Raw genomic sequence first — 109,168 nt, 5'->3', positions numbered from 1 at the left:
GCCGAACGAAGCCCGGTCGTAGCGGATGAAGGGCTGGCTCGCCAGCAGCTCGCGCCACGGCGCGTCCGGCAGGGCTGCGGGCACGGCCAGCATGACCGGCTCGCGCATCAGCGGCTGCCAGCCCAGCTCCGGCGGCAGGGCGAAGGGCGGGCGGATCAGCATGGCCATGTCCACCTCGCCCGCGTCCACCTGGCCCAGCAGCGCCAGCGACACGCCCGGCACCACCCGCACGCGCACGTCGGGATAGACGGCCCGAAACCGTCCCAGCGCGCGCACCAGCAGGTCCTGCTGCACCGAGGCGATGGCGCCGATGCGCAGCGATCCGCTGACGTGGCCGGCGCCGGCCGTGGTCACCATGCGCTCGGCCATGGCCACGAGCTCCTCGGCCTGCGGCAGCATCTCGCGGCCGTGGGCGTTGAGCGCCGCCGCCCGCGCGCTGCGCTCGAACAGCGTCACGCCCAGGTATTCCTCCAGGCGCTTGATCTGGGCGCTGACCGCCGACTGGGTCAGGCCCAGCTGCGCCCCCGCGCCGGTGAAAGTGCCGTCCCGGGCCACCGCGATAAAGGTCTTGAACTCTTTGATCACAATCAATTTTTTCGATGCTAAGGCACAAAAAATATCGTTTTTGGATCAAAAAAACAATCAATAAAATAGGCCCTGGCAATTCTTCCTCACCGCTTCCGGAGCCCCACATGACCGCTCAAACCCAACTGCCGCCGTTCCATCTGGCCTTCCCGGTCCGCGACCTGGCCGAAGCCCGCGCCTTCTATGGCGAAAAACTGGGCTGTCCCGAAGGCCGCAGCTCGCCCGAATGGGTCGATTTCAACTTCTACGGCCACCAGATCGTGGCCCACCTCGCGCCCGGCGAATGCGGCCACCATGCCACCAGCGCCGTAGACTCGCATAATGTGCCGGTGCGCCATTTCGGCGCCGTGCTTTCCATGGAACAATGGGAAGCCATGGCCAAGCGCCTGACCGACGCGGGCACCGAATTCGTCATCGAGCCCTACATCCGCTTCAAGGGCGAGGTCGGCGAGCAGGCCACCATGTTCTTCCTGGACCCGTCGGGCAACGCGCTGGAGTTCAAGGCGTTCAAGAACATGGATTCGTTGTTCGCCAAGTAATCCGTTCCTACAGGTTTCGTGTCGTTGAACGTACTATCAGAACCCCCTTCTTCGGCCGAAACCGCCTGGCGCATCCTGCCCCAGGGCGACCGCTGCCTGATCGTTTCCTTCGGCGACCGCATCGATGCGTCGATCGGCCGCACCTGTCTGGCCGCGGCCGCCCGGCTGCGCGAGGCGCGGCTGCCCGGCGTGGCCGACGTGGTGCCCTCCTTCGTCGCGGTGGCGGTGCATTACCGGCCTGACGCCCGGGGCAACCCCTCGTACGCCCAGCTGGCCGAGCGCATCGGCCAGTTGCTGGAGGCCGGCATAAGCGTCGACGCCTCGGGCGGGCGCGAAGTCGACATTCCCGTCTGCTACGGTGGCGAGCACGGTCCCGACCTGGACGACGTGGCGCGCGCCGCCGGCCTCACGCCCGAAGACGTGATCGCGCTGCACAGCCAGCCGCGCAGCATGGTGTTCATGCTGGGGTTCGCGCCCGGCCACGCCTACCTGGGCGTGCACGACGAAAAACTGAACATTCCCCGCCGTCCCTCGCCGCGCACCGCCGTGCCGATGGGCGCGGTGGCGGTGGCCAACCGCCAGACCGTGATCTACCCGAACCGCCTGCCCGGCGGCTGGAACATCATCGGCGCCACGCCGCTGACCATGTTCGATCCGGCCCGCGAGCCGGCCGCCCTGCTGCAGCCCGGCGATTCCGTGCGCTTCGTGCCCATCGGCCCCGACGAGTTCGACCGCATCCGGGAGGCCGGACGATGAGCCTGACCGTCATCAAGCCCGGCATGCTGTCGAGCTTCCAGGACCGCGGCCGCGAGGGCTACCAGCACCAGGGCATTCCGGCCGCCGGCGCCATGGACGAGCGCGCCCACCGGCTGGCCAACGCGCTGGCCGGCAACGCCGGCGACCCGGCCACCCTGGAAATGACGCTGACCGGCCCGACCCTGCGGTTCGACGCGCCGGCCTGCTTCGCGCTGGCTGGCGCCGACCTGGGCGCCACGCTCAATGGCCGCGAACTGCCGGTGCACCGCCCGCTGGTCGCGCAGGCCGGCGACACGCTGGCCTTCGGCGCCCGCCCGGCCGTGGGCGTGCGCGGCTATCTGGCGGTGCATGGCGGCTTCGCGCTGGAGCCGGTCATGGGCAGCGAAAGCACTTATCTGCGCAGCGGCTTCGGCGGCTTTCACGGCCGCGCGCTGGCCAGGGGCGACCAGCTGCCGCTGCGCAAGCCGCTGGACGGCGGACGCGACATGGACGCGTTGCAGGATGCGCTGTGGCAGCTGCGCGTGTACCTGCCGTCCGCGCTGGGCGCGCCGCGCCGCAGCGCCGTGCGCTTTTTGCCGGGCATGCACTGGCACGAGTTCTCGCAAGCGTCCCGCCGGGCCTTCGCCGAGGCCGAATTCCGCATCAGCCCGCAATCCGACCGCATGGGCTACCGGCTGCTGGGCCCCGCGCTGTCCATGAGCGAGCCGCGCCAGATGCTGTCGGAGGCCGCCTGCTTCGGCACCGTGCAGGTGCCCTCGGGCGGCGAGGCCATCATCCTCATGGCCGACCGCCAGACCACCGGCGGCTATCCCAAGATCGCGCAGATCGCCACGGTGGACCTGCCCATCCTGGCGCAGGCCGCGCCCGGGCAGACGCTGCGCTTCCAGCCCATCGAACTGGAGGCCGCGCAGCGCCTGGACGGCGAGCGCGAGCGCGCCTTCGCGCAATTGCAGGACACGCTGGCGCCGCTGCGCGCACTCCTCGCCTAGAAAGGAAACCGCTATGACCACCCGCATCGACATGAACTGCGACATGGGCGAAAGCTATGGCGCCTGGACCATGGGCAACGACGCGGCGGTGCTGCAATACGTCAGCTCCGCCAATATCGCCTGCGGCTTCCATGGCGGCGACCCGGCCACCATGCGCAAAACCGTGGCCGCCGCCCTCAAGCAGGGCGTGGCGCTGGGCGCGCATCCCAGCCTGCAGGATCTGGCGGGCTTCGGGCGCCGCGCCATGCAGATCAGCCCCGACGAGGCCTACGACATCGTGGTCTACCAGATCGGCGCGCTGGCCGGCGTGGCCGCCTCGCAAGGCGCGCGGCTGCATCACGTCAAGGCGCACGGCGCCCTCTACAACATGGCGGCCAAGGACGAACACCTGGCGCGCGCCATCTGCCAGGCGGTCAAGGACGTGGACGCCACGCTGATCCTGTACGGGCTGGCCGGCAGCAGGCTGATCGAGGCGGCCCGCGACATCGGCCTGGCGGCGGCCAGCGAGGTCTTCGCCGACCGCAGCTACCAGGACGACGGCTCGCTCACGCCGCGCACGCGCGCCGGCGCCATGATCGAGGACGTGGACCAGGCGGTGGCGCAGGTGGTGCGCATGGTGCGCGAAGGCAAGGTGCGCTCGGTCGGCGGCAAGGACGTGCCCGTGCAGGCCGACACCCTCTGTATCCACGGCGACCAGCCCAACGCCCTGGTGTTCGCCAGCGGCATCCGCCAAGCCCTGGAGGCGGCCGGCATCGAGGTGCGCACCCCGCCGCCGCGCCCTCAGGCGCGCGCGACTTCGCGGTAGGCCTCGATCACGGGCGACAGCACGTCGGCCAGGTAGCCGCGCGCCAGCCCGGTCATGCGTTCGACGTCGCGCCCGGCCATCGCGTCGATGATGGCGCGGGTGCAGGACGCAATGGCGCTGGAAGCCATTTCCCGCCGGGCCAGCAGGTAGCGCAGCGGCTCGACCTGTTCATACAGCTTGCTCAGCATGCCCGCCAGCGGCGTGTTGCCGGTGCTGCGAGCCGCGGCCAGGTAGAACTCGCAGGCCGCGGCGATGCAGGCGCGCACCTGGCCGCCGGCCTGGGCCTCGGCGATCGCGCCGTGGTGGCGGCGCAGCTCGGCCACCAGCGGCGACAGGTCCTCGGCCCCGGCCGCCTGGCGCAGGCTGTAGGCCTCCAGCTCGGCGCGCAGCAGGTACAGGTGGCGGATCTGGGTTTCGGTGTACAGCGTGACCCTGAAGCCCTTGCGCTGGACGTGGGTGACCAGGCCGCTGACCTCCAGCAGGCGCAGCGCCTCGCGGATCGGGCTGCGGCTGGTGCCGAAGCGTTGCTCGAGTTCCTGTTCCCGCAGCGGCTGGCCGGGACGGATGGTTCCGTCCACGATCAGTTCACGGATCTGTTCCTGCAGGAAATACGGAATCGTGGCGGGCGCTTTGACGTCCAATCGGCTCCCCTTTGCGGCTTGATGCCTGGTATGCGACGGGGGGGACGATACTAGAAGTTTCTTGAAACACAAATAAGAACTTGGTTGCGTTCGCAGCCGGCGTTCAATCCCAATCGTCGCGATAGACGAATTTCGGCATCTGCCAGTTGAACCGCAGCGCCAGCAGGCGCACCGCCAGGCCGGCGGCCAGCGCGATGGGCACGGCGGCGTTGGCCGACAGGCCCAGCGCCTGCCCGCCCAGGTACAGCCCGCCCGTCACCACCGACACGCTGGCGTAGAGCTCCTTGCGAAACAGCAGCGGCACCTCGTTGCACAGCACGTCGCGCAGCACCCCGCCGGCGCAGCCGGTGATCATGCCGCTGATGAGCACCACCGTGATCGGCAGCTGCATGAGCTGCGCCACCTGGCAGCCGATGACGGTGAACGCCACCAGGCCGAGGGCGTCGGCCAGCAGGAACAGGCTGCGCAGGCGCCGCATGACCGGCGCGATCAATGCCGTGACGATGGCCGCCCCGCCCGTCATCCACAGGTACTCGGGGTGGATCACCCAGGTCAGGGGGTAATGGCCCAGCAGCACGTCGCGCAGCGAGCCGCCGCCCAGCGCGGTCACGCAGGCGATGATGCACACGCCCATCCAGTCCATGTCGCGCCGGCCGGCGGACAGGGCCGCGGTCATGGCTTCGGCCACGATGGCGACGAGATACAGCGTATGCAGCAGGACGGGCGAGAGTTCGGAAAACATGGGGAGGACGAAAGGAGGACAGCCCACATTGTATTGAGCCGCCGCGCGGCGGGCCGCCATTGCCTGGATGTGCGCCATCCCTTACGCTGGAAGATGCGTTGATATCGGTCAAACCCCGCCCCGCCTAGCAACGGGACAATGGGGATGTGCCCGCAAGGGCAGTAACGGCAGGGACGCACGGACGCGGGTACCGTCGGCCCGGCCACACCCGGGAGAGAAGATAATGACACAGCAAATCGGCCCCATCCTGCTGGCAACCGACCTGAGCGCCCGTGGCGACCGCGCCCTGGACCGCGCGTTGCAGCTGGCCAAGGAACTCGGCACCAAGCTCATCGTCCTGCACGTCATGGAGTCGCATGCGACGTCCGCGCGCCTGACCACGCCCGTGTGGCGCCGCCACACGTCGGACCACAAGGCCCTGGCCGAGCGCGAGCTGGCCGAAGACCTGGCGGCCGCCGAAGTGCCGACCGAAGTGGTGGTGACCAACGGCGATCCGCTGGCGCGCATCATGGAAACCGCCGACAGCTACGGCTGTTCGCTGATCGTCACCGGCATCGCGCGCGACGAAACCCTGGGCCGGCTGCTGCTGGGAACCACCGTCGAAAAGCTGGCCCGCCAGGCGCGCCACCCGGTGCTGGTGGTCAAGACCCGCCCGCGCCGCCCCTACCGCGACGTGCTGGTGGCCACCGACTTCTCCGACGGCTCGCGCCAGGCCCTGCGCGCCGCGCTGCAGCTGGTGCCCAACGCCGACCTGACGCTGTTCCACGCCTATGACGTGCCGTTCCAGGGCAAGAACGTGCCCGACGAGGCCGTCACGCGCAACTTCTACAAGGCCGCCGAGCAGAGCGCGCGCGAATTCACCGCCGCCACGCCCGAACTGGCCGGCGTCGCCGCGCCGAAGGTGGTGCTGGAATGCGGCCAGCCGGAGACCGTGCTGTCGGAATACTCGTTCAACCACCGCTCCGACCTGGTGGTCACGGGCACCCACGGCCGCACCGGCATCCTGCGCACCGCGATCGGCAGCGTGGCCGAACGGCTGCTCGAATCGCTGCCCAGCGACGTGCTGATCGTCAGGCTGACGGGCGCGGAATAAGCGGAAAACGGGCACGGCGCGGCAATCCCGCGCCGTGCGCATCGCCCGGTCACGCCCCGTTCTTCTCCATCGTCTCTATCGTCCCGCGCAGCATGTGCAGCAGCACCAGGCCGGGCAAGGCGATCAGCACCGTCAGCAGGAAGAAGCCGGGCCAGCCCAGGCTGTCGACCAGGGGCGGCGTGAGCGGGCCGGCCAGGTAGGTGCGGCCCACCGCCGACAGCGCCGACAGCAGGGCGAACTGGGTCGCCGAAAAGCGCTGGCGGCACAGCGCCATCAGCAGGCCGACGAAGGACGCCGTGCCCAGGCCGCCGCACAGGTTCTCTATGCCCACCGCCGTGGCCATGAGCCAGATGCTTTTGGGGCTGACGGCGATCATCCAGTACGCCAGGTTCGACACCGCCTGCAGCAGCCCGAAGGCCATCAGCGAGCGGTACAGGCCCCAGCGCGACATGAGCGAACCGCCGGCCAGCGCGCCGACAATGGTGGCGGCCAGCCCCAGCACCTTGTTCACGGTGCCCACCTCGGTCGGGCTGAAGCCCGCGCCGCGGATCAGGAAGGTGGTGGACAGCGCGCCGGCGAACGCATCGCCCAGCTTGTACAGCACGATCAGCAGCAGCACCGCCAGCGCCCCGCGGCGCGTGAAGAATTCGCGCAGCGGCTCGCCCACCGCCTCGCGCAGGCTGCGCGGCGCGGTGGCGACGTGTTCGGGCTCGGGCGCCCACAGCGTGGCCAGCGCGCACAGCAGCATCAGCCCGCCCATCAGCATGTAGGTGTAGCCCCAGCCTATCCACTGGTCGGCCAGGATCAGCGCCAGCCCGCCCGACACGATCATGGCCAGCCGGTAGCCCATGACCTTGATGGCCGCGCCCGCGCCGCGCTCTTCCTTGCGCAGCACGTCGGTGCAATAGGCGTCGAAAGCGATGTCCTGGGTGGCCGACAGGAACGCCACCAGCACCGCCAGCAGCGCCAGCGGCTGCAGCGCCGAGGACGGCGACAGCGCGCCCATCGCCATGATGGCGGCGGCCAGCAGCAGCTGGGTCACCAGCATCCAGCCGCGGCGCCGGCCCAGCAGGGGCGGGACGTAGCGGTCCACGAACGGGGCCCACAGGAACTTGAGGGTGTAGGCCGTGCCCACCAGGGTCAGGAAACCGATCTGCTGCAGCGGCACGCCTTCCACCGTGGCCCAGGCCTGCAAGGTGCCGCTGGTCAGGGCCAGCGGCAATCCGCTGGCGAAGCCCAGGACCAGCAAAGGGGCCACGCGGGGACTGGTGTAGACGTTGGATGCAGCGGTAATGACGGTCTCCGGTAACGCGCCGGCCCGGCGCTGGAGGCCGGCGGCTTGCGGCATTTTAGGGCCTGCGGGCCGCAGCGTCAGGGCGAGGCGAAACGGTACACCGCCAGCGTGCTGCGCCAGCCCGGCAGCAGCTTGATCTCGCGGCCTTCGTTGAAGGTAGCGCGCTCCAGGATGTCCAGGCGCAGTTCGCCGGCCAGCTGCTCGAAGTCGCGCAGCGTGCACAGGTGGATGTTGGGCGTGTTGTACCACTGGTACGGCATCTGGCCGGTGACCGGCATGCGGCCGCGCAGGATGGACCAGCCGTGCGGCCAGTAGCCGAAGTTGGGAAACGACACCACGCCGTAGCGCGCCACCCGCGCCATCTCGCGCAGGATGTGCTGGGTGCGGTGCATGGACTGCAGGGTCTGCGACAGCACCACCGTGTCGAACTGCTTGTCGTCGAACAGGGCCAGGCCGTCTTCCAGGTTCTGCTGGATCACTTCCACGCCGCGCCGCACGCAGGCGATGACGCAGTTGTCGTCCAGCTCCACGCCCGCGCCGCGCACCTGGCGGTGGTCGCGCAGGTGCGCCAGCAGCGCGCCGTCGCCGCAGCCCAGGTCCAGCACGCGGCTGCCGGGCTCGATCCAGCTCGCGATGCGCGCCAGGTCGGGCCGCAGGGCGCCGGGCGCGGGGCGGGGAGTCACGGGGCTCATTCGGAACGTCCTTGGTTCGGGCGCGCGGCGCCCAGGTCCAGCTCGCGCGCGATGCGTTCGTAATAGCCGCGGACCACGGCATGGTAGCGGGCGTCTTCCAGCAGGAAGGCGTCGTGGCCGTGCGGCGCGTCGATCTCGGCGTAGGTCACGGGGCTGCCGTTCTTCAGCAGCGCGCGCACGATTTCGCGCGAGCGCTCCGGCGGAAAGCGCCAGTCGGTTGAGAACGACACCAGCAGGAAATCGGCCTGCGCCGGCGCCAGCGCGCGCGCCAGGTCGCCGCCGGCGTTGCGGGCCGGATCGAAATAATCCAGCGCGCGAGTGATCAGCAGATAGGTGTTGGCGTCGAAGTAGCGGGTGAATTTTTCGCCCTGGTAGCGCAGGTACGACTCCACCTCGAACTCGACGTCGTAGCCGTAGCGGTAGGCGCCGTTCTCGGCCGGGGCGCGCTGGGCGCGGCCGAACTTCTCGGCCATGTCGTCGTCGGACAGATAGGTGATGTGGCCGATCATGCGCGCCACCGACAGGCCGCGGCGCGGCACCGTCTGCTGCGCGTAATAGTCGCCGCCGTGGAAGTCGGGATCGGTGATGATGGCGCGGCGCGCCACTTCGTTGAAGCCGATGTTCTGCGCCGACAGCCGCGGCGTGCTGGCGATGACCACGCAGTTGGCGACCCGCTCGGGCAGCGTGATGGCCCAGCTCAGCGCCTGCATGCCGCCCAGCGATCCGCCCATCACGGCGGCGAAGCGTTCGATGCCGAAGTGGTCCGCCACCCGCGCCTGCGCCCGCACCCAGTCTTCCACGGTCAGCATGGGAAAGGCCGCGCCCCAGGGCTTGCCGGTCTCCGGGTTGATGCTGGCCGGGCCGGTCGAGCCGAAGCACGAGCCCAGGTTGTTGACGCCGATCACGAAAAACACGTCGGTGTCCACCGGCTTGCCCGGTCCGACCATGTTGTCCCACCAGCCCACGTCGGAGGGATTGTCGGCCGCCTGGCCGGCCACGTGATGCGAGGCGTTCAGCGCATGGCAGATGAGCACGGCGTTGCTGCGCTGCGCGTTGAGCGTGCCGTAGGTCTCCACCGCCAGCTCGTAGGCGGCCAGCGACTGGCCGCTGGACAGCGGCAGCGGCTCATCGAAGCGTATGAAAGTGGGAGCGACGAGACCGACGGAGCCGGGATCAGCGGCGGCGGCGGTCGTGATGGCGGCGGGGACGAACCCGCTGGCCGAATCACCGGCCAAATTCTGGGCAGGAGTGGTCATACGGACCTCTTTAGCTGGATTTATTGGAAGGCGCCCGCAAGCGGATCAGGCAAATCGGCGCCGAAAATTGAATACTGCGGCAGGAATTCTAGCACTGCTGGCGCGCGCGGCAGCAACAGGCCTCAGACCCCTTCCCCCCAGGGCTCCTGTCCCAGGTACTCGTAGCGTTCGGTATTGACGCGCGAGATCCGCCACTCGACGGGCTGGCGCTTGTACGAAAACGCGACGCGGCGGATCTCCAGCAAGGGGCTGCCCTCGGCCACGCCCAGCGCCCGCGCCTGCGCGCGTTCGGCCAGGCAGGTGCGCAGGCGCTCGTCGGTGGCGATCACGTTCACGCCGAACACGTCCTGGTACAGCGCGTACAGGGTGCTTGAGCGCTCGCGCAGGTGCGCTTCGGTCATGCCGGGAAAGCAGGACTCCGGCAGGCAGAGCTCGTCCATCATCACGACTTCGCCGTTGAGCGACAGCAGGTTGGTGAACTCGAACACCATCGCGCCCGCCGGCAGGTTCAGCTTCTCGCGCGCGATGGCCGAGGCCCGCTGGCGGCGGAAACGCAGCAGCTCGGTGCTGGGATAGGACTTGTTCCCGTCCTGGCGCACGATGCGGAAGAACTTGAAGAAATGATGGTTGCGGGTATGCACGGCCACATAGGTGCCGCGGCCCTGGTGGCGCACCAGGATGTTCTCGGCGGCCAGGTCGTCGATGGCTTTGCGCAAGGTGCCGATGGACACGCCGAAGCGCTCGGCCAGCTGCTTCTCGGGCGGGATGGCCTCGCCCTGTTTCCACTCGCCCTGGGCCAGCGCGGCCAGCACGGCCTGCTTGACCTGCGCATACAGGGGACTGCCGAGGGGCACGGTCGATGACAGGCTGATATTCATGGGTGCATCGCAATAACCGGGAGGCCACAGTGTAGCGGCGCGGACGAAGCCGGCTCAAGTCATACAATTCATATATATGATTTAGTTGACTTAGAGAAATTGCGGCCATAAGATCTCCTGACCGTAGCGCCTGCCGCGTCCGGCCGGCGTCCCAGCCAGGAGGAAGACAATGATTCACGCCGTATTGCACGATGCGAAGGACACGGTGGCGGTCGCCGTGGTGGAAGGCGTCACCGCCGGAACGGAACTGAACGCCTGGATCATGGATGAGGACAAGATCATCCACGTGCGCGCCTCGCAGGACATACCCATCGGCCACAAGGTGGCGATGAAGGACATGGCCGTCGGCGACACCGTCTACAAGTACGGCGTCGACATTGGCCGGGTGGTGCAGCCCATACAGGCCGGGCAGCACGCCCACGTGCACAACATCAAGACCAAGCGCTGGTAAGCCCCCCACTCGAAAAGGAATCCGCCATGTCCGTCATCTCCGCTTCGACCACCTTCCAGGGCTACCGCCGCGACAACGGCCGCGTCGGCGTGCGCAACCACGTCATCGTGCTGCCCGTGGACGACATCTCCAACGCCGCGGCCGAGGCCGTGGCCAACAACATCAAGGGCACGCTGGCCCTGCCCCACCCCTACGGCCGCCTGCAGTTCGGCGAGGACCTGGAACTGCACTTCCGCACCCTGATCGGCACCGGCTGCAATCCCAACGTCGCCGCCGTGGTGGTGATAGGCATCGAAGAAGGCTGGACCAAGCGCGTGGTCGACGGCATCGCCGCCACCGGCAAGCCGGTCATGGGCTTCAGCATCGAACTGCACGGCGACCACGACACCATCATGCGCGCCTCGCGCTGCGCCAAGGAGTTCGTGCACTACGCCACCGCGCTGGCGCGCAGCGAATGCCCCATCGCCGACCTGTGGGTCTCGACCAAGTGCGGCGAGTCCGACACCACCTCGGGCTGCGGCGCCAATCCCACCGTCGGCAACGCCTTCGACAAGCTCTACGCGCTGGGGTCCACGCTGGTGTTCGGCGAAACCTCGGAACTGACCGGCGGCGAGCACATCGTGGCCGAGCGCTGCGCCAACGACGCGGTGCGCGAACGCTTCATGTTCATGTTCAACCGCTACCAGGACATGATCGACCGCTGGAAGACCAGCGACCTGTCCGAGTCCCAGCCCACCAAGGGCAACATCGCCGGCGGCCTCACCACCATCGAGGAAAAGGCGCTGGGCAACATCCAGAAGATCGGCAAGCAGTGCCGCGTCGACGGCGTGCTGGACAAGGCCGAAATCCCCGACGGCCCCGGCCTCTGGTTCATGGACTCGTCCTCGGCCGCGGCCGAGATGGTGACCCTGTGCGCGGCCTCGGGCTACGCCGTGCACTTCTTCCCCACCGGCCAGGGCAACGTGATCGGCAATCCCATCCTGCCGGTCATCAAGATCTGCGCCAACCCGCGCACGGTGCGCACCATGTCGGAACACATCGACGTGGACACCAGCGGCCTGCTGCAACGCGAGATCGACCTGAGCCAGGCCGGCGACAGGCTGCTCGAATGCATGCTGGCCACCGCCAACGGCCGCTGGACCGCCGCCGAGGCGCTGGGCCATCGCGAATTCGTCCTGACCCGCATCTTCGAAAGCGCCTGAGCGCGCGCCCTTGCATTCCTACCGGGGCATCCCCCAAGGAGGAAGACAGATGAGCAGCGAACACGATCTCAACCCGGACGCCGCGCTGCGCCGGCGCCTGCTCGGCGCGCTCGGCGCCGCCGGCCTGGGCGCCCTGGCGCCGTGGCAGGGCGCGCTGGCGCAAGCCGGCAAGTGGCCCGAACGGCCCATCAACTACGTGGTGCCCTTCCCGCCCGGCGGGCTGACCGACGTGGCCGCGCGCCAGGTCGGCAAGGCGCTGGGCGACGCCGAGCACTGGAACGTGGTGGTGGAAAACCGCCCCGGCGGCAATGCCAACATCGGCGCGACGCACGTGGCCAACGCCGCGCCCGACGGCTATACCTGGCTGGCCATCACGCTGTCGCACGCGGCCAACGCCACGCTCTTCGCCGGCAAGGCCGGCTACGACCTGACGCGCGACCTGACGCCGCTGGCGGGGCTGGCTTCCTCGCCCATCATGGTGGTGGTCAACGCCAAGAGCGACATCATGAACATGGCCGACCTGGCCCGCGCGGCGCGCGCCAAGTCGCTGTCGGCCGGCTCCAGCGGCAACGGCACGCCGCCGCACCTGACGCTGGCGCTCTACCAGAAGCTCACCGGCCTGCCGCTGATGCACATTCCCTACAAAGGCGGCGCGCCCTCGCTCACCGACCTGATCGGCGGCCACCTGGACGTGGTGTTCTCCAACTATCCCGAATCGCTGCCGCACGTGAAGAACGGCGCGCTGCGGGCGCTGGCCATCACCACCCGCGAGCGCAGCCCCGACCTGCCGGACGTGCCCACCGTGCAGCAGGCCGGGCTGCCCGACCTGATCGTGGAGAACTTCACCGGGGTGCTCGCGCCCGCGGGCACGCCGGCGGCGCGGGTCCAGCGCATCGGCGACGCCATCGTGCGCCAGGTGTCGCAACCCGCCATGCAGCAGGCGCTGCGGCAGCTGGGCTTCGTGCCCCAGCCGCGCGGCCCGGCGGAGTTCGGCGCCTATCTCAAGTCCGAGGTGGCGCGCTGGGCCAAGATCATCCACGAGGCCAATATCCAGGTCGCCTGAGCCAGGGACTCCCCATGCACATTCTCATCTCCGAGTTCATGGACGCGCCCGCGGTCGAGGCGCTGCGCCGGCGCTTCGACGTGCGCTATGAGCCCGACCTGGTCGAACGCCGCGAGGCCCTGCTGCAGGCCGCGGCGGCGGCCGACGGCCTGATCGTGCGCAACCGCAGCCGCGTCGACGCCGGACTGCTGGCCGCCGCTCCCCGGCTGCGGGCCGTGGGGCGACTCGGCGTGGGACTGGACAACATCGACCTGGACGGCTGCGCCGCGCGCGGCATCGCGGTGGTGCCGGCCACCGGCGCCAACGCGCGCGCCGTGGCCGAATACGTGATCGGCGCCGTGCTGGCGCTGCTGCGCGGCGCCTACTTCTCCACGCCGGCGGTCGCGGCCGGACAGTGGCCCCGCAACGCGCTCTCGCAAGGCCTGGAAGTCCACGGCCGCACGCTGGGCGTGGTGGGCTTCGGCGGCATCGGCCGGCTGGCCGCGCGCCTGGCGCGCGGGCTGGACATGCAAGTCATCGGCTGCGACGCGGCGCTGCCGCCGGACCATCCCGCCTGGGAAGAAGCGGGCGTCGCCGCCGTGCCGCTGGACGCGCTGCTGGCGCGGGCCGACGCCGTCACGCTGCACCTGCCGCTCACCGCCGGCACGCGCCGGCTGCTGGACGCCGGACGCATCGCCCGCATGCGCCCGGGCGCCGTGTTGGTCAATACCTCGCGCGGCGGCATCGTGGACGAAGCCGCCCTGGCCGAGGCGCTGCGGGCCGGCCGCCTGCGCGGCGCGGCGCTCGACGTGTACGCCGAAGAGCCGCTGCCCGCCGGCAGCGCGCTGGCCGGCGTTCCCAACCTCATCCTCACGCCGCATATCGCCGGCCTGACACAGGAGGCCAACACCCGCGTTTCCGACATGGTGGCCGCCGGTGTGACAATAGCCCTTACCGGCGGCGCCGCGCAGCACGCCCGCGCCGCCTCCTGACGGAAAGGATATGGCTCACATCTATCTGGACGAACTCCAACTGCTCGCCGCGGCCGCCCTGGCGGCCGCCGGCGCCAACCCGGCGATGGCCGACAGCACCGCGCGCGCGCTGGTCTACGCCGAAAGCCAGGGGCTGGGCTCGCACGGCCTGTCGCGCGTGCCGTTCTACGCCGGCCACCTGCGCGCCGGCCGCGCCATCGGCTCGGCCGTGCCGCGCCTCGTGCACGAACGCGGCGGCGCGGCGCTGGTCGACGCCGGCTCGGGCCTGGCGTTCCCGGCCTGCGCGCTGGCGGTCGAGCAGGCCGCCGCGCGCGCCCGCGAGCACGGCGTGGCCTTCGTGGGCGTGACCAACAGCCATCACTTCGGCGCGGCCGCCTATCACCTCGAAGCCCTGGCCGACGCCGGCCTGGTGGCGCTGGCGCTGAGCAATTCGCCGGCCGCCATGCCCGCCTGGGGCGGCAAGCGCCCGCTGTTCGGCACCAACCCCATCGCCGCGGTGTTCCCGCGACGCGGCGGCGCCCGCCTGCTGATCGACCTGTCGCTGTCGCAGGTGGCGCGCGGCAAGCTCATGATCGCCGCGCGCGACAACCAGCCCATCCCGCTGGGCTGGGCGCTGGACGCCCAGGGGCAGCCCACCACCGATCCCAAGGCCGGCCTGGCCGGCAGCATGCTGCCGGCCGGCGGCGTCAAGGGCGCGATGCTGGCGCTCATCGTCGAACTGCTGGCCTGCGCGCTGACCGGCGCCCATTTCGGTTTCGAGACGGAATCGTTCTTCGTCGACGACGGCGGCCCGGCCCGCCTGGGCCAGGCCTTCCTGGCCATCGACCCGGGCGCGCTGGCCGGCAACGAGGCCTATCTGGAACGCGTCGAAACCCTGGTCGACGCCATGCTGGAAGACGAAGGCGTGCGCCTGCCCGGCGACCGCCGCCACAAACTGCGCGAAGCGGCGCTCAAGCACGGCGTGGACGTGCCCGACGCGTTGATGGCGCAGCTGCGGGAAATGGCCGGGGCGGTTTGATGTGTGTGAGGGAAATGGACCAATGGCGTATGGGGAATGGATAGATACGCCCCTGTACCCAAATCAATACGCCCCGCCCCGCGACAGCCACAGCATTACCGGCGCCAGCGCCAGGAACGCCACGGTGGAGACCAGCACGGCGCCGGCGGCGGTGTCGCCCAGCGGCGTGTAGCGCTTGACGTACATGTAGCTGACGACGGCGCAGGGCATGGCCATCTGCAGGCTCAGCGCGCCGGCCAGGAGCGGCTCCAGGTCCAGCGCCCACACCACCGCCAGGCCCGCGCCCAGGCCCACGGCCAGGCGGATGACGGCGACCTTGGCGCCGTCGCGCAGGCCGCCTGAAGGAATCAGCGCCAGCGCGTGGCCCAGGCTCAGCAGCATCAGCGGCACGGTCACCGCGCCCAGCATGCGCGAGGTCTCGACGATCCAGGCGGGCACCGGCACGTCCAGCAGGCGCATCGCCACCGCCACCACGGAGGCCAGCAGGATGGGGCTTTTCCAGCTGCCCTTGGTGTTCACGCCCGGCAGCAGCCGCACGGCGACGGTGTGCATGACGAAGGAATTGACCGCGAAAAACGCCACCGCCACCGACAGGCCGGCGTCGCCGAACGCCATCTGCGAAATCGGCAGGCCCAGGTTGCCGGCGTTGGGCAGGAAGGCGGTCGGCAGCAGGGTGCGCACCGGCAGCTTCCACAGCTTCAGCAACAGCGCGCTGACCAGCGCGCACAGCAGCAGCGCCAGCAGCGTCGCCACGGCCACGTCGGCCAGCGCGCGGTCGTCCAGATGGGTGGTGACGAAGGTGTGGAACACCAGCGCGGGCGTGGTCACCGAGGTGACCAGCGTGGTGATGAAGGCGCCGCCGAACGGCAGCTCGCGCCGCGCCCAGTACACCCCGATGCCGACGCAGGAAAGCAGGGGCAGCATCAGCACGATGGCCGAAAAATAGAACTGCACGATGGCAGGCATACGACTATTCCGTCAAAGATAAAGAAATCGATGCGCCAAGGCATCGTTGCTTGCCCGGCGCCCGCGCGCGGCGCAGCATGAGGCGACCCGTCAACCGAAACGCCCCTCGCCTGCCGCCGCCATGTCCGCCATGCCCCGCAACGCTTCCCTGTCGGCGCGCCAGGTCGCCTGCCTGCGATGGGCCGCGCTGGGCAAGACCAGCTGGGAGACCGCCCGCATCCTGGGCGTGAGCGAAAGCACGGTGAATTTCCATTTGCGCAACGCCTGCGCCAAGCTCGGCGTGCGCGGCCGGCGCAGCGCGGCGGTCGAAGCCCTGCGCCGCGGCCTGCTCGGCGACATCACGGCTTGACCACGACCGAGCGCAGGAATTCGCGCGCGCGTTCGGCCGGCAGGCTTTCCTGCGTGCCCGCGGCCACCGCCTCGATCAGCATGGTATCGGTCACCCAGACCCGGGCCTGCAGCCAGCCCGGCTTGCCCATGGCCTTGCCGTGGATTTCGATCACGTCGCCGTAGGGCGGCCATTCCAGCGGCGGCACGGCCTGCATGTTGACGTAGAGCGAACGCATCAGCGCCAGCCCCAGCGCGCGCCGCGCCGCCGGGTCCGCGGCGATGTCCGGCGGCAGCGGGGCCGAGCCCACGGCGAAGACCGCCTCGCCCACGTTGGCGCTGGCCAGCGTGAATTTCAGGGTATGGGTGTCGAGCTTGAGGTCGCGCGTGTCCGACGTGACGCGGTCCGGGAACGCCGCCCGCACGTGGCCGTCGGCCACGTCGACTTCGCGCCAGTTGTAGCTGGGCGAGCACGCCGCCACGAGCAGGGCCAGCGCCAGCGCCATGCCGGCTTTCTTGAACATGAAACGAAACAGCGATGAAATCGTCATTACCGAGACCCCGACGGTCTATTCATTTCGAGGAAGCCGGAAATTGTCGCCGATTTCGCTGACCCCCGCGCCCGATGGCACGCCGCTGGCCAACTATGCCTGGCCGGCCGCCCCCAACCTGCCCCCGCCCATCGCCGGGCCGGGCACCCCCAGTATCTACCTGTTGCACGGGCTGAGCGAGCATGCCGGGCGCTATGACCGGCTGGCGCGCTGGCTGGCGGCCCGCGGCTGGGAGGTGGGCGCGCACGACCATCGCGGCCACGGCCATTCGGGCGGGCCGCCGGCCACCCTCAGGCGCCAGGACGACCTGGTGGCCGACGCCGTGGACCGGCTCCGGGCCTGGACCCTGGCCCAGGGGCGCGCGCCCATCGTGCTGGGCCACAGCCTGGGCGCGCTGGTCGCGGTGCGCATCGCGCTGCACGGCCTGGCCGATATCGACGCGCTGGTGCTCAGTTCGCCGCCCTTCGTGGTCAACGTGCCGCTGTGGGTGCGGCGCACGCTGACCTGGATGTCGCTGCACGCGCCCGACCTGCGCGTGCCCCACGGGCTGGCCCCGGCCCGGATTTCGCACGACCGGGCCGTGGTGCGCGCCTATCGGTCCGATCCTCTGGTGCGCCGCCGCATGACGGGCCGGCTGGCGCGTTTCGTCGACGAAGGCGGCCGCGAATCGTTGCGCGAGGCCCCGCTGTTGCCCTGCCGCACCCTGCTGATGGTGGCCGGGGACGACTCCATCGTCGCCGCCGAGGGCAGCCGCCAGTTCGCCCAGCGCGCGCCGGCCGAACTGCTCACGCTGCGCTGGTACGACAGCGCCTGGCACGAGATTTTCAACGAAACCGCGCCCATCGCCGACCCGGTCTATGCCGACCTGGACGAGTGGCTGGCGCGCACGGCGCAGGCATTGTCCCTGTCCCCAGTATTGACACCCTCGGCACAGGAGGCTGGCACCCCGTAAAATCCGACGTCAGACCCAAACGAGAAAAACCCGTGACCGATACTGCCGCCAACCGCCTCTCCCGCCTGGAGGCCAACCGCTCGCTGCTGACCCAGACCCTGCGGGGCATCGAGAAAGAAGGCCTGCGCGTGGACGAGCAAGGCCTGCTGGCCCGCACGCCGCACCCCGCCGGCCTGGGCTCGGCCCTGACCAACGAACACGTCACCACCGACTATTCCGAATCGCTGCTCGAACTCATCACGGGCACGCATACGGACGTGGACGCGTTGCTGGCGGAACTGGACTATACCCATCGCCACGTCTACAGCGTGCTGGACCATGAACTGATCTGGAACCAGTCCATGCCCGCCACGCTGCCGCCCGAAGCCGACATTCCCATCGCCTGGTACGGCACCTCGAACACCGGCATGCTCAAGCACGTCTACCGCCGCGGCCTGGCCGTGCGCTACGGCAAGACCATGCAGTGCATCGCGGGCGTGCACTACAACTATTCGCTGGCCGATGACCTCTGGTCGGTGCTGGACACGCAGCCCGGCACCGCCCAGGACCGCCGCTCGCGCGGCTACATCGGCCTGATCCGCAATTTCACGCGCTATTCCTGGCTGCTGATGTACCTGTTCGGCGCGGCGCCCGCGCTGGCCAGCGACTTCCTGCGCGGCCGCGAACATCCGCTGCACAAGCTGGACGCGGACACGCTGTACCTGCCCTACGCCACCAGCCTGCGCATGAGCGACCTGGGCTACCAGAACAAGGCGCAGTCGCAGCTCAAGCTCTGCTACAACGACCTGGACACGTTCCTGGGCCGCCTGTACGACGCGGTGACCAAGCCCTGGCCCGATTACCAGAAGATCGGCACCCACCGCGACGGCGAATGGATCCAGCTCAACACCAACGTGCTGCAGATCGAAAACGAGTACTACTCCAGCATCCGGCCCAAGCGCGCCACCGGCCGCTGCGAGCGTCCGATCACGGCGCTGGCCGAGCGCGGCGTGCAGTACGTGGAGGTGCGCTGCCTGGACATCGATCCCGAGTCGCCGGTCGGCATCGAAGCCGCCACCGGCCGCTTCGTCGATGCGTTCCTGCTGTTCTGCGCCGCCTCCGACAGCCCCTACTTCCCGGCCAACGGCTACTGCCAGCGCAGCGCCGACAATTTCTCCACCGTGGTCAAGGAAGGCCGCAAGCCCGGCCTGACGCTGGACCGCGACGGCCAGGCCATCGGCCTGGCCCAGTGGGGCCACCAGCTGCTGGACCAGATCGCGCCCTACGCGGCGCTGTACGATTCCGCCCTGGGCGGCAGCGCCTACGCCGAAGCGCTCGACGCGCAGCGCGCCAAGCTGGACCAGCCCGACGCCACGCCCTCGGCCCGCCTGCTGGCGTCCCTGCGCGCAAGCGGGCTGTCGTTCCACGACTACTCGCTGCAACTCAGCCGCAAGCATGCCGACGCGCTGCGCGCGCAGGCCCTGCCCGCGGACCTGGCGCGCGCCTATGAGCAGGCCGCCGCGCAATCCGTTACGGAACAGTTGCGGCTGGAGCAATCGGACACAGAAGATTTCGATACCTATGTGGCCCGTTACCACGAGGCGCTGAAGGCGCCGCGCAAATAAGGCGTATCGTTAGGATTTTCAGGAGGTTCCCTCATGCGCCGCACCGCAGCATTCCTGTTGGCCCTGGCCACCAGCGTGGCGGGGATCGTCCATGCCGCGCCGCCCATGCAGACCGTCGAATCGGTAGACCTGAAACGCTACGCCGGCATGTGGTACGAGATCGCCAATTTCCCCATGTTCTACCAGCGCAATTGCGTGGGGGATACGACGGCCGAGTACACCCTGCACGCCGACGGCACCATGGGCGTCAACAACCGCTGCCGCACCAAGGACGGCGACATCGACTCCGCCTCGGGCACCGCCACGGTGGTCGACGGCAGCGGCAACGCCAAGTTCGAAGTCTCGTTCTTCAAGCCGTTCAAGGGCGATTACTGGGTGATCGGGCTGGACCCGGACTACCGCTGGGCCGTGATCGGCACGCCCGACCGCAAGTACCTGTGGATCCTGTCGCGCTCGCCCCAGCTGCCCCAGGAAGAGCTGGACAAGGCGCTGGCGGCGGCCAAGAGCCAGGGCTACCAGCTCGACGAACTGCGCTACACGCCCCAGCGCTGAAGGTTCAGCCGGCGTAGTCGCGCGCCAGCCGCAGCACCGTCACGCCCGGCTTGAGCTGGCGCAGCGAGGGCATGACCAGCGTGCAGCGGTCGTAAGGGGTGACGATGGGCTGGCCGTCGGCCCAGCCCAGCACCGAACCGGCCGCCTCCAGCGTCTCCAGGCCGCTCCACGGCTGCGAAAAGCGCAGGTCCATGGACGGCGCGACCACCGCGTCGGTCACTTCCAGCACGCGTTGCGCCGCCGCAGCCGGCAGCAACCAGCCCGCCGGCACGTCGGCCGCGTCGGCCACGCCCGATTCGAGCAGCATGCGCGCCACCATGTCGCGCGCCACCTCGCGCGAGGCCGGATCGCCGTGAAATCCGCATTCGATCAGCAAGGCGCAGGCGTCCTCGCGCGCGGGGTCGCCGAACTGCGCGAAATCGCGCATCCGCACGCCGTCCTTGTGACCGGCATCCACGATCACATGGCGTGGGGCCTGCAGGCGCTTCGCCAGCGCGATATTGCGCGGCAGCACGCCGGTCAGCAGCAGCGGCTCGCCCGGCTCATGCATCGAGTGCAGGTCCAGCAGCCAGTCGGCGCGCTCGACCCAGGGCCGCAGCGCCGCGGCGCGCCGGCGGTCGGCGGTGGATGGATCGTCCAGGCGCTGCGCGCTCCAGACCCGGTTCATGTCCTCCTGCACGAAGCGCGAGGCGTCGTGGCTGGCCGGATCGAAACGGTCGAACGCGTCCAGGTTGCAGAAGGCCAGCGTCAGGCTGCCGCGGCGCGGCCGAAAGCCCGCGGCCAGCAGGTCCTTCAGCGCCCAGGCGCCGCACAGCTCGTTGCCGTGCACCAGCGCCGACACCATCAGCGACCTGCCGGGCACGCCCGAGTCGAAATGCCAGACGCCCGGGGTGTCGGTGTTGCCGGCGCGCTCGGCGCCCAGATCGGGAACGGATAACTTGAATTCCATGAGATGTCCTGCGGTGCTGCGCCCGGTTGGTTACTGGGCTTCGATCCTGGCGGCCTTGACCAGCGCGCCGTACTTCCTGGTTTCATCGGCCTGGTAGGCCACCGGGTCCAGGCCGGGCTGCGCCAGCTGGCCGCCGGCTTCCTGCATCTTGGCGCGGAACTGTTCCGACTTCAGCGTCTCGGCCAGCGCGCCGCGCAGCTTGGCGGCCACCGGCTCGGGCAGGCCAGCGGGGCCGTAGAGCGCGAACCAGACGCTGATGTCGACCGATTCGAAGCCCGGCGTCTCGGCCAGCGCCGGCAGGTCCGGCGCCACCGGCGAGCGCTTTTTCTCGGTCACGCCCAGCGCCACGATCTTGTCGCCGCGCACCTGCGGCAGGCCCGAGGACAGCACCAGCATGCCGTAGTCCAGCTGGCCGCTCATCAGGTCGGTCACCAGCGGCGCCACGCCGCGGTAAGGCACGTGCTCGGCGCGCGTGCCGGTGGACTGGTTGATCATCTCGCCGGCCAGGTGCAGCGTCGTGCCCACGCCCGACGAGCCGTAGTTGTAGCTGCCGGGCGCGGCGCCGCGCAGCTTTTGCAGGTACTCGGCCGCGGTCTTGACGCCGGCGTTCTTGCTGGCGGCCAGCAGCATGGGCTGCGAGGCGATCACGCCCAGCGCCGAAAAATCCTTCACGCTGTCGTACTTCACCGCGCTGTTGATCATGCGCGCGATCACCATTTCATTGGTCGAGCCCAGCAGCAGCGTGTAGCCGTCGGGCGCGGCGCGCGCCACGCGCTGCGCGCCGATGGTGCCGCCGGCGCCGCCCACGTTCTCGATCACCACGCTCTGGCCCAGGCGCTTGGCCAGTTCTTCGCCGAACAGGCGCGCGGTCAGGTCCACGCTGCCGCCGGCCGGATAACCGACCACCAGCGAAATGGCGCGGTCGGGGTATTCGGCGTGGGCAGACGGGGCAACGGCTAGGGCGGCGGCGGCACAGAGCGCGGCAAGCGCGCCGCGCAGCGGATGCTGGACGGATTTCATGGTTTTCTCCCTGGGTGCTGGCGTGGACGGCGGCGCCGTCTCGTTAGGTATGAAAGGGTATTCTCGGGCTCCCGGCGCGTGGCGCTCGTGCCAAGACGGCACATTGGCGTGCCGATTCAGCCTGTGGCCGCGCCCGGCGTCGGCTCAGGCCTTGCGGTTCGCGGTGGCCTGCCAGACCGCTTCGGCCAGCTCGGTCAGCCGCGCGCGCGGCCGGTACAGCCGCACCTCGAAAGCGATCTCGTCGCTGCGCCCGCCCAGGGCCGCCAGCGCGCCGCGGCGGCAGTCGGCCGCCACCATGGACCAGGGCAGCCAGGCCACGCCCAGCCCCTTGGCGACCGCGCCGTGCGCGGCGTCCAGCGAGTCGCTGCGCAGGAACGGCGTCAGCGAATAAGGCGTGGTCTCCAGCCGGTCGCCGACGATGCGCTCCATCGCCAGGCCGCCTGCATAAGTGATCAGCGGCGCGGCCTGCCCGCCTTCCTGCAGTGCGTAGCGGGCGCGGCCGCGCGTATCGGCCTGGCTCACCGGCACCAGCTTGTCGGTGCCCAGGGTCATGTAGCGGTAGCGCCCGGGGCTGAGCTGCACCGACAGCGCCGGATGCTCGTAGCAGCACAGCAGGTCGACCCTGCCCTGCTCCAGCCGGGCCGCCATGTCCTGCATCATGCCGGTGGACAGCTCCACCTGGACGCCTTCGGCCAGCACCTTGGGCGCGCGCAGCCGCAGCCGCGCGATCCAGTCGGCCACCAGGGTGCGGGCCAGGCTGCGGCCGGTGGCGATGCGCAGCACCGCCTCGCCGCCCGCGCCCGAGCTGCGGATGCGGTGGCGCACCTGCCCCATCTGCTCGACCACCTGGACCGCCGTTTTCAGCAGCGCCTCGCCTTCGGCGGTCAGGACCACGGGCAGGCGCTGGCGCTCGACCAGCGGCGCGCCGGCCCAGGCCTCCAGCGCGCGGATGCGTCTGCCGAAGGCGGGATGGGTCACGTGGCGCAGTTCGGCGGCGCGCACGAAGCTGCCGGTGCGCGCCAGCGCGATCAGGTCTTCCAGGAGTTTGAGATCGGCCATGGACGGCAAGCTTACGCCATCAGGCGCTGGCCGCCTGCCTGTCGGCCCGCGTCAGCACCTGTTCGATGAAGCGCGCGGTCTCGCGGTAATGCCCGGCCAGCGCCGCGACCGCCCGGTCGGCGTCGCGCGAGAGCGCGGCCTGCAGCAGCAGCTGGTGCTCCTGGTCCACGTCGCGCTGCGGGCCGTAGGCCGTGACGCCGGCGCGCGCCGGCCGGCGGTAGCGCTCGGTCTGCGCGTACAGCTGCGCCGACAGGTCCAGCAGCCAGGGCGAGCGGCAGGCGCCGATGAGCGCGTGGTGGAATTCCTGGTGCCGGGCTTCGAGCGCGTCCTCGCGCTCCGGATCGGGCATGGCCGGCTCGGCCGCGCGCCGCGCGGCCAGCGTCAACGCATGGTATGCCCCCACCAGGCGCGCCTCCCAGGCGTCGCCGGCATGGGCCAGCGAGCGCCGCAAGGCGTCGCAGTCGATCAGGATGCGGGTCTCGCAGGCGTCCCACAGTTCCTCGACCGACAGCGGCGCGACGCGAAAGCCGCGCGAGGTGGTCGCCACCACCATGCGCTCGCTGCGCAGCCGGTTCAGCGCTTCGCGGATCGGCGAAAAGCTGCTGCCGTAGCGCTGCCGGAGCAAGGCCAGCCGCAGCGACTGGCCGGGCGCGTAGGCCCCGGCCATGATGTCGCGCCGCAATTGGCGATAGACCTGCTCGGACAGCGTGATTTCCTCGACGCCGAAGGTTCCGTCGGGCCCGGGCTCATCCTCGAGGAAGGTTTTGATTCTCGGCTTCAAGATCGGCTCCCGGCGGCGGCGCGGCGCTACACCGCCACCACCGGATGGCGCAGCGTGCCGATGCCTTCCACGCAGGCCTCGACCACGTCGCCCGGCCACAGCCATTCCTGCGGCTTGCGGCCCGCGCCCACGCCTTCCGGCGTGCCGGTGGCGATGATGTCGCCCGGTTCCAGCGTGATGCCGGCGCTGATGTCGGAAATCAGGAACGGCACCTTGAACAGCATGTGGCGGGTATTGGAGCCCTGCTTCTTTTCGCCGTTGACCGTCAGCCACAGGTCCAGCACCTGCGGGTCCGGGATTTCGTCGGCGGTGACGATGCAGGGGCCGAACGGCGCGTAGGTGTCCTGGCCCTTGGAGTAGATCCACTGGCCGGCGCGGCGGCAGTCGCGCGCGCTCATGTCCAGCATCACGCTGTAGCCGAACACGTAGGACAAGGCGTCGGCCTCGGCCACGCGCGAGGCGCGCCGGCCCATGATGACGGCCAGCTCGACTTCCCAGTCCAGCTGCTGCGTGATCCTGGCGTTGTGCTCGATCGCGTCGCCCGGGCCGATGACGGCAGTGGGCGGCTTGGAAAAGATGACCGGCTGCTTGGGCAGGTCGGCCGAGGTGTCCAGCGTGCGGCTGGACTCGGCCACGTGCTCCACGTAGTTCAGGCCGATGCCGAAGATGTTCTTGCGCGGGCGTGGAATCGGCGCCAGCAGCTTGACGTTTTCCTGCGGCAGCGCGGCGCCCACCGGCCATGCGCGGCGATGCGCTTCCAGCAGCTTCGAAGCCTGCGCCACGGCGGCCGGCCCCAGGTCGATGAATTCCAGCATGTCGGCGGGCAGCTCCACGCCCGCATGCCGCCCCAGCAGGGCCAGGTCCACCACATAGCCGTCGGCCAGCGCGCCGAGCCGGGCGGCCGCGGTGGGATGGGCGCGAAACGTTACCAAGCGCATAAATGCTCCAAGAGTCGGGAAGGAAAAATCGAAAGTGCCTAGACCAGCTTCTGCCTGCCGTCGTTGTCGCTCAGCGCTTCCTCGCGGTACAGCGCCAGCGACTTCATCACGGGCAGGTCGTTGAAACAGAACAGGCAGGCGTCGTCGTTGGACGAAAGATTGGCGTGCTCGTGGACGGCCCAGGACGGCACGCAGAAGATGTCGCGCTCGGTCCAGTCGTAGCGCTTGCCGTCGATGACCGAAAAGCCGCTGCCCTTGGCCACCTGGTAGATGAAGCTGCCGGTATGGCGGTGCGCCCTGGTGTGCTCGCCGGGCCGCAGCATCTGCATGCTGGCGCCGATGGTGGGCATGACCGGGCCGCCGGTGGCCGGGTTCACGTATTCCAGCAGGATGCCGTCGTAGGGGCTGCCGGCGGCCGTGCGCGCGTAGCGGCGCAAGGCCTCGTAGGTGGGCTCCCATTCGTACTTGAACAGCGGCGAATACGGCTTGGTCCAGCCCGACACCTGCGGACGCAGGGCCACGCCGCCCCAGGCGCCGCTGGTGTCGTCCACCGGATGCGTGACGGCCTGGTTCAGGTCGGGATGCACCGCGTAGAAGCCCGCTTCCAGCGCGTTGACCAGCGGAATGTCCAGGCCGTCCTGCCAGATGCAGGTGGTGCCGTCCTCGGCCACGCCGTGCTCGTGCCAGGTGCCGTTGGGCGTGAGCACGAAATCGTTGGCGCCCAGCGTCATCTTGTGGCCGTCGACCACCGTGTACGCGCCGCGGCCTTCCATGATGAAGCGCAGCGCCGAATGCGAATGCGCGTGCGCCGAGGCCAGTTCGCCCGGCTGCATCACCTGCAGGCCGGAATACAGCCAGCCCACCGCCGCCGCCACGTCGCGGCGACCCGGATTGTTGAGGTAGATCACGCGCCGGCCCGCCTCTTCGGGCGACACTAGCTCGGCCGAACGCAGCACGTGGCCGCGCAGATCGCGATAACGCCACACCACCGGCACCGAGGCCGAGCGCGGCGCCCAGGGTTCGATCTTGTTGGCCACCGTCCACAGCGCGCCCGTCTCCAGACGCGCCAGTTCGGCGTAATAGGCCAGCCGCTCGGGCGAGTCGGCGACATTGGCGCGCCCGGCCACGTTTTCGCGGTAGGCGTCGTAGCGTTTCGCTTCCATCCCTAGCCTCTTTTATAAAAGAACAGGATTTTCGAAAATATTAGGCAGTTCGATGGAACAGTACAACGCCCGCAGCTAAGGGTTTTCCCACGGCACGCTTGAAAACAGGACGTATCGGCCTAAAAATTACTGTACAAAAAACCAGTATCTCGTGATACATTTCGCTCGCCCGAAAACTGCCGTCCAGGAGAGTCCTGTGTCAGAAGCCGCTCATCTCGTCCAATACATCGTCGTTCCCTATCGCGCCGCCGCCGGCGGCGTGGCGCCGGGAGAAATCCGCCCCGCCAGCAGCGAATTCGGCGCCATCCGGATCGCCAACTCCATGGCCTCCAAATTCGCCGGCGTGGCCGCCTATGAAGTCCTGGTGGACAAGGAAACCGGCGACATGGAATCGCCGCGCATCCTGGCGCAGATCGGCACCGTGCCGGCGCTGGACGACTGAGGTAGCCCCTGGAGCAGGCGCCCGTGTGCCGGCGTGACCTGCATGCGCGGGTCCGGCGGGCTACCGGTTCGAGCCGCAGCTATTGAAAATCCCCGGCACCCAGCATGATGGGCCCGTCAGCCGGCACCGACCGCGCTTCCTGCGCTGCCTCGCGTATCGCTTGCGCGCCCTGTTCGAAGGCGCGCAGAAGCTCGGTGGCGGTGTCGTCCCGGGCGCCGAAACGGCGGCGCAGCACGTCCCCCGATATTTCGAACTGCCGACGCACGCCGGACAGCTCCATGACGAAGACCACGGCGTCGCCTTGCGCCTTGGCTTCGGTGGATTTGGTGAATTTCATCGCAGATTCTCCCGGCCGAGCCCGTCAGCGCTTGGCCTGCATATCAGGAGCGTCGGTACGCGCCAGGAACTGCCGCACCAGCTGCGCGCTGTTCTGTTCCAGCCATTCGGCCATCGCCCGCTCTTCCTGCAGTATGCGCGTGCAGGTATGCGCCGTTTCGGTATCGCCGACGAATTTCGCCGCCTCGATCAGTTGCGAATAGGCGGCGATTTCCAGGTTTTCGAAGGCGAAACCGAACAGGGCGCCCTTGACCACTTCGTCCGAGGCGAAAACACCTGAAAATCCCTGGAACGTGGCCATCGCCTTGCCGGTGAGGTCCTTGACCGTCGAGGTGTCGCCGCCGCGGCGCTCGATGCACTCGCGCACCAGGCGCTGCTGTTCGCGGGTCTCGTCGATATGCTGGCGTATCCGCTCGCGCAGATCCGGATAGTTCTCGATTCGAGAAACCATGCTGTTCAGCATGGTTTCGGCCTGCTCTTCCATTGCGTGGGCGTCTCTCAGCCAATCCATCAAATGTTCGCTGGCGCGCGAGTTGTCTGTTTGCATGGCGTTCTCCGGTATGGCCGCCGGCGCGCTGCGCCGGCCGGTGCGCACTGTGCAGCATCTACCGTTCCCGCCGGCCCGCGCTCAGGGAACCTGGTTGCGCGGGTCGTCCTGCAGCACCAGTTCCCAGGCGGCGCGCCCGATCGGCTGCTTGCGCTCTTCCATCAGGTGGGCCAGCAGGCCCGCCGACCGGCCCACCAGCGCCAGGCCGCGCGCGACCATCGGGTCCAGTTCCATGTCGGCGATGATGGAGGCGATCGCGCCTACGGCATTGACCGGCAGGTTTTTCTTCGATTCCGCGCTCAGCACCTGGCTGACGGCGTCCATCAGCCGCCAATGCACGCCGTAATAGTCATGCGCGCGCGACAGCTCGCGCAGCGTCGCCACGCGCGGGTCGCCGTTGACGTGAATGGGGTGGCCCACTCCGTAGAGGGCGCGTCGTTCCTGCTTGTAGCGGCGTATCAGCTCGCGCGCCGCGTCGCGCACCGCCTCGTCGCTGGCGTCCGGACCAAGTTCGCGCGCTGCCTCGGTAAGCATTTCGGCGGCGTTCTGCATGGTGCCCAGGAACACGCTGCCTGCGCCCAGCAGCCCGGCCGCCACGGCCGCCTGCATGGCTTCGGGCGCGCCGGCGTAGGTCAGGCGCGCCGCCAGCGAACTGGGCGTGATGCCATGGTCGGCCGTGGTCACCAGGATGGCGTTGACCATGATTTTCTCGCGCGCCGTGGGTAGGCGCTCGAATGTGGTGTGATAGATCATGTCGACGAAATCGAACTTGCCGATGATTTCCTTCGAAAGATCCAGTCCGCGCACCACGATCGAGTCGATCGTGGTGTAGCCGATGTCCGTCTTTACCATGTGCTCTTCTCCGTTGTTTGAAAGCTGAGTACCGCATCCAGCGCCATCACGCCCTGTCCTTGGGGACGCACGGCCAGCGGGTTGATTTCCAGTTCCTCGATCCGGTGGGCGTGCTCGACCACGAAGTCGCTCAGCTTCACCAGGGTGTCGACCAGCGCGTCGACGTCGCAGGCGGGACGCCCGCGATAGCCGCCCAGCAGTTCGCTGCAGCGCGTCTCGGCGATCATGGCGCGGGCCGACTGCGGCGTGAGCGGCAAAAGCCGCCGGCTGACGTCCTTGAACAGCTCGATGCTGACGCCGCCCAGGCCGAACATGCAGACGTGGCCGAATACGGGATCTCGGTGTATCCCCACCACCACCTCCACAAACGGCCCGGTCAGCATGGCCTCGACCAGCACGCCTTCGACCTGGCCGGGGCCGCAGGCCCGGCCGACCTGCTCGCATATCTGCGCATGGGCGGCGCGCGCCTGTTCGGCCGAGCGTATGCCCAGTTGCACGCCGCCCACGTCCGACTTGTGCGTGATGGTCGCGCTGACGACCTTCATCGCCACGGCCTCGCCGCCCAGTTCCCGAAACGCGCGGGCCGCGTCTTCCGGCGTGGCGGCCATGCGGCTTGCCGGAACGGCCACGCCGGCGCGCTGCAGCAGGAATTTGGCGTCGACCTCGCTCAGCGTGGCGGTGCTGGCGGGCTGCCGGTTACGTCCCAGCGGGGCCCAGTCCGGGTCGCGCTGCGCCTTCCAGCGGCCGTACTCGATGTAGCGGCGCATGGCCCGCACCGCGTTGCGCACCGAACGCATCGGCATCAGCCCGCCCTCGATCATGTGCCGGTGGCCCTCGCCGGTGCGGTCGCTCATCCAGATCGGCACGATGGGCGTCTTCACGTCGCGCTGCACGCGCACCATGCTCTCGCCCAGCAGCGTGGTGGTCTGGCCGTATTCCACCGGAATCGGCACCATCACGATATCGGTGTTGGGATCTTCGGCCGTGGTCTTCAGCGCCGTGTAGGTCAACGAGGGATCGACCAGGACCTCGGCCGTCACGTCCACGGGGTTGTCGATCGCGGCGTAGTCCGGCAGCAGCTGGCTCAAGGCGTGGCGCGTCTGCGGCGCGAACTCGGACATCACCAGCCCGCCCAGGCCGATCTGGTCGGAAGCCAGCGCCGCGGTTCCGCCGGAGAAGCAATACACCGCGATGCGCTCGCGCCCGGTCGGCTTGCCGCGCGCCAGCATCGACGCCGTGTCGATCAACTGGTCTACGTCGTCGACCTCGATCACCCCGACCTCCTTGAATACGGCGCTGTTGATTTCGGCGGAGCCGGAGATGGCCGCGGTATGCGACTGGGTCGCCTTGATGCCGTAGTCGGACTTGCCGACCTTGAGCGCCACCACCGGCTTGCCGCGGCGCGCGGCGTGCAGCGCCGCCGCCATGAAGCGCGGGCCGTCGCGCACGCCTTCGAGCACGCTGACGATGACTTCGATGTCGGGCGCGTCGGCCATGTAGTGGATGTAGTCGCTGACCTCCAGGTCGACCTCGTTGCCGCCGGAGAACCACAGGCCCGTCCCTACCCCTCGGTCCATGGCCTGGATGAACGAGCGCCCCAGCCCGCCGCCCTGCGACGCCACGCCGATGGGCCCGGGCCGCTGGTCGGTCTTGAACGCCGGCGAAAAACTCATGCCCAGCCGCCCGTTGACGTTGGTCAGCCCGGGACTGTTGGGCCCGTAGATGCGCAAGCCGGTCTCGGCCACGACCTCGCGCATCCGGACTTCCAGCGCGCGCCCGGCCTCGCCCGTCTCGCCGAAGCCCGAGCTGAACACGATGGCATAGCGGATGCCGCGCTCGCCGCATAGGCGCAGGGTGTCCACGACGAGATCGGCGCGCACGGCAAGGATAGCCACGTCGGGCGCGTAATCGAGGTCGGCCACCGAAGGCACGCAGGGACGGCCGGCAATGGTCTGGCGGGCCGGATTCACCAGGGCCAGCCGGCCCTGCCAGCCGGAATGCACGGTGAGGTTCTCCAGCGTGCGCTGGCCGATGCTGCCCGGTTTCTCGGATGCGCCGACCAGCACGATGGATTCGGGCAGCACCAGGCGCGTGAGGTCGGCGAATTGGATGTTCGGTGCGTTCATGGGTTCTGGGCCGGCGTACGGCGCTTGAGCAGACAGGTGGCGCCCAGTTCGCAGACCACTTCGCCGCGCTGGTTGATGCCCTTGCGCAGGAAGCCGATCAGTCCGCGGTCGGGACGGCTGGTGGTTTTCTGTTCGACCACTTCGATCTCGACGTGCAGCGTGTCGCCGATCAGCGTGGGCTTGGGAAACTTGATGCGGTTCTCCAGCACGCCGAACAGCGCCCCCTCCATGAGCTGGTTGGGAATCGAGCGCGAGGTCAGCCCCGCCATGAAGGAGGCCACCAGCATGCCGTGCGCGATACGCTGCCCGAACAAGGTGCTCTTGGCGTATTCGGCGTCGACGTGCACGCGGTTGAAATCGCCCGTGAGCGCGGCGAACGCCGCCACGTCGCCCTCGGTGACGGTGCGCGACGAGGTGCGGTAGCGGGTTCCCACGGGCAGGTCCTCCCAGTAGATCGCCGACTGCGCGATCCTCTCGATGACGTCGGATTCATTCATGCGCGTTCTCCATTGGTAAGCGCCGAGATCCCCAGGATCTCGCGGCCGATGATGAGGGTCTGGATTTCGGTGGTTCCTTCCGGGATCATGCCGCCGCGCGTGTCGCGAAAGATGCGTTCGATCGGGTAGTCGGTCGCATAACCGATGCCGCCGTGCACCTGGAGAGCATGGTTGGCCACCTGATGGGCGGCCTCGGTGGCGTAGAGCTTGGCCACCGAGCCTTCGATGCGCGCCGACTTTCCGGCCTGCATGGCGCGCGCGGCGCGATAACCCAGGGCGCGCGCCGCCTGGGTCTTCATCGTCATCTCGACGATGTGGCGTTGCACCAGCTGGTAGGCGCCGATGGGCTGCCCGAACTGCTTGCGGGTGCGCGCATAGTCGATGGACAGGTCGAGCGCGCACTGCGCCGCCCCGACCGCGCCCATGGCCACGTTCAGTCGGCCGAAGTTCAGGCCGATGAGGATCTGCCGCAGGCCCTGGCCTTCCTGGCCGAGAAGGTTGGCCGCGGGCACTTCGGCGTCCTCGAACGTGAAGGCGGCGGTTCCGGTGCTGCGCACGAACATCGTGTCGACCGGCCGCACGTCGAACTGCGTATGCGCCTTTTCCACCAGGAATAGCGACAGCCCGCCCTGGCAGGTGTCGCTGAAGCAGCGCGCCACCACGATGCCGAAATCGGCGAACATGCCGTTGGTCACCCACAGCTTGCCGCCATTGAGCACGTAGCGGTCGCCCCGCTTGTCGGCGCGCGTCTTGACTTCCGCCACGTTCGATCCCACGTCCGGCTCGGAAACCGAGACGAACGTGCGGCGTTCGTTGCGCATCAGGGGATGCAGGAAGCGGTCTTTCTGCTCGTCGGTGCCGTAGGCGTCGATGATGCCGCCGACGATGTTCAGGCCGTTGATCAGCGCGCGCAGCGACAGCCAGCAGTAGCCGGCCTCCTCCATCATCACGGCCCAGGTCAGGTAGTCGATCCCCAGCCCGCCGGACGACTCGGGCAGATAGCCGCCCAGATAGCCGAAGTCGCGCAGCTCGCCCAGCACCTCGAAGGGAAAGGTCTTGTCGGTCTCGTGCTGGAGGATGAGCGGATTGACGCGGTCTTTCAGGAAACGGCGGATGTTGTCGCGCAACAAGGCATGTTCGGCGCCCAGGCCGTCGGCGTCCAGGTCAGCCATAGCGGCCTCCCGTGACGAAGAGCGTGGTGCCGGTGATGTAGCGCGCGTGCTCCGAGGCCATGAACGCGACGGCGCCGGCGATGTCGCCGGGCTGTCCCGGAAACGGCACCTGGTTCTTGGCCTGGGCGTTTTCGAGGATCGTGTCGTAATTGGGCAGGCTCTTGATGTAATCGGTTTCGATGAAGCCGGGCGCGATGGCGTTCACCGTGACGCCCTTGCGGGCCTGCTCGAACGACAGGGCGCGCGTGAAGCCGACGATGCCGGCCTTGGCGCTGGAGTAGTTCGTCTGCCCGGGGTTGCCGAACAAGGCGCGCGAGGCGATGTTGACGATGCGGCCCCAGCCGTTCTCGTGCATATGCGGCAGCGCCGCCCGGCAGCAGTGAAAGGCGCCCTTGAGCGTGACGTCGATCACCAGGTCCCAGTCGGCCTCGTCCATCTTCAGCAGCGTGCGGTCTTTCACCAGGCCGGCGTTGTTGACCAGCACGTCGATGCGGCCGAAGGCTTCGCGTCCGGCCGCCACCATCGCCTGCACCTGGGCCTGGTCGCGCACATCGCAGCGCAGGCCGATGGCGCGCCCGCCCTCGGCCTCGATGGAGCGCGCCATCGCCGCCGCGGCGCCTTCGTCCAGGTCGCTGATCACCACGGCCATGCCCTCGCGGGCCAGGAAGCGGGCGGTTTCGGCGCCGATTCCGCGCGCCGATCCGGTGACGATCGCCACGCGGTCTTGCAGTTTCAAGTCCATGTTTGCTCCTACTTGGATGGGAAAAACGGAGCAGCCGGCTGGCCGTCCAGTATTGCGCCGCGTACGTCGCGCAGCGCCTGCAGATATTCGGCATGGTGTTTGTCGACACGCTCGGTCGGCCCGGCCAGCGACAGCGAGACGGCATGTCCGCCCAGCCAGCCCGAGACCGCCAGCGCGGTCACGCCTTCGGCGCCCTCGCTGCGCGTGTCGTACCAGCCGCGCTTGCGGCCGGCCTCGATATTGGCGATGAGCTTCCCTGGGTCTGTGATCGTGTGCGGCGTCACCGCCTTCAGGTTCAGCCTCGCGACCTCGGCGCGCAATTCTTGCGGCGGCAGCAGCCCCAGCAGGGCCTTGCCGAATGCCGAGGCATGCACCGCGACGCGGTCGCCGACATCCAGGATGTAGCGCAGCGGACGCCGGCTGGGCAGCGCCGCCGCGACCTTCACCGCCAGGCGTTCATGGACGCCGAAGAACGCGGTTTCGTTGGTGCGCTCCACCAGCTGCTCCACCGCTTCCTGCGCCACCGCGGACATCGGATCGTTCTGCCTGAACTGGCACGCCATCTCGAACAGGCGCCCGGTGGGATAGAACTGCCGCGTCTTGGGCGTGCGCATCAGGTATCCCAGCGAATGCAGCGTGTACAGCAGGTCGGAGCAACTGCTGTCGGCGAGCGACAGCAGCCGCGCCATGTCCGAATTCGACAGTTCGCGCTTTTCCCTGGCGAACACCTCGAAAACCGCAAGCGTGCGGCCCGTGGCAGGTATCAGATTGGGCATGGAAAAATCCTGGAAATTACGCTGTGTCGTAGTACTATACGAAATGCCGTAGTTAATTCCAACAGATTTTTTGACCTGGAAGGAGACACCCATGAACATTCAGAATGGCGGCCGCCGGTCGGCTACGGGTCTGGGACGGGTTGCGCTGCTGCTGGCGCTGGGGTGTACGGCGGCCGTCGCGCCCGCGCATGCCGACACCTATCCGGCTCGCGCGATGACCATTGTTTCGGCCGGCCCCGCGGGAGGCATCACCGACCAGGTCAGCCGCCTGATCGGCAGCAAGGTCGCGCAGCGCCTGGGCCAGCCTGTGGTGATCGAGAACCGGCCGGGCGCGGGCGGCAATCCGGCCGCCGAGCACGTCGCCAAGGCCAAGCCCGACGGCTACACCCTGCTGATGGGAACGCAGGGAACCCAGGCCACCAACCAGTACCTCTACAAGTCCCTCAGCTTCGATCCGGCGAAGGACTTCACGGCCGTGCACGCCGTGATCGCGCTGCCCAACGTGCTGGTGGTCAACGCCGATCGTCCGTACCGCACGGTCAAGGAAATGGCGGAGTACGCGGCGCGCAACCCGGGACGCATTACCGTGGCCAATGCGGGCAACGGCACGGGCTCCCATCTGGCGGCGGAACTGTTCCAGACGGTGGCGGGCGTGCAGTTCACGCACGTGCCCTATCGCGGCAGCCCGCCGGCGATCAACGATCTGCTGGGCGGCCAGGTCGACGCCTCGTTCGACTATCCCGCGACCACGCTGGGGCATATCCGCAGCGGCAAGCTGCGCGCCCTGGCCACCACCGGCGCCGCCCGGCTGGCGCTGCTGCCCGACGTTCCGACCATCGCCGAAGCCGGCTACCCCAAGGCCCAGTCGATGTCATGGATAGGCCTGTTCTTCCCCGCCAACACCCCCAAGCCCATCGTCGAGCGCTGGCAGGCCGAAGTGGCGCGCGCGCTCCAGGACCCGGCGGTGATCGACGCGCTGACCCAGATGGGCGGCGCGCCGCTGCCGGTCGGCGGCGAGAAGTTCGAGGAAATGATCCGGACCGAACGCGTCAAGTGGAAATCCATCATCGAACGCACTGGCGCCCGGGCCAGTTGATTCCCGCAGCATCCGGCATGTCCGCCACTCAAGGAGACTCTCTTGCTTGATAAGAACCTGATCGGCCAATCCCTCGGCACGCGCAGCATCGCCGTCGAGCCCGGCCGCCTGCGCTTTTTCGCCAAAGTGATCGGCGAGACCGATCCCGTCTATCTGGACGAAGCCGCCGCGCGGGCGGCGGGACACCCCGCCCTGCCGGTGCCGCCCACCTTTCTGTTCTGCCTGGAGATCGACGCGTTCGACTCCATCGGCACCGCCCGCCTGACGCGGTTGGAGGAAAGCCGCATCCTGCACGGCGAGCAGCGTTTCACCTACCACGCCATGGCTTACGCGGGCGACACCCTGACGTTCGACCTGACGATTGCCGACGTCTACCAGAAGAAAGGCGGCGCGCTCGATTTCCTGGTCAAGGACACGCGCGTGACCAACCAGCACGGCCGGCACATCGCCGACCTGCGCTCCATCGTCGTGCAACGCAACGCCTGAAGGAACGACCATGACTCTTCCCAGCTTCGACAAGCTGGCGGCCGGCGACCGGCTGCCTACCCTGAAACTGCCGCCGATCTCGCGCAAGACGCTGGCCCTGTACGCCGGCGCGTCGGCCGACCATCACCCCATGCATATCGACCTGGACTATGCGCGCAGCGCCGGCGTGGACGATGTCTTCGCGCACGGCATGCTGTCGGCGGCCTATGTGGGCCGCATGCTGACCGACTGGGTGCCGCAGCAGCGCATCCGCAGCCTGGCCTTGCGCTTTACCGGCATCATGCAGCTATATGCCGAGCCGACCTGCACCGGCGAAGTCGTCGAGAAGATGGAGGAAGGCGGAGAACGGCGCGTGCGCCTGGCGCTGCGTTGCGCAGACCAGCACGGCGCCGAGAAAATCGTCGGCGAAGCCGTCATCGCACTGGACTGACGAGGCCGTATGCATATGAACCGAGACAAGCAGGAACCCGTCCGCGGCAATGTGCTGGAGGGCGTGCGGGTGATCGAGATCGCGGGAATCGGGCCCGGCCCGTTCTGCGCCATGCACCTGGCCGACCTGGGCGCGGACGTGATCACCGTGCAACGGCCCGACGGCCGCGCCGGCAGCCTGGGATACGAAACCAGCATCCAGCGCGGCAAGCGCGCCATCGCGCTGGATCTCAAGACCGACGAGGGCCGCGACACGCTGCTGCGCCTGGTCGAACACGCCGACGTGCTGATCGAGGCCATGCGCCCCGGCGTGGCCGAACGCCTCGGGCTGGGACCGCAAGCGTGCCGCGCGCGCAACCCGCGCCTGGTGTACGGCCGCATGACGGGCTGGGGCCAGAGCGGGCCGATGGCGCAGATGGCCGGACATGACGCCAACTACATCGCCTTGTCCGGCGCGCTCTGGAACGCCGGGCCGGCCGACGCCGTGCCGGTCACGCCGTTCTCGGTGGTGGGCGATATCGCCGGCGGCGCGCTGTACCTGTCCATAGGCATACTTGCCGGCGTGCTCAAGGCCCGCCGCAGCGGCCAGGGCTGCGTGGTGGACGCGGCCATCGTCGACGGATCGGCCCACTCCCAGCAATTGCTGCTGGCCGCCCGGGCCAAGGGCATCATCGCCGCCGAACGCAGCCGGAGCCTGCCGAACGCGGCGCCGTTCTACGCCAGCTATCGCTGCGCGGACGGCGGCTTCATCACGGTCGGCGCCATCGAGCCCCAGTTCTATGCGCTACTGCTCGAACGCCTGGAACTGGCCGGCGACCCGGAGTTCGCCGATCAATGGGACAGGTCTCGATGGCCCCGCCGCAAGGAACGCCTGCAGGCGCTTTTCGAGCGCCGCAGCCGCGCCGAATGGTGGGCCGTGTTCGAGGGCAGCGACGCCTGCGTCGTGCCGGTGCTGGAACCCGGCGAGGCCGCGCTCGACCCGCACAACCGCGCGCGCGACATCTACTTCGAGCGCGACGGCTTCCTGCAGGCCGCGCCCGCGCCGCGCTTCGACGGGGCGCGCGCCGAACCGGGGCCGGTGCCGCGCGCCGGCCAGCACACGCGCGAAATCCTTGCGGTCCTGGACGAGCATGGGTCGGGCGCCGTCTGGCGCGACGCCGCAGGACCGCGCGATTGACGTCCACGCAACAGGCCGCGGCGCCCCTGCGGACGCCGCGGCCTTTGCTTGCGCGCCGCCGGGCTACTGCGGCTGTATGTTTTCGCGCCGCACCAGTTCGGCCCAGCGGGCCAGCTCGGATTTGACGAAATCGCCGAATTCGGCAGGCCCCATCGGCTGGATTTGCAGTCCCATTTCGGCCAGCCGCACGGCCACGTCGGGACGCGCCGCCGCGTCCAGCACGCTGGTCCGCAGCTCTTCGATGATGGGCGCGGGCGTCCCGGCCGGGGCCATGATGCCGAACCAGAAGCCCACCTTCTCCACCGAGGGATAGCCCTGCTCGGCCATGGTGGGCACGTCGGGCAGCGCCGCCAGCCGCTTGGGAAAGACCACCGCCAGCGCCTTGGCGCGCTTTTGCTGCACGATGGGCAGCGACGAGGTGATGGACGCGAACAGCAGCTGGATATGCCCGGCCATCAGGTCGGTGACGGCGGGGCCGCCGCCCTTGTACGGCACCGGCGTCATATGGATGTCGGCGGCGGTCTCCAGCATGCGCGCGGCCATGTGGATCTGGCTGCCTGAGCCGAGCGAACCGTAGTTGATCGAGTTGGGCCGCGCTTTGGCGATGCGCACCACGTCGGCCACGCTGTCGGCCTCGAAGCCGGGATTGGCCAGCAGCACCATGGGCGCGGCGCCCAGGAAGACGACGGGCGCGAAGTCCCGCACCGTGTCGTAGGGCAGCGACTTCACCAGGAAGTTGTTGCTGACGTGCGAGTCCAGCGTGACCAGCAGGGTATAGCCGTCGGCCGGGGCGCGCGCCGCCGCCGTGGTGCCGATCACGCCGTTGGCGCCGGCGCGGTTTTCCACCACGACGGGTTGGCCCCATTGCTCGGACAGCGCATTGCCGATCAGGCGGGACAAGGAATCCGAGAATCCGCCCGCCGCGAACGGCACGATCAGGCGCACCGTCCTGGCCGGATAGTCGGACGCGCCCTGCGCGGCCAGGGCTGGGGCGGCGGCGATCAGCCCCGCGGCAAGCAGGGCGCGCATCGCGGCGCGAAGAGTATGGCGTCGGCTGGGTTTCTTGAGCATGATCTTCTCGGACGGACAGGAATGCCTAGCGAAGTGCGGAAAGGCCGAGCGCGCTCTGCGCGATCAGCATGCCGATGATCTGGTTGGTGCCTTCCCCGATGCTCAGGTGGCGCGCATCGCGGTAGTGGCGCTCGACCGGAAACAGCGAGGTGTAGCCGGCGCCGCCATGCACCTGCAGCGCCGTCTCGGCCACGCGCAGCGCCGCGTCGCTGGCATGGCGCTTGGCCATGGCGCACAGGGTGGTGTTGTCGGGCGCGTTGCGGTCCAGCGCGTCGGCCGAGCGGTACGCCAGCAGCCGCGAGGTCTCGACCATGGTCATCATGTCGGCCACCATCTGCTGCACCAGCTGGAACGAACCGATGGGCCGCCCGAACTGCACGCGGTCGCGGGCGAAGCGCACCGCCGCTTCGAGCGAGGATTCGGCGATGCCCAGCGCCGAGAACGCCACCACCGAGCGGCCGATGTTCAGGTACTTCTTCGCGATCGAGAACGCCTGCCCGGGTTCGCCGATCAGGTTTTCGGCCGGGACCTCGACGTCCTCGAACAGCAGCTCGCCCAGCGGGCAGCAGTGCATGCCCATCTTTCCCAGCGGCGTGCACGAGAAACCCGGCATGGCGCTTTCGAACGCCAGGCACGACACGCCGGCCACGCCGTCGTCCGAGACCGTGCGCACGAACACGATGCCCAGGTCGCAGATGGGTCCGTTGGTGATGTAGATCTTGCGTCCGTTGATGCGCCAGCCGCCGGACGCGGTGCGTTCGGCGCGCGTCTGCACATTGGCCGCGTCGGACCCGATGCCGGGTTCGCTCAAGGCGAAGCAGCAGATCGCCTGGCCTTCCAGGATGCGCGGCAGGTACTTGGCGCGCAGCGCCGGACTGCCGGCGCCGGCCAGCACCGACGCCGCCAGGTTGCTCACGCTGAGCATGCCGCGCAGCGACGGCCACACCCGGGCGACCTCGGCGACCAGCGTGCCATACGTGAGCATCGACAGGCCGAAGCCGCCCTCCTCCTCGGGCAGCAGGCCGCCGATCAGGCCATAGTCGCGCATGGCGGCCACGACGGCGCGCGGCACCGGCGTCTTGGCCGCCTCGTACTCATCCACCAGCGGCGCGACCTCGGATTCGAGATAGCGCCTGAGCGAATCCTGCAGCGCCGTTTGGGTCGGGTCCAGAGCGAAATCCATGACGTGGGTCTCCTATTTGGCTTGTTCGAATTCCGGGGCCGTGACCACCTTCTTCCACTTGGCCACCTCGGCCTGCATGAATGCAGAAACCGCTTGCGCGCCGCCGGTCAGCGGCACGATGTGCAGACGCTTCAGAAAGGCCTGCGTCGCTTCTTCCTTGGTGATGTCGTCGACCTCCGCCGCCAGCCTGGCGATGACGTCGGGCGGCGTGCCGGCCGGCGCCATCAGGAAAAACGTGCCCGTGGTTTCGAAACCCTTGAGGCCGGCTTCGCTTATGGTGGGCACCTCGGGCAGGTCGGCGTTGCGCGTGGCGCTGCTGACCGCGATGGGCCGGAACTTGCCCGCCTCGATGAACGCCATTGCGCCCGCCATGTTGTCGAACAGCACGTCGACGTCTCCCGCCAGCAAGGCCTGCTCGGCCGGCGGCGCGCCCCGGTAGGGAACGTGCGTCATCCGCACGCCGGCCATCTGCTTGAACAGTTCGCCGGTCATGTGCATGGACGAGGTCACGCCGGGCGAACCGAAAGTGACGTGCCTGCGCTTGGCCTCGGCGATCAGGTCCGCCACCGAACGGACCGGCGAGCGCTGCGCCACCACCAGCACGTTGCTGGCGTATCCCAGCATGGCGATCGGCGCGAGATCGCGTTCCCATTGATAAGTCGTCTTGCCCAGCGCGGTGTCGACGGCTATGCCGGTGGTGCCTAACATCAGCGTGTAGCCGTCGGGCCGGGCGTTGGCCGTGGCCTGTACCGCGATGGCGCCGCCCGCGCCGGTCTTGTTCTCGACCACGAAAGACTGGCCCAGCTTCTCCGCAAGGCGCTTGGCGTAGTGCCGCGCCAGCAAGTCGGTTCCTCCTCCGGCGGCGAAGCCGACCAGCAGGGTGACCGGCTTGGCGGGATAGGTTTGAGACTGCTGCGCTTGCGCAGGGGCAATGCCGCCCGCGCAGGACCATGCCAGTACGGCGGCCATCAATAGCCTCATGATGCGTCTCCTTTGGTTATGCGCACGATATTCGTACGATATTTCGTACATCACTACGACCTAGTGTAGAATGATTTGCAGAATTTCGTAAATACCTACGACACCACGGAAATCAAATGACTTCAACGACCTGCGAATTTCCCGATCTGGCGAGACTGGTGCGGCCTCGCAATGTGGTTGTGGTACTGGGCTCCCAGCGCCCGAACAGCGAAGGCGCCCGCCTGCTGGAGAACCTGTCCGCGCATTCGCGCCTGGAGGGCGAACTTTTCGTGGTCAATCCGCCCATGCGCGGCGACGGCCCCTTCCGCTGCTGGCCGTCGATCGCCGCCCTGCCGGACGCGGACATCGACGTGGCCTTGATCATTCTGAGGGCGGCCCACGTGATGGACGCCTTGCGCGACTGCGCCGCGCGCGGGATCCCATTCGCCGTGGTCATGTCGTCGGGTTTCGCCGAAGCCGGGCCCGAAGGCCAGGCGCTGCAACAGGAGATCGCGGACCTGTGCAGGCAGACGGGGCTGCGGGTCTACGGCCCGAACTGTCCCGGCCTGTCGAACTTCCGCGATCGCATGGGCATGACGATCTCGCCAGCCTTCAAGTCCGACAGGAACGTCGGCACGATAGGCATCGTCACCCAGGGCGGCGGCGCGGGCCGCAACGTGGTCCAGGGGCTGTCGTACGGAGCCGGCGCGGCAATGTGGCTGTCGGCGGGCAACGAGGTCGACCTGGGCGCGCCGGACTTCATCGCCCACATGGCCAACGACCCCGGCGTGCGCGTGATCGCCGTTCTGCTCGAAGGAATAAAGGACGGCCGCCGCCTGGTCGCCGCGCTGGAACTGGCGCGCTCGCGCGGCAAGCCGGTGGTGATCCTGAAGATCGGCCGGTCGGAGTACGGCATGCGCGCGGCCCAGTCGCATACGGGCTCGATCACCGGCGCGGCCGATGTCAACAGCGCCATGTTCGCGCAGTTCGGCGCGATCGAAGCCCATGACATGGACGAGCTGGTGGCCCTGGCGCGCCTGGCCGACGGCGGCCGCCTCCCGGCCTCGGCAGACCTGGCGGTGGTGACCTTTTCGGGCGGCGCGGCCGCGATGGCCGCGGACCAGATCGGGCTGCAGGGCCTGCGCCTGGCGCAGTTCTCGCCGGCCACCACCGAGCATCTGCGGACCAGCCTGCCCGACTATGCGGCCATCTCCAACCCGGTGGACGTCACCGCCGAAGCCCTCAAGAGCATCGACGGCCTGGCTTCCTGCCTGCGCGCGGTGGCCGACGACCCGGCGGTGGGCGCCGTGGTCGTCCCGATCCCGGCGGACTATGCCGAGCTGACCGATGGAATCGCGCGGGCCATCGTCGATGCGGCCGCCGACGCCGCCAAGCCCATCTTGCCGGTCTGGATGAGCCGGCGCCTGGGCACCGGCTTCGAGCGCCTGGAAAGCCAGGGGCTGGCTCCCTTCCTGTCCTTGACCACGGCCCTGGCGGCCTTGCGCAAGGTCATGCCGCGCGGCCTGCTGTCCGGCCTGGACGCCGCTCCGGCCGGGCCGGCTTGCGCGGAATCCGCGGCGGCGCAAGCCGTGGCCTGCACCGAGAGCGCCGCCAAGGCGATGCTGCGCGAGGCCGGCATCCCAGTGCCGCAGGGCAGGCTGAGCCGCTCGGCCGCCGAAGCGGCCGAGGCGGCGCAGGCCATCGGCTTTCCCGTCGTCCTCAAGATCGCCAGCGCGCAGATCCCGCACAAGACGGAAGTGGGCGGCGTGCGCTTGGGCGTCGGTTCGGCCGGCGACGCTGCCGAAGCCTACGAGGCGCTGGTGCGGCAGGTCGGCGCGCGCCGCCCGGACGCCACGATAGACGGGGTGCTGGTGGAAAAAATGTTCCATGACGGCGGGCGCGAAATGCTGGTCACCGTCCGCGCCGATCCCATGTACGGGCATGTCGTCACCGTCGGCCTGGGCGGCATATTCGTCGAACTGCTCAAGGACGTGGCGCACCGGGTGCTGCCGATCCAGGCCGCCGACGTGCGCGACATGCTGGCCGGGCTGAAGCACCGCGCCTATCTGGGCGCGTTCCGCAATCTGCCGCCCATCGACGCCGAAGCCTTCGTGCAGCTGGTGCTGCGCATCTCGGAATTCGTGTCGGGGCGTCCCGAGCTGCGCGAAGCCGAGTTCAACCCCGTCTGGGTCGGCCCGCCCGGCGAAGGCGCCTGGGTGCTCGACGCCCTGATACTGACTTCCCCCGACGTTGAACGTCGTTAACCACGAGGACGAACGCCATGTACGAAGGCCTGCAGTACGAGATGTCGGATGGTGTGGGCACCATCACCCTGGATCGGCCGCAATACAAGAACGCCATCGATATCCCCATGCGCAGTTCCCTGCGCGAGCTGCTGCGCGCGCTGCGCCAGGAACGCGAACTGAAGGCGCTGGTCCTGACGGGCGCCGGCGGCAACTTCTGTTCCGGCGGCGACCTGAACGCCTTGCGCAACAGCGCGGCGGCCGGCGAGGCGACTGCGCCCGGCCGCCGCCAGCGGCTGGTCGACCTGCACGACGTGGTGGCCAGCCTGGTGGAGTTCGACCGGCCGGTGATCGCGGCGGTGGAGGGCGTGGCCTATGGCGCCGGCCTCGGCCTGGCCATGACCGCCGACCTGGTGCTGGCCGCCGACGACGCCCGCTTCTGCATGGCCTTCGGACGCCTGGGCGCGGTGGCGGACTTCGGGACGTTCTACACGCTGCCGCGCCTGGTGGGCGTGCAGCGGGCCAAGGAACTGCTGTTCTCGGCGCGCGAGTTCGGCGCGGCCGAGGCGCGCGCCATGGGGCTGGTGCTGGAAACGCATCCGGCCTCGCAGGTGCAGGAGCGGGCCCGGGCCATCGCGCGCTGCCTGGCCGAGGCCTCGCCGGTGGCGCTGAGCATCACCAAGCGCGCGCTCAACGTCTCGCTGCGCAGCGACCTGCAAACCATGCTGATGCTGGAAAGCGACGGCCAGGGCGTGGCGATGAGCACCGACTACCACACCATGGCGCTGCAGCGCTTCTTCGACAAGAAGGGCCCGCCGTTCCAGTGGCCGGCGCAGCGACCATGAAAGCCGCGTCAGGCCTGCAGCGAGTCGCGCACCTCGAACAAGGCCTGCAGATAGGCCTTGCGATGCTTCTCGACGCGTTCGGCAGGGCCGGCCAGCGACAAGGCCACCGGCTGGTCGCCCAGCGTGCCGGTCACGGCCAGCGCGGTCACGCCTTCGGCGCCTTCCCCGCGGGACTCATACCAGCCCTGCTTGCGCCCCTGGGCCAGGTCGGCCTGCAGTTTCTTGGCGCTGGTGATCGTGTCGGGCGTGAAGGGCTTGAATTTGATCTGCTGGATCTGCGCCTGCATCTCGTCGTCCGGCAATTCGGCCAGCAAGGCCTTGCCGATGGCCGATGCATGCAGCGCGATCCGGTCGCCCACGTTGACGATATAGCGCAGCGGCCGGCGGCTGGGCTGCGCCGCCACCACCTTGACGGCGGAGCGGTCCATCACGCCGAAGAACGCGCTCTCGTTGGTGGTCTCGACCAGTTGCTGGACGGCTTCCTTGGCCGAACGCGTCAGCGGGTCGTTCTCGGCGATCTGGCGGGCAATTTCGTACAGGCGCGCGGTCGGGTAGAAGCGGCGGCTGCGGGGCGCGCGCATCAGATAGCCCAGCGTGTGCAGCGTGTTCATCAGGTCCGAGCAACTGCTTTCGGCCAGCGACAGCATGCGCGCCATCTCCGAGTTGGACAGTTCGCGTTTCTCACGCGCGAAGATCTCAAAGGCGGCCAGCGTGCGAGCAGCGGCTGGAATCAGTGTAGGCATGTCGAAATTCCCAAAGGCGGCCCGTTTGGAAGCAGGGCGCCACATATCATAATGCGCAACCGATGAGGCCTTTCGATGGACGGCTTTTCCCAACTGCAGTTGCACGTGCAGGATCACATCGCCACCCTGACCCTGGACAATCCGCCGGTCAATGCGCTGAGCCGCGACCTCAACGATGAGCTGACCCGGGCGCTGGACATGCTTTCGGATGTCGACGACGTGCGCGTCGTGGTGCTCACCGGCGCGGGCAAGGTATTCTGCGCCGGCGCCGACCTGAAGCGCCGCGCCGAGAACACGGCCGGCCTGGGCGGCCTGATCGCCCACTCCCGACGCACCCGCGAGTGCTTTCATGCGATCCGCGAATGCGCCAAACCCGTCATCGCGGCGATCAACGGACCGGCGCTGGGCGCCGGCCTGGCCATCGCGGCTTCGTGCGACATCCTGCTGGCCTGCGACAACACCGTGCTGGGCCTGCCAGAGATCGACGTCGGCGCGATGGGCGGCGGACGCCATGCCATGCGGCTGTTCGGCCATTCGCGCACGCGCCGCATGATGCTGACCGGCGAACGCGTCCCGGGGCCCGAGCTGTACCGGCTGGGCATCGTCGAGGCCTGCACGGCGCCCGGCGAACTGCTGCCGGCGGCCCTGGCCATGGCCGCCACCATCGCGTCCAAGCGTCCGGCGGCGACCAGGCTCGCCAAGCACACGCTCAATACGATCGAGGATATGAGCCTGCGCGACGGTTATCGGTACGAGCAGGACATGACGGCAGTTCTTGCCAAAGGTGGGGATGTGCGCGCTTGAGAACGGGCCCGGGATGAGGCCCCGGCGCGGGCCTGAAATAAGCTGGCCGCAGATGCTGTGGCGCGCCCGACAGGAATCGAACCTGTATCAAGAGCTTCGGAAACTCTCATTCTATCCATTGAACTACGGGCGCAGCGCAAGGGAGGCGGTATTGTACCCAGTTTTCGCCAGCCTGCATGAAATGGATCAAAGCGGCCGGCGAACTCAGCGAAAACCCGGCGGTTGCGCTGGCCCCGCGTCTATGACACCGTTATATAATCCAGCGTTTGCTTGCACGGCGGGCCGTCATTGCCGCCGACTTTTGTGCAGTACTGATTTTCTGTTGCCGCCGCCAGGCGCCCCCGGTACCCGTTAGCAGGATTTGGTCATGAGCAACGAGCAGGAACACATAGAAGAGCACTCCTCCCCCATCAAGACCCCGAAGCAACTGATCGTCACGGTCGTACTGGCTTTCGTGGTTCCCATCGCCATCATCATCCTCCTGGTGAACATGGTGGCCACAGGCAATAAAGTCGGCGCCGGCTCGGACACGCTGTCCAACGAAGCCGTCGCCAGGCGCATCGCCCCGGTCGCGGGCTTCGAACTGGTCGACGCCAACGCGCCCAAGGTCTTCAAGACCGGCGAACAGGTCTTCGCCGCCGTCTGTACGGCCTGCCATACCGCCGGCGTCGCCGGCGCGCCCAAGGTCGGCGACAACGGCGCCTGGGCGCCGTTCATCAAGGCCGGCTACGACGCCATGCTGAACGTGGCCCTGCACGGCAAGGGCGGCATGCCCGCCAAGGGCGGCAACCCGGCCCTGTCCGACTACGAAGTCGCGCGCGCCGTGGTCTACATGGCCAACAAGTCGGGCGGCTCCCTGCCCGAACCCGAAGCGCCGGCCGAGGGCGGCGACAAGAAGGAAGCCGCCGCCGCACCGGCCGCTGCTCCCGCCGCCGCGCCCGCGGCCCCCGCGCCCGCCGCGGCGCCGGCTCCGGCCGCGCAGGCGCCGGCCCCGGCCGCCCCGCAGGCCGCCGCCACCGTCAACCCGGCCGGCGAAAAACTGTACAAGAGCGTCTGCTTCGCCTGCCACGCCACCGGCGTGGCCAATGCCCCCAAGTTCGGCGACAAGGCCGCCTGGGAGCCCTACATCAAGACCGGCATGGACGCCATGGTGAAGGTCGCCATGCAGGGCAAGCCGCCCATGCCGCCCAAGGGCGGCGCGGCCGATGCCTCCGAAGAGGACATCCGCGCGGCCGTGCAGTACATGGTCGACGCCGCCAAGTAAGCGGCGGCCGATACGAAAAAGCCCCTCTCGCGAGGGGCTTTTTTGTGTGTGCCGCGACGGGGTAGACGGGGTAGGATGGGTGCAGCGCGAGATTTCTTGACCAAGCACCCCGATATCGAGCGCGCGAAACCCATCAGGCGGCGCCAGCCGCCGCCTTTCGTCGCATGCCGCTGTTTGGCCTCCGGCCGCGAAACCCGGCGGCTTGCGCCGCCTGATGGGTTACGCGCGCTTGATACTTGAGTTCTTTCTTAAGGATTCTCGCGCTGCACCCATCCTACGCCTGCGTCAGCGGCATGTTCAGCTGCACGCGGCGCTGCAGCCACAGGCTGGGGCGGTAGCGCGGGTCGCCGGTGACGCGTTGCATGCTCTTGAGGATTTCCAGGATGCGGTCGGCGCCCAGCTTGTCGCCCAGCGCCAGCGGGCCCGTCGGATAGCCCAGGCCCAGCGTCACCGCCAGGTCGATGTCCTGCGGCGTGGCGATTTTCTGCTGCGCGATGTCGCTGGCGATGTTGACGATCATGGCCACGATGCGCTGCGCGATGAAGCCGGGCGAATCCTCGATCACCGTGACCGGCACGCCGTCGGCGGCCAGCAGCGCGTGCGCGGCGTCGCGCCATTTTTCTTCGGTGGCCGGCGAGGCCATGATGGTGCGGCGCTTGGCGCTGTCGAAGGCGTATAGCGTGTCCAGGCCGACGGTGCGCGCGGGGTCCAGGCCCTGGGCCGAGACCGTGGTGGAGACGTCCTCGCCGAACGGCGTGACGACGATCAGCGCGTCGGCGTCGGGCGTGGAGCCGCTCAGCAGGCGGGCGTCCAGTTTTTCCAGCAGCGCGATGGCGCGCGCGTAGCCTTCGGGATGCTTGGGGCTGACCCAGACCTTGAGGTCGGCGGGCAGCGCCGGCACCGGCGGCTCGGCCGGCACCTGCTTCTGGCCGTCGGCGTAGACGTAGAAGCCCTCGCCGGCCTTGCGGCCGATCAGGCCGCCGGCCAGGCGCACGGTGGTGATGGGCGACGGGCGGAAACGCGGCTCGTCGAAGAACTGGCGGTAGATCGACTCCATGACGGGATGCGACACGTCCAGCGCCGTCAGGTCCAGCAGCTCGAACGGGCCCATGCGGAAACCGGCCTGTTCGCGCATCACGGCGTCGACCTGGGCGAAGGACGCCACCGCCTCCTGCGCCACGCGCAGGCCTTCGGTGTTCATGCCGCGCCCGGCGTGGTTGACGATGAAGCCGGGCATGTCCTTGGCGCGCACCGGCGTGTGGCCCATGCGGCGCGCCAGCTCGGCCAGCGTGTCGCCGACTTCGGGCGCGCTGCGCAGGCCGTCGATGACTTCGACCACCTTCATCAGCGCCACCGGGTTGAAGAAGTGGTAGCCGGCCACGCGCCGCGGATGCTTGCAGGCGGCCGCGATGGCGGTGATGGACAGCGACGAGGTGTTCGAGGCCAGGATGCAGTCTTCGGAAACCACGCCTTCGAGCGCGGCGAACAGGTCGCGCTTGACGTCCAGGCGCTCGACGATGGCTTCCACCACCACCTGGCAGCTGGACATGTCGGTCAGGGCGGTGGCCGATTCCACGCGCGCCAGCGCGGCCTGCGCGTCGGCGGCGCTCAGCTTGCCCTTCTGGGCCAGTTTTTCCCAGGTCTGGCGCAGCGACTCGCGCGCGTTGGCCACAGCCTCGGCGCTAGTGTCGTACAGGCGCACGCGCAGGCCGGCCTGCGCCGCGATCTGCGCGATGCCGCGCCCCATGGCCCCGGCGCCCACGACGCCGATGGTTTGAATCTCCGTCATCAACTCTCTCCTGCCTGTGGTCTATATGAAATTGGGTTCAGGGCCGGCTCTGCGCCAGCGCCTCGATTTCTTCGGCCGACAGCCCCAGCCGCTCGGACAGCACCTGCGCGGTGTGCTCGCCCAGCATGGGCGGCGGGCGGCGGTATTCGACCGGGCTGCCGGAGAACTTCAGCGGGCTGGCCGCCATCGGCACCTTGCCGGCGGCCGGATGGGGCAGTTCGCGCTTCATGCCGCGCGCCAGCACGTGGGGGTCTTCGTAGACCTGGTCCAGCGTGTTGATCGGGCCGGCCGGCACGCCCACGCTTTCCAGGGCCGCGAGCCAGTGGTCGCGTTCGCCGGTGGCCATGCGCTCGGCCAGAAGCGGCACCAGCTCCTCGCGGTTCTTCACGCGCTGCGGATTGGTGGAGAAGCGCGGGTCGGCCGACAGTTCGGGCAGGCCGATCACGCCGCAGTAGTTGCGGAACTGGCTGTCGTTGCCCACCGCCACGATGAGGTGGCCGTCGCTGGCCGCGAACACCTGGTACGGCACCAGGTTCTGGTGCGCGTTGCCGGCGCGCCGGGGCGCGACGCCCGAGGTCATGTAGTTGAGGTTCTGGTTGGCCAGCATCGCCACCTGGCAGTCCAGCAGCGCCATGTCGATGTGCTGGCCCAGGCCGCTGCGCGCGCGTTCGTGCAGCGCGGCCAGGATGCCCACGGTGGAATACATGCCGGTCATCAGGTCGGCCACGGCCACGCCGGCCTTCTGCGGACCGCCCCCGGGCAGGTCGTCGCGCTCGCCGGTGATGCTCATCAGGCCGCCCATGCCCTGGATCATGAAGTCGTAGCCGGGACGGCTGGCGTACGGGCCGTTCTGGCCGAAGCCGGTGATGGAGCAGTAGATCAGGCGAGGATTGATTTCCTTGAGGCTGGCGTAGTCCAGGCCGTACTTGGAAAGGCCGCCGACCTTGAAGTTTTCCACCAGGATGTCGCACTGCTGCGCCAGTTCGCGCACCAGTTCGGCGCCGCGCGGCGAGGCGATGTCCAGCGCCACCGACAGCTTGTTGCGGTTGGCCGACAGGTAGTAGGCCGCCTCGCTGGTGTCGTTGCCGGCCTCGTCCTTCAGGTAGGGAGGCCCCCAGGCGCGCGTATCGTCGCCCGAGCCGGGCCGTTCGATCTTGATCACCTCGGCGCCGAGGTCGGCGAGATTCTGGGTGCACCAGGGGCCGGCCAGGACGCGCGTCAGGTCGAGCACACGTATGCCGGTAAGGGGAGCGGGACGTTGCGACATCGGTAATCTTTTCGCTAGAAGAGAATGAGGACGCCCGGCTCGCGGCGGCGCGCGAGCCGGGCCGGATCGACGTAGGTCAAGCTGGATATTAGCCCGGACGCAGGCTCAGGAATGCGCCTTGATCGTTTCCCGGGCGATGACCAGCTGCTGGATCTGCGAGGTGCCCTCGAAGATGCGGAACAGCCGCACGTCGCGGTAGAAGCGCTCCACCGCGTATTCGGACATGTAGCCGGAGCCGCCGTGGATCTGCACCGCGCGGTCGGCCACGCGCCCCACCATCTCGGTGGCGTACAGCTTGCAGCAGGCGGCCTGCATGGTGGTGTTCTCGCCGCGGTCGCGCATGCGGGCGGCGTCCAGCACCATGCAGCGGGCGGCATACAGCTCGGCCTGGCTGTCGGCGATCATGGCCTGGATCAGCTGGAATTCGGCGATGGGCTGGCCGAACTGCTTGCGTTCCAGCGCGTACTTGACGGCGTCGCGCAGCAGCCGCTCGGCGATGCCCACGCACAGCGCCGAGATGTGCAGGCGGCCCTTGTCCAGCACCCGCATCGAGGTGCGAAAGCCGTTGCCTTCCTCGCCGCCCAGCAGCGCGCTGGCCGGCACGCGGCAGTTGTCGAACACCACGTCGCTGGTCAGCGCGCCGGCCTGGCCCATTTTCTTGTCGGGCTTGCCGATCGACAGGCCCGGCGCCCCGGCCTCGACCAGGAAGCACGAGATCGAGCCGGCGCGGCGCTCGGGCGCGGTGCGCGCCATGACCGAGAACAGGCCGGCGATGGGCGCGTTGGTGATGAAGCGCTTGGTGCCGTTGAGCACGTACTCGTCGCCGTCGCGCACCGCCGACAGGCGCAGCGCCATCGCGTCGGAGCCCGCGTCCGGCTCGGTCAGCGCGAACGAGCCGATCAGTTCGCCGCTGGCCAGCCGCGGCAGGTAGCGCTGGCGCTGTTCATCCGTGCCGGCCAGCACAATGGCCTGCGAGCCGATGCCGATGTTGGTGCCGGCCAGCGAGCGGAACGCGGGCGAGGTCTCGCCCAGTTCGAAAACCACGCGCACTTCCTCTTCCATGGTCAGGCCCAGGCCGCCGTAATCCGGCGAGATGGACAGGCCGAACAGGCCCAGGTCGCGCATTTCCGCGACGATGTCGGGCGGCACCTGGCCGCTGGCGGCCAGTTCTTCTTCGGCGGGGATCAGGCGTTCGTGCACGAAGCGGCGCACCGCGTCGAGCAGCAGGTTCAGGGTTTCGGTGTCGAGGGCCATGATGGAAGTCTCAAAGGTGTGGCGGGGCTCAGGCGCGCATGCCGCCGATCAGTAAATCGAAATAGCCGGCGGCGATGCCTTCCGCCGTTTCGCCCTGGCCGGGCTTGTACCAGCGCACCATCCAGTTCAGCATCGACAGCACCGCGCGGCCGGCGGCGGGCACGTCCAGCGGCCGGAACGCGCCTTCGGCCACGCCCTGGGCGATGACCTCGCGCAGGCGCTGCTCGTAGCCGTCGCGCAGGCGCGCGGCGTCCTCGCGCTCGGCCAGCGCCATGCCGGAATAGCCGATCAGCATGGTGACGAATTCGGGCTGGTGCTGTTCGAAATAGCGCGCATGGGCCAGCATGAAGGCGCGCAGCCGCTCGCCGGCGCCGTCGGCGCGGGCCAGCGCCTGGCCGACGGCCTGCGTCAGCCCGCTCAGCGCGGCCAGGATGATGGCGTCGTAGATGTCCTGCTTGGTGGTGTAGTAGTGATAGATCGCCGCCTTGGACACGCCCAGCGCGGCGGCCAGGTCGGACACGGAGCTGCCGTCATAGCCGCTGCGGGCGAAGAGCTTGGCGGCTTCTTCCAGGATGCGTTCGCGCGGCGCCGCCAGGGACGGCGGACGGCCGGCGCGGGCGCGTTTCTGGGCGGGAGGGGCGGAGGTCGCCATGGCAGCCTTTTCAGGGCCGCGCCGGCGCTGGCGGAAGCCCGGACCGGGCTCCATTGACAGCGCTTCGGCGCATGCCGTTTAATAAAGATTAATTAATTACCGGACGGTCGGTAGATAATTATAGGCACACCCGCCTGCAATGCTCAAGCCCTCGGAATTCTTTTCGCGACGACGCTTATGCCCCACTCTCTCGTGACTGATTTGTATGGCCAGATGTCCCTGCCGGTGATCTGCGCCCCCATGTTCATCGTGTCCAATCCGAAGCTGGTGGTGGCGCAGTGCACCAGCGGCATCGTGGGCGCGTTTCCGGCGCTCAACGCGCGCCCGCAAAGCCTGCTGACCGACTGGCTGGACGAAGTCCAGGCCGGGCTGGCCTCGTACCGCGAAGCCAATCCGGACGCCAAGGTGGCGCCGTTCGCGGTCAACCAGATCATCCACCAGTCCAACGACCGGCTGGACCAGGACCTGGCGGTGTGCGCCAGCCACCGGGTGCCGCTCGTGATCACCAGCCTGCGCGCCCCCGGCGACCTGGTCAAGGGCATACACGACTGGGGCGGCAAGGTGTTCCACGACGTGACCACGCTGCGCCATGCCGAAAAAGCGCTGGAGGCCGGCGTGGACGGCCTCATCCTGGTGTGCGCGGGCGCGGGCGGCCATGCCGGCACGCTCAGCCCCTTCGCGCTGGTGTCGGAAGTGCGCCGCTTCTACGACGGCCCGCTGATCCTGTCGGGCGCCATCACCTCGGGCGCGCACGTGCTGGCCGCGCAGGCCATGGGCGCGGACTTCGCCTACATGGGCACGCGCTTCATCGCCAGCGCAGAGGCCAACGCCAGCGACGGCTACAAATCCGCCATCGTCGAGGCCAGCGCCTCGGACATCCTCTACACGCCGTTCTTCACCGGCATCCCGGGCAACTACCTGAAGGCCAGCATCGCCGCCGCCGGCCTGGACCCGGCCAACCTGCCGGCGCCGGAAAGCGGCGCCTCCAACTTCGGCAGCACCCGGGTCAAGCCCTGGAAGGACATCTGGGGCGCCGGCCAGGGCGTGGGCGGCATCGCCAGCGTGCTGCCCACGCGCGAGATCGTCGACACGCTGCGCCGCGAGTACGCCGAGGCCAAGACGCGCCTGGCGGGCGGGGATTTCGCATGAGCGCGGGACTCAACGTGGCGCGCGACGGCGCCGTCCTTACGCTGACCATAGACCGTCCCGACCGCCGCAACGCGCTCGACGTCGCCACCTACGCGGCACTCAGCGAGCAGCTGACGCTGGCGGGCGGCGACCAGACGCTGGCCGCCGTGATCCTGACCGGCGCGGGGGGCAACTTCACGGCCGGCAACGACCTGCGCGACTTCCAGGTCGAACGCGGCGCCGGCGACAGCGCCGGCATGACCTTCCTGCGGGCCCTGATCGGGACCGACGTGCCGGTCATCGCCGCGGTCGAGGGCCATGCCGTCGGCATCGGCGTGACGCTGCTGCAGCATTGCGATTTCGTCTACGTCGGCGAAGGCGCCAGCCTGCGCATGCCGTTCGTGGCGCTGGGCCTGTGCCCGGAAGGCGCCTCCAGCCTGCTGCTGCCGCGGCTGGCGGGCGCGCGCCGCGCCGCCGAATGGCTGCTACAGGGCAAGGCGTTCTCGGCGCAGGACGCCGCCCAGGCCGGCCTGGCCACCGCGGTCACCCCGTCCGGACAGGCGCTGGCGGCCGCCCAGGCCGCCGCCGCCGACCTGGCGCGCCAGCCCCCGGCCGCCCTGCGCCTGACCAAGGCCATGCTGCGCCGCCCGGACCGCCAGGCCATCGAGGAAACGCTGGATTACGAAGCCCAGCAGTTCCGCGTGCGCCTGCAATCCGAAGAAGCGCAGGCCGCGTTCGCGCGGTTTTTCAAGAAATAGGGGTTGGGGGTGGCCGATGGGTTTCGCGCGCTCGGCAGTCGTGTTCTTGTGATGAGGGCGGCGCGCTATACCCATCCTACGGGCGGATCGCGACGTAGGATGGGTGCAGCGCGAGACCGTCTACGCAAACAACCAAGCGCCGAACGCGCGAAACCCATCGGCCGGCGCCAGCCGGCATCCCCCCTCAGAACGGCGAATCCGGCCGGAAGTTCGGCGCCCGGCGTTCGCGCAGGGACTGGATGCCTTCGCGCACGTCCGGGCCGCCGAAGCCCATGAACTCCAGGGCCAGCGAGGTATCGAAGCTGGGGCCGGCCATGCGCAGCCAGTTGTTCAGCGAGTACTTGGTCCAGCGGATGGCGGTCTGGGAGCCGGCCGCCAGCCGGTTGGCGATCTCGAAGGCGCGGCCGATGAGTTCGGCCTCGTCCACGCACAGCGACACCAGGCCGATGCGCTCGGCCTCTTCGCCGGTGACGGTTTCGCACAGCATCAGGTAGTACTTGGCGCGCGCCATGCCGCACAGCAGCGGCCAGACGATGGCGGCGTGGTCGCCGGCCGTCACGCCCAGGCGGGTATGCCCGTCGATGATGCGCGCGTCGCGCGCGGCGATGGAAATATCGGCCAGCAGCCCCGCCACCAGGCCCGCGCCCACCGCTGCGCCGTGCATGGCGGACACGATGGGCTTGTTGCAGTTGATGATGTTGTAGACCAGGTCGCGCGCCTCGCGCCAGACGCGGGCGCGCACGTCGAAGTCGTCGGCCATCTGCTGCACCAGGTCCAGGTCGCCGCCGCCCGAGAAGCCCTTGCCTTCGCCGCGGATCACCACCACGCGGGTGTCCGGATCGGTGTCGATGTCGCGCCAGATGTCGGCCAGTTCGCGGTGCATGCGGTCGTCGGCCGTGGACAGCTTGCCCGGCACGCCGCCGCGCGAGCCCATGATGAGTTCCAGCACGCCGCCCGGGTGGCGGCGCAGCTTCAGGGCCTCGTAGGCCGCATAGTGTTCGAGGGTGATGTCGGTCATTGTCTGCTCCATGTCGTTATTCCCGGGCGCCGGGCCGTTGCGGCGCACTATAGTGGATACCGGCATCTACCTTAAGCCGAATCCGTCCGGAGCCCCAGCCCATGAATACTTCCGCCCCGCCGTCCGGCGGCATGATCGACCCGGCCGCCCTGCCCGCCCTGTTCGCCCCACGCGGCCCGGACACGCACAAAGGCAGTTTCGGCACCGTCGGCGTGGTGGGCGGCGGGCCGGGCATGACCGGCGCGGCGCTGCTGGCCGCGCGCGCCGCGCTGAAAACCGGCGCCGGCAAGGTGCTGGTCGGCTTCGCCCAGGAGGCCGCACCGCTGGCCTGCGACCCGCTGCAGCCCGAGCTGATGCTGCGCGACGCCCGCTCGCTGCTGGAAGCGGACCTGGGCGTCACCGCCTGGGTGGCCGGCTGCGGCATCGGCACCGGCCTGCTGGCCGCCAATATCCTGTCCGAACTGTTCGTATTGCGGCGCGAGGCGCCGCTGGTGCTGGACGCCGACGCCCTGAACCTGCTGGCGCGCGGCGAGATCCAGCCCGGCTGGGGCGCCGGCCCGGTGGTGCTCACCCCCCATCCGGCCGAGGCGGCGCGCCTGCTGGGCGCCGGCACCGCCGACGTCCAGGCGGACCGGCCGGGCGCGGCCCGCGAGCTGGCCCGGCGCTACGGCGCGTGGATCGTGCTCAAGGGCGCGGGCACCGTGGTGTGCTCGCCGCAAGGCGCGCTGCAGACCAACCCCAGCGGCAACCCGGGGCTGGCCACCGCCGGCACCGGCGACGTGCTGGCCGGGATGCTGGGCGCGCTGCTCGCGCAGCAGTTGCCGCTGGAGCAGGCCGTGGCCGGCGCCGTCTGGCTGCACGGCGCAGCGGCCGACGCCCTGGTGGCCGCGGGCATCGGGCCCGTCGGCCTGACGGCGGGGGAGCTGGCCGACGCCGCCCGCCGCCTGCGCAACGGCGGCCGATAAGGCGCTTTCCCAGGGGAAATGTCCCGTAAGTGCCTGCCGCATAAACATTTTTACAACATACTAGGGGTTTACCCTAAAAGACTCGTTGCTTTTATCCTAGGGTTATCCCTATAATGGTTTACCCCATGACGAAACGGACTGGAGAAAGCCATGAGCGAACTGACCCTGAACCACACTGCCCGCCTGACCGACGCGCTGGAGCGTGACCTGCTCCGCGGCGCTCTCGAAAACCAACCGAATGCCCATCCGCTGACCAGCCTGAAGAAGGCCGGCAAAGCCGTGATCGGAGCCGTTGCCGCCGTGCTGTCCTTCATCGACGAAGTGAACGATTCGATGAACAAGGCCCGCGCCGCCAGCTCGCGCTTCTCCGGCTCGCAGTGGTAAGCCCTGCCGCGCCGGCCTGAATCGCGATCGATCTCCCGCGATCAGTCTGGCGCGCCCCGCCTGCCGGGACATCGGCAGGCGGCCTTCGGCGCCGCGACCCTCACCGCAGCGCCTTCGCGCCGCGCCGGCCCCGTATTCCGGGGCCCCCGCGACGCCCTCTCTCCCCTTCCTCTCGGCGTTTTCCCTAGCGCCGCAATCGCCGTTGCAGATTGACAGCGCGCGAAGCCCCTACCGATAATCGGCCCCTTGCCGTCGTGCCTGGCGCCAAAACTCCCTGAGCTCCCCAGCGGGCGGCCCGCCTGCGCGGCCGGCGCAGGCGGTTACGCGCAAGCACGATCCGGTTCGTTCCCCATCCGGAGTTGTCACCATGAAGTTGCGCACCACGCTGGCCCTTGCGGCCGCCGCCATTCCCTTGGCCGCCGCCCAGGCCCAGACGCTGAAGATCGGCCTGTCGGCCGAACCCACCTCGGCGGACCCCCACTATCACAAGATGACGCAGAACGATGCGTTCTCGGCGCACGTCTACAGTTCGCTGGTGGGCCGCAGCGCCGACATGAAGCTGGTGCCGGCGCTGGCCACCTCGTGGAAGACCCTGGACGACAATACCTGGGAATTCAAGCTGCGCGACGACGTCAAGTTCTCCAACGGCAAGCCGTTCACGTCCGAGGACGTGCTGTTCACCATCTGCCGCACGCTGAACAACGAAACCAACGTGTCGCAGTCCTACATGGACATGACCAAGCGCATCACCGACGTGCAGACGCCGGACGCGCACACCGTGATCATCAAGACCGGCGAGCCGTTCCCGCTGATGCCGGCCGAACTGGCCCGCTCGCTGCCCATCATCTGGAACGGCATCGTCGAGCACGGCAAGCTGACGTTCGATCCCAAGAAGGGTTGCGGCGTCACCGGCGCCTGGCCCACGGTGGCCGACTTCAACAACGGCAAGGACGCCATCGGCACCGGCCCGTATACCCTGAAGTCCTACGTCAAGGGCACCGGCATCGAGCTGGTGCGCAACGAGAACTACTGGGGTCCCAAGCCCTACTGGAAGGAAGTGAAGTTCGTGCCGGTGCCCTCGGCCGGCCCGCGCCTGACCGGCCTGCTGTCGGGCGACTTCGACATGATCGAAAACCCGGCCGCGCGCGATCTGCCGCGCCTGAAGGACAATCCGAAGTTCGGCTTCGTGGCCACGCCGTCGACCCGCCTGGTGTTCTTCCAGCCGGACGTCGCCCGCAACCCCAGCCCCTTCGTCAAGAGCGCCGACGGCAAGAACCCGCTGCAGGACCTGCGCGTACGCAAGGCGATTTCGATGGCCATCGACCGCAAGGCCATCACCGCCCGCATCATGGACGGCATGGCCACCCCGGCCTACCAGTACATGCCCGACGGCATGTTCGGCGCCCTGCCCAAGGCCCCGGAAATCAAGTACGACCCCGAGGGCGCGAAGAAGCTGCTGGCCGAGGCCGGCTACCCCAACGGCTTCGAGCTGACCCTGTCCTCGACCAACGACCGCTACGTCAACGACGGCCAGGTGGCGCAGGCCGTGGCCCAGTACCTGGCCCGCGTCGGCATCAAGACCAACGTGGACGCCATGACGGCTTCCATCTATTTCCCCAAGCGCGCCAAGCGCGAGTTCAGCTTCTCGATGGGCGGCTGGCCGGCGGAAACGGGTGAGGCCTCGGCGCTGTTCCAGCTGTGGGTGGCCTCGCTGGATTCGCCCAAGAGCCTGGGCACCAGCAACTACGGCGGCTTCAGCAACGCCGAGTTCGACAAGGTCTACAAGCAGGCCATCGTGACGGTGGACGCGCCCAAGCGCGAGCAGCTGCTGCAGCAGTCCACCCAGATCGCGCTGGACAACGTGCCGCTGATCCCGCTGCACTTCGAAAGCAGCATCTGGGCCTTCCGCAAGGGCATCACCTACGAAGGCCGCCGCGACCAGTACACGCTGGCCACCTCGGTCACGCCCGACAAGAAGTAATCGGGTCCGTCCGAACCTGAAAACGGCTGCCCGCGGGCAGCCGTTTTTTATTGGCTAGGCCGCGCTGCCTTGCAGCGCGCGGTCCAGTTCCTGCGACAGCAGCGCCACGAAGGCCTCGGCCGCCGGCGGCAGCACCCGGCCCGGCATGACCTGGATCTGCAGGGTGCGCGACTGCAGTTCGGCGTTGGAGATCGGCACGGCGATCAATTCGTCGCGCCGCAGGCTCCAGGCCACCGAGATATAGCCGCTGAGCATGATGGCGTCGGAGCCGAACACGAAGCCGTGCAGCGGCGAAGAATCATTGCAGGTCAGCGCCGGCTCCAGCTGCACCGACTCCAGCGCGCAGCCCATTTCGAACAGCTGGCGGGTGGTGGTGCCCGGCCCGGTCAGCGCAAGCGGGTATTTGCTCAGGTCCTGCAGGCTGACGCTGGCGCGGCCGGCCAGGGGATGGTCGGCCGCCATGACCGCGTGCACAGGCGCGCGCCGCGAGTAGCGCGCGCTGACCCCGCCGATGCGCTCGGCGATGAAGGCCATGCCCAGCTCGGCGCTGCCTTCGACCACCCGGCGGCTGACCTCGGCGGGCGAGCCCACGTGCAGGTCGAAGCGGATGTCCGGCCAGTCGCGGCGAAACCGCGCCATCACCGAGGGCAGGAAAATGCGCGCCACGCCCTCGACCGAGGCCACGCGGATCTCGTTGCGCGCCACGCCCTTGAGCGCGGCGATCTCCTGCAGCACCGAATCGGCTTCCAGCATGGTGCGCCGCGCGTGCGCCAGCATCAGTCGCCCCGCCTCGCTCAGCACCATGCCGCGGGCCGCGCGCTCGAACAGCGGCGCCCCCGCCTCCTCCTCCAGCTTGGCGATCTGCCGGCTGATGGCCGACACCGCCACGTGCAGGCGCTCGGAAGCGCCGCTCAGGCTGCCCGCCTGGGCGACCTCCAGAAAGTACTTCAAGGCGATGCCGTGCACGTCCGACCTCCAGGCCCACGGGGAATGGTTGAGCAAGCTTTGCCTTTTCCGCAAAGCTCACGATAAATTTTCTAATTGTAGAGAAAGCAACCAAGCTCCTAGAATTCGGCCAATACTCGAAGGCGGCGCGCCCATGACGCGCCCCATATATAAGGGAAAACCCGTGTTTGCAGCCATTCCAGCGCACCTGACCGTGCGCCGCGCGGCCATTTCCGGCGCCTAGCCGTCAACGTCCGCGCCATCGCCTATACAATCCCGTCGCTTCATCGGAGTCCCCATGCCTACGCCCGCCGCCGCGTCTGTTCCGCGCCCATTTCTACTTGCCTGTCCGGACCTGTCCGCAGAGCGGTCGGGCAACACGGACACGCCGGGCGTCTGGCATTTCGATTCGGGCGCGCCGGGCCGGCATGTGATGCTCAGCGCGCTGATCCACGGCAACGAACTGTGCGGCGCCTGGGCGCTGAAAGAGGCGCTGGCCGCCGGCCTGCGGCCGCGCCGCGGCTCGCTGACGCTGGCGTTCTGCAACCTGGCGGCCTTCGACCGCTTCGATCCCGCCAACTATGCCCCTGCCCGCTTCGTCGACGAAGACATGAACCGGGTCTGGAGCGGCGACAAGCTCGACACGCCCAGCAGCCAGGAACGGCGCCGCGCCGCCGAACTGCGGCCCTGGGTGGAGCGGGCCGACTGGCTGCTGGACTTCCACTCGATGAGCAATTCCGACGTGCCGCTGCAGCTGACCGGCATGCAGCAGCGCAATATCGACCTGGCGCTGGAACTGGGCAATCCGGGCACCATCATCGCCGACGCCGGCCACGCCGCCGGCGTGCGCATGCGCGACTACGGCCGCTTCGGTGCGGCCGGTGAGAACGGCACCCGCTCGCTGCTGATCGAATGCGGCTTTCACGGCGCGCCCGAGGCGCGCGACGTGGCCGTCGACCAGATGGCGCGCTTCCTGGCGGCGGCCGGCGCCGTGGACCGCGGCGACCTGCCCGCCTCCTGGTTCGCCCCCGACGCGCCGGCGCAGCGCGCGCTGCGCGTCACCCACGCCATCGCCGCCAAGAGCGCGGATTTCCGCTTCGCCCAGCCCTGGAAGGGCCTGGAGACGCTGGCCAAGGCCGGCACGCTGATCGGCTGGTCCGAAGGCGAGCCGGTGGTCACGCCCTATGACGATTGCGTGCTGATCATGCCCTCGACCGCCAACCTGCGGCCCGGCGTGACCGTGGTGCGGCTGGCGCAGCCCATCGCCTGACGCGTCCGGCGCGCCGCGCCGCCACATAACATCCGAGACAGCAAAGGGGAAAAAAACCATGCCCGCCCAGACCTACTACCGCAGCCTCATCGCCGCCTGTACGCTGGCCGCATGTGCGCCGGCGCTGGCCCAGGACGCCGGCGTCCTCAGGATCGGCCTTTCGTCCGAGCCGACCTCGATGGACCCGCACTATCACCAGGCCACGCCGAACGACGCGATGACCTCGCACATGTTCGAGACGCTGGTGGGGCAGGACGCCAAGATGAACCTGATCCCGCGCCTGGCCACGGCCTGGAAGCCGGTGGACGACACGACCTGGGAATTCACGCTGCGCGAGGGCGTCAAGTTCTCCAACGGCCAGCCGTTCACGGCGCAGGACGTGCTCTTCACCTTCTGCCGCGTGGTCAACAACGAGCAGTCCATCAGCAGCTCGTATCCGTCCATCGTGCAGAAGTTCGCCGACGTGCAGGTGCGCGACGGCAATACCCTGGTGATCAGGACGCGCCAGCCCTATCCGCTGCTGCCCAACGACCTGACCCGCATGGGCATGCTGTGGAACGGCATCGCCGAACACGGCCCCATCACCTTCGACCTGAAGAACAAGTGCGGCGTCACCGGCGCCTGGCCCACCGTGGCCGACTTCAATACCGGCCGCTCGGTGATCGGCACCGGGCCGTACACCCTGAAAAGCTACGTCAAGGGCACCGGCATCGAGCTGACGCGCAACGACGCCTACTGGGGCGACAAGCCGGCATGGAAGGACGTGAAGCTGGTGCCGGTGCCGGCCGCCGGCCCGCGCCTGACCGGCCTGCTGGCGGGCGACTTCGACCTGATCGAAAACCCCGCCGCGCGCGACGTGAAGCGCATCTCCGAGACCCCGGGCTTCGGCCACGTCATCACCCCCTCGGTGCGCGTGGTGTACTTCCAGCCCGACGTGGGCCGCGATCCCAGTCCGCTGGTCAAGGCCGCCAACGGCAAGAATCCCCTGCAGGACGTGCGCGTGCGCCGCGCGATTTCGCTGGCCATCGACCGCAAGACCATCGCCGCCCGCATCATGGACGGCGCCGCCACGCCGGCCAACCAGTTCCTGCCCGACGGCATGTTCGGCACGCTGCCCAATCCGCCCGAGCTCAAGTACGACCCGGCCGCCGCCAGGAAGCTGCTGGCCGAGGCCGGCTACCCGGACGGCTTCGAGCTGACCGTCTCGTCCACCAACGACCGCTACATCAACGATGCGCAGGTCACGCAGGCGGTGGCGCAATACCTGTCGCGCGTGGGCATCAAGACCACCGTGGACACCATGACGCGCTCGGTCTACTTCCCCAAGCGCGCCAAGCGCGAGTTCAGCTTCGCCATGGGCGGCTGGTCGTCCGAAACCGGCGAAGCCTCGTCCTTCCTGCAGTACTGGGTCAGCAAGTACGACAAGGAACACGGCCTGGGCACCAGCAACTACGGCGGCTATGACAACCCCGAGTTCGACGGCGTGTTCAAGCGCGCCCTGGTCACCGTGGACCCGGCCGCGCGCGAAAAACTGCTGCAGCAGTCGCTGACCCTGGCGCTGGCCGACCTGCCCAGCATCCCCCTGCATTTCGAAAGCAGCATCTGGGCGTTCCGCAAGGGCCTGACCTACGAAGGCCGGGCCGACCAGTACACGCTGGCCATGTCGGCCAGGCCCGCCAACAAATAAGGTCTACACCCCCAACCCCGAGCCCACCAAGGAAATCATCAAGTGGCCCTCTTCATCCTACGCAGACTGATCCAGAGTCTGTTCGTGCTGCTGGCCGTGTCGGTCGTGGTCTTCTTCGCGGTCTACGCGGTGGGCGATCCGATCGAGCTGCTGGTCAGCCCCGAAGCCAGCCAGGCCGCGCGCGAGGCGATGATCGCCCGCCTCGGCCTGGACCTGCCGGTGTGGCAGCAATACACGGGCTTTCTATGGCGCGCGCTGCACGGCGACCTGGGCACGTCCTTCGTGCACGGCATCCCCGCCATCGAGCTGATCGTGCAGCGCATCCCTGCCACCTTCGAACTGGTGGTCGTGGCCATCCTGCTGACCTGCGTGTTCGGCATTCCGCTGGGCCTGGTCGCGGGCCTGTACCGCGACCAGCCGCTGGGCCGCGGCATCATGGCCTCGTCGGTGCTGGGCTTTTCGCTGCCCAACTTCTGGCAGGGCATGATGCTGATCCTGCTGTTCGCGGTGTGGCTGGGCTGGCTGCCGGCCACGGGCCGCGGCGACACGGTCAGCGTGCTGGGCGTGCCGCTGTCGATCCTGACCGCCGACGGCTGGTCGCACCTGATCATGCCGGCCATCAACCTGGCGCTGGCCAACATCGCGCTGGTGCTGCGCCTGACGGCCTCCGGCGTGGTCGAGGCGCGCAGCCAGGACTACGTGAAGTTCGCCCGCGCCAAGGGCGTCAAGCCCGGCCGCATCGTGCGCCGCCACATCCTGCGCAACATCCTGATCCCCGTGGTCACCGTGATCGGCATGGAGTTCGGCACCCTCATCGCCTACTCCACCATCACCGAGACCGTGTTCGCATGGCCGGGCATGGGCAAGCTGCTCATCGACAGCGTCTATCAGCTCGACCGCCCGGTCGTGGTGGCCTACGTGATGCTGGTCACCCTGATCTTCGTGATCATCAACCTGGTTGTGGACATCCTGTACGCCACGCTCGACCCGCGCGTGCAGCTCGTGACTCCCGCTCAATAATCCGCCATGGCTCAAATTCCCAATCCCGGCCGCACCCGCACCGTCCAGCCCCTGGCCGAGACGCCCCGGCGCGCCGCCATCCTCAAGAAACTGCACGCGCGCCCGACGGTGCGCGGCTCCGTCATCGCGCTGGCCATCCTGATCGTCCTGGTGGTCTTCGCGCCCTACTTCGCGCCGCAGAACCCTTACGACCTGGCCAACCTGTCGCTCATGGACGGCCGCCTGGCGCCGCGCCAGGCGCTGATGGACGGCAGCATCGCCTGGCTCGGCACCGACGACCAGGGCCGCGACATGCTCAGCGCCATCCTGTATGGCCTGCGCATCAGCCTGATGGTGGGCCTGTCCGCCGTGGTGCTGGCCACCGCGGTCGGCGGCGCGGTCGGCCTGGTGGCCGCCTACATCGGCGGCCTGGTCGACACCGTGCTGATGCGCATCGTGGACTTCATCCTGGGCTTTCCCACCATCCTGGTGGCGCTGGTGCTGCTGGTGGTGCTGGGGCGCGGGGTGGACAAGGTGATCCTCGCCCTGGTGCTGGTGCAGTGGGGCCACTACGCGCGCATCATGCGCGGCCGCGCGCTGCAGGAACGCCGCAAGGAATACGTGGAAGCGGCCGCCAACCTGGGCTTTCCGGCCTGGCGCATCATGCTGTTCCATTTGCTGCCCAACTGCCTGGGCCCCGTGATGGTGTTCGCCACCATCCAGATCGCCACCGCCATCGCGCTGGAAGCGACGCTGTCGTTCCTGGGCGTGGGCGTGCCGATCACCGAACCCTCGCTGGGCCTGTTGATCTCCAACGGCTTCCAGTACCTGCTGTCGGGCGACTACTGGATCAGCCTGTTCCCGGGCATCGCCCTGCTGCTGCTGATTCTTTCCATCAACATCGTGGGCGACCGCCTGCGCGAAGCCCTGGACCCGCGACGAGCATGAACAGCCCACCCCCGAAGCGCTGCGCGCTTCCCCCTCAAGGGGGCGCCGCTGCGGACCGGCAAAGCCGGCTCCGCGCGGCCCCGCTGGGCAATGCCCGCGCAATGGAAATCTGAAATGAGCGAAACCCTACTGGAGGTGCGCGGCCTGCGCACCGCATTCCATACCGAGGCCGGCGCCTGGCTGGCGGTCGACGGCGTCGACCTGACCGTGCGCCGCGGCGAGATCGTCGGCCTGGTCGGCGAGTCCGGCTCCGGCAAATCCGTCACCGGCTTTTCGCTGCTGGGCCTGATCGACCCGCCCGGCGAAGTGGTGGACGGCGAAGTGAAGTTCAAGGGCACCGACCTGCGCAAGCTCTCCGAAGAACAGATGCGCCAGTTGCGCGGCAACCGCATCGCCATGATCTTCCAGGACCCGCTGATGACGCTCAACCCGGTGCTGCGCATCGGCGAGCAGATGATGGAGGCCATCCTCACGCACGAGAACGTCTCGCGCGCCGAGGCCGAGGAGCGCTGCCGCGAGGCGCTGGCGATGGTGGGCATCCCCTCGCCGGAAAAGCGCCTGAAGAGCTATCCGCACGAATTCTCGGGCGGCATGCGCCAGCGCGTGGCGATCGCCATCGCGATGCTGAACAAGCCCGACCTGATCATCTGCGACGAGCCGACCACGGCGCTGGACGTCACCATCCAGGGCCAGATCCTCTACCGCATGCAGGAGATCTGCCGCGAGCACGACACGGCGCTGATCTGGATCACCCACGACTTGGGCGTGGTGGCCGAGCTGGCCGACCGCGTGGCCGTGATGTATGCCGGCCGCATCGTCGAAAGCGGCCCGGTCGAGCAGGTGCTGGACGCCCCGCGCCACCCCTATACCAAGGGCCTGCTCGACTCCATGCCCGGCGCCACCCGGCCCGGCGCGCGCCTGCACCAGATCGACGGCATGGCCCCCAGCCTGGCCGGCCGCCCCTCGGGCTGTCCGTTCCGTCCGCGCTGCACCAGCGCCGTCACGCGCTGCACCGAGCAAGCGCCCACCGTCACCACCGAAGGCCCGCGCAGCTACCGCTGCTATGCGCCGATTGCCCGCGAGGCCCAGTCCGTATGAGCCAAGCCGATACTCCCGTCATCGAGCTCAAGAACGTCCATAAGCGATTCGAGCAGCGTCCCGACCTGGCCCAGCGCATCCTGGCCGTGGCCGGCCGCCCCATCGACCGCCGCACCGTCTACGCGGTCAACGGCGTGGACCTGTCGATCAGGCGCGGCGAAGTGCTGGGCCTGGTCGGCGAATCCGGTTGCGGCAAGTCCACGCTGGGCCGCGTCGTGGCCGGCCTGCACCGCCAGACCGAAGGCGAACTGCTGTACCAGGGCCGCGACGCCAACCGCTTGCGCGGCGCGGACAAGCTGGCCTATACGCTGGGCGTGCAGATGATCTTCCAGGACCCGCAGGCCTCGCTCAATCCGCGCCAGCGCCTGCGCCAGATCCTGGGCGAAGCGCTCAAGGTCCACAAGCTGGCGCCGGCCGCCGAGATTCCGGCGCGCATCGACCGCGCGCTCGCCGAAGTGGGCCTGGACGCCGAATACCGCGACCGCTTCCCGCACCAAATCTCCGGCGGCCAGCGCCAGCGCATCGGCATCGCCCGCGCGCTGATGGTGGCGCCCAAGTTCCTGGTCTGCGACGAACCGGTGGCCGCGCTGGACGTGTCCATCCAGGCCCAGGTCATCAACCTGTTCATGGATCTGCGCGAACAGCACGGTTTCACGTACCTGTTCATCAGCCATGACCTGGGCGTGGTCAAGCACATCTCCGACCGCGTGGCCATCATGTACCTGGGCAAGATCGTGGAAATCTCCACCTCGGCCGAGATCTTCGCGCGCGCCAACCACCCGTACACTCAGGCCCTGATGGCCGAAGTGCCGGACGTGGGCCGCCGCGGCCGCAAGTTCACCCCGATCAAGGGCGAGATCCCCTCGCCCCTGAATCCGCCGCCGGGCTGCACCTTCAATCCCCGCTGCCCCCACGCCATGCCGCGCTGCCGCGAACAGGCGCCGGAACTGAAAGAAATCTCGGCGGGCCACTGGTCGGCCTGCCACCTGAATGAGGCGCACGCCTGATGAAACCTTCCGAAATGTCCAACGTCGACCGCATCGCCATCGAACTGGGCCATGCCGGCCGCAACGCCATCCAGTACGTGGACGAGGACCGCAACGCCGACCGTCCGTTCAAGCTGCAGACCTACCGCCCCTACGGCTACACGCCGGACCGGCCGGTGGTCATCGTGCAGCACGGCGTGCTGCGCAACGGCGACGAATACCGCGACTTCTGGGTGCCCGCCGCCGACAAGCACAAGCTGCTGATCGTGGCGCCGACCTTCTCCAACGAGATCTGGCCCGGCGTGGAAAGCTACAACAACGGCCGCGTGTTCTCGGCCGGCGGCAATCCGCGCCACGTCGACGGCTGGACCTATGCGCTGGTCGGCAACGTCATCAAGGACCTGATCGCCGCCGAGATCACCGACGGCCAGAACGTCCACCTGTTCGGCCATTCGGCGGGCGGCCAGTTCGTGCACCGCCTGATGAGCAGCCAGTCGCACGCGCCGTTCAAGGCCGTGACCGCCGGCAACCCGGGCTGGTACACCCTGCCCACCTTCGACCATCCCTTCCCCGAAGGCATGGACGGCGTCGGCCTGACCGAAGCGCACCTGGTGAAGCTGCTGGCCTATCCCATGACCATCCTGGCCGGCGACCAGGACATCGCCACCGACGACCCCAACCTGCCGTCCGAGCCGGCCGCCATGCGCCAGGGACCGCACCGTTTCGCGCGCGCGCAGAACTACTACGAGTTCGGCCGCAAGGAAGCCGAGCGCCGCGGCGTGCCGTTCGGCTGGAAGCTGCAGGTCGTGCCCGGCATCGGCCACGACGGCCGCGCCATGTCCGCGGTGTGCGCCAGCCTGTGGTTCGACGGCTGCATGCCCGACGCCGCCGAACTGGCCCGCCTGGCCGGCCAGCAGGTCGCCTGAGCGCCTTCCCTTTCCCTTAGCCCGAATCCGATACCGCCATGTCCACCACCCCCAGCACCGAACAGATCGTCGCCGGCATCCAGAGCTGGCTGCAATGCGAATCGCCCTCGAATTTTCCCGAAGGCATCGCCGCGATGGCGCGCATCATCGCCGACTACGCCGCGGCCGCCGGCCTGACGGTGGAGCTGTCGTCCCTGGGCCCGGCCACCGGCCCGCTGCTGTACGTCACCAACCGCGCCCCCGGCGACAGCCGCCCCGGCATCCTGATCCTGGCCCACATGGACACCGTCCACCCGGTCGGCACGCTGCTGGAGAACCCGGTGCGCATCGAGGGCGACCGCCTCTACGGCCCCGGCGGCTACGACATGAAGGCCGGCATCTACCTGGCGCTGTCGGCCCTGGCCGGCCTGGCGCAGCCCGACGCGACCCGGCTGCCCGTGGACATGCTGGTGGTGCCGGACGAGGAAACCGGCAGCCATGCCTCGCGCCCGCACATCGAGCGCTTCGCCGCCAACGCCAAGTACGCGCTGGTGTGCGAGCCGGCCCGCGCCAACGGCGGCAAGTGCGTCACGGCGCGCAAGGGCACCGGCATGCTCAACCTGAACGTCAAGGGCCGTCCGGCGCACGCCGGCATGAACCACGACAAGGGCCGCAGCGCCATTCGCGAAATGGCGCACCAGGTGCTGGCGCTGGAAGCCATGACCGATTATGAGCGCGGCATCACCGTCAGCGTGGGCACCATCGCCGGCGGCACCGTGACCAACACCGTGCCGGCGCAGTGCCGCTGCGTGGTGGACTTCCGCGTGCCCGACATGGGCGCCGCCGAGGACGTGCTGCGCCGCATGCGCGAACTGTGCGCGGTGGGCCCGGACGTGGAGCTGGACATCGACGTGGAGCTGAACCGCCCGCCGATGGTCAAGACCGAGGCCGCGGCCCAACTGCTGGCGCTGGTGCAGGGCTACGCCGAGCGCGCCGGCTTCCTGCTGGAAGACGCCCCCATGACCGGCGGCGGCAGCGACGCCAACTTCACCTCCGCCATGGGCATCCCCACGCTCGACGGCCTGGGCGCCGACGGCGACGGCGCGCATACCCTGAACGAATACGTGCTGGTCTCGACGCTGGAACAACGCCAGAAGTTCTGGCAGCTGCTGCTCAAAGAACTGGTCTGAGAGGGCGCGCGCGGCCTCGGGGGACGCGGGCGTTTTGTCCTAGAATTTACCCCCCGAGACCGCGCCCCGCCCTTCCGATCATGTCCGACTCCCACACGCCCCTCAGCGCCATCGCCTATGGCGTCGCCACGCTGGCCGCCGACGGCAGCATCCTGGACACCTGGTATCCCCGCCCCTCGCTGGCCGAAGGCGCGCCCGCCACCGGCACCCGCCACCTGAGCCCCGAAGAGGCGCGCGCCGCCCTTGGCGAACACGTGCCCACGGCGCTGGTGCGCGACACCCGCCGCAAGGTGGACATCGTGGCCGTGCGCACCGCCATCGCCTCGCTGGACGAGTCGCCGGTCGACGCGCACGACGCCTATCTGCGCCTGCACCTGCTCAGCCACCGGCTGATCCGCCCGCACGACGCCAACCTCGACGGCCTGTTCAACGTGCTGTCCAACGTGGCCTGGACCTCGGCCGGCCCCTGCGCGGTCGACCAGGTCGACGCGCTGCGCTGGCACCTGCGCGCCTCGGGGCAGGTGCTGGAGATCCGCGGCGTGGACAAGATTCCGCGCATGACCGACTACGTCGTGCCCGGCGGCGTGCGCATCGCCGACACCGCGCGCGTGCGGCTGGGCGCGCACCTGTCGCCCGGCACCACGGTGCTGCATGAAGGCTTCTGCAATTTCAACGCCGGCACGCTGGGCGCCTCGATGGTCGAGGGCCGCATCAGCGCCGGCGTCATCGTCGACGACGGCAGCGATATCGGCGGCGGCGCTTCCATCATGGGCACCATGTCCGGCGGCGGCAAACAGGTGGTGTCCATCGGCAAGCGCTGCCTGCTGGGCGCGAATTCGGGCATCGGCATTTCGCTGGGCGACGACTGCGTGGTCGAGGCCGGCTGCTACATCACCGCCGGCACCCGCGTGCTGACGCCGGAAGGCGCGGTGGTCAAGGCCACGTCGCTGGCGGGCCAGCACGGCCTGCTGTTTCGCCGCAACTCGCAGACCGGCGCGGTCGAGTCGCTGGTGCGCACCGCCGCCTGGGGCACGCTGAACCCGGCCCTGCATAGCGGGCACTGAGCGCTACCGCCCCGGCGGCACCGGCGCGAACGGATGATGGGTCACGCTGCCGCGGCCGGCGATGATGGCCGTGGCCTCGGGCACTTCTTCCCAGGCGCCGGGCATTTCGGTCAGGGGCTCGGACAGCAGCAGGAAGGCATCGTCGTCCAGGGCCGCGATCTGCGCGTTGTCGGGGTACAGCTCGCGCAGGTGGCGCACGCAGGTGTTGTGGAACAGCGTGCGCGAATCGCCCTCGCTGGAATAGCGCACCGCGATCAGGCGCTGGCCGTCCAGCGCGCAGACCGTCATGTTGATCGGCTGCGCCACGCCGTGCCGCCTGCCGGTCTCTTCCACCGCGCCCACCATGCGCGCCAGGCCCAGCACCGGGTCTTCCTCCAGGCCGAAGCTGAGCGCCAGCAGGAACATCACTTCCGAATCGGTGGAGCCTTCCAGCGAGCCGAAATACGCCGGCGCGATCATCAGCATCAGGTCGCGCCGCAGCAGCGGGTAATCGCGGATGACGCCGTTGTGCACGAACAGCCACTGCCCGTGGCGAAACGGATGGCAGTTGGTTTCCTGGGCCGGCGTGTCGGTGGCCGCGCGGATGTGGGCGACGAACAGCGGCGCATGGATGGCGCGCGCCGCCTCGCGCAGGTTGCGGTCGTTCCAGGCCGGATGCACGCTGCGGTAGCGGAACGGCGGCTCCGGCGCGCGGCCGTACCAGCCCAGGCCGAATCCGTCGCCATTGGTGGTGGTCGCGCCCATGCGCGCATGCAGGCTCTGGTCGATGAGGGAGTGCCGGGCCTTGAACAGCACGCTCTCCATCTGGATGGGACTACCGGTATAGGCTAGCCAACGGCACATGGCGCGCTCCTTGTCTGTGGCGGGCAACCCCGCGCGGTCCAGTGTAGGAGCAGCCGGCGCGCTTGTCCAAGCGCGCCCGGACGGCCTATTTCTTCAGCAGCGCCTTGAGCATGGCCATGCGCTCTTTCGGGTTCATGGCGGCCGTGGCCTCGTCCTCCTGGATGCGCACGTCGCCCAGGCCCATCTCCTCGATGAAGCGCGAGGGCTCGCGCACCAGGTCCTCGCGCGCGCGGCGGCGGCGCTTGCACCAGCTCAGGTTCAGGCTGCGCTGCGCGCGCGTGATGCCCACGTACATCAGCCGCCGCTCTTCCTGGATGCGGGTGGCCAGGTTCTCGGCGGCGCGCGCCGGGTCGCCGACCTCGTCGTCCTTGCCCAGGTGCGGCAGCAGGCCTTCTTCGACGCCGGCCAGGTATACGTGCGGATACTCCAGCCCCTTGGAGGCGTGCAGCGTGGACATCTTCACCGCGTCGGGCTCTTCCTCTTCGCCGCGCTCGAGCATGGTGACCAGCGCCACGTGCTGCACCAGGTCGAACAGCGTCATGTCGTCTTCCTCGGCCTTGCGCTTGAGCCAGCCGGTCAGCTCCTGCACGTTCTGCCAGCGCGTCTGCGCGGGCCGTTCCTCGAAGAGTTCGTACAGGTGGCGTTCGTACTGGATCGCCTCCAGCAGGTCGTCCAGGATCACGCCGGCGGGCTCGGCCGGCGCGGCGTCCCCGGCCGTGGCCGCGCCGCGCCCGGCGCGCCACTGCATGCGGCGGATGAATTCGGCGAAGGTGCGCAGCGGCTCCAGCTGGCGCGGCGCCAGCAGGCTTTCCAGCCCGGTCTCGGCCACCGCCGCCAGCAGCGACAGTTCGCGGCTGGCGGCGTACTGGCCCAGCACCTGCAAGGTGGCCTGGCCGATGCCCCGCTTGGGCGTGGTGGCCGCGCGGATGAAGGCGGGATCGTCGTCGTCGTTGGCCAGCAGCCGCAGATAGGCCAGCACGTCGCGCACTTCGGCCTTGTCGAAAAAGCTCTGGCCGCCGGAGATGGTGTACGGAATCTTCAGGTTGCGCAGCGCCTGCTCCAGGATGCGCGACTGGTGGTTGCTGCGGTACAGGATGGCGAAATCCTTCCACTGCGCCTGGCGCTCGAAGCGCGCCGCCGACACCTTCATCGCGATCGATTCGGCCTCGTGCTCCTCGCCGTCCATGGCCGACACCAGGATCGGCTCGCCCACGCCCAGCTCGGACCACAGCTTTTTTTCGAACAGCTTGGGATTCTTTTCGATCACCTGGTTGGCGGCGGCCAGGATGCGCTGGACCGAGCGGTAGTTCTGCTCCAGCTTGATGAGCTTGATGTTGGGATAGTCGGTCGTCAGCTTGGCCAGGTTCTCGATGGTGGCGCCGCGCCAGGCGTAGATGGCCTGGTCGTCGTCGCCCACCGCCGTGAACATGGCGCGCGGCCCGGTCAGCAGCTGCACCAGGCGGTACTGGCACACGTTGGTGTCCTGGTATTCGTCCACCAACAGGTAGCGCACGCGGTTCTGCCAGCGGGTGCGCACCTCTTCGTTATTGGCCAGCAGCTGGGCCGGGATGCGGATCAGGTCGTCGAAGTCCACCGCCTGGTAGGCCGCCAGCGTGGCCGCGTAGCTGCGGTACACGTTGGCCGCCTCCACGTCGCCCGGCGTGATGGCCTCGCGCGCGGCGTCGTCCGGCTCCATCAGCGCGTTCTTCCACAGCGAGATGATGCCCTGCACGTGGCGCAGCCGCGCCTTGTCGGTGGTGCCCAGCAGTTCCTGGATGATGGCCATGGCGTCGTCGGCGTCCAGGATGGAGAACGTGGGCTTCAGGCCGGCGTTGCGCGCTTCCTCGCGCAGCATCTTCACGCCCAGCGAGTGGAAGGTGCTGATGATCAGCCCCTTGGAAAGCTTGCGGTCCACCAGCGTCTTGACGCGCTCGTCCATCTCGCGCGCGGCCTTGTTGGTGAAGGTCAGCGCCACCACGTTGCGGCCCATGTAGCCGCATTCGCGCAGCAGGTAGGCGATCTTCTGCGTGATCACCCGGGTCTTGCCGCTGCCGGCGCCGGCCAGCACCAGGCAGGGGCCGTCCAGGTACAGCACCGCCTCCCTCTGGGCGGGGTTCATGCCTAGGCCTATGGGTTCGCTTGCGGACATTTGGATCGTGGGGTCGGGCGGCGCGGCGCGGCGACGCCGGCGCGAAAGAGGACAAAGATCATAGAACAATCGGGCGGCGGGCGCATGGCCCGGCCCTCAGATCTCCAGGGGGTCGACTTCCAGCTGCCAGCGCACGCGCGCCTCGTTGGCGAGATAAGGCAGGTGGTGCGACCAGGACGCCAGGAAGGCCTGCAGGGCCGGACGGCTGCTGCTTTCGACCAGCAGCTGGGCGCGTTCGATATTGGCCACGCGCACCACCCGCAGCGGCACGGGGTCGTACAGCATGATGGCGTCCAGGCCCGGAAAGTCCGCCGCCCATTCGCCTTCGGGCAGGGCGCGCGCGCGTTCCAGGAAATCCTTGGCCACCTTCAGCTCGCGCGCCTCGGCGGTCAGCAGCGCCTGGTAGACGTAGGGCGGCAGGCCGGTGCTTTCGCGCTCGCGCAGCGCGTGGCGGGCGAAACCCGCGTAGTCGTGGCGCAGCAGCGCCTGGTAGACCGGCTGCTCGGGGTAGCCGGTCTGGATCAGCACCTCGCCGTTGCCCTGGTGGCGCCCGGCCCGGCCGGCCACCTGCATCAGCTGCGCGAACAGGCGCTCCGGCGCGCGGAAATCGTGCGCGAACAGCATGGAGTCGGCGTTCAGCACGCCCACCAGCCCCAGCCGCGCGAAATCGTGGCCCTTGGCCACCATCTGCGTGCCCACCAGGATGTCCACCTCGCCGGCGTGGACCGAGGCGAACAGCGCCTCGGCGCTGCCCTTCTTGCGCGTGCTGTCGGCGTCGATGCGCAGGATGCGGGCCTCGGGGAACAGCTCGGCCAGGTGTTCCTCCACGCGCTGGGTGCCGCGCCCCATCGGCGCCAGGTCCTGGTCGCCGCATTCGGGGCAGGCGCGCGGCACCGGGGCCTGATAGCCGCAATGGTGGCATTGCAGGCGGTGGCCGCGGCCCTCGGTGCGGTGCAGCACGGTGAACGCGGTGCAGCGCGGGCAATTGCTGACCCAGGCGCAGGACTGGCAATGCAGCACCGGCGAATAACCGCGACGGTTCAGGAAGATCAGCGACTGCTCTTTGCGCTCCAGGCGCTGGCCGATGGCGTCGAGCAGTTGCGGCGACATGCCTTGCTTGAGCTGCAGCCGCCGCGTGTCCACCAGCCGCACCGTCGGCAGGCTGCTGGCGCGCGCCCGGCCAGGCAGGCTCAGGCGCAGGTAGCGGCCGCGCTCGGCGTGCTGCCAGGTCTCCAGCGACGGCGTGGCCGAGCCCAGCACCACCGGGATGCCGAGATCGTGGGCGCGCCACACGGCCAGGTCGCGCGCTGAATAGCGCAGGCCGTCCTGCTGCTTGTAGGAGGCGTCGTGCTCTTCGTCCACCACGATCAGGCCCAGCTCGCCCATGGGCGCGAAGACCGACATGCGCGTGCCCAGCAGCATGCGCGCCTGGCCGCGCTGGGCGCGGGTCCAGGCCTGCAGGCGCTCGCCGTCGGACAGGCCGCTGTGCATGACGGCCAGCCCGTCCGGCCCCACCAGCGCCTCCAGGCGCGCGCGCAGCGCGCCCTCGAGCTGCGGGGTCAGGTTGATTTCGGGCACCATCAGCAGCACCTGGCGGCCGGCGGCCAGCACGCGCTCGGCGGCGCGCAGGTACACCTCGGTCTTGCCGCTGCCGGTCACGCCGTGCAGCAGCACCGGCTTGAATCCGTCCAGCGCGGCGATGGCCTCGACCGCGCCCTGCTGGGCCTCGTTGAGCGCCGGCGGCTCGTCGGCCGCGGCCGGGGCTCGCACGGCCTTGCGCTTGCGCCCGTCCAGCCTGGCCACCGGCCCGCCGGCCGAGCGCTTGCCCTGGTACGCGGTGGGCTTGCGCAGCGGCGGCGGCAACGTGGGCAGCATCACTTCGCCCAGCGGCCGCTGGTAATAATCCGCGGCGAAGCGCGCCAGCCGCAGCCAGGCCTCGTCGAACGGCGGCAGGTCGTCCAGCACCGCCTCGATCGGCCGTATCTGCTTGGGGTCGTAGGACGGCTCGGCCGGGTTGTCCACAACCACGCCGATGAGCTTGCGGCGGCCGAACGGCACGATCACCCGCAGGCCCACCGTCACCGGCGCGTCGCTGCGGTAGTCGAAAGGACCGGGCAGGGGCACGTCCAGCGCCACCCGCACCCAGGCAGGCGGGGAAACCAAGGTGGCCTGCGCTTCAGACATGGAGGATCGGACTGTGCATAAGGGAGGATGACCCCGCCCGACGCGCTCCCGGCCTGTCCCCGCCTGTGGATAACTTTGGGGAAAAGGCTGGAGCAAGGTCGGAAATTGGAAAAAGCCTGGATTTCGTGAACCTGTGAATTCCTGTCAAAAATCCACGATTCACCTGAAAAAACAATGACTTGTACAATATTTCAAGATTGTAAACTAGCTTCTAAAGGGTTTTCCCCGAGAGCAATCTTGCTGTGCACAAGTGCGCGCTGCTCCGGCCCTGAGGGCCGAAGCGTTCACTCACTTACCCCCTCAGCGAGCGGCTGTGGCTGTGGACTTCATCGACCAATTCGGCTACGGCTTCCGGCGGAGTGAAGCGCGAAATGCCGTGGCCCAGGTTGAAGACGTGGCCGCCCTTGCCCACCGGGCCGAAGGCGTCCAGCACGCGGCGCGCTTCGGCGCGGATGGCCTGCGCGCCGCCGAACAGGGCCATCGGGTCCAGGTTGCCCTGGAAGGCGACGGCGTCGCCGGTGCGGCGCCGGGCGGCCGCCAGGTCGACGGTCCAGTCCAGGCCCACGGCGTCGCAGCCACAGGCCGCGATGTCCTCCAGCCACTGGCCGCCGCCCTTGGTGAAGACGATGACCGGCACCCGCCGGCCTTCGTTTTCGCGCTGGAGGCCGGCCACGACCTTGCGCGTGTAGGCCAGCGAGAATTGCTGGAACAGGCCGTCGGCCAGCACCCCGCCCCAGCTGTCGAACAGCATCACGGCCTGCGCGCCGGCGGCGATCTGCGCGTTCAGGTATTGCAGCGTGGCTTCGGCGTTGATCTCGAGGATGCGGTGCAGCAGGTCGGGACGCGCGTACAGCATGGTCTTGATCAGGCGGTAATCGTCGCTGCCCTGGCCTTCGACCATGTAGCAGGCGATGGTCCAGGGGCTGCCGGCAAAGCCGATCAGCGGCACCTTGCCGTCCAGTTCGCGCCGGATCACGCCGACCGCGTCGAACACGTAGCGCAGCCGCTCCATGTCGGGCACGGCCAGGCGCGCCACGTCTTCCTCGGTGCGCACCGGGCGGGCAAAGCGCGGGCCCTCGCCTTCGGCGAAGTCCAGGCCCAGGCCCATGGCGTGCGGCACCGTCAGGATGTCGGAGAACAGGATGGCCGCGTCCAGGTCGAAACGCGCCAGCGGCTGCAGCGTGACCTCGGCGGCATAGTCCGGATTCTGAGCGAGGCCCATGAAGGAACCTGCGCGCGCGCGGGTCTCGCGGTATTCGGGCAGGTAGCGTCCGGCCTGGCGCATCAGCCAGATCGGGGTGTAGGGCACGGGCTCGCGCAGCAGCGAGCGCAAGAACACATCGTTCTTCAAGACGGGAGCAGACACGACTATCCTCGATGATCGGAAGCCGTGATTTTACTTCCCCCCGGGCAGCCGGGCGCCGCCGCCTTCAGCGGCCGGCTTGCCCGCGCGCAAGCGCGCGCGCATGACGCGCCAGGAACTAGTCCCGATGCGCCTGCGCGGCCTGCCGGTAGGGCGCGGCCTCGATGCCGTGCTTGCGCATCAGGGCCCAGAACGCGCGCCGGTGCTTGCTGCACGCGCGCGCCGCCTGCGCCACGTTGCCGCCGTGGCGCGACAGGGCGTGGCGGATGTAGTCGCGCTCGAAGCCGTCCACCACACGCGCCTTGGCGGCGCGGAACGGTTCCAGCGCGCCGCGGTGCGCGTGATGGCGCGGCCCGGCCCAGCCGTGCTCGGCCGGCGCGCCCGACGGCCGCTGGCGGGCTGCGCCCGGCCGGCAGCGGCCCGCGGCGGCGGCAGACGCCGCGCCATAGGCCGCGGCGGGTTCGCGCAGCGCATCGCGCCCCGCCGCCGGCCTGGCCAGGCGGCCCAGGCGCACGCGCAGGCTTTCCAGGCACACCGGCTGGGTCATGAAATCCCAGGCGCCCAGGCTGAGCAGGTCTTCGATGGCCGGCGCCTTGACCTCGTGGACCAGCAGGAGCAGCGGCGTATTCAAGGCCGCGCGCGCCTGTTGCAGCGCCATGCGGGTCCAGGCCAGCGTCGCGGGCGCCACCGGCAGGATGCAGACGTCGTAGCGCGTGAGCGCCACCGCCATGCGCGCCAGCGCAAGCACGTCGGGACCTTCGGGAACCGCCACGGCCAGGGCCGGGGGATGAGGATGCGCCGCGACGGGCGCGTAGCGCAGCGCGGTCAGCGACACCGGATGCAGCCGCAGGCGCGTGGCGCGCACCGGATGGCGCTCTACCCAGCCGCGCATCGCGGCCTCGTGGCCTGGGGCCAGCAGCACCCCGCAATCCAGCACGTCCCGCACGCCGCCTCCCTGGTTTGATTCGACTTGACCGAAGGCTACCGAAGCCGGCCGGGCGCGGCTATTCGTATTGAACGCAATGAGGGAGGTGGACGCCGGGGAGAGGACGATTGGGGCGTAGGATGGGTGCAGCGCGAGAATTCTTAAGCAAGAACCCTGATGCTGAACGCGCGAAACCCATCGGGCGGCGAGAGCCGCCGGTTTTCGTGGCAAGTCCAAATGCCCAAATGCCGGCTTGCGCCGCCTGATGGGTTACGCGCGTTCAACAACCGGTTCTTGCCGCGAGCTTGCCGCGCTACACCCATCCTACATTCAACACGCGCCATCCAACACGCGCCGCTCAACAGGCCCCATTCAACGACCGACAACCAACCGAGCGTCGGATAAAAAAAGCGGCCCCGAAGGGCCGCCTTTTACGCGCGGAGCATTACTGCCGCTTAGTGCGAACGGCCGCCTTGGCGCAGCTTGCGCGCCGCGATGGCTTGCGCAGCCAGCATGGCGAGCTCGGCTTCGACGACGGCGATGTCCGCCTTGTCCTTGGCGTTGGCCAGGGCCTCTTCGGCCTTCTGGCGCGCTTCCAGGGCGCGGGCTTCGTCCAGGTCGGCGGCGCGGATGGCCGTATCGGCCAGAACCGTCACGCTGCCCGGTTGCACTTCCAGAATGCCCCCGGCGACGAAGACGTTTTCCTCGCCCTGGTCGGCACGAACGATCTTGACCGTGCCGGGGCGGATGCGCGAAATCAGCGGGGTGTGGCCGGGCAGAATGCCCAGTTCACCCGACTCGCCAGGCAGGACCACGAACTTCGCCTCACCGGAGAAGATCGCTTCCTCTGCGCTGACCACATCGACATGCAGGGTAGCCATAGTGGATCCTTATTGCAGTTTCTTGGCCTTCTCGAAGGCCTCGTCAATCGTGCCGACCATGTAGAAGGCCTGCTCGGGCAGCGAATCGCATTCGCCGTTGACGATCATCTTGAAGCCGCGGATGGTTTCGGCCAGCGGCACGTACTTGCCCGGCGAACCCGTGAACACTTCGGCCACGTGGAACGGCTGCGACAGGAAACGCTGGATCTTACGGGCGCGGGCCACGGCCTGCTTGTCTTCCGGCGACAGTTCGTCCATGCCCAGAATCGCGATGATGTCGCGCAGTTCCTTGTAGCGCTGCAGCGTCTGCTGCACGCCACGGGCCACGGCGTAGTGCTCTTCGCCCACGACTTGCGGGTCGAGCTGGCGGCTGGACGAATCCAGCGGGTCCACGGCCGGGTAGATACCCAGGGCGGCGATGTCACGCGACAGCACGACGGTGGAGTCCAAGTGCTGGAAGGTGGTGGCGGGCGACGGGTCGGTCAAGTCGTCGGCAGGCACGTACACGGCCTGGATCGAGGTGATCGAGCCGGTCTTGGTCGAGGTGATGCGCTCTTGCAGCACGCCCATTTCCTCGGCCAGCGTGGGCTGGTAGCCCACCGCCGACGGCATACGGCCCAGCAGCGCGGACACTTCGGTGCCGGCCAGGGTGTAGCGGTAGATGTTGTCGACGAAGAACAGGATGTCGCGGCCTTCGTCGCGGAACTTCTCGGCCATCGTCAGGCCGGTCAGCGCCACGCGCAGACGGTTGCCCGGGGGTTCGTTCATCTGACCGAACACCATGGCCACCTTGTCCAGAACGTTCGACTCTTCCATTTCGTGGTAGAAGTCGTTGCCTTCGCGGGTACGCTCGCCCACGCCGGCGAACACCGACAAGCCGCTGTGCTGCTTGGCGATGTTGTTGATCAGTTCCATCATGTTGACGGTCTTGCCCACGCCGGCGCCGCCGAACAGGCCGACCTTACCGCCCTTGGCGAACGGGCAGACCAGGTCGATAACCTTGATGCCGGTTTCCAGCAGTTCCACCGAGGGCGACAGTTCGTCGAACTTCGGGGCGGACTGGTGAATGGCGCGCTTTTCGTCGGACTGGATGGGACCGGCTTCGTCGATGGGACGGCCCAGCACGTCCATGATGCGGCCCAGGGTGCCGTGACCGACGGGCACCGAGATCGGCGCGCCGGTGCGGGCCACGGCCATGCCGCGGCGCAGGCCGTCGCTCGAACCCAGGGCGATGGTGCGCACCACGCCGTCGCCGAGCTGCTGTTGCACTTCCAGCGTCAGACCCTTTTCGGCGAACGAGGAACCCTCGTCGGCCAGGGTGAGCGCTTCGTAGATCTTGGGCATTTCATCGCGGGGGAACTGAATGTCCACCACGGCGCCGATGCACTGAACGATGGTTCCGTTGCTCATGTCGATTCCTTGATATTTTGACGGGATACTGCCCGGCTTACACCGCGGCAGCGCCCCCTACGATTTCCGAAATTTCCTTGGTGATCGCGGCCTGGCGGGTCTTGTTGTAGACCAGCTGCAGGTCGCCGATGACCTTCTTCGCGTTGTCCGACGCCGCCTTCATGGCGACCATACGAGCGGACTGTTCCGAGGCCATGTTCTCGGCCACGGCCTGGTACAGAAGGCCTTCGACGTAGCGCTGCAGCAGATCGTCGATCACGCTCTTGGCGTCCGGTTCGTAGATGTAGTCCCAGCTGTAGTCGGACTTGATCTCGGCCGTCGGTTCCAGAGATTGCGCGCCCGACTGGAACGGGTCGTCCAAACCGGAGGCCAGCGGCAGCAGGCGCAGGAACACCGGCTCCTGCTTCATCGTGTTGATGAAGCGCGTGGTCGCCACGTAGAGCGCGTCGATGCGGCCTTCGAGGTAGTCGTCCAGCTGGACCTTGATGGCGCCCAGCAGGCGGTCCAGGTCGGGCTTGTCGCCGAGCTGCACTTCCTGCGACACCAGCTTGGCGCCGATACGGGTCAACAGGCCGAGGCCCTTGTTGCCGAATGCGGTCGCCTGCGCCTTGATGCCCTTGGCCTCGAATTCCTTGAGGCGCGACAGCGTCAGACGGCTGATGTTGGTGTTCAGGCCGCCGCACAGGCCCTTGTCGGTCGTGACCAGCACCACGCCCACCGACTTGACTTCACGTTCCTGAAGGTAGGGGTGGTTGTATTCCGGGTTGGCCTGCATCAGATGCGCGGCGATCTCGCGCACCTTGGTGGCGTACGGACGGCCCGCGCGCATCCGCTCCTGCGCCTTGCGCATCTTGGATGCGGCGACCATTTCCATCGCCTTGGTGATCTTGCGCGTGTTCTGCACGCTCTTGATCTTGGTTCGGATTTCCTTGATTCCGGGCATTGCGCTTTCCTGTTGAGACGGCTGGCGGGCTCGGCTTCACGCCGCTCCCGCCCTACCGTAGGATGGGCTCGCGCCCATCGACTACGCCAGACCTTGCCTTAAAAAGCACCGTGCTTCTTGAAATCCTGGAGCGCGGCGGCCAGTTCGGCGTCGTCGTCCTTGGACAGTTCCTTGGTGTCTTCGATGCGCTGGATCAGGGCGGCATGCTTGGCCTTGAGGTGGTCCTTGAAGGACTTCTCGAAGGACAGCACCTGGGCCACGTCCACGTCGTCGAGGTAGCCGTTGTTCACGGTGTACAGCGACACGGCCAGTTCCCACACCTGCAGCGGCTGGTATTGCGGCTGCTTGAGCAGTTCGACCACGCGCTTGCCGCGCTCGAGCTGGCGACGGGTGGCGTCGTCCAGGTCGGAGGCGAACTGCGCGAAGGCGGCCAGTTCACGGTACTGCGCCAGGTCGGTACGGATACCGCCGGACAGCTTCTTGATGACCTTGGTCTGGGCGGCGCCGCCGACGCGCGACACCGAGATACCGGCGTTGATGGCGGGGCGGATACCGGCGTTGAACAGGTCGGTTTCCAGGAAGATCTGGCCGTCGGTGATCGAGATCACGTTGGTCGGAACGAAGGCGGACACGTCGCCGGCCTGCGTTTCGATGATCGGCAGCGCGGTCAGCGAGCCGGTCTTGCCCTTGACGGCGCCGTTGGTGAACTTCTCGACGTACTCTTCGTTGACGCGAGCGGCGCGCTCCAGCAGGCGCGAGTGCAGGTAGAACACGTCGCCCGGGTAGGCTTCGCGGCCCGGCGGACGGCGCAGCAGCAGCGACACCTGGCGGTAGGCCCAGGCCTGCTTGGTCAGGTCGTCATAGATCACCAGGGCGTCTTCGCCGCGGTCGCGGAAGTATTCGCCCATCGTGCAGCCGGCGTAGGCGGCCAGGTACTGCATGGCGGCCGAGTCGGAGGCCGAGGCGGCCACGACGATGGTGTATTCCATGGCGCCGTGCTCTTCGAGCTTGCGCACCACGTTGTTGATGGTCGACGCCTTCTGGCCGATGGCGACGTACACGCAGGTGACGTTCTTGCCCTTCTGGCTGATGATGGTGTCGACGGCGACGGCGGTCTTGCCGGTCTGGCGGTCGCCGATGATCAGCTCGCGCTGGCCGCGGCCGATCGGCACCATGGCGTCGATAGCCTTGGTGCCGGTCTGCAGCGGCTGCGACACCGAGCGGCGGGCGATAACGCCGGGGGCCACTTTCTCGATGATGTCGGTTTCTTTGGCGTTGATCGGGCCCTTGCCGTCGATCGGCAGACCCAGCGTGTTGACCACGCGGCCGCGCAGCTCGGGGCCGACGGGCACTTCCAGAATGCGGCCGGTCGTCTTGACCTGGTCGCCTTCGGACACGCCGGTGTAGTCGCCCAGAATCACGGCGCCGACGGAGTCGCGCTCGAGGTTCAGTGCCAGACCGAAAACGTTGTTGGGGAACTCGAGCATTTCGCCCTGCATCACGTCGGACAGGCCGTGGATGCGGGTAATACCGTCGGTCACGGAGACGACGGTACCTTGGGTACGAACATCAGTCGAAGCGCCCAGGCCCTCGATGCGGCTCTTGAGCAGTTCGCTGATCTCGGAGGGATTGAGTTGCATATTGACTCCTGGAATCCTGTTAGTTGCCTTAAGCGGCGAGCTGGTCGCGCATGCGGGCCAATTGGGCTTGTACGGAAGTATCGAGCACCTGGTCCCCGACGGCCACGCGCACGCCGCCAATCAACGACGGGTCGACAGTGACGCTGGGCTTGAGCTTGAGGCCAAATTTTTGTTCGAGCGCGGCCACCAGTTCTTGGACCTGGGCGTCGCTCAGCTCGAACGCGCTGGTGATTTCCGCCTGCGCCGTGCCGTCGTGACGATTCCGCAGCGCCGCGAATTGCGTGGCGATGTCGGGCAGCAGCAACAGCCGGTCGTTCTCGACCAGCAGCGCGATGAAATTGCGGGCGGCTTGCGGCAGTTCGGCCTTGATCAGGCCGGTGAACAGCTCGACGCGCTGCTTGTCGCCCAGACGCGGATCGGCCATGGCCTCGCGCACGTCGGGGTTGGAGGCAACCTGCGACATTTCACCGACCAGGTCGGACCAGGCCGGCAAGCCGGCCTTGTCGTCGCACGCCGCGCTGAAGAGCGCCTCGGCGTAGGGCCGGGCAACAGTGGAAAGTTCAGCCATGGCGGTCCCGGATTAAAGCTGCGCGCGAAGCTGGTTGAGCAGCTCGGCGTGCGCGCGGGCGTCAACCTCGCGCTTGAGGATCTGTTCAGCACCCTTCACGGCCAGCGCTGCGACGTCGTCGCGCAGCAGGTCGCGGGCGCGCTGGACTTCCTGCGCGGCGTCCTGGGCAGCCTGGGCCACGATACGGGCGCGTTCGGCTTCCGCTTCGCGGCGGGCCTGCTCGATCAGGGAGGCGGCTTGCTTTTCGGCCTCGATGATGCGGGCGTGGTTTTCGGACTTGGCAGAAGCCTCGATCAGACTGACGCGCGCCTGGGCCTGGGCCAGATCGGCCTTGCCCTTCTCGGCGGCGGCCAGGCCGTCGGCGATTTTTTGGCGGCGCTCGTCCATCGCCTTCGTCAGAGGAGGCCACACGAATTTCATCGTGAACCAGCCCAGAACGAAGAACACGAGCATCTGGAAAATGATCGTCGCGTTCAGATTCACGGTCGTTCCTTTAACACCTTTCGGCTCCGGCTGCGCCCGGGACGGGGCTTACGGAGCACTCGATACTTTGCTGGGCGGCGATGCGCGGTAGTCCTGCACCGCCGCCAGCGTCATGACCCGCCTTTTCGCCGGCGGGCGGTGCCTTAGCCGACGAACGGATTGGCGAAGGCGAACAGCATGGCGATACCCACGCCGATCAGGAATGCCGCGTCGATCAGGCCAGCCAGCAGGAACATCTTCGTTTGCAGAGCGTTCATCAGCTCAGGCTGACGAGCCGAGGCTTCCAGATACTTGCCGCCCATCAGTGCGATGCCGATGCAAGCGCCGATAGCGCCCAGACCGATGATAAGACCGCAAGCGAGGGCAACGAAAGCGACGTTGGTCATGACAACTCCTTGGTTAGAAATCTGAAGTCAAAAAATTGAAAAATAAGGGGTACAGCTCAATGCAAGAAAATCTTGCTATCCCACGCTGGCCGGATGACCAGCGCGGGAAATCCGGGGGATCAGTGGCCTTCGTGAGCCTGGCCGAGGTAAACCAGCGTCAGCATCATGAAGATGAAGGCCTGCAGCAGGACGATCAGGATGTGGAAGATCGCCCAGATCGAGCCGGCCAGGATATGGCCCAGGCCCAGGCCGATGCTGGCGCCGTTGAAGCCGGTCCAGGCGCCGCCCAGGAGGGCGATCAGCATGAAAATCAGTTCGCCGGCGAACATGTTGCCGAACAACCGCATGCCCAGCGACACGGACTTGGCGGCGTATTCGATCAGGTTCAGCAGCAGGTTGAACGGAGCCAGCAGCAGCGCGCCGATGCCGTGCGCGTGGAAGGGCGCGGTGAACAGTTCCTTGACGAAGCCGCCCGGGTGCTTGATCTTGATGCCGTAATAGAACATCAGCAGCAGCACGCCCAGCGACATGCCCATCGGCACGTTCAGGTCGGCGGTCGGCAGAATGCGGTGGTAGTAGAGCGGGTCGCCGTGCTCGGCGCCCAGGCCGGTCAGGCGCCAGATCGAGGGCAGCAGGTCGACCGGCAGCAGGTCCAGCGCGTTCATCAGGACGATCCAGAGGAACACGGTCAGGGCCAGCGGGGCGATGAACAGGCGGCTCTTGGCATTGTGGACGATGCCCTTGGCCTGGTCGTCGACCATGTCGACGATCATTTCCACGAAAGCCTGGAAACGGCCCGGCACGCCGCTGGTGGCGCGGCGCGCGGCGCGCCACAGGAAGAAGACGACGATCAGACCCATCAGGCCGGACCAGAACAACGAGTCGTAATTGATGATGTCGAACTGAGCGATAGCGCTCTGTTTCTCGCCCGTATTGTTCAGATGCACCAGGTGGTGCTGAATATACGCAGACTGAGGCGACACGTCGCTGGCAGCAGCCATTTGAATCCTACCCTATTTGCTGTATGCCCGGCCCTTGCGAACCGGACGATTCCACGATTTCGTTTGCCGCAAACCTGCTCGGCGCTAAGACAACTTGCGGAACATCATAAGCAGGAGATAACCCTTCAATGTGAGTATCAAACCGAGCAGCGCGGCAGGCCATACGAGGCTGTCCTGCGCCACACGCGAAAGCAGCCACAACAGCAGCGCCGTTGCGAACAGCTTGATCAACTCACCAGAGAGAAAGGTAAAGGGACTGGCTTTACCGGCCCGAACGCTGACCGCCAGGCGCAATGCGAACAACGCATTGGGTATGAAATACGCTCCCGCCCCCGCCAGCGCCGACCAACCTGCCGCCGCCCCTCCGACAACCCCCGCAATTACCGCCGCTGCGAGCCCCATGGCGCCCTGCGCAGCCAGTGCCAACAAGAGCCCACGGCTCGCTTGAGCATTCAGCGCCGCACGGTCCGCGTCGCTAAGTACCAGAACTTTTTCCGTGGCGCCCTGGTCCAACACTTCCATACCGTGGCTCCCAACCGGACCCTGCCGCATATTTTGCTGCATGGAGTTCTGTTGCATCAAACTTCCCCGCGTAAGCCGCAAAGCCCCGTAAGCCTTCTTGCTCCGTAAGCCTTCCTGCTCTCAATCTTGCTCTTGCCAGAACCGGCGCATTCGGCTTTTGGATATCGACGCGTATTTACGCCCAATACCCTCTCAACCAGCCGCCAAGTGTTCTTACCCCGCAAGCGTCAAACTCGCAGAGTATAGCTTGATTCTTTTTACCCGAGCAAATGAACTTTCGGCCGTTTGTAAGGTGTAAACAACGGTCGGCGCCGCCGTGAAAAGCGGGCGCCCGGCGCCCCCAGAGGAGACGCCGGGCGCTGTTCGCGGCCCTGCGCGGACGGGCTCAATCCTCCTTGACCGGCGGTGGCGCCCACTGGCCGTCCAGCGCGGTGTCCTGCGGCCAGTACAGGCGCATGCTGAGCAGGAACGGCGCGTCGGCCGCGGGGCTGGCGAGCCAGTTGGAGCGCTTGCGCTCGCCGGGGTCGCGCTGCTGGATGTAGATGTCCAGCGAGCCGTCGGCGTTGTACTTCAGGGCGTCGGTGCTGCGCAGCACGTAGCGGTTGGCGGGGTTGTCGGCAAAGCCGTGCTTGTCGTCGTAGACGTGCAGCGACCAGTACGCGTTGGCCGGCGGCAGCTGCCCCTTGTCGAAATGCAGCACGTAGTCCTCGTCGGAGTTCAGCGGCCGGCCCTTGGAGTCAACCATCGTCACCGGATACAGCACGTCTTCCGGCGTGGGCGCGCCCAGGCCGGCGTAGGCGATGGCGGCGCGGCGCGTGTAGTCCGTGCCGTAGGTGCCGATGCCCGACAGCACGGTGTTCCAGCCATTGAGCGGCGTGGCCAGGCGCGACACGTTGTCGGCGATGCGGCGCCCCGCCAGCGGCTGGGCGTCGGCCAGCGCCTGCTGCACGGCCGGGCTCAGGCTGCCGTAGGAGAACGGCCGCCGGCTGTCCAGCCCGATGCGGCGCATGCGGTCCAGCATCGGCGTGTCGTTGGCATGCGGCGGGTTGTTGCGCAGCAGGTCGAAGAACAGGCCGAAGAAGGCGGCGGCGTCCATGCTCGCGGCCTGCTCGGCCGGCGTGCCGGCCGGCAGCGCCGGCATGGGCGCGCGCAGCCCGCTGCCGATGGGCGCGGCGCCCACGCCGGGACCGGTCTGCGGATACACGCTGCCGTCGCCGCGCGCGCGGGTAGTGCGCGTCATGGGCACGGCCAGCGGATTGGCGGTCATGCCGGCCTGGATCTGGTTAACCGCCGCGTAGTCCTGCGGGCCGGCCGCCTGGGTCCAGCCGATCAGCCAGCCGGTGGCCGTCGGGCTGCGGATCACGTCCATGCCGGCCGGCGTCGCGCCCTGCCAGTCGGGGCCGACGATGACGAACGATTGCGCGCCGCGGCCGTTGGTGCGCGAGCCGCGCGAGGCGAACACGTCGCTCCACATGTCCAGCGCCGACAGCACCGAATAGCGTTCGCCCGTGGCCGGCAGGTTCACCACCAGCGGCGCCCGCGACACGTCGAACCACAGGCTGGAATACAGCGCGTCGGCGCTGGGCCACGGCGTGTCCCCGGCGCGCGGGTCGGGATACGAGGCCTTGTGGCCGAACTGGTTCATCGGCGCCTTGCCGTCCAGCGGGCTCTGCACCGCCGTGGCCTGGCGGCGCGCCAGCTCCATCAGCACCATGGGATAGGCGTAGACGTAGGCGTCGATGGCGGTGTCGCGCAGCTCCTGCTCGCTCATCTGCGGCGCGGGCGCGGCCTGCGGGGTTTCGGACACCAGCCGCAGCGTGGAGCGCGGCGCCTGAGCCTGGACGGCGGTGGCGAGGCCGGCGCTGAGCGCGCCGGCGAGAATTGCGGCGGACCACCGGCGGGTAGCGATAAATGTACGCATGCAAGGCTCCTTCTTGGTGTTGTTCGTTTGAAGGCGAGCCGCCGCGCGTGACAGGGAGCCAGTTCGGTCCAGCCTCCCTGGCGCGGCACCTCTAGATGACGCCCATCCAGGATATGACCGAACCCGGGGCCCAGGTGCTGACCAAGCGTTTCAAGGCGCAACGCTCGGAAAACGCGTGGTTCAAAATGCAAAAACGCGCCCGGATGGGCGCGTTTTTGCGTGCCGTTCGTGCGCGCCGCGGGGCGCGGCGCGTAACGGGGCTTAACGGTGCTTGAATTCCGGCTTGCGCTTTTCGGTGAAAGCGGCCATGCCTTCCTTCTGGTCTTCGGTCGAGAACAGCGAATGGAACACGCGGCGCTCGAACAGCAGCCCTTCGTTGAGCGAGCCTTCGAAGGCGCGGTTGACGCACTCCTTGGCCATCATCACCGACGGCAGCGACATGGAGGCAATGACGGTGGCCGCTTCCATGGCTTCTTCCATGAGCTTGTCGGCCGGCACCACGCGCGAGACCAGGCCCGCACGCTCGGCTTCCTCGGCGCCCATCATGCGGGCGGTCAGCGCCAGGTCCATGGCCTTGGCCTTGCCCACCGCGCGCGGCAGGCGCTGGGTGCCGCCGGCGCCGGGGATCACGCCCAGCTTGATTTCGGGCTGGCCGAACTTGGCGCTGTCGGCGGCGATGATGATGTCGCACATCATGGCCAGTTCGCAGCCGCCGCCCAGGGCGTAGCCGGCCACCGCGGCGATCACCGGCTTGCGGATGCGCTTGAGCGTCTCCCAGTTGCGGGTGATGTATTCGCTGCCGTAGACGTCCATGTACGACCAGCTTTTCATCGCGCCGATGTCCGCGCCCGCGGCGAAGGCCTTTTCGCTGCCGGTGATGACCACCGCGCCGATGCCGGGATCGGCTTCGAAGGCCAGCAGCGCGGCGCCGAGCTCGTCCATCAGTTGATCGTTCAGCGCGTTCAGCGCCTTGGGACGGTTAAGCGTCAGCAGGCCGACGCGGCCCCGGGTTTCGACCAGTACAAACGACTCGCTCATCACATGTCTCCGATATGGTGTGAAAGTAAGGCTATGAAATAAGATGCGGCTATGGAAAAAGACCAAGCTCCGCCGCTACTTTACCGCCTCGCGCCCTTCGACCCCGCCGGACACCGCTACCGGATAACCCTAACCATCCCCGCGCCCTCTCCGGACGGCCAGCGCCTGTCGCTGCCGGCCTGGATTCCGGGCAGCTACCTGATCCGCGATTTCTCGCGCCAGATCGAATCGCTGGCGGCCTATGCCGGCGCGCGTCGGGTGCCGGTCGAGAAAACGGACAACCACACCTGGCGGGCCGCGGCCTGCGACGGCCCGCTGCGCGTGGAGTACGTGGTCTACGCCTGGGACCTGTCGGTGCGCGGCGCGCACCTGGACGAAACCCACGGTTTCTTCAACGGCACCAGCGTGTTCCTGCGCGTCCACGGACACGAGCACCTGCCCTGCCTGGTCGACCTGGCGCCGCCGCGCGGCATCGAAGGCTGGAAGGTCTACACCAGCCTGCCCGAGGCCCGCGGCCACCGCGGCGCGGCCCGCCGCCACGGCTTCGGCCTGTACCTGGCGCCGGACTACGACGCGCTGATCGACCATCCGGTGGAAATGGGCACGCCGCAGGTCGCCAGCTTCACCGCGCACGGCGCCGAGCACGAACTGGTGTTCACCGGCGTCGCCCCCAACCTGGACCTGGACCGCATCGTCGCGGACGTGCGCAAGATCTGCGAAACCCAGATCGCGTTCTTCGAACCCCGCACCCGCCGCGCGCCGTTCCTGGACAGCGCCGAGCGCTACGTCTTCATGACCATGGTCACCGGCGACGGCTACGGCGGCCTGGAACACCGCGCCAGCACCGCGCTGATGACCTCGCGCAAGGACCTGCCGGTGCTGGGCCAGCAGGGCCAGGGCGAAGGCTACCGCGGCTTCCTGGGCCTGGTCAGCCACGAGTACTTCCATACCTGGAACGTCAAGCGCATCAAGCCGCAGGCCTTCGCGCCCTACGACCTGTCGCAGCCCGATCTGACCCGCCTGCTGTGGGTGTTCGAAGGCTTCACTTCCTACTACGACGACCTGCTGCTGCTGCGCTCGGGCGCCATCACCCGGCCCGACTACCTGCGGCTGCTGGCCAAGACCATCTCCAGCGTGGCGCGCACGCCGGGCCGCGGCAAGCAGTCGGTGGCGGAAAGCTCCTTCGACGCCTGGACCCGCTATTACAAGCAGGACGAGAACTCGCCCAACGCGCTGGTCAGCTACTACACCAAGGGCGCGCTGGTGGCGCTGGGGCTGGACCTGCTGATCCGCAACCAGAGCGCCGGCGCGCATTCGCTGGACGACGTCATGCGCCTGCTATGGGAGCGCTATGGCCGCGACTTCTACCGCGGCAAGCCCCAGGGCCTGCCCGAAGACGGCCTGCCCGCGCTCATCGAAGAAGCCACCGGCGTCGACGCGCGCCGCTTCATCGCGCGCCATGCCTACGGCACGGCCGACGTGCCGCTGGCCGAGCTGCTGGCGCCGCAGGGCGTGACGCTGCAATGGAAGGCGGCGGCCAACATCCCGTCGCTGGACGCGCGCACCCGCAAGCAGGGCGACTCGCTGGCGCTGGCCACGGTGCTGGAAGGCGGCGCCGCGCACAAGGGCGGCCTGTCGGCCGGCGACGTGCTGGTGGCCATCGACGGGCTGCGCGTGGACGCGCCGGCCGGGCTGGACCTGCTGCTGGCGCAGTACCGGCCGGGCGAGCGGGTCACGGTGCACGTGTTCCGCCGCGACGAACTGCGGTCGTTCCGCGTCAGGCTGGCCGCGCCGGACGCCTCGGAGTGCGTGCTGACTTGACGGCCGCTTCCCGGGGCGTCCCGCCTCACGCCTCGCCGTCGCCCATCTGCGCCGCCGTCTGCAGGAAGGTGTCCAGCGCGCGCCGCCTGCCCTGCCGGCGGATGACCGCGTAGACGGTGGCGTCCGAGATCGCGGCGGGCAGGCTGCATACGGCGATGCGGTCGCCGACCTGGCGGCAGGTCGACCGCGGCACCAGCGCCACGCCCATCCCGGCCTCGACCAGCGCCAGCTGTGCCGGCACTTCCGCCACCGTTTGCGCCACCGACGTCGGCAGGCCCGCCTGGGCGCAGATATCGGCGAGGCGGCGCGCGAACGCGGACGAATCCGGCCGCAGCACGACGAAGGCATCGCCCGCAAGGTCTCTCAATTCCAGGCGCTGGCGCGCGGCCAAGGGATGGCGCCGGGGCAGCGCGACCACCAGCGGATCGGGCCACAGAGGCATGGCCTGCAGCGCTTCATCGTTGACCGCCGTGCGCGAAATGCTGACGTCGATGCGATGCCCGCGCAGCGCTTCGAGCTGCGCCGCCGGATTCATTTCGTTGAGCAGCACCGACACCTGCGGATGCTCAGCCGTGTAGCGCGCGATCAGCGCCGGCCCCGGCCCCAGGAAATGCGAGCCCGACAGCCCGACTTCGATGCGCCCCGCCAGCCCCCGGTCTACCGCCCGGACCCGCACGGTGGCGTCCTTCAGGCTCGCCAGCAGGGCGCGCACGTCGTTCAGAAAGGCCTCTCCAGCCTCGGTCAGCGTTACGCGCCGGTTGTTGCGGTCGAACAGCCTGACGTCCAGCTCGCGCTCGAGCTGGGCGATCTGCAGGCTCAGCGGCGGCTGCGAGATATGCAGGCGCGCCGCCGCCCGCGTGAAGTTCAGCTCTTCGGCCAGCACGACGAAGTAACGCAGGTGACGGATTTCCATGGCGGCCGGTTATTTGCAAAAGGTATGAAACCAGATAAAAACTATATTGGAAACTATAGTTCGCAGCGAGCAGAATGAGGCGGTGCCAGAGAGCACACGACAATATCCGGAGACCACCCATGCACAGACTGCTTGCCGCCGCCCTGCTGTCCGGGGCCGCGTTCGGCGCTCATGCCGCCGATGATTTTCCCAGCCGCACGCTGTCCCTCGTCGTTCCCAATCCGCCGGGCGGGCTGGTGGACACGTCCGCCCGCATCGTGGCCGAGCCCCTGGCCGCCGCGCTGGGCAAACCGGTGGTGGTGGAAAACAAGGACGGCGGCAGCGGCAATATCGCCTATCAGTACGTTGCGCGCGCCAAGCCCGACGGCTACACCCTGCTGGTGTCGTATTCGGCCTATCACGTGGGCAACCCCAACCTGACGGCGAATCTGCCCTGGGCGCCCAAGGACTTCGTTCCGGTCGGGCTGGTCACGGTGTCCAGCAACGTGATCGCGGTGCATCCGTCCATCAAGGCCACCAACGTCACCGAGTTCGTGGCGGAGGTCAAGAATTCACCCGGGCGCTTCAACTACGCCTCGCAGGGCGTGGGCTCGCTGTCCCACCTGGGCACCGAGGTGTTCAAGCAGCAGACCGGCGCCGCGCTGTTCCACGTGCCGTACCGCGGCTCGGGCGCCGCCATCCAGGACGTGCTCGCGGGCAATGTGCAGGTCTTCATCACCACGCCGCCGTCGGTGATGGGCCATGTGCAGTCCGGCAAGCTCAAGGCCCTGGCGGTCACCAGCCCCAAGCGCCATCCCATGCTGCCCGACGTGCCCACCACCGCCGAAGCCGGCCTGCCCGGATACCAGCTGGAATCCTGGGTGGCGCTGTTCGCGCCCGCGGGCACGCCGCAGCCCGTCATCGACAAGCTGGCCGCCAGCGTCGAAGCCGCGCTCAAGCAGCCCGCCACGGTGCAGCGCGCCGAGGCCGCCGGCATCGAGGCCCGCTTCGAAGGTCCCGATGCGCTGAACCAGCGCGTCAATACGGAACTGGCCTACTGGCAGCGCACCGTCGCCGCCGCGGGCATCACCGCCGACTGATTCCTACGCCGCAGTGCCCCGCAACCTCGCGTCGCGACGCGAGGGGGGCCTCTTTTCGCCATTTTTTTCCGGGAGCGCCGCCCATGACCATACCCCCTCGCACCCTGCGCATCGGCCAGATCGTGCCCAGTTCCAACACCACCATGGAAACCGAGATTCCGGCAATGCTGCGCCTGCGCGAAACCATCGCCGCCGAACGCTTCACCTTCCATTCCAGCCGCATGCGCATGAAGCAGGTGACCGCCGCCGAGCTGGCCTCGATGGACCGCGAGTCGGACCGCTGCGCGCTGGAGCTTTCGGACGCGCGCGTGGACGTGCTGGGCTACGCCTGCCTGGTCGCGATCATGAGCCAGGGCCTGGGCTACCACCGCATTTCCCAAGAGCGGCTGCACCGGGCCACCGTGGACAACGGCGCGCCGACGCCCGTGATCTCCAGCGCGGGCGCGCTGGTCGAGGGCCTGCATGCCATCGGCGCGCGCAAGGTGTCCATCCTGACTCCCTATATGAAGCCGCTGACCCGCCTGGTGGTGGACTATATCGAGAACGAGGGCATCGAGGTGCACGACAGCCTGTCGCTGGAGATCGCCGACAACCTGAAGGTCGGCGCGCAAGATCCGATGGCGCCCGCCGGGCATGTGGCGCGCCTGAACACGCGCGGCGTGGACGCCGTGGTGCTGTCGGCCTGCGTGCAGATGCCGTCGCTGGCGTCGATCCAGCCGGTGCAGGACCGCCTGGGCCTGCCGGTGGTGACCGCCGCCGCCGCGACGGTCTACCGGATGCTGAAGGTGCTGGACCTGCAGGCGCGGGTGCCCGATGCGGGCGAGCTGCTGACGGGCAAGTACTGAGCGCGCGCCGCCTATTTTCCCAGCGACAGAATCTCGTTGGCGTTGACGATGGCGCTCGCGATCTCCTCGGTGGTCACGCGCTTGTTCATGGCCTGTTCCCGGATCAGGTCGTAGGCCTGGCCTTCGGTGACATTGCGGGTGCGCATGAGGATGCTCTTGGCCTCCGCGATGCGCCGCACGCCCAGCAACTTGCCCTCGAGCTTGCGCAGGCGGCGGGCGTGCGACTTGATGTCGTCGTAGACCTGACGCGCGACCACGAGCGAGGACAACAGCCCGAACGAGCGCACCGGCGACGGCAGCACGGCCTTGGCGCCGATGCGCAGCACCGCCTCGACGATGGTGGGGTTCTCGTAAGTCACGATGGCGATGACCATGGGCGCGTCTTCGCTCTTGGCCCATTCGAAGCCCAGGTCGATCACGTCCGGCCGCACCGCCAGGAACACCGCGTCCAGCCCTTCGGGCAGGGTGGGCGCGGGCGGCCAGAAGGTCTGCACCTGGCAGCCTATCCGCTGCAACTGCTGCGTCAGCTGGCGGCCATCGGCATCGTCCGGATGATAGACGGCTATCCGCAGCGTGCGCAGATCCTTGAGCAGGGAGGGCGTCGCGCGCACCGTGCGCTGTCGGCTGGCGGTCTCCCCCATCAGATCTCCAGCGAGCTCAGGGTGGCCGTCCAGTCGCCCAGCGAATGGGTGACCAGGTACGGATCGGGATGCACGGGCCGCGTGGCCTCGCGCACGATGGTGAACTGGCCCTTGGCGTTGACCCGGCCGACGCGGGGATACAGGCAGGTATGGTGATTGGTGGGATCGATGCGCACGCGCCCCTGGGGCGCCTGGAATTCGCTTTGCAGCACGCGCGGCAGGATCTGCGCGATCTCGTCGGTGCCGGTGTCGCGGAAGGCGTTGGCGAAAATGTGCATCTGGAAATACGCTGCCTCCCAGCACAGATTGGGCACGCTATCGTGGCCGAAACGCTGGCGCAGCCGCTCCAGGCAACGCCGGTTGACCTCGGAATCGATCGACTGGAAATACGGCGCAGAAGTGAAGTGCCCGGCCGCCACCTCGGGCTCCATCTGCGAGATCTCCGCTTCCGAGGTCGTGAGGCTGGCGATGGGCAGGGTCTTGGGGTCGAAGCCCGCGTCGGCGTAGGCGCGGTAAAGGCAGGCCGTCGAGTTGCCGACCACGGTCGAGAAAATGAAGTCCGGACGCTTGTTGCGGATGTCGTCCAGGATTTCCCGGTAGTCGCGCTCGGTCGCGGTCAAGGGCACGTAGCGCTCGCCCAGCTTGGCGCTGTTCTGGCGCTGCAGCACGAGTTCGCCCATGATGCGGTTGGACTCATAGGGATAGATGTAGTCCGAGCCGATGAGGTAGACGCGGGCGCCGAAATTGGCGGTCATGAATTCGGCCAGCTGCACGCTGTTCTGGTTCGGCGCGGCGCCGGTGTAGATGATGTTGTTGGAAAATTCGAACCCTTCGTAGAGCGTCGGGTAGAAGAGCAGCCGGTTCCATTTTTCGACCACCGGAAGCACCGCCTTGCGGCTGCTGGACATGTAGCAGCCGAAGATGACGTTCACCCGGTCCTGCGTGATCAGCTTTTCGGCCAGGACGCTGTAGGTGGCGGGATCGGAGCGCGGGTCGTAGCGCACCGGCACGATCTCCCGGCCGTCGACGCCGCCAGCCTCGTTGATCTCTTCGATGGCCAGCAGCGTGCCCTGCAGTTGGGAACGGCCTATGGTCGATGTGGCCCCCGTTTCAGAGAACAACACGCCTACACGGATGGGATCTTTGTTTGCCATGATCGAGACGCCCGCTGGCGCGGACATCCTTCCTTTGTCGAGGTCAACAGTTTCAGCATAGGCGCATGCGGCGTCAACACGAGGATTCCTGAGGGCGTCATAACATCGCGCCGGTGCAGGCCCGCACCAGCGCCATCGGCAGCGCAGCCGGGTTCGTCACGATCCGGTAGCCGCGGAAACCGAACATTGCGCGCAACTGAGGTTCGGCCCTGGCGTCCAGCGCCACGCAGTACACCCGCAGCCCGCGGGCGCGCAACTCCAGCACCGCCTCGCGCGCATCGTCCACCAGGTAGCGCGGATCGTGGGCGTCCACGTCCGACGGCTCGCCGTCGGTCACGACGATGATGGCGCGGCGCTCGCCCGGCGTGCGCTGCGCCAGCGCGCCGGCATGCCGCAACGCGGCGCCCAGCCGCGTCGAATAGCGGGCCTGGGCCGCGCCGATCGGCTCAAGCGCCGCGGGCGTCGGCACGTCGCCGGTTTCGAGCAGGCGGTAGTAGTACACGGCCGCGCGCGTATCCGAACAAAAACCGTGCACGGCGATGCGGTCGCCTTCGCCCGGCACAGCGTTCGCCAGCAGCACGGCCGCCTGCTTCTCCAGATCCAGCACCGTCGCGCCCGCCTCGGCGGCCAGATCGTTGGCCGACGCCGACAGGTCCAGCAGCACGAGCGTGCTGCATGCGCAGGGCTGACTCCCGGGCCGCATGAAGTAGCGGGCATCCGGCGCCAGGTCCATGCGGCGGTCGATAAGCACCTCGATCGCGGCGTTCAGATCGATATCGTCCCCCTCCCATTGCCGCCTGAGACGGCGCGCCCGGCTCAGGCGGCGCGAACGCGGCAGCGCCAGCCGCGGCGTGCGGGCGGCAGACGCCGCCGCGGCGCCGCTCCATCCCGGCAGCGTCTCGATCACCGTGCACCAGTCGGGCCGGCTGCGGCCCAGCTTGTAATCCCATTCGGGATAGCGGTAGCGGCCTGATTCCACGTCGGCGGCAGCCTCGATCGGCGCTTCGTGCTGCGCGGCGCCGCGCCGTCCGGGCGCCGCGCACTGCGCGCCCAAAGCCAGTTCGGGCGCGGGGTCCGCCGAATCCCCGTAATCCCACAGGTATGCGTTGTCGTCGCGATAGGGAACCGGCACGGCATATTGCCGGGGGTCGAAGCGCACCCGCATCTGCCCCAGGTCGTTGGCCAGGATCGAGGCCAGCCGCCGGAAGGCCGCCGCGTCGCGCAGGTCCGCGGTCTGCGCCTCGAAGAGCCTGCGCGCCTTGTTCACCCAGTGATTGTCGTCGCGCAGGTCCGGATCCATCAGCAGCCGGCTCATGCGCTGGATCAGCGCGGCGAAACCCAGGTCGGCGGGATCCGGCGCCGCCGGCACGAAAGGCCTGAACCAGCGGCGCACGCCGGGATACTCGGCCGCCAGCAGCCGCTCCACCCGCGCATCTTCGATGGCCGACACGACCGCCACGCCCATGGGTTTCAGGCTCCGGACGGGCTGCGCGGCCGTTGAATAGCGCAGGTGGGCCGCCGCGTGCGCCACCGCCGCGCGGTACAGCGACCGCCGGTCGGCGCCATCCAGCACGGTATAGCTGTCCGGCACCAGCAGGTGCGAAGGCGCCAGGACGGGGCGCGACGGCGGACCGTCCAGCGTCGGCCGCCGCAGCGGTTCAACCGCCAGATCCCGGCCCGACAATCCGCACAGCAGCCACGACAGGCTCGCCTGCGCGGCCTCCAGATCCTGCGCGCCGGCTTCCCCGTTCAGGGCTTCGCGCGCGTAGGGATCGCGCAGCTGAAAGTAGGCACGCAGCAGCCTGGGCTGACGCTCGTACCGCCGCAGCCCGGCCAGCATCCATCGCCCCAGCCCGCCGGCCGTAAGCTTCGCCGTCAACCGATCCAGCCGGTCCGCCACGGCCTGGGCGCACTCGGGGTCCTCTACGCGCAACGCCTCGATCCAGCGTCGCGTCTCGGCGGCCTGCCCCTCGCCACTGCGCGCGGCCAGCCGCCGCAGCTTGTCGGCCAGCGTATCGGCCAGGCGCCTGCCGGCCCCGGCCCCCTCCTGCACCGACAGCATGGCTCGCATCGTCATTCCAGGTTGGCGTCGACCAGCGCCCGCAGGGCCGCGGCCATGTCGGGATCATCGGTCAGCGCGCGAGTCATGGTCATGTCACAGCTGTCGGCAGCACTGACGCCGTCGCGGATCAGGATGCCCGCGTAGATCAGCATGCGGGTCGACACGCCTTCGTCGAGCCCATGGCGCTTGAGCTCGCGCGAACTGCGCGCGATGCGCACCAGCCTGCCCGCCAGCGCCGCATCGATGCCCGCCTCGTGCGCCACGATCTCCGCTTCCCGCTCGGCGTCCGGATAATCGAAGTCCAGCGCCACGAACCGCTGGCGCGTGGACGGCTTCAGGTCCTTCGCGCTGCTCTGGTAGCCGGGGTTGTAGGACACGACCAACTGGAAGTCGGGATGCGCCCGCACCACCTCGCCCTTCTTGTCCAGGGGCAGAATGCGCCGCGCGTCGGTCAACGGGTGGATCACCACGGTCGTATCCTGGCGCGCCTCGACGATCTCATCCAGGTAGCAGATGCCGCCGTGGCGCACCGCCAGCGTCAGCGGGCCGTCGTGCCAGGCGGTGCCGGCGGCGTCCAGCAGATAGCGGCCGACGAGGTCGGACGCCGTCATGTCTTCGTTGCACGCCAGCGTGACCAGCGGAAGCCCCAGCTTCCACGCCATGTACTCCACGAACCGCGTCTTGCCACAGCCGGTGGGGCCTTTCAGGATCATTGGCAGCCGGTGCGCGTAGGCATGCGCGTACAGCGCGGTTTCCCGGCCGGTCGGGCGGTAGAAGGGTTCATGCGCAATCCGATAGGTGTCGAGGGGAGACGGCACGGTTCATATCCTTTTCGGCGGCGTCCGGCCGGCTTGGAGCCCGGCCGGACGGGATGGGCGGGGCATGCGCCTAGCGGTGCTTGGACGCTTCGTTGGGAATTCCCTCCATCGGGCATTCCGGCGTGCCGACCGTGGACCGGGTGAAGGATTCGACCATCTTGCGCGTGCCCTCCGGATCCTTGATCCAGTTCGCATAGAAGGTATAGGGGCAGACCGCGACGCCGTTGATCTCTTCGCCGGAATTGATCTTGCCGGTGTATCCGCGATGGACCAGTTTGAACAGGTGGTTCTGCGACTGCATGTTCTTGCGCGCGTCGCGGATTAGGCTGGTCGAGAGCTCCGCGTATTGCACGCCCATGTCTTCCTCGCCGCACTCGCCCAGCGTGCGGCCGTCGAATCCGATGATGGCCGAATGGCCGAAGTAGGAATAGACGCCGTCGAAACCCGCGGCGTTGGCCACGGCCACGTAGACGTTGTTCATCCAGGCCATCGCCTTGGACACCATCACCTGCTGGTCCTTGGCCGGGTACATGTAGCCCTGACAACGCACCACGAGTTCCGCGCCGCGCATGGCGCAATCGCGCCAGATTTCGGGGTAATTGCCGTCGTCGCAGATGATGAGACTGATCTTCAGGCCCTTGGGGCCTTCCGACACATACGTGCAGTCGCCGGGATACCAGCCTTCGATGGGCACCCATGGCATGATCTTGCGGTACTTCTGCACGATCTCGCCCTTGTCGTTCATGAGAATGAGCGTGTTGTAGGGAGCCTTGTTCGGATGCTCTTCGTGCCGTTCGCCGGTCAGCGAGAAGACGCCCCATACTTTGGCCTTGCGGCAGGCTTCGGCGAACACGGCGGTTTCCTCGCCGGGAATGGCCGAGGCGGTCTCGTACATTTCCTTGGCGTCGTACATGATGCCGTGGGTGGAGTATTCCGGGAAAATCACCAGGTCCATGCCCGGCAGCCCCCGCTTCATGCCCACCACCATGTCGGCGATCTTGCGGGCGTTCTCCATCACCTCGGCCCGGGTATGCAGACGCGGCATCTTGTAGTTCACGACGGCCACGCCCACGCAATCGTTGCTGCTGGAGATATCTCCGTGTCTCATGGCAATGCTCCTCGGTAGTTGACGGTCATACCGTCAGGAAAGATCTGACTTTTTCCTGGTCCAGGCTCGTGCGGCACGCCTCGTGCACGATGCGGCCGCGATCTATCACCAGGAACCGGTCGGCCAGGTCCAACGCGAAACCCAGCATCTGCTCCGACACGACGATGGCGAAGCCGCGTTCTTCGCGCAATGCATTCAGGACCCGCGCGATGTCCTTGATGATGGAGGGCTGGATCCCTTCGGTCGGCTCGTCCAGGATCAGTACGCGCGGATTCGATATGAGCGCCCGCGCGATCGCCAACTGCTGCTGCTGCCCGCCGGACAGGTTGCCGCCCTTGCGCCGGCGCATCTCGTGCAGCACCGGGAAAAAGCGGTAGAGGTACTCCGGCACCGCCTTGAGTCCGCTGCGCCCGGCGCCGGTCAGGATGTTCTGTTCCACTGTGAGGAACGGAAAGATCATGCGCCCCTGCGGCACGAAGGCCAGGCCGTTTCGCACGCGCAGGTAGCTCTCCATGCCGGCCAGTTCGACGCTGTCGAGCCGGATGCTGCCCGATCCCGAGGGCAACATGCCGATCAGCGCCTTCAGCAGGGTCGTCTTGCCCATGCCGTTGCGGCCCATGATGGCCAGCGACTCCTTGGGCGCGACTTCGAAGCACACGTCGTGGACGACGTGGGATTCCCCGTAACTCACGTTCAGCTTGTCGATCCGGAACACGGCGCATCCCCTATTCAGTGGCCCAGGTAAACATCCAGCACACGCGGATCGGCCTGCACCTCTGCCACCGTCCCCTCGCTGAGCAGGCGGCCCTGGTGCAGCACCGTGACCTTGTGCGCGATGCGTTTGACGAAGTCCATGTCGTGCTCGATCACCACCACCGACTTGCCGCGCGAGATGCGCACCAGCAGCTCGGCGGTCTGCTCCCGCTCGCGCGGACTCATGCCGGCCACCGGCTCGTCCAGCAATAGCAGCTGCGGGTTCTGCATCAACAACATGCCGATCTCGAGCCATTGCTTCTGCCCGTGGCTGAGGCGGCCCGCCTTCTCGTCCAGCCGGTCGGCCAGGAATACCTGCCCGGCCATGGCCTGGATACAACCGCGGATCTCCGCCGTGCGCCGGAACCGCAGGGAGCGGACGACGCCATGCGCGTTCGGCAGCGAGATCTCGAAGTTCTCCTGTACCGTCAGGTCCTCGTAGACGGAAGGCGTCTGGAACTTGCGTCCGACGCCGGCGCGCACGATGTCGAACTCCGCCATCCTCACCAGGTCGCGGCCCTGGAACATCACGCGCCCCGCGGACGGCCGCGTCTTGCCGCAGATGATGTCCAGCAGCGTCGTCTTGCCCGCGCCATTCGGACCGATGATGACGCGCAGTTCGTCCTGCGCCACGCTCAGGCTCAGGCCGTCCACGGCCCTGAAACCGTCGAACGACACCGTCAGGTCCTCGACGCTGAGGATGGCGCCGAGCGCCGGGCGATCGCTGCTCATGTCCATGGTGGCGGGCTCCTGCAGGTCCAGGGCGGCGCTCATCGCGTGCTCCCCGCGGCGCGGCGCGCCTGAATCTGGCCGAAGATTCCCGCCAGCCCGTTGGGCATGGCCACGACCACCACGATGAAGACCGCGCCAAGAAAATAGAGCCAAATTTCGGGAAACGTCTCGGACAGGTAGGACTTGAGAAAGCCGATCAACAGGGCCCCGATCACTGCCCCGGGGATGGACAGCCGGCCGCCGACGGCCGCGTAGATCACCATCTCGATCGAAGCCACCACCCCGATGGCTCCCGGGGAAATCAAGCCGACCTGCAGCGTGAAGAAGGCACCGCCGATGGAGGACAGCACCGCCGCCACGCAGAAAATGCAGGCCTTCACGTGCGCGGTGTCGTAGCCCGAAAACCGCACGCGGTCTTCGCGGTCGCGGATGGCGATGAGGATCTTGCCCAACCGGCTGCGCACGATCGCCAGCGCCGCCAGCATCGCCACGGCCAGGGCGCCGGCCTCCACGAAATAAAGCGCCAGCTTGCCATCGTCGCCAACGATGTCCCAACCCAGCAGCGTGCGGAAATCGGTGATCCCGTTGGCGCCGCCCGTGTCGCCCTGCTGGCCGACGATCAGCACGGTCAGCGTCATCGCCAGCGCCAGCGTCACGATCGCGAAATACACGCCGCTGACCCGCTTGCGGAAGATTGCCAGCGAAAAGAGGTAGGCGATCGCGGCCGGCAAGACAATGATGAGCAGCAGAGTCAGCGTCAGGGAATGGAACGGCTGCCACCACACGGGCAGGCTCTCCACGCTGCTCCACACCATGAAGTCCGGCAGTTCCGGAGCGGAAGCCTCCAGCTTGAGGAACATGGCCATCATGTAGCCGCCCAGGCCGAAGAAGATGCCCTGGCCCAGGCTGAGCACGCCGCTGTAGCCCCAAGTCAGCACGATGCCGATCGCCACGAAGGCGAACGCCATGTACTTGCCGACCAGATTGAGCCGGAACGGGTCCAGCGCCAGGGGCAGAACGGCCAGGATCAGCGCCGCGACCAGCAGGATCGCGATCTCCTCGGCTTTCCGGTGTAGAGCCTTCATCGCTTCATCCCCGCGTCTTGTTGGCGAACAGCCCGTTCGGGCGGAAATAGAGGACCAGGATCACCAGCACCAGGATCGTGACCTTGGCCATGGAACCGCTCATCAGGTATTCGAGCGTGGTCTGGGACTGCGCGATGGCCAGCCCGGAGAACGCGGTTCCCAGCAGGCTCTGCACACCGCCGAACACCACCACGATGAAGGAATCGACGATGTAGAGCTGGCCCGTGCCGGGGTTGGTCGACCCGATCATCGTGAAGACGCAGCCGGCGATGCCCGCAAGGCCGGAACCCAGCGCGAAGGTCAGCGCGTCCACGCGCCGCGTGTTGATCCCCACGGCCCCCGCCATCGCCCGGTTCTGCGTGACGGCGCGTACCCGCAGGCCCCAGGCGCTGCGGTACAGCAGCAGATAGACACCCACGGCCACCAGCAGCGTCAGCCCCAGGATGAAGATGCGGTTCAGCGGGAACTGCAGGTCGGCGGTCGGCTCCCAGGCGCCGCTGAGCCACGACGCCAGCGGCACGCTGACCTCCTGCGCGCCGAACAGCGAGCGGTAGGTTTGCTGCAGGATCAGGCTGAGCCCCCAGGTTGCAAGCAACGTGTCCAGCGGACGGTTGTAGAACCATCGGATGAAGCCCCGCTCGAGCACATAGCCGAAAGCGAACGTGACCAGGAACGCCAGCGGAATGGCCGCGAACAGGTACACGTCCATCCATCCGGGCGCCCAATGCTGGAAGGCCACCGAGACCAGGTAGGTGGTGTACGCGCCCATCGCCATGAGCTCGCCGTGCGCCATGTTGATGACGCCCATCAGGCCGAACACGACGGCCAGGCCGATCGCCATCAGCAGCAGAATGCTGAACAGGCTGATCCCGTTGAACAGTTGCATTGCCGCGATGTCGAGATTCATGGTCACGTTCCAGGCTGCGCCGGCGGCATGGCCGCCGGCGGTTGGTTTGCCAGCGCCTGCGGGCGCCGCCTACAGCTTCGGGAAGGGATTGGGCTCGATCAGGTCGGCGGACTCCCAGACAATGTCGAACTGCCCGTCGGGCCGGGCGCGGCCCACGCGCACCTTTTTCCAGACGTGGTGGTTGGTTTCATGCACGCGCACCGTGCCCTCGGGCGCCTCCAAGGTCAGTCCGCCCGTCGCGGCGATGACCTTGTCGGGTTCGAACGAACCGGCCTTCTCGACGCCGAGTTTCCACAGGTGCACGCTGTTGTAGGCGACCTCCATCGGATCGCCGATGACACGGTCCGGCCCGTACTTCGCCTTGAAGGCCTTGACGAACTTCTCGTTCGCGGGGTTCTGCAGGCTCTGGAAGTACCCCATGCAAGCGTAGTAGCCGGCAGCATTGTCCTTGCCGATCCCTTCGATCTCGTTCTCGGACACCACGGTCGACAGCAGCACCACCCGGGTGCCGTCGAGGCCGGCGGCGCGCAACTGCTTGTAGAACGCCACGTTGGAACCGCCGACCACCGTGCTGTAGATGCACTCCGGCTTGGCCGCCTTGATCTTGTTGATGATCGAGGAAAATTCGGTATGCCCCAGCGGCGCGTACTCTTCGCCCACCACCTTCGCGCCCGCACGGGCGATGGCCGGCTTGGCAATCTTGTTGCACGTGCGCGGATAGATGTAGTCGGACCCGACCAGGAAGAAGGTCTTGCCCTTCTCGCGGGCCATCCACTCCACCGCCGCGATCACCGACTGGGTTGCCTCCTGGGAAGGATAGAACACGCGGGCGTCCTGCTCCTGGCCCTCGTAGTAGGTGGGGTAGTAAAGCAGGCCCTTGCTGCGCGACAGCACCGGCAGCAGCGCCTTGCGCGACGCCGAGGTATAGCAGCCGACGATGGCGGCGACCTTGTCGCGGTCGAGCAGCTTGCGCGCCTTTTCGGCGAACACGGCGTTCTCGCTCGCCCCGTCCTCCACCACCGGCTCTATCTTTCTGCCCATTACGCCGCCCGAGGCGTTGATTTCCTCGATCGCCAGCTTCTCGGCGTCGACCAGCGACGCCTCGGCGATGGCGATGGTGCCGGACAGGGAATGCAGCAAGCCCAGTTTGACGGTGTCCTGGGAAAAAGCCAGGCGGGGCACGGCTGCCATCCCCGACGCGGCGCTGAGTAGGACCATGGAGCCGCTGTGCTGCAGAAAGCGGCGGCGGTTGTATTCGCTCATCATTGCGCTCCTGTGCGTTTCTGTGGGCAAGCCTGCGGCCAGGGCCTGCTTGCAAGCCCCGAACTGCCCGGGATTGGGCAGGCGCCTTTGCCGATCACATCGCGACGACCGCCGTCCGTCCGCTGCACCCTCGTTTCTCCGGGCAAGGCTTCGCCCACGGCGCATCGAAACGCCATTCGAAGAAAAGCGATGGAAAAACGGAAAACGAAAAGGCCCGAGCCGGATTTTCCGGCTCGGGCCTTTTTGCCCTACGCCTGACTGGCAACACTGGCAGTCGGCGAAAATATGAAGACGAACTCGCGTCTGGAAGGAATTCTGAACAAGCGTGCCGCGCTATGCCATGCGTATTTTCCCTTAGCGCTTGCGCAATGCGCGCCGGCTAGGCGCGCTCCCAGCGCCGCTGAATGGCCTTGGCCGCGACCACGCCGTCGGCCAGGGACGTGACCACGCAGGGATGCATGCGGTTGGCCACTTCGCCCACGGCGTAGATGTCGGGCACGCTGGTCTCGGCGGTGGCGAAATCGGTGCGGATGTAGCCGCGCGCGTCGCGCGCCAGCTGCAGGCTGTCGGCGAAGCCCGCCTGGGGCTCCCAGCCGTAGAACACCAGGATCAGGTCGTAGCGGCGCCCGTCGACGCTGCGCGCGGCCGGATCGACCCGGTACGGGCCGATGCGCACGCCGTCGCGGCCGGCGCGCGTCACCCATTGCTGCTGGGCGCGGACGCTGCGGGCGTAGAGGTGCACGGCGCGCGCGCCGCGGTTGCGCACGTAGACGAAATTCTCGAAAGCGTTGTCGCCCCCGCCCAGCACCGCCACCGACAGGCCCGTGTAGTCCTGCGCCACGATGGGCGAACCCGGCCCGATCAGCACGCCCGGCCAGGTCGCGCCGGGCGGGTAGTCCGGCAGCCCCTTGGCGCGCACGCCCGAGGCGATGACCAGGGTGCGCGCCCGCGCCAGGCTTTCGGCGCCGTCGGGGCCGGCCAGGCGGGCCTCGATGCCGCCCTTGCACGGCCGCACCGCGGTGACGCGGGTCTCCAGGCGCAGCGGCACGCCGGCGGCGCGCACGCTGGCGTCGATGTTGGCGGCCACCTGCTGGCCGGTGACGCCGGGCAGCACGGCGATCCAGTCGTCGGGAAACGGATTGTCGTTGCCCAGGCCGCCGAGGCGGGCGCCGGCCTCGATCAGTAACGGGGACAGGCCGAGCCTGGCCAGCCACAGCGCGCAGGAGGCGCCGGCCGGGCCGCCGCCTACAATCACCGTATCGTGCATCTGTTGCATTTCACCCCTTGTTGACCGCGGCGCGCCCGCGCATGGCCGGATTGTAGCCAGCGGGCTGCCCCCTTCCCGCCGCCGCCTTACAATTCCCGGCTACGCCATCCAGGTTTTCATCATGCCCACACGCCGCATCATCCTTTCCGGGCTCGCGCTCGACGCCCGCATCGGCATCCTCGAGCACGAGCGCCGCGCCACCCAGCCCCTGCATGTCGACGCCGAATTCGACGTGGACATCCAGCGCGCGGTCGACGACCACGACATCCACAGCGTGCTCGACTACCGCCGCCTGCGCGAGGCCATCGTGGAGGAATGCACCCAGGCCCACGTGAACCTGATCGAAACCCTGTCCGAGCAGGTGGCCGCCCGCCTGCTGGCCGACTTCCAGGAAATCCGCGCGCTGCGCCTGCGCATCAGCAAGCCCATGGCGTTCTCCGACTGCGCCGCAGTCGGCGTGGAAATCCAGATCACGCGCTGACCATGAACGATATCGCCTCCCCCGGCCTGCGCACCGCGGCCGAAGAAAAGAAACTCCGCCACGAAGGCAACAAGCTGACCAAGCGGCTAGCCCGCGAAACCACGCGCGCCCTGTCCGACTACAACATGATCGAGGCCGGCGACCGCGTGATGGTGTGCCTGTCCGGCGGCAAGGACTCCTACGCGCTGCTCGACATCCTGATGCAGCTGCAAAAGCGCGCGCCGTTTCCGTTCGAGCTGGTCGCGGTCAACCTGGACCAGAAGCAGCCGGGCTTTCCGGCCGACATCCTGCCGCGCTACCTGACCGAACTGGGCGTGCCCTTCCACATCGAGACGCAGGACACCTACTCCATCGTCACGCGCGTGCTGGAAGAAGGCAAGACCATGTGCTCGCTCTGTTCGCGGCTGCGCCGCGGCATCCTGTACCGCGTGGCCTCGGAACTGGGCGCGACCAAGATCGCGCTGGGCCACCACCGCGACGACATCCTGGGCACCTTCTTCCTGAACCTGTTCTACGGCGGCAAGGCCAAGGGCATGCCGCCCAAGCTGGTGTCCGACGACGGCCGCCACACGGTGATCCGTCCGCTGGCCTACGTGCCCGAGACCGACCTGATCGCCTATGCGGAACTCAAGCAGTTCCCCATCATCCCGTGCAATCTGTGCGGCTCGCAGGAGAACCTCAAGCGCAAGGAGGTCGGCCGCATGATCCAGGAATGGGACCGGCAGCATCCGGGCCGCTCGTGGAATGTGTTCAACGCGCTGTCGCGCGTGGTGCCCTCGCACCTGATGGACCGCGACCTGTTCGATTTCGTGGGCCTCAAGCCCACCGGCCTGCCCGACTCCAACGGCGACACCGCGTTCGACGCCGTGGACCCGGAAGCGGACGGCGCCGAAGCCTGCGGCGATACCGCGCCGCAGGGCATGGTCGAGAAGAAGGTGACGTTCTCGCGGCCGGGCGGCGCCGGGTGATCCGGGCAGGGTCGAGGTTTGGGATTCGGACGTAGGATGGGTGTAGCGCGAGATTTCTTGGGCAAGAACTCAAATATCGAGCGCGCGTAACCCATCAGGCGGCGCCAGCCGCCGGTTTTCGTGGCAAGAGACAAACAGCCGGCTGCCGCCGGCCGATGGGTTACGCGCGACGAACAGTTGAATTCTTGCCCAAGAAATCTCGCGCTACACCCATCCTACGTATCCCCACCATCCGCACGTTTCACGCATTCAGCACCCGCACCGGTTGCCCCGCTTGCCAGGCTTTCACGGCTTCCAGCGCGTTCTGGTAGAACGCCTCGAAATTCTCGCGGCTGACGTAGCCCAGGTGCGGCGTGAGGATCACGTTGTCGAGGTCGCGCACCGTGTCGGTGGGCGGCAGCGGCTCTTCGGGATAGACGTCCAGCCCCGCGCCGGCGATGCGGAATTTCACCAGCGCGTCCATCAGCGCTTCCTGGTCCACCAGGCCGGCGCGCGAGGTGTTGACGAGATAGGCGGTGGGTTTCATGGCGGCCAGCGCCGTGGCGTCGACCACGTGGCGGGTGCGTTCGGAAAGAATCAGGTGCAGGCTGACCACGTCGGACGTGGCGAACAGTTCGTGCTTGTCCACCCGCGCCACGCCGGCGGCCGCGGCGCGTTCGTCGGTGAGGTTGGGGCTCCAGGCCACCACGTCCATGCCGAAGGCCTGGCCCACCTTGGCCACCGCCGTGCCCAGCTTGCCCAGGCCCAGCACGCCCAGCCGCTTGCCGGCCAGCGGCTCGGGCATGGCCGTCTGCCACATGCCGCGGCGCATGGCCGCGTCTTCGGCCGGCAGGTGCTTGAACAGTCCGAGGATGTGCGCCCAGGCCAGCTCCGCGGTGGCGGTGGCGGCCTCGGGGCTGCCGGGCGCGCCGCACACCACGATGCCCTGCGCGGCGCAGGCCTGCATGTCGATGGCGTTGTTGCGCATGCCGGTGGTGATCAACAGGCGCAGCCCGGGCAGCGCGCGGATGCGCTCGGCCGGGAACGGCGTGCGCTCGCGCATGGCGACGATGACGTCGAAGCTCTCGAGCGTGGCCTCGACCTGCTCGGGCGGAATGTAGTTGTTGAAGATCTGCACCTCGGCGTCGCCGCCCAGCGAGGTCCAGTCGGCGTAGCGCCGGGCTACGTCGTGATAATCGTCGAGTATTGCGATTTTCAATGCGGTCTCCGGGTGGCGTGGCGCTTGCGGCGCCAGCCTCCCGGCCGGCGGCGCGCGCCGGTCAGTTCAGTCGGGCCTTGAGCTGCTCCAGGGGCAGCGCGCCGCTGGTGCGCGTGCCGTCGGCGAAGAACAAAGTGGGCGTGCCGCGCACCATCAGGCGCTGGCCCAGGGCCAGCAGTTCGGCCTCGGGCACGTCGCAGCTGGCGGCGGCCGGCTTGCGTCCGCGCAGCATCCAGTCGTCCCAGGCCGCGCCCGGGTCCTTGGCGCACCAGACGTCGCGCACCTTGTCCTTGGAATCGGCCGACAGGATGGGATAGAGGAAGGTGTAGACGGTCAGGTTGTCCACGTCTTCCAGCGTCTTGCGCAGCTGCTTGCAATAGCCGCAGTTGGGGTCTTCGAAAATCGCCACCTTGCGCGAGCCGTCGCCCTTGACCTGCTTGATGGCCAGTTCCAGCGGCAGATCGTCGAACTTCACGGCGCTCAGCCGCTCCAGCGATTCGCGGGTGACGTCGCGGCGCGTCATGGCGTCGATCAGCGGACCTTCCATGACCCAGGTGACTTTCTCGTCCGTGTAGATCATGTCCATGCCCAGCTGCACTTCGAACAAACCGTAGGGCGTGCGCCGCACGGCCGTGACGTCCATGCCGGAGAAACGCTGCTTGAAACGTTCCTTGACCGCGTCCGCCGCGGGATCGGCCGGCGCCGCCTGGGGCGTGGCGTAGCTTTTGGCGTCCTTGCCGGCCTGGCCGGCGGACTGCGTGGACACGGACTTGGCGTCCTGGGCCGACACGCCGGCCGACACCGCCAGCAGCGCGGCGGCCAGGACGGCGGAAATGCGGAAATTCATCTGTGCTCCTGTACTCGTATATCGTGTCGTTCGGCCTAGGGCCTAGCGTAACCTAGTTGGTCGAGGCCCCGGCGATCAGGCGGCGCTTGACCAGCGGCGCGCGCTCGACCCAGTGCATGCCGGCGTTGCGCAGCCAGACCAGCGGCGTGGCGCGCGAGGCGAACAGCTTGTGCAGGCCGTCGGTGGCCAGGCGCATGGCCAGCACCGGCTCGGCCCGCGCCCGCTGATAGCGGTGCAGCACCCGCAGGTCGCCGGCCGTGCGGTAGGGCTCGCGCCCGGCGACCGTGCGCACCAGCGCCTCGACGTCGCCCAGGCCCAGGTTCAGGCCCTGCCCGGCCAGCGGGTGCAGCCGGTGCGCGGCGTCGCCCGCCAGCGCGATGCCCGGCGCCACCATCTGCGCGCGCTCCAGGGTCAGGGGAAAGCCATGCAGCCTGCTGCGCACCTTCAGGGTTCCCAGCCGGCCTTCGGCGGCGTCGGCCAGCAAGGCCTCCAGGCGCGCCGTCTGTTCGGCCGGCGGCAAGGCCAGCAAGTCGCGGGCCTGCTCGCTGCGCATGGACCAGACCATCGAGACCTGCGGGCCGTCGGCCGTGTCGGGCAGCGGCAGCAGCGCCAGCACGCCATCGTCGCGGAACCACTGGACGGCCGTGCCCTGGTGCGGACGCTGCGCGTCCAGGTGCACCACCAGGCCGGTGTCGTGATAGGACTGGGACTCGTGCTTCAGGCCGGCCGCCGTGCGCAGCGGCGAGGCCGCGCCGTCGGCGCCCACGAACAGTTCGGCCTCGATGCGCGCGCCGCCTTCCGTCTCGATGGCGCCGTTGCGATAGCCGGTGCAGCGGTCTTCCAGCCAGGCAATGCCGAACATGCGCACGGCCTGGATCAGCACGCGCTCGATTTCGCCGGATTCGACGATCCACGCCAGCTGCGGCAGCGCCGCCTGCCAGGCATTGAGGTTCACCTGCCCGTCGGCGTCGCCGTGGATCTCCATCGCGGTCACCGGCGTGAGCCGGGCCGCGGGCATCGCGTCCCAGACTCCCAGCTCGGCCAGGAAACGCTGGCTGGCCGGCGAAATGGCGTAGACGCGCGGATGGTAGTGGTTGGGATCGGCCGCCGGCACGCTGGCGCGCGGGGCCAGCACGGCCACGCGCTGGCCGCGGCGGGCCAGCGCCAGGGCGGTGGACAGGCCGACGATGCCGGCTCCGCAAACGACGATCTGATGGCTCATCTTGCTGTCGGCTCCCCGGCCTGCTTGGGCCACAACACCCACATCTGGCCGCGCTGCTTCATGCGCCCCGCCTGCTGCCCGGCCGCGTCGCCGTAGCCCCAGTAGAAGTCGGCGCGCGCCGCGCCGCGGATGGCCGTGCCGGTGTCCTGGGCGAACACCAGGCGCTGCAGCGGCCGGTCGGACGCCGGATAGGTGGTCGACAGGAACACCGGCGTGCCCAGCGGCACGAAGCTGGCGTCCACCGCCACCGAGCGCATCGGCGCCAGCGGGATCGCGTAGGCGCCCTTGGGACCCAGTTCGGGGTCCACCACGGCCTCTTCGCGGAAGAACACGACGGCCGGATTGGCGTTCAGCATTTCCGGCACGCGCTTGGGATTGCGCTGCGCCCAGGCGCGGATGTTCTGCATCGAGGCCTGGTCGGGCGCGAGTTCGCCGCGGTCGATCAGCCAGCGGCCGATGGACACGTAGGGCTGGCCGTTGTGGTCGGCATAGGCCACGCGTATGGTCTTGCCGGCGTCGGGGCCGTCGGTGAGCTGCACCCGGCCCGAGCCCTGCACCTGCAGGAAAAAGTTGTCCACCGGATCGTCCACCCACACCACCACGGGCGGGCGGCGGCCGGCGGTCGACTCGATGGCGGCGCGCGTGTCGTAGGGCACCACGCGCTTGCCGTCGAGCTTGCCGCGCACGCGCTTGCCCGCCAGGTCCGGATAGACCGATCCCAGGTCGATGGTCAGCAGGTCGGCGGGCACGGCGTACAGCGGCCACTGGTAGTTGCCGCCCTGGCGGCGCGAGCCGCGCACCAGCGGCTCGTAGTAGCCGGTGACCGTATTGGTGGCCGGCTTGCCGTCGGCCGCGTTCAGGCGCCACGGCTGCAGATAGGCCTGGAAGAAGCGCCGCACCGCCTCGCCGTCGCCCGCGGCGGGCGCGCGCGCCGGGTCGGTGGCGGCCGCGCAGACCGGCTGCCAGGCCCGCGGCGTGGCGCGCGCCGGCGCGGCCAGGTTGCCGGAAGTGGGCCGCATCAGCCCGCGGCAGTTGCGCAGGAACAGCGGCCACACGCGCGACAGGTCGTCGCTGCTCCAGCCGGGCATTTCCGACCAGTTGCCCGGCTTGAACTTGCCCGCCAGCGCGCGCGGCGGCGTATCGGGCAGCGCCGACAGCGGCGGCACCACCAGGGGGCCTTCGGCCGCGGGCGGACGCGCGCCGGGAAGCGTGCCGGAATCGGGGGGAATGTCGGAGGGCGTGGAGCAGGCCGCCAGCAGTACCGACAGCACGGACAAACTGAAAATGCGCTTCATGAGCAAGGGCAGGACGTACGACGGGGACCGGGCCATTCAGTGCAGCGTGCGCGGCATGGCCAGGACGAATTCGGAGATCGGCACTTCGAACGGAATGCCGTTCTCGCCGACGCAGTGATAGGTGCCGCGCATCGTGCCCACCGGAGTAGGCAGGGGACAGCCGCTGGTGTATTCGAAGGTTTCGCCGGGCGCCAGCAGCGGCTGCTGGCCCACGATGCCCAGCCCGCGCACTTCCTGCACGCGCTGGTTGCCGTCGGTGATGATCCAGTGGCGGCTGATCACCTGGGCGGGATGTTCGCCCGTGTTGGTGATGCGGACGGTATAGGCGAATACGAACTGCTGTTCGCCGGGATCGGACTGTTCAGGCACGAAGCGTGGAGAGACGGAGACGCTCAGGTCGTAAGGTTTCACAGTCCTTTCCTGTGTAGCAGGCGCGGCCGCCGGACCCGCCGGACCGGGCCACTCCCGGTACCGCGCCTCAAACTGCAATAATGGCACATTATGCCCTCCCCGACTCCGAACATCATGTCTACCCT

At 68.3% G+C, this 109,168-nt stretch carries 110 protein-coding genes, 1 tRNA gene and 1 riboswitch (2 of these 112 only partly in view); of the genes, 44 read left to right on the top strand and 67 right to left on the bottom strand.

Annotated elements, in window-relative coordinates:
• On the bottom strand, nt 1-585 hold the 5' portion of the coding sequence (locus tag AC1IQ6_RS02110; RefSeq protein ID WP_111826339.1) for a LysR family transcriptional regulator. It extends 339 nt beyond the left edge of the window; 585 of the gene's 924 nt are visible here — the first part of the coding sequence; it begins with the start codon at nt 583-585; its stop codon lies off the left edge, out of view.
• A gap of 107 nt (nt 586-692) precedes the next feature.
• Between AC1IQ6_RS02110 and AC1IQ6_RS02105 the strand changes: the two genes are divergently transcribed.
• From AC1IQ6_RS02105 to AC1IQ6_RS02090, 4 genes are read left to right on the top strand one after another with little or no spacing between them, the layout of a single operon-like run.
• A complete protein-coding gene (locus AC1IQ6_RS02105; protein WP_102773279.1) occupies nt 693-1,124 on the top strand; it encodes a VOC family protein in 432 nt (143 codons plus the stop codon).
• 24 nt (nt 1,125-1,148) lie between these two features.
• Nucleotides 1,149-1,880, top strand: a complete 732-nt coding sequence (gene pxpB, locus AC1IQ6_RS02100) for a 5-oxoprolinase subunit PxpB (RefSeq protein WP_485865729.1) — start codon at nt 1,149-1,151, stop codon at nt 1,878-1,880.
• Nucleotides 1,877-2,869, top strand: a complete 993-nt coding sequence (locus AC1IQ6_RS02095) for a 5-oxoprolinase subunit C family protein (protein ID WP_111826059.1) — start codon at nt 1,877-1,879, stop codon at nt 2,867-2,869. Before pxpB ends, AC1IQ6_RS02095 begins: the two co-directional genes overlap by 4 nt.
• A 13-nt stretch (nt 2,870-2,882) precedes the next feature.
• Nucleotides 2,883-3,674 carry a LamB/YcsF family protein gene (locus tag AC1IQ6_RS02090; RefSeq protein WP_111826060.1) on the top strand — a complete coding sequence of 264 codons (792 nt, stop codon included), beginning with the start codon at nt 2,883-2,885 and terminating at the stop codon, nt 3,672-3,674.
• Here the strand turns inward: AC1IQ6_RS02090 and AC1IQ6_RS02085 are convergent.
• A complete protein-coding gene (locus AC1IQ6_RS02085; RefSeq protein WP_102773275.1) occupies nt 3,650-4,315 on the bottom strand; it encodes a GntR family transcriptional regulator in 666 nt (221 codons plus the stop codon). The two genes, AC1IQ6_RS02090 and AC1IQ6_RS02085, sit on opposite strands and share 25 nt — an antisense overlap.
• A 103-nt stretch (nt 4,316-4,418) precedes the next feature.
• A complete protein-coding gene (locus tag AC1IQ6_RS02080; protein ID WP_102773274.1) occupies nt 4,419-5,057 on the bottom strand; it encodes a trimeric intracellular cation channel family protein in 639 nt (212 codons plus the stop codon).
• A gap of 223 nt (nt 5,058-5,280) precedes the next feature.
• Here AC1IQ6_RS02080 and AC1IQ6_RS02075 point away from each other — a divergent pair, with 223 nt between their 5' ends.
• Complete coding sequence (locus AC1IQ6_RS02075; RefSeq protein ID WP_102773273.1) at nt 5,281-6,150, top strand: universal stress protein; 870 nt, start codon at nt 5,281-5,283, stop codon at nt 6,148-6,150.
• Between the two features lie 49 nt (nt 6,151-6,199).
• Here AC1IQ6_RS02075 and AC1IQ6_RS02070 read toward each other — a convergent pair whose 3' ends face one another.
• The 4 genes from AC1IQ6_RS02070 to AC1IQ6_RS02055 form a co-directional block, all read right to left on the bottom strand.
• The gene (locus AC1IQ6_RS02070) at nt 6,200-7,498 is read right to left on the bottom strand and encodes a muropeptide transporter (protein WP_247747564.1); all 1,299 of its coding nucleotides are present in this window, start codon (nt 7,496-7,498) and stop codon (nt 6,200-6,202) included.
• Nucleotides 7,499-7,521: 23 nt separating this feature from the next.
• A complete protein-coding gene (metW, locus tag AC1IQ6_RS02065; protein ID WP_111826061.1) occupies nt 7,522-8,136 on the bottom strand; it encodes a methionine biosynthesis protein MetW in 615 nt (204 codons plus the stop codon).
• Complete coding sequence (gene metX / locus AC1IQ6_RS02060) at nt 8,133-9,392, bottom strand: homoserine O-succinyltransferase MetX (protein WP_181390943.1); 1,260 nt, start codon at nt 9,390-9,392, stop codon at nt 8,133-8,135. The genes metW and metX overlap by 4 nt, the downstream gene beginning before the upstream one ends.
• Nucleotides 9,382-9,463, bottom strand: a riboswitch (SAM riboswitch). Its footprint overlaps the gene before it by 11 nt.
• Before the next feature lie 51 nt (nt 9,464-9,514).
• The gene (locus AC1IQ6_RS02055) at nt 9,515-10,270 is read right to left on the bottom strand and encodes a GntR family transcriptional regulator (RefSeq protein WP_102773271.1); all 756 of its coding nucleotides are present in this window, start codon (nt 10,268-10,270) and stop codon (nt 9,515-9,517) included.
• Between the two features lie 169 nt (nt 10,271-10,439).
• Here AC1IQ6_RS02055 and AC1IQ6_RS02050 point away from each other — a divergent pair, with 169 nt between their 5' ends.
• The 5 genes from AC1IQ6_RS02050 to AC1IQ6_RS02030 are packed head-to-tail and all read left to right on the top strand — an operon-like array spanning nt 10,440 to nt 14,975.
• Nucleotides 10,440-10,721: a UxaA family hydrolase gene (locus tag AC1IQ6_RS02050; RefSeq protein ID WP_102773270.1), complete on the top strand. Its 282-nt coding sequence runs from the start codon at nt 10,440-10,442 to the stop codon at nt 10,719-10,721.
• A gap of 26 nt (nt 10,722-10,747) precedes the next feature.
• Entirely contained in the window at nt 10,748-11,923 is a 1,176-nt protein-coding gene (locus AC1IQ6_RS02045; protein WP_111826062.1) for a UxaA family hydrolase, read from the top strand.
• Between the two features lie 49 nt (nt 11,924-11,972).
• Nucleotides 11,973-12,986, top strand: coding sequence for a Bug family tripartite tricarboxylate transporter substrate binding protein (locus AC1IQ6_RS02040; RefSeq protein WP_485865728.1), 1,014 nt, complete (start codon nt 11,973-11,975; stop codon nt 12,984-12,986).
• Between the two features lie 14 nt (nt 12,987-13,000).
• Entirely contained in the window at nt 13,001-13,957 is a 957-nt protein-coding gene (locus AC1IQ6_RS02035; protein WP_102773267.1) for a hydroxyacid dehydrogenase, read from the top strand.
• A gap of 10 nt (nt 13,958-13,967) precedes the next feature.
• A complete protein-coding gene (locus tag AC1IQ6_RS02030) occupies nt 13,968-14,975 on the top strand; it encodes an Ldh family oxidoreductase (RefSeq protein WP_102773266.1) in 1,008 nt (335 codons plus the stop codon).
• 63 nt (nt 14,976-15,038) lie between these two features.
• On the opposite strand, the gene AC1IQ6_RS02025 is transcribed toward AC1IQ6_RS02030, so the two are convergent.
• Nucleotides 15,039-15,941 carry an AEC family transporter gene (locus AC1IQ6_RS02025; protein ID WP_102773265.1) on the bottom strand — a complete coding sequence of 301 codons (903 nt, stop codon included), beginning with the start codon at nt 15,939-15,941 and terminating at the stop codon, nt 15,039-15,041.
• 130 nt (nt 15,942-16,071) lie between these two features.
• On the opposite strand from AC1IQ6_RS02025, the gene AC1IQ6_RS02020 reads away from it, so the two are divergent.
• Nucleotides 16,072-16,290 carry a helix-turn-helix domain-containing protein gene (locus tag AC1IQ6_RS02020; protein WP_111826341.1) on the top strand — a complete coding sequence of 73 codons (219 nt, stop codon included), beginning with the start codon at nt 16,072-16,074 and terminating at the stop codon, nt 16,288-16,290.
• Here the strand turns inward: AC1IQ6_RS02020 and AC1IQ6_RS02015 are convergent.
• The gene (locus AC1IQ6_RS02015) at nt 16,280-16,819 is read right to left on the bottom strand and encodes a hypothetical protein (RefSeq protein ID WP_111826066.1); all 540 of its coding nucleotides are present in this window, start codon (nt 16,817-16,819) and stop codon (nt 16,280-16,282) included. The genes AC1IQ6_RS02020 and AC1IQ6_RS02015 overlap by 11 nt on opposite strands.
• Nucleotides 16,820-16,862: 43 nt before the next feature.
• On the opposite strand from AC1IQ6_RS02015, the gene AC1IQ6_RS02010 reads away from it, so the two are divergent.
• The 3 genes from AC1IQ6_RS02010 to AC1IQ6_RS02000 are packed head-to-tail and all read left to right on the top strand — an operon-like array spanning nt 16,863 to nt 19,927.
• Nucleotides 16,863-17,771, top strand: coding sequence for a lysophospholipase (locus tag AC1IQ6_RS02010; protein WP_485865727.1), 909 nt, complete (start codon nt 16,863-16,865; stop codon nt 17,769-17,771).
• Between the two features lie 32 nt (nt 17,772-17,803).
• Entirely contained in the window at nt 17,804-19,375 is a 1,572-nt protein-coding gene (gene gshA, locus AC1IQ6_RS02005; RefSeq protein ID WP_485865726.1) for a glutamate--cysteine ligase, read from the top strand.
• A gap of 33 nt (nt 19,376-19,408) precedes the next feature.
• Complete coding sequence (locus AC1IQ6_RS02000; protein ID WP_111826068.1) at nt 19,409-19,927, top strand: lipocalin family protein; 519 nt, start codon at nt 19,409-19,411, stop codon at nt 19,925-19,927.
• A 4-nt stretch (nt 19,928-19,931) separates the two neighbouring features.
• On the opposite strand, the gene AC1IQ6_RS01995 is transcribed toward AC1IQ6_RS02000, so the two are convergent.
• The 6 genes from AC1IQ6_RS01995 to AC1IQ6_RS01970 form a co-directional block, all read right to left on the bottom strand.
• The gene (locus AC1IQ6_RS01995; protein WP_111826069.1) at nt 19,932-20,876 is read right to left on the bottom strand and encodes a M14 family metallopeptidase; all 945 of its coding nucleotides are present in this window, start codon (nt 20,874-20,876) and stop codon (nt 19,932-19,934) included.
• Nucleotides 20,877-20,906: 30 nt separating this feature from the next.
• Nucleotides 20,907-21,896, bottom strand: coding sequence for a Bug family tripartite tricarboxylate transporter substrate binding protein (locus tag AC1IQ6_RS01990; protein WP_485865725.1), 990 nt, complete (start codon nt 21,894-21,896; stop codon nt 20,907-20,909).
• A 144-nt stretch (nt 21,897-22,040) separates the two neighbouring features.
• On the bottom strand, nt 22,041-22,955 hold the full coding sequence (locus tag AC1IQ6_RS01985; RefSeq protein ID WP_102773258.1) for a LysR family transcriptional regulator: 915 nt from the start codon (nt 22,953-22,955) through the stop codon (nt 22,041-22,043).
• A gap of 19 nt (nt 22,956-22,974) precedes the next feature.
• Nucleotides 22,975-23,736 (bottom strand): GntR family transcriptional regulator, encoded by a 762-nt coding sequence (locus tag AC1IQ6_RS01980; RefSeq protein ID WP_102773257.1) that lies wholly within the window; start codon nt 23,734-23,736, stop codon nt 22,975-22,977.
• Nucleotides 23,737-23,762: 26 nt separating this feature from the next.
• A complete protein-coding gene (locus AC1IQ6_RS01975) occupies nt 23,763-24,674 on the bottom strand; it encodes a fumarylacetoacetate hydrolase family protein (protein WP_102773256.1) in 912 nt (303 codons plus the stop codon).
• A 38-nt stretch (nt 24,675-24,712) separates the two neighbouring features.
• Entirely contained in the window at nt 24,713-25,837 is a 1,125-nt protein-coding gene (locus AC1IQ6_RS01970) for a cupin domain-containing protein (RefSeq protein WP_111826071.1), read from the bottom strand.
• Between the two features lie 196 nt (nt 25,838-26,033).
• Here AC1IQ6_RS01970 and AC1IQ6_RS01965 point away from each other — a divergent pair, with 196 nt between their 5' ends.
• The gene (locus AC1IQ6_RS01965) at nt 26,034-26,279 is read left to right on the top strand and encodes a hypothetical protein (protein WP_111826072.1); all 246 of its coding nucleotides are present in this window, start codon (nt 26,034-26,036) and stop codon (nt 26,277-26,279) included.
• A 79-nt stretch (nt 26,280-26,358) separates the two neighbouring features.
• On the opposite strand, the gene AC1IQ6_RS01960 is transcribed toward AC1IQ6_RS01965, so the two are convergent.
• From AC1IQ6_RS01960 to AC1IQ6_RS01925, 8 genes are all read right to left on the bottom strand, one after another.
• Nucleotides 26,359-26,616 carry a DUF1488 family protein gene (locus AC1IQ6_RS01960; protein ID WP_111826073.1) on the bottom strand — a complete coding sequence of 86 codons (258 nt, stop codon included), beginning with the start codon at nt 26,614-26,616 and terminating at the stop codon, nt 26,359-26,361.
• A gap of 24 nt (nt 26,617-26,640) precedes the next feature.
• On the bottom strand, nt 26,641-27,162 hold the full coding sequence (locus AC1IQ6_RS01955; RefSeq protein ID WP_111826074.1) for a ferritin-like domain-containing protein: 522 nt from the start codon (nt 27,160-27,162) through the stop codon (nt 26,641-26,643).
• 81 nt (nt 27,163-27,243) lie between these two features.
• Nucleotides 27,244-28,014, bottom strand: coding sequence for a citryl-CoA lyase (locus tag AC1IQ6_RS01950; RefSeq protein WP_111826075.1), 771 nt, complete (start codon nt 28,012-28,014; stop codon nt 27,244-27,246).
• Nucleotides 28,008-30,140: an acetate--CoA ligase family protein gene (locus AC1IQ6_RS01945; RefSeq protein ID WP_485865724.1), complete on the bottom strand. Its 2,133-nt coding sequence runs from the start codon at nt 30,138-30,140 to the stop codon at nt 28,008-28,010. Before AC1IQ6_RS01945 ends, AC1IQ6_RS01950 begins: the two co-directional genes overlap by 7 nt.
• Nucleotides 30,137-30,637 carry a MaoC family dehydratase gene (locus AC1IQ6_RS01940; protein WP_102773241.1) on the bottom strand — a complete coding sequence of 167 codons (501 nt, stop codon included), beginning with the start codon at nt 30,635-30,637 and terminating at the stop codon, nt 30,137-30,139. The genes AC1IQ6_RS01945 and AC1IQ6_RS01940 overlap by 4 nt, the downstream gene beginning before the upstream one ends.
• On the bottom strand, nt 30,634-31,809 hold the full coding sequence (locus tag AC1IQ6_RS01935) for an acyl-CoA dehydrogenase family protein (protein ID WP_485865723.1): 1,176 nt from the start codon (nt 31,807-31,809) through the stop codon (nt 30,634-30,636). Before AC1IQ6_RS01935 ends, AC1IQ6_RS01940 begins: the two co-directional genes overlap by 4 nt.
• Nucleotides 31,802-32,551: an SDR family NAD(P)-dependent oxidoreductase gene (locus tag AC1IQ6_RS01930; RefSeq protein WP_479730853.1), complete on the bottom strand. Its 750-nt coding sequence runs from the start codon at nt 32,549-32,551 to the stop codon at nt 31,802-31,804. Before AC1IQ6_RS01930 ends, AC1IQ6_RS01935 begins: the two co-directional genes overlap by 8 nt.
• A gap of 8 nt (nt 32,552-32,559) precedes the next feature.
• On the bottom strand, nt 32,560-33,327 hold the full coding sequence (locus tag AC1IQ6_RS01925) for an IclR family transcriptional regulator (RefSeq protein ID WP_102773238.1): 768 nt from the start codon (nt 33,325-33,327) through the stop codon (nt 32,560-32,562).
• A 91-nt stretch (nt 33,328-33,418) separates the two neighbouring features.
• Here AC1IQ6_RS01925 and AC1IQ6_RS01920 point away from each other — a divergent pair, with 91 nt between their 5' ends.
• The 4 genes from AC1IQ6_RS01920 to AC1IQ6_RS01905 are packed head-to-tail and all read left to right on the top strand — an operon-like array spanning nt 33,419 to nt 36,515.
• Entirely contained in the window at nt 33,419-34,423 is a 1,005-nt protein-coding gene (locus tag AC1IQ6_RS01920; RefSeq protein ID WP_111826078.1) for a Bug family tripartite tricarboxylate transporter substrate binding protein, read from the top strand.
• 42 nt (nt 34,424-34,465) lie between these two features.
• Nucleotides 34,466-34,909: a MaoC family dehydratase N-terminal domain-containing protein gene (locus AC1IQ6_RS01915; RefSeq protein ID WP_102773237.1), complete on the top strand. Its 444-nt coding sequence runs from the start codon at nt 34,466-34,468 to the stop codon at nt 34,907-34,909.
• A 10-nt stretch (nt 34,910-34,919) separates the two neighbouring features.
• On the top strand, nt 34,920-35,339 hold the full coding sequence (locus AC1IQ6_RS01910) for a MaoC family dehydratase (RefSeq protein ID WP_102773236.1): 420 nt from the start codon (nt 34,920-34,922) through the stop codon (nt 35,337-35,339).
• 9 nt (nt 35,340-35,348) lie between these two features.
• Nucleotides 35,349-36,515 carry a CaiB/BaiF CoA transferase family protein gene (locus AC1IQ6_RS01905; protein WP_258231422.1) on the top strand — a complete coding sequence of 389 codons (1,167 nt, stop codon included), beginning with the start codon at nt 35,349-35,351 and terminating at the stop codon, nt 36,513-36,515.
• 63 nt (nt 36,516-36,578) lie between these two features.
• Here AC1IQ6_RS01905 and AC1IQ6_RS01900 read toward each other — a convergent pair whose 3' ends face one another.
• Genes AC1IQ6_RS01900 through AC1IQ6_RS01890 form a run of 3 tightly spaced genes read right to left on the bottom strand, consistent with a single transcriptional unit; the run spans nt 36,579 to nt 39,750 of the window.
• Nucleotides 36,579-37,586 (bottom strand): tripartite tricarboxylate transporter substrate binding protein, encoded by a 1,008-nt coding sequence (locus AC1IQ6_RS01900; protein WP_485865722.1) that lies wholly within the window; start codon nt 37,584-37,586, stop codon nt 36,579-36,581.
• 25 nt (nt 37,587-37,611) lie between these two features.
• Nucleotides 37,612-38,769: an acyl-CoA dehydrogenase family protein gene (locus tag AC1IQ6_RS01895; protein ID WP_485865721.1), complete on the bottom strand. Its 1,158-nt coding sequence runs from the start codon at nt 38,767-38,769 to the stop codon at nt 37,612-37,614.
• Between the two features lie 12 nt (nt 38,770-38,781).
• Nucleotides 38,782-39,750: a Bug family tripartite tricarboxylate transporter substrate binding protein gene (locus AC1IQ6_RS01890; RefSeq protein ID WP_258231421.1), complete on the bottom strand. Its 969-nt coding sequence runs from the start codon at nt 39,748-39,750 to the stop codon at nt 38,782-38,784.
• 116 nt (nt 39,751-39,866) lie between these two features.
• Between AC1IQ6_RS01890 and AC1IQ6_RS01885 the strand changes: the two genes are divergently transcribed.
• Nucleotides 39,867-41,993, top strand: a complete 2,127-nt coding sequence (locus tag AC1IQ6_RS01885; protein ID WP_485865720.1) for an acetate--CoA ligase family protein — start codon at nt 39,867-39,869, stop codon at nt 41,991-41,993.
• A 17-nt stretch (nt 41,994-42,010) separates the two neighbouring features.
• Nucleotides 42,011-42,817 carry an enoyl-CoA hydratase/isomerase family protein gene (locus AC1IQ6_RS01880; RefSeq protein WP_485865719.1) on the top strand — a complete coding sequence of 269 codons (807 nt, stop codon included), beginning with the start codon at nt 42,011-42,013 and terminating at the stop codon, nt 42,815-42,817.
• 8 nt (nt 42,818-42,825) lie between these two features.
• Here the strand turns inward: AC1IQ6_RS01880 and AC1IQ6_RS01875 are convergent, their stop codons facing one another.
• Nucleotides 42,826-43,560 (bottom strand): IclR family transcriptional regulator, encoded by a 735-nt coding sequence (locus AC1IQ6_RS01875; protein WP_102773230.1) that lies wholly within the window; start codon nt 43,558-43,560, stop codon nt 42,826-42,828.
• A 75-nt stretch (nt 43,561-43,635) separates the two neighbouring features.
• Here AC1IQ6_RS01875 and AC1IQ6_RS01870 point away from each other — a divergent pair, with 75 nt between their 5' ends.
• A complete protein-coding gene (locus AC1IQ6_RS01870; RefSeq protein WP_102773229.1) occupies nt 43,636-44,364 on the top strand; it encodes an enoyl-CoA hydratase/isomerase family protein in 729 nt (242 codons plus the stop codon).
• A 58-nt stretch (nt 44,365-44,422) separates the two neighbouring features.
• Here AC1IQ6_RS01870 and AC1IQ6_RS01865 read toward each other — a convergent pair.
• A tRNA-Arg gene (locus tag AC1IQ6_RS01865) sits at nt 44,423-44,497 on the bottom strand.
• Between the two features lie 234 nt (nt 44,498-44,731).
• Here AC1IQ6_RS01865 and AC1IQ6_RS01860 point away from each other — a divergent pair.
• Complete coding sequence (locus AC1IQ6_RS01860; protein WP_479730846.1) at nt 44,732-45,628, top strand: c-type cytochrome; 897 nt, start codon at nt 44,732-44,734, stop codon at nt 45,626-45,628.
• 274 nt (nt 45,629-45,902) lie between these two features.
• Here AC1IQ6_RS01860 and AC1IQ6_RS01855 read toward each other — a convergent pair whose 3' ends face one another.
• From AC1IQ6_RS01855 to AC1IQ6_RS01840, 4 genes are all read right to left on the bottom strand, one after another.
• On the bottom strand, nt 45,903-47,417 hold the full coding sequence (locus AC1IQ6_RS01855) for a 3-hydroxyacyl-CoA dehydrogenase (protein WP_479730845.1): 1,515 nt from the start codon (nt 47,415-47,417) through the stop codon (nt 45,903-45,905).
• Between the two features lie 37 nt (nt 47,418-47,454).
• Nucleotides 47,455-48,684, bottom strand: coding sequence for a CaiB/BaiF CoA transferase family protein (locus AC1IQ6_RS01850; RefSeq protein ID WP_102773227.1), 1,230 nt, complete (start codon nt 48,682-48,684; stop codon nt 47,455-47,457).
• A gap of 105 nt (nt 48,685-48,789) precedes the next feature.
• On the bottom strand, nt 48,790-49,938 hold the full coding sequence (locus AC1IQ6_RS01845) for an acyl-CoA dehydrogenase family protein (protein WP_102773226.1): 1,149 nt from the start codon (nt 49,936-49,938) through the stop codon (nt 48,790-48,792).
• Between the two features lie 28 nt (nt 49,939-49,966).
• Nucleotides 49,967-50,590 carry a TetR/AcrR family transcriptional regulator gene (locus AC1IQ6_RS01840; protein WP_102773225.1) on the bottom strand — a complete coding sequence of 208 codons (624 nt, stop codon included), beginning with the start codon at nt 50,588-50,590 and terminating at the stop codon, nt 49,967-49,969.
• 177 nt (nt 50,591-50,767) lie between these two features.
• On the opposite strand from AC1IQ6_RS01840, the gene AC1IQ6_RS01835 reads away from it, so the two are divergent.
• Both AC1IQ6_RS01835 and AC1IQ6_RS01830 read left to right on the top strand, forming a co-directional pair.
• Nucleotides 50,768-51,739 (top strand): NAD(P)H-dependent flavin oxidoreductase, encoded by a 972-nt coding sequence (locus AC1IQ6_RS01835; protein ID WP_102773224.1) that lies wholly within the window; start codon nt 50,768-50,770, stop codon nt 51,737-51,739.
• On the top strand, nt 51,736-52,476 hold the full coding sequence (locus AC1IQ6_RS01830; protein ID WP_102773223.1) for an enoyl-CoA hydratase-related protein: 741 nt from the start codon (nt 51,736-51,738) through the stop codon (nt 52,474-52,476). The genes AC1IQ6_RS01835 and AC1IQ6_RS01830 overlap by 4 nt, the downstream gene beginning before the upstream one ends.
• Before the next feature lie 184 nt (nt 52,477-52,660).
• On the opposite strand, the gene AC1IQ6_RS01825 is transcribed toward AC1IQ6_RS01830, so the two are convergent.
• The gene (locus AC1IQ6_RS01825) at nt 52,661-53,494 is read right to left on the bottom strand and encodes an enoyl-CoA hydratase/isomerase family protein (protein ID WP_111826086.1); all 834 of its coding nucleotides are present in this window, start codon (nt 53,492-53,494) and stop codon (nt 52,661-52,663) included.
• 101 nt (nt 53,495-53,595) lie between these two features.
• On the opposite strand from AC1IQ6_RS01825, the gene AC1IQ6_RS01820 reads away from it, so the two are divergent.
• The 3 genes from AC1IQ6_RS01820 to AC1IQ6_RS01810 all read left to right on the top strand — a co-directional run bounded on the left by AC1IQ6_RS01820 (nt 53,596) and on the right by AC1IQ6_RS01810 (nt 56,824).
• Nucleotides 53,596-54,459, top strand: a complete 864-nt coding sequence (locus tag AC1IQ6_RS01820; protein WP_485865718.1) for an NAD(P)H-hydrate dehydratase — start codon at nt 53,596-53,598, stop codon at nt 54,457-54,459.
• 150 nt (nt 54,460-54,609) lie between these two features.
• Nucleotides 54,610-54,843 carry a hypothetical protein gene (locus tag AC1IQ6_RS01815; RefSeq protein WP_102773220.1) on the top strand — a complete coding sequence of 78 codons (234 nt, stop codon included), beginning with the start codon at nt 54,610-54,612 and terminating at the stop codon, nt 54,841-54,843.
• Between the two features lie 367 nt (nt 54,844-55,210).
• On the top strand, nt 55,211-56,824 hold the full coding sequence (locus AC1IQ6_RS01810; protein WP_111826087.1) for an ABC transporter substrate-binding protein: 1,614 nt from the start codon (nt 55,211-55,213) through the stop codon (nt 56,822-56,824).
• 54 nt (nt 56,825-56,878) lie between these two features.
• On the opposite strand, the gene AC1IQ6_RS01805 is transcribed toward AC1IQ6_RS01810, so the two are convergent.
• On the bottom strand, nt 56,879-57,790 hold the full coding sequence (locus AC1IQ6_RS01805; RefSeq protein WP_111826088.1) for a LysR family transcriptional regulator: 912 nt from the start codon (nt 57,788-57,790) through the stop codon (nt 56,879-56,881).
• Nucleotides 57,791-58,067: 277 nt separating this feature from the next.
• Here AC1IQ6_RS01805 and AC1IQ6_RS01800 point away from each other — a divergent pair, with 277 nt between their 5' ends.
• The 9 genes from AC1IQ6_RS01800 to dapD all read left to right on the top strand — a co-directional run bounded on the left by AC1IQ6_RS01800 (nt 58,068) and on the right by dapD (nt 67,916).
• Nucleotides 58,068-59,039 (top strand): M14 family metallopeptidase, encoded by a 972-nt coding sequence (locus AC1IQ6_RS01800; RefSeq protein WP_111826089.1) that lies wholly within the window; start codon nt 58,068-58,070, stop codon nt 59,037-59,039.
• Between the two features lie 58 nt (nt 59,040-59,097).
• Entirely contained in the window at nt 59,098-60,726 is a 1,629-nt protein-coding gene (locus AC1IQ6_RS01795) for an ABC transporter substrate-binding protein (RefSeq protein WP_111826090.1), read from the top strand.
• Nucleotides 60,727-60,768: 42 nt separating this feature from the next.
• Entirely contained in the window at nt 60,769-61,746 is a 978-nt protein-coding gene (locus AC1IQ6_RS01790) for an ABC transporter permease (protein WP_102773215.1), read from the top strand.
• A 6-nt stretch (nt 61,747-61,752) separates the two neighbouring features.
• A complete protein-coding gene (locus tag AC1IQ6_RS01785) occupies nt 61,753-62,673 on the top strand; it encodes an ABC transporter permease (protein WP_102773214.1) in 921 nt (306 codons plus the stop codon).
• 114 nt (nt 62,674-62,787) lie between these two features.
• Nucleotides 62,788-63,771 carry an ABC transporter ATP-binding protein gene (locus AC1IQ6_RS01780; RefSeq protein ID WP_102773213.1) on the top strand — a complete coding sequence of 328 codons (984 nt, stop codon included), beginning with the start codon at nt 62,788-62,790 and terminating at the stop codon, nt 63,769-63,771.
• On the top strand, nt 63,768-64,778 hold the full coding sequence (locus tag AC1IQ6_RS01775) for an ABC transporter ATP-binding protein (protein WP_102773212.1): 1,011 nt from the start codon (nt 63,768-63,770) through the stop codon (nt 64,776-64,778). The genes AC1IQ6_RS01780 and AC1IQ6_RS01775 overlap by 4 nt, the downstream gene beginning before the upstream one ends.
• Nucleotides 64,778-65,683, top strand: coding sequence for an alpha/beta hydrolase (locus tag AC1IQ6_RS01770; protein WP_102773211.1), 906 nt, complete (start codon nt 64,778-64,780; stop codon nt 65,681-65,683). Before AC1IQ6_RS01775 ends, AC1IQ6_RS01770 begins: the two co-directional genes overlap by 1 nt.
• A gap of 38 nt (nt 65,684-65,721) precedes the next feature.
• A complete protein-coding gene (locus AC1IQ6_RS01765; protein ID WP_111826092.1) occupies nt 65,722-66,852 on the top strand; it encodes a M20 family metallopeptidase in 1,131 nt (376 codons plus the stop codon).
• A gap of 80 nt (nt 66,853-66,932) precedes the next feature.
• Nucleotides 66,933-67,916 (top strand): 2,3,4,5-tetrahydropyridine-2,6-dicarboxylate N-succinyltransferase, encoded by a 984-nt coding sequence (gene dapD, locus AC1IQ6_RS01760; protein WP_485865717.1) that lies wholly within the window; start codon nt 66,933-66,935, stop codon nt 67,914-67,916.
• A 3-nt stretch (nt 67,917-67,919) separates the two neighbouring features.
• Here the strand turns inward: dapD and AC1IQ6_RS01755 are convergent, their stop codons facing one another.
• From AC1IQ6_RS01755 to AC1IQ6_RS01685, 15 genes are all read right to left on the bottom strand, one after another.
• Nucleotides 67,920-68,759 (bottom strand): class II glutamine amidotransferase, encoded by an 840-nt coding sequence (locus AC1IQ6_RS01755; protein ID WP_102773208.1) that lies wholly within the window; start codon nt 68,757-68,759, stop codon nt 67,920-67,922.
• Between the two features lie 85 nt (nt 68,760-68,844).
• A complete protein-coding gene (locus AC1IQ6_RS01750; RefSeq protein ID WP_102773207.1) occupies nt 68,845-70,908 on the bottom strand; it encodes a UvrD-helicase domain-containing protein in 2,064 nt (687 codons plus the stop codon).
• A gap of 96 nt (nt 70,909-71,004) precedes the next feature.
• Nucleotides 71,005-73,092 carry a primosomal protein N' gene (locus AC1IQ6_RS01745; protein ID WP_485865716.1) on the bottom strand — a complete coding sequence of 696 codons (2,088 nt, stop codon included), beginning with the start codon at nt 73,090-73,092 and terminating at the stop codon, nt 71,005-71,007.
• 292 nt (nt 73,093-73,384) lie between these two features.
• The gene (gene hemE, locus AC1IQ6_RS01740; protein ID WP_485865715.1) at nt 73,385-74,458 is read right to left on the bottom strand and encodes a uroporphyrinogen decarboxylase; all 1,074 of its coding nucleotides are present in this window, start codon (nt 74,456-74,458) and stop codon (nt 73,385-73,387) included.
• Between the two features lie 115 nt (nt 74,459-74,573).
• Nucleotides 74,574-75,392: a helix-turn-helix domain-containing protein gene (locus AC1IQ6_RS01735; protein ID WP_485866544.1), complete on the bottom strand. Its 819-nt coding sequence runs from the start codon at nt 75,390-75,392 to the stop codon at nt 74,574-74,576.
• 443 nt (nt 75,393-75,835) lie between these two features.
• On the bottom strand, nt 75,836-76,261 hold the full coding sequence (locus AC1IQ6_RS01730) for a F0F1 ATP synthase subunit epsilon (RefSeq protein ID WP_043543081.1): 426 nt from the start codon (nt 76,259-76,261) through the stop codon (nt 75,836-75,838).
• A 9-nt stretch (nt 76,262-76,270) separates the two neighbouring features.
• Entirely contained in the window at nt 76,271-77,671 is a 1,401-nt protein-coding gene (gene atpD / locus AC1IQ6_RS01725) for a F0F1 ATP synthase subunit beta (RefSeq protein ID WP_102773204.1), read from the bottom strand.
• Nucleotides 77,672-77,708: 37 nt separating this feature from the next.
• Nucleotides 77,709-78,614: a F0F1 ATP synthase subunit gamma gene (atpG, locus tag AC1IQ6_RS01720; protein ID WP_102773203.1), complete on the bottom strand. Its 906-nt coding sequence runs from the start codon at nt 78,612-78,614 to the stop codon at nt 77,709-77,711.
• 98 nt (nt 78,615-78,712) lie between these two features.
• Nucleotides 78,713-80,254 (bottom strand): F0F1 ATP synthase subunit alpha, encoded by a 1,542-nt coding sequence (atpA, locus tag AC1IQ6_RS01715; RefSeq protein ID WP_102773202.1) that lies wholly within the window; start codon nt 80,252-80,254, stop codon nt 78,713-78,715.
• Nucleotides 80,255-80,282: 28 nt separating this feature from the next.
• Nucleotides 80,283-80,822, bottom strand: a complete 540-nt coding sequence (locus AC1IQ6_RS01710; RefSeq protein ID WP_102773201.1) for a F0F1 ATP synthase subunit delta — start codon at nt 80,820-80,822, stop codon at nt 80,283-80,285.
• A 12-nt stretch (nt 80,823-80,834) separates the two neighbouring features.
• Complete coding sequence (locus AC1IQ6_RS01705) at nt 80,835-81,305, bottom strand: F0F1 ATP synthase subunit B (protein ID WP_013391129.1); 471 nt, start codon at nt 81,303-81,305, stop codon at nt 80,835-80,837.
• Nucleotides 81,306-81,448: 143 nt separating this feature from the next.
• Nucleotides 81,449-81,691: a F0F1 ATP synthase subunit C gene (gene atpE / locus AC1IQ6_RS01700; protein WP_003815363.1), complete on the bottom strand. Its 243-nt coding sequence runs from the start codon at nt 81,689-81,691 to the stop codon at nt 81,449-81,451.
• 119 nt (nt 81,692-81,810) lie between these two features.
• Nucleotides 81,811-82,692 carry a F0F1 ATP synthase subunit A gene (gene atpB, locus AC1IQ6_RS01695; protein WP_102773200.1) on the bottom strand — a complete coding sequence of 294 codons (882 nt, stop codon included), beginning with the start codon at nt 82,690-82,692 and terminating at the stop codon, nt 81,811-81,813.
• 84 nt (nt 82,693-82,776) lie between these two features.
• Nucleotides 82,777-83,214 (bottom strand): ATP synthase subunit I, encoded by a 438-nt coding sequence (locus AC1IQ6_RS01690; RefSeq protein WP_102773199.1) that lies wholly within the window; start codon nt 83,212-83,214, stop codon nt 82,777-82,779.
• 385 nt (nt 83,215-83,599) lie between these two features.
• Nucleotides 83,600-85,135: a DUF1254 domain-containing protein gene (locus AC1IQ6_RS01685; RefSeq protein ID WP_102773198.1), complete on the bottom strand. Its 1,536-nt coding sequence runs from the start codon at nt 85,133-85,135 to the stop codon at nt 83,600-83,602.
• Nucleotides 85,136-85,230: 95 nt separating this feature from the next.
• Between AC1IQ6_RS01685 and AC1IQ6_RS01680 the strand changes: the two genes are divergently transcribed.
• A complete protein-coding gene (locus AC1IQ6_RS01680) occupies nt 85,231-85,410 on the top strand; it encodes a hypothetical protein (RefSeq protein WP_485865714.1) in 180 nt (59 codons plus the stop codon).
• Here AC1IQ6_RS01680 and AC1IQ6_RS01675 read toward each other — a convergent pair.
• Nucleotides 85,397-86,173: an enoyl-CoA hydratase gene (locus AC1IQ6_RS01675; RefSeq protein ID WP_485865713.1), complete on the bottom strand. Its 777-nt coding sequence runs from the start codon at nt 86,171-86,173 to the stop codon at nt 85,397-85,399. The genes AC1IQ6_RS01680 and AC1IQ6_RS01675 overlap by 14 nt on opposite strands.
• A gap of 51 nt (nt 86,174-86,224) precedes the next feature.
• On the opposite strand from AC1IQ6_RS01675, the gene AC1IQ6_RS01670 reads away from it, so the two are divergent.
• Nucleotides 86,225-87,994, top strand: coding sequence for a M61 family metallopeptidase (locus tag AC1IQ6_RS01670; protein ID WP_111826096.1), 1,770 nt, complete (start codon nt 86,225-86,227; stop codon nt 87,992-87,994).
• A gap of 25 nt (nt 87,995-88,019) precedes the next feature.
• Here the strand turns inward: AC1IQ6_RS01670 and AC1IQ6_RS01665 are convergent, their stop codons facing one another.
• Nucleotides 88,020-88,907: a LysR substrate-binding domain-containing protein gene (locus AC1IQ6_RS01665; RefSeq protein ID WP_485865712.1), complete on the bottom strand. Its 888-nt coding sequence runs from the start codon at nt 88,905-88,907 to the stop codon at nt 88,020-88,022.
• A 119-nt stretch (nt 88,908-89,026) separates the two neighbouring features.
• On the opposite strand from AC1IQ6_RS01665, the gene AC1IQ6_RS01660 reads away from it, so the two are divergent.
• Nucleotides 89,027-89,986: a Bug family tripartite tricarboxylate transporter substrate binding protein gene (locus tag AC1IQ6_RS01660; RefSeq protein WP_111826098.1), complete on the top strand. Its 960-nt coding sequence runs from the start codon at nt 89,027-89,029 to the stop codon at nt 89,984-89,986.
• An 83-nt stretch (nt 89,987-90,069) separates the two neighbouring features.
• Nucleotides 90,070-90,831, top strand: coding sequence for a maleate cis-trans isomerase family protein (locus AC1IQ6_RS01655; RefSeq protein ID WP_485865711.1), 762 nt, complete (start codon nt 90,070-90,072; stop codon nt 90,829-90,831).
• A gap of 11 nt (nt 90,832-90,842) precedes the next feature.
• On the opposite strand, the gene AC1IQ6_RS01650 is transcribed toward AC1IQ6_RS01655, so the two are convergent.
• The 11 genes from AC1IQ6_RS01650 to AC1IQ6_RS01600 all read right to left on the bottom strand — a co-directional run bounded on the left by AC1IQ6_RS01650 (nt 90,843) and on the right by AC1IQ6_RS01600 (nt 102,630).
• A complete protein-coding gene (locus tag AC1IQ6_RS01650; RefSeq protein WP_111826100.1) occupies nt 90,843-91,472 on the bottom strand; it encodes an ANTAR domain-containing response regulator in 630 nt (209 codons plus the stop codon).
• Entirely contained in the window at nt 91,472-92,626 is a 1,155-nt protein-coding gene (locus tag AC1IQ6_RS01645) for a transporter substrate-binding domain-containing protein (protein WP_111826101.1), read from the bottom strand. The genes AC1IQ6_RS01650 and AC1IQ6_RS01645 overlap by 1 nt, the downstream gene beginning before the upstream one ends.
• Nucleotides 92,627-92,723: 97 nt before the next feature.
• A complete protein-coding gene (locus AC1IQ6_RS01640) occupies nt 92,724-94,697 on the bottom strand; it encodes a nitric oxide reductase activation protein NorD (protein WP_485865710.1) in 1,974 nt (657 codons plus the stop codon).
• A 2-nt stretch (nt 94,698-94,699) separates the two neighbouring features.
• Entirely contained in the window at nt 94,700-95,506 is an 807-nt protein-coding gene (locus AC1IQ6_RS01635; protein ID WP_111826103.1) for a CbbQ/NirQ/NorQ/GpvN family protein, read from the bottom strand.
• Between the two features lie 70 nt (nt 95,507-95,576).
• Complete coding sequence (locus tag AC1IQ6_RS01630; RefSeq protein ID WP_111826104.1) at nt 95,577-96,614, bottom strand: aliphatic amidase; 1,038 nt, start codon at nt 96,612-96,614, stop codon at nt 95,577-95,579.
• A 25-nt stretch (nt 96,615-96,639) separates the two neighbouring features.
• Complete coding sequence (gene urtE, locus AC1IQ6_RS01625) at nt 96,640-97,329, bottom strand: urea ABC transporter ATP-binding subunit UrtE (RefSeq protein ID WP_111826105.1); 690 nt, start codon at nt 97,327-97,329, stop codon at nt 96,640-96,642.
• Nucleotides 97,330-97,343: 14 nt separating this feature from the next.
• Nucleotides 97,344-98,105: an urea ABC transporter ATP-binding protein UrtD gene (gene urtD, locus AC1IQ6_RS01620; RefSeq protein ID WP_485866543.1), complete on the bottom strand. Its 762-nt coding sequence runs from the start codon at nt 98,103-98,105 to the stop codon at nt 97,344-97,346.
• A gap of 32 nt (nt 98,106-98,137) precedes the next feature.
• The gene (gene urtC / locus AC1IQ6_RS01615; RefSeq protein ID WP_111826106.1) at nt 98,138-99,184 is read right to left on the bottom strand and encodes an urea ABC transporter permease subunit UrtC; all 1,047 of its coding nucleotides are present in this window, start codon (nt 99,182-99,184) and stop codon (nt 98,138-98,140) included.
• 4 nt (nt 99,185-99,188) lie between these two features.
• On the bottom strand, nt 99,189-100,091 hold the full coding sequence (gene urtB / locus AC1IQ6_RS01610) for an urea ABC transporter permease subunit UrtB (RefSeq protein WP_111826107.1): 903 nt from the start codon (nt 100,089-100,091) through the stop codon (nt 99,189-99,191).
• 69 nt (nt 100,092-100,160) lie between these two features.
• Nucleotides 100,161-101,354, bottom strand: a complete 1,194-nt coding sequence (gene urtA, locus AC1IQ6_RS01605; RefSeq protein WP_111826108.1) for an urea ABC transporter substrate-binding protein — start codon at nt 101,352-101,354, stop codon at nt 100,161-100,163.
• A 379-nt stretch (nt 101,355-101,733) separates the two neighbouring features.
• Nucleotides 101,734-102,630 (bottom strand): NAD(P)/FAD-dependent oxidoreductase, encoded by an 897-nt coding sequence (locus AC1IQ6_RS01600; protein WP_485865709.1) that lies wholly within the window; start codon nt 102,628-102,630, stop codon nt 101,734-101,736.
• A 112-nt stretch (nt 102,631-102,742) separates the two neighbouring features.
• On the opposite strand from AC1IQ6_RS01600, the gene folB reads away from it, so the two are divergent.
• Complete coding sequence (gene folB, locus AC1IQ6_RS01595) at nt 102,743-103,102, top strand: dihydroneopterin aldolase (RefSeq protein ID WP_102773193.1); 360 nt, start codon at nt 102,743-102,745, stop codon at nt 103,100-103,102.
• Nucleotides 103,103-103,104: 2 nt separating this feature from the next.
• Nucleotides 103,105-104,070: a tRNA 2-thiocytidine(32) synthetase TtcA gene (gene ttcA / locus AC1IQ6_RS01590; RefSeq protein WP_485865708.1), complete on the top strand. Its 966-nt coding sequence runs from the start codon at nt 103,105-103,107 to the stop codon at nt 104,068-104,070.
• A 241-nt stretch (nt 104,071-104,311) separates the two neighbouring features.
• Here ttcA and AC1IQ6_RS01585 read toward each other — a convergent pair whose 3' ends face one another.
• From AC1IQ6_RS01585 to apaG, 5 genes are all read right to left on the bottom strand, one after another.
• Entirely contained in the window at nt 104,312-105,268 is a 957-nt protein-coding gene (locus AC1IQ6_RS01585) for a D-2-hydroxyacid dehydrogenase family protein (protein WP_485865707.1), read from the bottom strand.
• A 61-nt stretch (nt 105,269-105,329) separates the two neighbouring features.
• Nucleotides 105,330-106,115 carry a DsbC family protein gene (locus tag AC1IQ6_RS01580; RefSeq protein WP_102773190.1) on the bottom strand — a complete coding sequence of 262 codons (786 nt, stop codon included), beginning with the start codon at nt 106,113-106,115 and terminating at the stop codon, nt 105,330-105,332.
• Between the two features lie 52 nt (nt 106,116-106,167).
• The gene (locus tag AC1IQ6_RS01575) at nt 106,168-107,337 is read right to left on the bottom strand and encodes a UbiH/UbiF family hydroxylase (RefSeq protein ID WP_485865706.1); all 1,170 of its coding nucleotides are present in this window, start codon (nt 107,335-107,337) and stop codon (nt 106,168-106,170) included.
• Nucleotides 107,334-108,632: a murein transglycosylase A gene (gene mltA / locus AC1IQ6_RS01570; RefSeq protein ID WP_485865705.1), complete on the bottom strand. Its 1,299-nt coding sequence runs from the start codon at nt 108,630-108,632 to the stop codon at nt 107,334-107,336. Before mltA ends, AC1IQ6_RS01575 begins: the two co-directional genes overlap by 4 nt.
• A gap of 36 nt (nt 108,633-108,668) precedes the next feature.
• Complete coding sequence (gene apaG, locus AC1IQ6_RS01565; RefSeq protein ID WP_039882644.1) at nt 108,669-109,043, bottom strand: Co2+/Mg2+ efflux protein ApaG; 375 nt, start codon at nt 109,041-109,043, stop codon at nt 108,669-108,671.
• A gap of 90 nt (nt 109,044-109,133) precedes the next feature.
• On the opposite strand from apaG, the gene rpe reads away from it, so the two are divergent.
• A protein-coding gene (gene rpe / locus AC1IQ6_RS01560) for a ribulose-phosphate 3-epimerase (protein WP_102773187.1) crosses the window boundary here: on the top strand, nt 109,134-109,168 show its 5' end (the start). The gene runs 694 nt beyond the window's last position; only the first 35 of its 729 coding nucleotides appear in the window; it begins with the start codon at nt 109,134-109,136; the stop codon falls past the right edge of the window.

It is taken from the genome of Achromobacter sp. MUI-25009338, from assembly GCF_057359325.1.
This window is presented reverse-complemented; position numbering and strand designations above follow the sequence as displayed.

What these genes read in the sequence shown, in the direction of transcription:
- AC1IQ6_RS02105 (WP_102773279.1), top strand. Translation starts at nt 693, where the DNA reads ATGACCGCTCAAACCCAACTGCCGCCGTTCCATCTGGCCTTCCCGGTC.
- AC1IQ6_RS02095 (WP_111826059.1), top strand. Translation starts at nt 1,877, where the DNA reads ATGAGCCTGACCGTCATCAAGCCCGGCATGCTGTCGAGCTTCCAGGAC.
- AC1IQ6_RS02090 (WP_111826060.1), top strand. Translation starts at nt 2,883, where the DNA reads ATGACCACCCGCATCGACATGAACTGCGACATGGGCGAAAGCTATGGC.
- AC1IQ6_RS02080 (WP_102773274.1), bottom strand. Translation starts at nt 5,057, where the DNA reads ATGTTTTCCGAACTCTCGCCCGTCCTGCTGCATACGCTGTATCTCGTC.
- AC1IQ6_RS02075 (WP_102773273.1), top strand. Translation starts at nt 5,281, where the DNA reads ATGACACAGCAAATCGGCCCCATCCTGCTGGCAACCGACCTGAGCGCC.
- AC1IQ6_RS02070 (WP_247747564.1), bottom strand. Translation starts at nt 7,498, where the DNA reads ATGCCGCAAGCCGCCGGCCTCCAGCGCCGGGCCGGCGCGTTACCGGAG.
- metW (WP_111826061.1), bottom strand. Translation starts at nt 8,136, where the DNA reads ATGAGCCCCGTGACTCCCCGCCCCGCGCCCGGCGCCCTGCGGCCCGAC.
- metX (WP_181390943.1), bottom strand. Translation starts at nt 9,392, where the DNA reads ATGACCACTCCTGCCCAGAATTTGGCCGGTGATTCGGCCAGCGGGTTC.
- AC1IQ6_RS02055 (WP_102773271.1), bottom strand. Translation starts at nt 10,270, where the DNA reads ATGAATATCAGCCTGTCATCGACCGTGCCCCTCGGCAGTCCCCTGTAT.
- AC1IQ6_RS02050 (WP_102773270.1), top strand. Translation starts at nt 10,440, where the DNA reads ATGATTCACGCCGTATTGCACGATGCGAAGGACACGGTGGCGGTCGCC.
- AC1IQ6_RS02045 (WP_111826062.1), top strand. Translation starts at nt 10,748, where the DNA reads ATGTCCGTCATCTCCGCTTCGACCACCTTCCAGGGCTACCGCCGCGAC.
- AC1IQ6_RS02040 (WP_485865728.1), top strand. Translation starts at nt 11,973, where the DNA reads ATGAGCAGCGAACACGATCTCAACCCGGACGCCGCGCTGCGCCGGCGC.
- AC1IQ6_RS02035 (WP_102773267.1), top strand. Translation starts at nt 13,001, where the DNA reads ATGCACATTCTCATCTCCGAGTTCATGGACGCGCCCGCGGTCGAGGCG.
- AC1IQ6_RS02030 (WP_102773266.1), top strand. Translation starts at nt 13,968, where the DNA reads ATGGCTCACATCTATCTGGACGAACTCCAACTGCTCGCCGCGGCCGCC.
- AC1IQ6_RS02025 (WP_102773265.1), bottom strand. Translation starts at nt 15,941, where the DNA reads ATGCCTGCCATCGTGCAGTTCTATTTTTCGGCCATCGTGCTGATGCTG.
- AC1IQ6_RS02020 (WP_111826341.1), top strand. Translation starts at nt 16,072, where the DNA reads ATGCCCCGCAACGCTTCCCTGTCGGCGCGCCAGGTCGCCTGCCTGCGA.
- AC1IQ6_RS02015 (WP_111826066.1), bottom strand. Translation starts at nt 16,819, where the DNA reads ATGACGATTTCATCGCTGTTTCGTTTCATGTTCAAGAAAGCCGGCATG.
- AC1IQ6_RS02000 (WP_111826068.1), top strand. Translation starts at nt 19,409, where the DNA reads ATGCGCCGCACCGCAGCATTCCTGTTGGCCCTGGCCACCAGCGTGGCG.
- AC1IQ6_RS01995 (WP_111826069.1), bottom strand. Translation starts at nt 20,876, where the DNA reads ATGGAATTCAAGTTATCCGTTCCCGATCTGGGCGCCGAGCGCGCCGGC.
- AC1IQ6_RS01990 (WP_485865725.1), bottom strand. Translation starts at nt 21,896, where the DNA reads ATGAAATCCGTCCAGCATCCGCTGCGCGGCGCGCTTGCCGCGCTCTGT.
- AC1IQ6_RS01985 (WP_102773258.1), bottom strand. Translation starts at nt 22,955, where the DNA reads ATGGCCGATCTCAAACTCCTGGAAGACCTGATCGCGCTGGCGCGCACC.
- AC1IQ6_RS01975 (WP_102773256.1), bottom strand. Translation starts at nt 24,674, where the DNA reads ATGCGCTTGGTAACGTTTCGCGCCCATCCCACCGCGGCCGCCCGGCTC.
- AC1IQ6_RS01970 (WP_111826071.1), bottom strand. Translation starts at nt 25,837, where the DNA reads ATGGAAGCGAAACGCTACGACGCCTACCGCGAAAACGTGGCCGGGCGC.
- AC1IQ6_RS01960 (WP_111826073.1), bottom strand. Translation starts at nt 26,616, where the DNA reads ATGAAATTCACCAAATCCACCGAAGCCAAGGCGCAAGGCGACGCCGTG.
- AC1IQ6_RS01955 (WP_111826074.1), bottom strand. Translation starts at nt 27,162, where the DNA reads ATGCAAACAGACAACTCGCGCGCCAGCGAACATTTGATGGATTGGCTG.
- AC1IQ6_RS01950 (WP_111826075.1), bottom strand. Translation starts at nt 28,014, where the DNA reads ATGGTAAAGACGGACATCGGCTACACCACGATCGACTCGATCGTGGTG.
- AC1IQ6_RS01945 (WP_485865724.1), bottom strand. Translation starts at nt 30,140, where the DNA reads ATGAACGCACCGAACATCCAATTCGCCGACCTCACGCGCCTGGTGCTG.
- AC1IQ6_RS01940 (WP_102773241.1), bottom strand. Translation starts at nt 30,637, where the DNA reads ATGAATGAATCCGACGTCATCGAGAGGATCGCGCAGTCGGCGATCTAC.
- AC1IQ6_RS01935 (WP_485865723.1), bottom strand. Translation starts at nt 31,809, where the DNA reads ATGGCTGACCTGGACGCCGACGGCCTGGGCGCCGAACATGCCTTGTTG.
- AC1IQ6_RS01930 (WP_479730853.1), bottom strand. Translation starts at nt 32,551, where the DNA reads ATGGACTTGAAACTGCAAGACCGCGTGGCGATCGTCACCGGATCGGCG.
- AC1IQ6_RS01925 (WP_102773238.1), bottom strand. Translation starts at nt 33,327, where the DNA reads ATGCCCAATCTGATACCTGCCACGGGCCGCACGCTTGCGGTTTTCGAG.
- AC1IQ6_RS01920 (WP_111826078.1), top strand. Translation starts at nt 33,419, where the DNA reads ATGAACATTCAGAATGGCGGCCGCCGGTCGGCTACGGGTCTGGGACGG.
- AC1IQ6_RS01910 (WP_102773236.1), top strand. Translation starts at nt 34,920, where the DNA reads ATGACTCTTCCCAGCTTCGACAAGCTGGCGGCCGGCGACCGGCTGCCT.
- AC1IQ6_RS01905 (WP_258231422.1), top strand. Translation starts at nt 35,349, where the DNA reads ATGCATATGAACCGAGACAAGCAGGAACCCGTCCGCGGCAATGTGCTG.
- AC1IQ6_RS01900 (WP_485865722.1), bottom strand. Translation starts at nt 37,586, where the DNA reads ATGCTCAAGAAACCCAGCCGACGCCATACTCTTCGCGCCGCGATGCGC.
- AC1IQ6_RS01895 (WP_485865721.1), bottom strand. Translation starts at nt 38,769, where the DNA reads ATGGATTTCGCTCTGGACCCGACCCAAACGGCGCTGCAGGATTCGCTC.
- AC1IQ6_RS01890 (WP_258231421.1), bottom strand. Translation starts at nt 39,750, where the DNA reads ATGAGGCTATTGATGGCCGCCGTACTGGCATGGTCCTGCGCGGGCGGC.
- AC1IQ6_RS01885 (WP_485865720.1), top strand. Translation starts at nt 39,867, where the DNA reads ATGACTTCAACGACCTGCGAATTTCCCGATCTGGCGAGACTGGTGCGG.
- AC1IQ6_RS01880 (WP_485865719.1), top strand. Translation starts at nt 42,011, where the DNA reads ATGTACGAAGGCCTGCAGTACGAGATGTCGGATGGTGTGGGCACCATC.
- AC1IQ6_RS01875 (WP_102773230.1), bottom strand. Translation starts at nt 43,560, where the DNA reads ATGCCTACACTGATTCCAGCCGCTGCTCGCACGCTGGCCGCCTTTGAG.
- AC1IQ6_RS01870 (WP_102773229.1), top strand. Translation starts at nt 43,636, where the DNA reads ATGGACGGCTTTTCCCAACTGCAGTTGCACGTGCAGGATCACATCGCC.
- AC1IQ6_RS01860 (WP_479730846.1), top strand. Translation starts at nt 44,732, where the DNA reads ATGAGCAACGAGCAGGAACACATAGAAGAGCACTCCTCCCCCATCAAG.
- AC1IQ6_RS01855 (WP_479730845.1), bottom strand. Translation starts at nt 47,417, where the DNA reads ATGACGGAGATTCAAACCATCGGCGTCGTGGGCGCCGGGGCCATGGGG.
- AC1IQ6_RS01850 (WP_102773227.1), bottom strand. Translation starts at nt 48,684, where the DNA reads ATGTCGCAACGTCCCGCTCCCCTTACCGGCATACGTGTGCTCGACCTG.
- AC1IQ6_RS01845 (WP_102773226.1), bottom strand. Translation starts at nt 49,938, where the DNA reads ATGGCCCTCGACACCGAAACCCTGAACCTGCTGCTCGACGCGGTGCGC.
- AC1IQ6_RS01840 (WP_102773225.1), bottom strand. Translation starts at nt 50,590, where the DNA reads ATGGCGACCTCCGCCCCTCCCGCCCAGAAACGCGCCCGCGCCGGCCGT.
- AC1IQ6_RS01835 (WP_102773224.1), top strand. Translation starts at nt 50,768, where the DNA reads ATGCCCCACTCTCTCGTGACTGATTTGTATGGCCAGATGTCCCTGCCG.
- AC1IQ6_RS01830 (WP_102773223.1), top strand. Translation starts at nt 51,736, where the DNA reads ATGAGCGCGGGACTCAACGTGGCGCGCGACGGCGCCGTCCTTACGCTG.
- AC1IQ6_RS01825 (WP_111826086.1), bottom strand. Translation starts at nt 53,494, where the DNA reads ATGACCGACATCACCCTCGAACACTATGCGGCCTACGAGGCCCTGAAG.
- AC1IQ6_RS01820 (WP_485865718.1), top strand. Translation starts at nt 53,596, where the DNA reads ATGAATACTTCCGCCCCGCCGTCCGGCGGCATGATCGACCCGGCCGCC.
- AC1IQ6_RS01815 (WP_102773220.1), top strand. Translation starts at nt 54,610, where the DNA reads ATGAGCGAACTGACCCTGAACCACACTGCCCGCCTGACCGACGCGCTG.
- AC1IQ6_RS01810 (WP_111826087.1), top strand. Translation starts at nt 55,211, where the DNA reads ATGAAGTTGCGCACCACGCTGGCCCTTGCGGCCGCCGCCATTCCCTTG.
- AC1IQ6_RS01800 (WP_111826089.1), top strand. Translation starts at nt 58,068, where the DNA reads ATGCCTACGCCCGCCGCCGCGTCTGTTCCGCGCCCATTTCTACTTGCC.
- AC1IQ6_RS01795 (WP_111826090.1), top strand. Translation starts at nt 59,098, where the DNA reads ATGCCCGCCCAGACCTACTACCGCAGCCTCATCGCCGCCTGTACGCTG.
- AC1IQ6_RS01785 (WP_102773214.1), top strand. Translation starts at nt 61,753, where the DNA reads ATGGCTCAAATTCCCAATCCCGGCCGCACCCGCACCGTCCAGCCCCTG.
- AC1IQ6_RS01780 (WP_102773213.1), top strand. Translation starts at nt 62,788, where the DNA reads ATGAGCGAAACCCTACTGGAGGTGCGCGGCCTGCGCACCGCATTCCAT.
- AC1IQ6_RS01775 (WP_102773212.1), top strand. Translation starts at nt 63,768, where the DNA reads ATGAGCCAAGCCGATACTCCCGTCATCGAGCTCAAGAACGTCCATAAG.
- AC1IQ6_RS01770 (WP_102773211.1), top strand. Translation starts at nt 64,778, where the DNA reads ATGAAACCTTCCGAAATGTCCAACGTCGACCGCATCGCCATCGAACTG.
- AC1IQ6_RS01765 (WP_111826092.1), top strand. Translation starts at nt 65,722, where the DNA reads ATGTCCACCACCCCCAGCACCGAACAGATCGTCGCCGGCATCCAGAGC.
- dapD (WP_485865717.1), top strand. Translation starts at nt 66,933, where the DNA reads ATGTCCGACTCCCACACGCCCCTCAGCGCCATCGCCTATGGCGTCGCC.
- AC1IQ6_RS01755 (WP_102773208.1), bottom strand. Translation starts at nt 68,759, where the DNA reads ATGTGCCGTTGGCTAGCCTATACCGGTAGTCCCATCCAGATGGAGAGC.
- AC1IQ6_RS01750 (WP_102773207.1), bottom strand. Translation starts at nt 70,908, where the DNA reads ATGTCCGCAAGCGAACCCATAGGCCTAGGCATGAACCCCGCCCAGAGG.
- AC1IQ6_RS01745 (WP_485865716.1), bottom strand. Translation starts at nt 73,092, where the DNA reads ATGTCTGAAGCGCAGGCCACCTTGGTTTCCCCGCCTGCCTGGGTGCGG.
- AC1IQ6_RS01730 (WP_043543081.1), bottom strand. Translation starts at nt 76,261, where the DNA reads ATGGCTACCCTGCATGTCGATGTGGTCAGCGCAGAGGAAGCGATCTTC.
- atpD (WP_102773204.1), bottom strand. Translation starts at nt 77,671, where the DNA reads ATGAGCAACGGAACCATCGTTCAGTGCATCGGCGCCGTGGTGGACATT.
- atpG (WP_102773203.1), bottom strand. Translation starts at nt 78,614, where the DNA reads ATGCCCGGAATCAAGGAAATCCGAACCAAGATCAAGAGCGTGCAGAAC.
- atpA (WP_102773202.1), bottom strand. Translation starts at nt 80,254, where the DNA reads ATGCAACTCAATCCCTCCGAGATCAGCGAACTGCTCAAGAGCCGCATC.
- AC1IQ6_RS01710 (WP_102773201.1), bottom strand. Translation starts at nt 80,822, where the DNA reads ATGGCTGAACTTTCCACTGTTGCCCGGCCCTACGCCGAGGCGCTCTTC.
- atpE (WP_003815363.1), bottom strand. Translation starts at nt 81,691, where the DNA reads ATGACCAACGTCGCTTTCGTTGCCCTCGCTTGCGGTCTTATCATCGGT.
- atpB (WP_102773200.1), bottom strand. Translation starts at nt 82,692, where the DNA reads ATGGCTGCTGCCAGCGACGTGTCGCCTCAGTCTGCGTATATTCAGCAC.
- AC1IQ6_RS01690 (WP_102773199.1), bottom strand. Translation starts at nt 83,214, where the DNA reads ATGGAAGTGTTGGACCAGGGCGCCACGGAAAAAGTTCTGGTACTTAGC.
- AC1IQ6_RS01685 (WP_102773198.1), bottom strand. Translation starts at nt 85,135, where the DNA reads ATGCGTACATTTATCGCTACCCGCCGGTGGTCCGCCGCAATTCTCGCC.
- AC1IQ6_RS01680 (WP_485865714.1), top strand. Translation starts at nt 85,231, where the DNA reads ATGACGCCCATCCAGGATATGACCGAACCCGGGGCCCAGGTGCTGACC.
- AC1IQ6_RS01675 (WP_485865713.1), bottom strand. Translation starts at nt 86,173, where the DNA reads ATGAGCGAGTCGTTTGTACTGGTCGAAACCCGGGGCCGCGTCGGCCTG.
- AC1IQ6_RS01670 (WP_111826096.1), top strand. Translation starts at nt 86,225, where the DNA reads ATGGAAAAAGACCAAGCTCCGCCGCTACTTTACCGCCTCGCGCCCTTC.
- AC1IQ6_RS01665 (WP_485865712.1), bottom strand. Translation starts at nt 88,907, where the DNA reads ATGGAAATCCGTCACCTGCGTTACTTCGTCGTGCTGGCCGAAGAGCTG.
- AC1IQ6_RS01660 (WP_111826098.1), top strand. Translation starts at nt 89,027, where the DNA reads ATGCACAGACTGCTTGCCGCCGCCCTGCTGTCCGGGGCCGCGTTCGGC.
- AC1IQ6_RS01655 (WP_485865711.1), top strand. Translation starts at nt 90,070, where the DNA reads ATGACCATACCCCCTCGCACCCTGCGCATCGGCCAGATCGTGCCCAGT.
- AC1IQ6_RS01650 (WP_111826100.1), bottom strand. Translation starts at nt 91,472, where the DNA reads ATGGGGGAGACCGCCAGCCGACAGCGCACGGTGCGCGCGACGCCCTCC.
- AC1IQ6_RS01645 (WP_111826101.1), bottom strand. Translation starts at nt 92,626, where the DNA reads ATGGCAAACAAAGATCCCATCCGTGTAGGCGTGTTGTTCTCTGAAACG.
- AC1IQ6_RS01640 (WP_485865710.1), bottom strand. Translation starts at nt 94,697, where the DNA reads ATGCGAGCCATGCTGTCGGTGCAGGAGGGGGCCGGGGCCGGCAGGCGC.
- AC1IQ6_RS01630 (WP_111826104.1), bottom strand. Translation starts at nt 96,614, where the DNA reads ATGAGACACGGAGATATCTCCAGCAGCAACGATTGCGTGGGCGTGGCC.
- urtD (WP_485866543.1), bottom strand. Translation starts at nt 98,105, where the DNA reads ATGGACATGAGCAGCGATCGCCCGGCGCTCGGCGCCATCCTCAGCGTC.
- urtC (WP_111826106.1), bottom strand. Translation starts at nt 99,184, where the DNA reads ATGAAGGCTCTACACCGGAAAGCCGAGGAGATCGCGATCCTGCTGGTC.
- urtB (WP_111826107.1), bottom strand. Translation starts at nt 100,091, where the DNA reads ATGAATCTCGACATCGCGGCAATGCAACTGTTCAACGGGATCAGCCTG.
- urtA (WP_111826108.1), bottom strand. Translation starts at nt 101,354, where the DNA reads ATGAGCGAATACAACCGCCGCCGCTTTCTGCAGCACAGCGGCTCCATG.
- AC1IQ6_RS01600 (WP_485865709.1), bottom strand. Translation starts at nt 102,630, where the DNA reads ATGCAACAGATGCACGATACGGTGATTGTAGGCGGCGGCCCGGCCGGC.
- folB (WP_102773193.1), top strand. Translation starts at nt 102,743, where the DNA reads ATGCCCACACGCCGCATCATCCTTTCCGGGCTCGCGCTCGACGCCCGC.
- ttcA (WP_485865708.1), top strand. Translation starts at nt 103,105, where the DNA reads ATGAACGATATCGCCTCCCCCGGCCTGCGCACCGCGGCCGAAGAAAAG.
- AC1IQ6_RS01580 (WP_102773190.1), bottom strand. Translation starts at nt 106,115, where the DNA reads ATGAATTTCCGCATTTCCGCCGTCCTGGCCGCCGCGCTGCTGGCGGTG.
- AC1IQ6_RS01575 (WP_485865706.1), bottom strand. Translation starts at nt 107,337, where the DNA reads ATGAGCCATCAGATCGTCGTTTGCGGAGCCGGCATCGTCGGCCTGTCC.
- mltA (WP_485865705.1), bottom strand. Translation starts at nt 108,632, where the DNA reads ATGAAGCGCATTTTCAGTTTGTCCGTGCTGTCGGTACTGCTGGCGGCC.